General features: G+C 74.5%; 67 protein-coding genes, 1 tRNA gene and 2 pseudogenes. 36 read left to right on the forward strand and 34 right to left on the reverse strand.

All coding sequences use genetic code 11. From position 1 onward, the window contains the following. A pseudogene (locus tag ACWEQL_RS05115) lies at nt 1-1,877 on the forward strand (hypothetical protein); the annotation flags it as partial. A gap of 383 nt (nt 1,878-2,260) precedes the next feature. After that, nucleotides 2,261-2,881: a mycothiol-dependent nitroreductase Rv2466c family protein gene (locus ACWEQL_RS05120; protein WP_452148780.1), complete on the forward strand. Its 621-nt coding sequence runs from the start codon at nt 2,261-2,263 to the stop codon at nt 2,879-2,881. A 98-nt stretch (nt 2,882-2,979) separates the two neighbouring features. Here the strand turns inward: ACWEQL_RS05120 and ACWEQL_RS05125 are convergent, their stop codons facing one another. The 9 genes from ACWEQL_RS05125 to ACWEQL_RS05165 form a co-directional block, all read right to left on the reverse strand. After that, complete coding sequence (locus ACWEQL_RS05125) at nt 2,980-3,930, reverse strand: TauD/TfdA family dioxygenase (protein WP_452148781.1); 951 nt, start codon at nt 3,928-3,930, stop codon at nt 2,980-2,982. Next, on the reverse strand, nt 3,927-5,486 hold the full coding sequence (locus tag ACWEQL_RS05130; RefSeq protein WP_452148782.1) for an AMP-binding protein: 1,560 nt from the start codon (nt 5,484-5,486) through the stop codon (nt 3,927-3,929). Before ACWEQL_RS05130 ends, ACWEQL_RS05125 begins: the two co-directional genes overlap by 4 nt. Then, complete coding sequence (locus ACWEQL_RS05135) at nt 5,473-6,159, reverse strand: thermostable hemolysin (protein WP_452148783.1); 687 nt, start codon at nt 6,157-6,159, stop codon at nt 5,473-5,475. The genes ACWEQL_RS05130 and ACWEQL_RS05135 overlap by 14 nt, the downstream gene beginning before the upstream one ends. A 71-nt stretch (nt 6,160-6,230) precedes the next feature. Further along, the gene (locus tag ACWEQL_RS05140; protein ID WP_452148784.1) at nt 6,231-6,629 is read right to left on the reverse strand and encodes an MmcQ/YjbR family DNA-binding protein; all 399 of its coding nucleotides are present in this window, start codon (nt 6,627-6,629) and stop codon (nt 6,231-6,233) included. A 105-nt stretch (nt 6,630-6,734) separates the two neighbouring features. Then, nucleotides 6,735-8,099: a sulfate adenylyltransferase subunit 1 gene (locus ACWEQL_RS05145; protein ID WP_452148785.1), complete on the reverse strand. Its 1,365-nt coding sequence runs from the start codon at nt 8,097-8,099 to the stop codon at nt 6,735-6,737. Continuing rightward, a complete protein-coding gene (cysD, locus tag ACWEQL_RS05150) occupies nt 8,099-9,013 on the reverse strand; it encodes a sulfate adenylyltransferase subunit CysD (protein ID WP_452148786.1) in 915 nt (304 codons plus the stop codon). The genes ACWEQL_RS05145 and cysD overlap by 1 nt, the downstream gene beginning before the upstream one ends. Continuing rightward, complete coding sequence (gene cysC, locus ACWEQL_RS05155; RefSeq protein ID WP_452148844.1) at nt 9,010-9,558, reverse strand: adenylyl-sulfate kinase; 549 nt, start codon at nt 9,556-9,558, stop codon at nt 9,010-9,012. The genes cysD and cysC overlap by 4 nt, the downstream gene beginning before the upstream one ends. Nucleotides 9,559-9,575: 17 nt before the next feature. Beyond that, entirely contained in the window at nt 9,576-10,823 is a 1,248-nt protein-coding gene (locus tag ACWEQL_RS05160; protein ID WP_452148787.1) for an ABC transporter substrate-binding protein, read from the reverse strand. 32 nt (nt 10,824-10,855) lie between these two features. Further along, nucleotides 10,856-12,016 (reverse strand): sulfotransferase family protein, encoded by a 1,161-nt coding sequence (locus tag ACWEQL_RS05165; RefSeq protein WP_452148788.1) that lies wholly within the window; start codon nt 12,014-12,016, stop codon nt 10,856-10,858. A 352-nt stretch (nt 12,017-12,368) separates the two neighbouring features. On the opposite strand from ACWEQL_RS05165, the gene ACWEQL_RS05170 reads away from it, so the two are divergent. The 4 genes from ACWEQL_RS05170 to pabB all read left to right on the forward strand — a co-directional run bounded on the left by ACWEQL_RS05170 (nt 12,369) and on the right by pabB (nt 18,734). After that, entirely contained in the window at nt 12,369-13,079 is a 711-nt protein-coding gene (locus ACWEQL_RS05170) for an aminotransferase class IV (RefSeq protein ID WP_452148789.1), read from the forward strand. A 32-nt stretch (nt 13,080-13,111) separates the two neighbouring features. After that, complete coding sequence (locus ACWEQL_RS05175; RefSeq protein ID WP_452148790.1) at nt 13,112-14,920, forward strand: class I adenylate-forming enzyme family protein; 1,809 nt, start codon at nt 13,112-13,114, stop codon at nt 14,918-14,920. Nucleotides 14,921-15,033: 113 nt separating this feature from the next. After that, the gene (locus ACWEQL_RS05180) at nt 15,034-16,431 is read left to right on the forward strand and encodes a 3-deoxy-7-phosphoheptulonate synthase class II (protein ID WP_452148791.1); all 1,398 of its coding nucleotides are present in this window, start codon (nt 15,034-15,036) and stop codon (nt 16,429-16,431) included. 167 nt (nt 16,432-16,598) lie between these two features. Beyond that, a complete protein-coding gene (gene pabB / locus ACWEQL_RS05185; protein WP_452148792.1) occupies nt 16,599-18,734 on the forward strand; it encodes an aminodeoxychorismate synthase component I in 2,136 nt (711 codons plus the stop codon). Between the two features lie 27 nt (nt 18,735-18,761). On the opposite strand, the gene pdxR is transcribed toward pabB, so the two are convergent. The 6 genes from pdxR to ACWEQL_RS05215 all read right to left on the reverse strand — a co-directional run bounded on the left by pdxR (nt 18,762) and on the right by ACWEQL_RS05215 (nt 25,553). After that, on the reverse strand, nt 18,762-20,303 hold the full coding sequence (pdxR, locus tag ACWEQL_RS05190; RefSeq protein WP_452148793.1) for a MocR-like pyridoxine biosynthesis transcription factor PdxR: 1,542 nt from the start codon (nt 20,301-20,303) through the stop codon (nt 18,762-18,764). 153 nt (nt 20,304-20,456) lie between these two features. Next, nucleotides 20,457-21,137: a hypothetical protein gene (locus tag ACWEQL_RS05195; RefSeq protein ID WP_452148794.1), complete on the reverse strand. Its 681-nt coding sequence runs from the start codon at nt 21,135-21,137 to the stop codon at nt 20,457-20,459. Nucleotides 21,138-21,163: 26 nt separating this feature from the next. Beyond that, nucleotides 21,164-22,534: an aldehyde dehydrogenase family protein gene (locus ACWEQL_RS05200; RefSeq protein ID WP_452148795.1), complete on the reverse strand. Its 1,371-nt coding sequence runs from the start codon at nt 22,532-22,534 to the stop codon at nt 21,164-21,166. Beyond that, nucleotides 22,534-23,601: a phenazine biosynthesis protein gene (locus ACWEQL_RS05205; protein ID WP_452148796.1), complete on the reverse strand. Its 1,068-nt coding sequence runs from the start codon at nt 23,599-23,601 to the stop codon at nt 22,534-22,536. Before ACWEQL_RS05205 ends, ACWEQL_RS05200 begins: the two co-directional genes overlap by 1 nt. Then, the gene (locus ACWEQL_RS05210) at nt 23,598-24,482 is read right to left on the reverse strand and encodes an oxidoreductase (protein ID WP_452148797.1); all 885 of its coding nucleotides are present in this window, start codon (nt 24,480-24,482) and stop codon (nt 23,598-23,600) included. Before ACWEQL_RS05210 ends, ACWEQL_RS05205 begins: the two co-directional genes overlap by 4 nt. Nucleotides 24,483-24,761: 279 nt before the next feature. Continuing rightward, nucleotides 24,762-25,553, reverse strand: a complete 792-nt coding sequence (locus ACWEQL_RS05215; protein WP_452148798.1) for a DUF3050 domain-containing protein — start codon at nt 25,551-25,553, stop codon at nt 24,762-24,764. A 410-nt stretch (nt 25,554-25,963) separates the two neighbouring features. On the opposite strand from ACWEQL_RS05215, the gene ACWEQL_RS05220 reads away from it, so the two are divergent. After that, nucleotides 25,964-27,277: a cation:proton antiporter gene (locus ACWEQL_RS05220; protein WP_452148799.1), complete on the forward strand. Its 1,314-nt coding sequence runs from the start codon at nt 25,964-25,966 to the stop codon at nt 27,275-27,277. On the opposite strand, the gene ACWEQL_RS05225 is transcribed toward ACWEQL_RS05220, so the two are convergent. Beyond that, the gene (locus ACWEQL_RS05225) at nt 27,187-27,627 is read right to left on the reverse strand and encodes an ASCH domain-containing protein (protein ID WP_452148800.1); all 441 of its coding nucleotides are present in this window, start codon (nt 27,625-27,627) and stop codon (nt 27,187-27,189) included. The two genes, ACWEQL_RS05220 and ACWEQL_RS05225, sit on opposite strands and share 91 nt — an antisense overlap. Before the next feature lie 218 nt (nt 27,628-27,845). Here ACWEQL_RS05225 and ACWEQL_RS05230 point away from each other — a divergent pair, with 218 nt between their 5' ends. The 9 genes from ACWEQL_RS05230 (at nt 27,846) to ACWEQL_RS05270 (ending at nt 38,209) form a co-directional block, all read left to right on the forward strand. Beyond that, nucleotides 27,846-29,411: an amidase gene (locus tag ACWEQL_RS05230; RefSeq protein WP_452148801.1), complete on the forward strand. Its 1,566-nt coding sequence runs from the start codon at nt 27,846-27,848 to the stop codon at nt 29,409-29,411. Continuing rightward, the gene (locus ACWEQL_RS05235) at nt 29,408-30,094 is read left to right on the forward strand and encodes an O-methyltransferase (protein ID WP_452148802.1); all 687 of its coding nucleotides are present in this window, start codon (nt 29,408-29,410) and stop codon (nt 30,092-30,094) included. Before ACWEQL_RS05230 ends, ACWEQL_RS05235 begins: the two co-directional genes overlap by 4 nt. A 50-nt stretch (nt 30,095-30,144) precedes the next feature. After that, a complete protein-coding gene (locus ACWEQL_RS05240; protein WP_452148803.1) occupies nt 30,145-31,125 on the forward strand; it encodes an EamA family transporter in 981 nt (326 codons plus the stop codon). A 38-nt stretch (nt 31,126-31,163) separates the two neighbouring features. Next, nucleotides 31,164-32,558 (forward strand): FAD/NAD(P)-binding protein, encoded by a 1,395-nt coding sequence (locus ACWEQL_RS05245; RefSeq protein ID WP_452148804.1) that lies wholly within the window; start codon nt 31,164-31,166, stop codon nt 32,556-32,558. A 97-nt stretch (nt 32,559-32,655) separates the two neighbouring features. Continuing rightward, nucleotides 32,656-33,441, forward strand: coding sequence for an aminotransferase class IV (locus ACWEQL_RS05250; RefSeq protein WP_452148805.1), 786 nt, complete (start codon nt 32,656-32,658; stop codon nt 33,439-33,441). 117 nt (nt 33,442-33,558) lie between these two features. Next, nucleotides 33,559-34,404 carry an ABC transporter ATP-binding protein gene (locus ACWEQL_RS05255; protein ID WP_452148806.1) on the forward strand — a complete coding sequence of 282 codons (846 nt, stop codon included), beginning with the start codon at nt 33,559-33,561 and terminating at the stop codon, nt 34,402-34,404. Between the two features lie 257 nt (nt 34,405-34,661). After that, entirely contained in the window at nt 34,662-35,132 is a 471-nt protein-coding gene (locus ACWEQL_RS05260) for a hypothetical protein (protein WP_452148807.1), read from the forward strand. Further along, nucleotides 35,129-36,724, forward strand: a complete 1,596-nt coding sequence (locus tag ACWEQL_RS05265; protein WP_452148808.1) for a multicopper oxidase family protein — start codon at nt 35,129-35,131, stop codon at nt 36,722-36,724. The genes ACWEQL_RS05260 and ACWEQL_RS05265 overlap by 4 nt, the downstream gene beginning before the upstream one ends. Nucleotides 36,725-36,844: 120 nt before the next feature. Continuing rightward, nucleotides 36,845-38,209 (forward strand): DUF2252 domain-containing protein, encoded by a 1,365-nt coding sequence (locus tag ACWEQL_RS05270; protein ID WP_452148809.1) that lies wholly within the window; start codon nt 36,845-36,847, stop codon nt 38,207-38,209. Nucleotides 38,210-38,242: 33 nt separating this feature from the next. Here the strand turns inward: ACWEQL_RS05270 and ACWEQL_RS05275 are convergent, their stop codons facing one another. The 3 genes from ACWEQL_RS05275 to ACWEQL_RS05285 all read right to left on the reverse strand — a co-directional run bounded on the left by ACWEQL_RS05275 (nt 38,243) and on the right by ACWEQL_RS05285 (nt 41,680). Continuing rightward, on the reverse strand, nt 38,243-39,097 hold the full coding sequence (locus tag ACWEQL_RS05275; RefSeq protein WP_452148810.1) for a carbon-nitrogen hydrolase family protein: 855 nt from the start codon (nt 39,095-39,097) through the stop codon (nt 38,243-38,245). Nucleotides 39,098-39,161: 64 nt separating this feature from the next. Continuing rightward, on the reverse strand, nt 39,162-40,058 hold the full coding sequence (locus ACWEQL_RS05280; protein ID WP_452148811.1) for a diacylglycerol kinase: 897 nt from the start codon (nt 40,056-40,058) through the stop codon (nt 39,162-39,164). Continuing rightward, nucleotides 40,055-41,680, reverse strand: a complete 1,626-nt coding sequence (locus tag ACWEQL_RS05285) for an FAD-binding oxidoreductase (RefSeq protein ID WP_452148812.1) — start codon at nt 41,678-41,680, stop codon at nt 40,055-40,057. The genes ACWEQL_RS05280 and ACWEQL_RS05285 overlap by 4 nt, the downstream gene beginning before the upstream one ends. A 20-nt stretch (nt 41,681-41,700) precedes the next feature. Here ACWEQL_RS05285 and ACWEQL_RS05290 point away from each other — a divergent pair, with 20 nt between their 5' ends. The 3 genes from ACWEQL_RS05290 to ACWEQL_RS05300 all read left to right on the forward strand — a co-directional run bounded on the left by ACWEQL_RS05290 (nt 41,701) and on the right by ACWEQL_RS05300 (nt 45,442). Continuing rightward, nucleotides 41,701-42,315 carry a TetR/AcrR family transcriptional regulator gene (locus tag ACWEQL_RS05290; protein ID WP_452148813.1) on the forward strand — a complete coding sequence of 205 codons (615 nt, stop codon included), beginning with the start codon at nt 41,701-41,703 and terminating at the stop codon, nt 42,313-42,315. Further along, complete coding sequence (locus ACWEQL_RS05295; protein ID WP_452148814.1) at nt 42,312-43,964, forward strand: FAD-dependent oxidoreductase; 1,653 nt, start codon at nt 42,312-42,314, stop codon at nt 43,962-43,964. Before ACWEQL_RS05290 ends, ACWEQL_RS05295 begins: the two co-directional genes overlap by 4 nt. A gap of 71 nt (nt 43,965-44,035) precedes the next feature. Further along, nucleotides 44,036-45,442, forward strand: a complete 1,407-nt coding sequence (locus tag ACWEQL_RS05300) for an FAD-binding oxidoreductase (protein WP_452148815.1) — start codon at nt 44,036-44,038, stop codon at nt 45,440-45,442. Nucleotides 45,443-45,457: 15 nt separating this feature from the next. On the opposite strand, the gene ACWEQL_RS05305 is transcribed toward ACWEQL_RS05300, so the two are convergent. Further along, a complete protein-coding gene (locus ACWEQL_RS05305) occupies nt 45,458-45,751 on the reverse strand; it encodes a hypothetical protein (protein WP_452148816.1) in 294 nt (97 codons plus the stop codon). Between the two features lie 125 nt (nt 45,752-45,876). Between ACWEQL_RS05305 and ACWEQL_RS05310 the strand changes: the two genes are divergently transcribed. Further along, on the forward strand, nt 45,877-46,452 hold the full coding sequence (locus tag ACWEQL_RS05310; RefSeq protein WP_452148817.1) for a TerD family protein: 576 nt from the start codon (nt 45,877-45,879) through the stop codon (nt 46,450-46,452). Nucleotides 46,453-46,564: 112 nt separating this feature from the next. Here the strand turns inward: ACWEQL_RS05310 and ACWEQL_RS05315 are convergent, their stop codons facing one another. After that, the gene (locus ACWEQL_RS05315; RefSeq protein WP_452148818.1) at nt 46,565-48,421 is read right to left on the reverse strand and encodes a stealth conserved region 3 domain-containing protein; all 1,857 of its coding nucleotides are present in this window, start codon (nt 48,419-48,421) and stop codon (nt 46,565-46,567) included. Nucleotides 48,422-48,919: 498 nt separating this feature from the next. On the opposite strand from ACWEQL_RS05315, the gene ACWEQL_RS05320 reads away from it, so the two are divergent. From ACWEQL_RS05320 to ACWEQL_RS05335, 4 genes are all read left to right on the forward strand, one after another. Further along, the gene (locus ACWEQL_RS05320) at nt 48,920-50,962 is read left to right on the forward strand and encodes an oxidoreductase (protein ID WP_452148819.1); all 2,043 of its coding nucleotides are present in this window, start codon (nt 48,920-48,922) and stop codon (nt 50,960-50,962) included. 104 nt (nt 50,963-51,066) lie between these two features. After that, nucleotides 51,067-51,651 carry a PadR family transcriptional regulator gene (locus ACWEQL_RS05325; RefSeq protein WP_452148820.1) on the forward strand — a complete coding sequence of 195 codons (585 nt, stop codon included), beginning with the start codon at nt 51,067-51,069 and terminating at the stop codon, nt 51,649-51,651. A 70-nt stretch (nt 51,652-51,721) separates the two neighbouring features. After that, entirely contained in the window at nt 51,722-52,435 is a 714-nt protein-coding gene (locus ACWEQL_RS05330; RefSeq protein WP_452148821.1) for a hypothetical protein, read from the forward strand. Between the two features lie 150 nt (nt 52,436-52,585). Continuing rightward, nucleotides 52,586-53,572: a helix-turn-helix transcriptional regulator gene (locus ACWEQL_RS05335; protein ID WP_452148822.1), complete on the forward strand. Its 987-nt coding sequence runs from the start codon at nt 52,586-52,588 to the stop codon at nt 53,570-53,572. On the opposite strand, the gene ACWEQL_RS05340 is transcribed toward ACWEQL_RS05335, so the two are convergent. The 4 genes from ACWEQL_RS05340 to ACWEQL_RS05355 form a co-directional block, all read right to left on the reverse strand. Further along, nucleotides 53,563-54,507 (reverse strand): SDR family oxidoreductase, encoded by a 945-nt coding sequence (locus tag ACWEQL_RS05340; RefSeq protein WP_452148823.1) that lies wholly within the window; start codon nt 54,505-54,507, stop codon nt 53,563-53,565. The genes ACWEQL_RS05335 and ACWEQL_RS05340 overlap by 10 nt on opposite strands. Nucleotides 54,508-54,625: 118 nt before the next feature. Then, nucleotides 54,626-55,243: a GNAT family N-acetyltransferase gene (locus tag ACWEQL_RS05345; protein WP_452148824.1), complete on the reverse strand. Its 618-nt coding sequence runs from the start codon at nt 55,241-55,243 to the stop codon at nt 54,626-54,628. A gap of 84 nt (nt 55,244-55,327) precedes the next feature. After that, entirely contained in the window at nt 55,328-56,152 is an 825-nt protein-coding gene (locus tag ACWEQL_RS05350) for an arylamine N-acetyltransferase family protein (RefSeq protein ID WP_452148825.1), read from the reverse strand. Between the two features lie 134 nt (nt 56,153-56,286). Next, the gene (locus tag ACWEQL_RS05355) at nt 56,287-56,775 is read right to left on the reverse strand and encodes a DUF3592 domain-containing protein (protein WP_452148826.1); all 489 of its coding nucleotides are present in this window, start codon (nt 56,773-56,775) and stop codon (nt 56,287-56,289) included. Between the two features lie 314 nt (nt 56,776-57,089). Between ACWEQL_RS05355 and ACWEQL_RS05360 the strand changes: the two genes are divergently transcribed. Then, the gene (locus ACWEQL_RS05360; protein WP_452148827.1) at nt 57,090-60,551 is read left to right on the forward strand and encodes an NACHT domain-containing protein; all 3,462 of its coding nucleotides are present in this window, start codon (nt 57,090-57,092) and stop codon (nt 60,549-60,551) included. 100 nt (nt 60,552-60,651) lie between these two features. On the opposite strand, the gene ACWEQL_RS05365 is transcribed toward ACWEQL_RS05360, so the two are convergent. Beyond that, a tRNA-Met gene (locus tag ACWEQL_RS05365) sits at nt 60,652-60,725 on the reverse strand. A 445-nt stretch (nt 60,726-61,170) separates the two neighbouring features. On the opposite strand from ACWEQL_RS05365, the gene ACWEQL_RS05370 reads away from it, so the two are divergent. The 3 genes from ACWEQL_RS05370 to ACWEQL_RS05380 all read left to right on the forward strand — a co-directional run bounded on the left by ACWEQL_RS05370 (nt 61,171) and on the right by ACWEQL_RS05380 (nt 63,976). After that, nucleotides 61,171-62,274 (forward strand): sugar ABC transporter substrate-binding protein, encoded by a 1,104-nt coding sequence (locus tag ACWEQL_RS05370; protein ID WP_452148828.1) that lies wholly within the window; start codon nt 61,171-61,173, stop codon nt 62,272-62,274. Nucleotides 62,275-62,390: 116 nt separating this feature from the next. Continuing rightward, nucleotides 62,391-62,885 carry a hypothetical protein gene (locus ACWEQL_RS05375; protein WP_452148829.1) on the forward strand — a complete coding sequence of 165 codons (495 nt, stop codon included), beginning with the start codon at nt 62,391-62,393 and terminating at the stop codon, nt 62,883-62,885. A 125-nt stretch (nt 62,886-63,010) separates the two neighbouring features. Further along, on the forward strand, nt 63,011-63,976 hold the full coding sequence (locus ACWEQL_RS05380; RefSeq protein ID WP_452148830.1) for a DUF4331 family protein: 966 nt from the start codon (nt 63,011-63,013) through the stop codon (nt 63,974-63,976). A 40-nt stretch (nt 63,977-64,016) separates the two neighbouring features. Here the strand turns inward: ACWEQL_RS05380 and ACWEQL_RS05385 are convergent, their stop codons facing one another. Then, nucleotides 64,017-67,202, reverse strand: a complete 3,186-nt coding sequence (locus ACWEQL_RS05385; protein ID WP_452148831.1) for a putative bifunctional diguanylate cyclase/phosphodiesterase — start codon at nt 67,200-67,202, stop codon at nt 64,017-64,019. Between the two features lie 312 nt (nt 67,203-67,514). On the opposite strand from ACWEQL_RS05385, the pseudogene ACWEQL_RS05390 reads away from it, so the two are divergent. The 3 genes and pseudogenes from ACWEQL_RS05390 to ACWEQL_RS05400 all read left to right on the forward strand — a co-directional run. Next, nucleotides 67,515-67,640, forward strand: a pseudogene (locus ACWEQL_RS05390) (MbtH family NRPS accessory protein); the annotation flags it as partial. 6 nt (nt 67,641-67,646) lie between these two features. Further along, nucleotides 67,647-70,814, forward strand: coding sequence for an amino acid adenylation domain-containing protein (locus ACWEQL_RS05395; protein ID WP_452148845.1), 3,168 nt, complete (start codon nt 67,647-67,649; stop codon nt 70,812-70,814). Next, a complete protein-coding gene (locus ACWEQL_RS05400) occupies nt 70,811-71,626 on the forward strand; it encodes a leucyl/phenylalanyl-tRNA--protein transferase (RefSeq protein WP_452148832.1) in 816 nt (271 codons plus the stop codon). Before ACWEQL_RS05395 ends, ACWEQL_RS05400 begins: the two co-directional genes overlap by 4 nt. A 48-nt stretch (nt 71,627-71,674) precedes the next feature. Here ACWEQL_RS05400 and ACWEQL_RS05405 read toward each other — a convergent pair whose 3' ends face one another. The 3 genes from ACWEQL_RS05405 to ACWEQL_RS05415 form a co-directional block, all read right to left on the reverse strand. Then, entirely contained in the window at nt 71,675-72,058 is a 384-nt protein-coding gene (locus ACWEQL_RS05405; RefSeq protein WP_452148846.1) for a DUF742 domain-containing protein, read from the reverse strand. 136 nt (nt 72,059-72,194) lie between these two features. Then, entirely contained in the window at nt 72,195-72,641 is a 447-nt protein-coding gene (locus ACWEQL_RS05410) for a roadblock/LC7 domain-containing protein (protein WP_452148833.1), read from the reverse strand. Then, nucleotides 72,638-75,343 (reverse strand): nitrate- and nitrite sensing domain-containing protein, encoded by a 2,706-nt coding sequence (locus ACWEQL_RS05415; protein WP_452148834.1) that lies wholly within the window; start codon nt 75,341-75,343, stop codon nt 72,638-72,640. Before ACWEQL_RS05415 ends, ACWEQL_RS05410 begins: the two co-directional genes overlap by 4 nt. A 298-nt stretch (nt 75,344-75,641) precedes the next feature. Here ACWEQL_RS05415 and ACWEQL_RS05420 point away from each other — a divergent pair, with 298 nt between their 5' ends. Next, entirely contained in the window at nt 75,642-76,418 is a 777-nt protein-coding gene (locus ACWEQL_RS05420) for an SDR family NAD(P)-dependent oxidoreductase (protein WP_452148835.1), read from the forward strand. Nucleotides 76,419-76,461: 43 nt separating this feature from the next. Here ACWEQL_RS05420 and ACWEQL_RS05425 read toward each other — a convergent pair whose 3' ends face one another. Both ACWEQL_RS05425 and ACWEQL_RS05430 read right to left on the reverse strand, forming a co-directional pair. Further along, complete coding sequence (locus ACWEQL_RS05425) at nt 76,462-77,148, reverse strand: ABC transporter ATP-binding protein (RefSeq protein ID WP_452148836.1); 687 nt, start codon at nt 77,146-77,148, stop codon at nt 76,462-76,464. Between the two features lie 3 nt (nt 77,149-77,151). Continuing rightward, nucleotides 77,152-77,400: a hypothetical protein gene (locus tag ACWEQL_RS05430; RefSeq protein WP_452148837.1), complete on the reverse strand. Its 249-nt coding sequence runs from the start codon at nt 77,398-77,400 to the stop codon at nt 77,152-77,154. On the opposite strand from ACWEQL_RS05430, the gene ACWEQL_RS05435 reads away from it, so the two are divergent. Continuing rightward, nucleotides 77,360-78,103 carry a hypothetical protein gene (locus tag ACWEQL_RS05435; protein ID WP_452148838.1) on the forward strand — a complete coding sequence of 248 codons (744 nt, stop codon included), beginning with the start codon at nt 77,360-77,362 and terminating at the stop codon, nt 78,101-78,103. The genes ACWEQL_RS05430 and ACWEQL_RS05435 overlap by 41 nt on opposite strands. 112 nt (nt 78,104-78,215) lie before the next feature. Then, the gene (locus ACWEQL_RS05440) at nt 78,216-79,535 is read left to right on the forward strand and encodes a D-arabinono-1,4-lactone oxidase (protein WP_452148839.1); all 1,320 of its coding nucleotides are present in this window, start codon (nt 78,216-78,218) and stop codon (nt 79,533-79,535) included. A gap of 83 nt (nt 79,536-79,618) precedes the next feature. Here ACWEQL_RS05440 and ACWEQL_RS05445 read toward each other — a convergent pair whose 3' ends face one another. Next, nucleotides 79,619-80,440, reverse strand: coding sequence for a hypothetical protein (locus ACWEQL_RS05445; RefSeq protein WP_452148840.1), 822 nt, complete (start codon nt 80,438-80,440; stop codon nt 79,619-79,621). A gap of 527 nt (nt 80,441-80,967) precedes the next feature. Here ACWEQL_RS05445 and sepH point away from each other — a divergent pair. Continuing rightward, nucleotides 80,968-82,041 carry a septation protein SepH gene (gene sepH / locus ACWEQL_RS05450; RefSeq protein WP_452148841.1) on the forward strand — a complete coding sequence of 358 codons (1,074 nt, stop codon included), beginning with the start codon at nt 80,968-80,970 and terminating at the stop codon, nt 82,039-82,041. 74 nt (nt 82,042-82,115) lie between these two features. Here sepH and ACWEQL_RS05455 read toward each other — a convergent pair whose 3' ends face one another. Continuing rightward, entirely contained in the window at nt 82,116-82,976 is an 861-nt protein-coding gene (locus tag ACWEQL_RS05455) for a sulfurtransferase (RefSeq protein ID WP_452148842.1), read from the reverse strand. Nucleotides 82,977-83,132: 156 nt separating this feature from the next. Here ACWEQL_RS05455 and ACWEQL_RS05460 point away from each other — a divergent pair, with 156 nt between their 5' ends. Continuing rightward, entirely contained in the window at nt 83,133-83,939 is an 807-nt protein-coding gene (locus ACWEQL_RS05460) for a VOC family protein (protein ID WP_452148843.1), read from the forward strand. The last annotated feature ends 155 nt before the right edge of the window (nt 83,940-84,094 follow it).

An 84,094-nucleotide genomic window follows, 5' to 3' on the forward strand; every position in this document is an offset into this window, starting at 1 on the left:
CAGGGGGACCTCCGGGAAGGGGCGACCGAGAGCACCGCCAAGACCACCCCACGACCACCGCCCTGGTGACCCGCGCCCGCGAGCTGCGCTCGCTCGGCCACCCCGACGCCGACCGGCACTGGGCGCGGATCGCCGAGCTGCTCGACGCCGCGGAGACCGACGGCGACATCGCCCTCGACCCCGCGCTCGGCCCGGTGGCGCGGCTGCGCGCCGACGTCGCCGAGTACCGCACCCACGACGCCCTGGACAAGGAGGACTGGGTCCGCGCCCGGGAGCAACTCGCCGCCGTCGCCGACCTCTTCGACCAGGCCGGCCAGCACGGTCACGCGCTGGCCGTCCGGGCCCGCGCCCTGGTCGTCGACCTCGACGAGGAGAAGGGCCACCCGGCCGACCGGCCCGCCCTGGACGAACTCCTGGCCGCCGCCGAGGCCCTGCCCGCCGGCGCCCTGGAGCCGGACGACCACCTGCTGATCCTCCAGTGCCGGGCGTTCGCCGCCCACCACGAGCTGGTCGCCGCGCTGTCCGGCCCGGAGGACGAGGAGAGCGGCCCGGAGCACACGGAGGAGGACGGCCCGGAGCGCACCGACGAGGACGGCGAGCCGCAGGGCCCGCCGGCCGAGCTGGTGGAACGCTTCACCACCCTCGTCGCCGCCTACCGCGCCGCGGGCGAGGCGCACGGCTCCGTCCGCCGCACCGCCACCGCCCGACAGTTCACCGCCGACCTCGCCGCCCGGCAGGGCCGGCTGGACGAGGCCGAGGCCGAACTCCACGAGATCCTCGGCCTGCTGGAGGACGGCGACCTGCCCTGGCACGCCCCGCGCAGCCTCGGCCTGCTCGGGCAGGTACTGTTCCACAAGGGGCAACTGCCCGAGGCCGCCGAGGTGTTCCACCGGGCGATCGCCGAGGCCACCCGCTGGGCCGACGACGACTTCCCGTACGGCGCCACCTACATGCTGCTCGGCCACGTCAGCGCGCTGACCGGCGAGACCGGCGCGGCGGTCCGTTCGCTCTCCGAGGCGGCCGCCCGCTTCGACCGGGACGGCAAGACCGCCGAGGCCGCCGAGACCCGGCTGCAGCTCGGCAACGTGTTGCGCGGCACCGGCCGGGCCGCGGACGCGGTCGCCGTGCTGGAGTCCGTGCTCGGCGACCCCGCCGTTCCCGCGGCCGTGGACGAGCGGATGCTCGCCCAGATCCGCCTGGACCTCGCCCGGGGCCTTTCCGAACTGGAGGAGTACCGCGACGCGGCCGAGGAGTTCCTGCGGCTCGCCGACTCCGTCGCCGGCTGGGAGGACCAGGACACCCACACCATGGCCGCCGCCGAGGCCACGGTCGCGCTCGCCGCGGCCGGGCACTGGGACGCCGTCGACGCCGCCCGCGAACGCGCCCTCGCCTCCCACACCAGGGCCCCCCGGCCCGACCAGGTCTCCGCGATGCTGCGCGAGATCGCCCGGCTCACCGTCGAGGCCCAGGGCCCCGACGGCCTCCCCGCCGCCCTGGAACGGCTGGCCGAGGCGGACGCCCTGCGCGAGCGGGCCGAGGAGCAGGGTCTGCCGCACACCGGCTGGTACCTGCGCGGCGCCGCCCACTACGAGCGGGCCAAGGTGTACATCCGGGTGGACCGCCCCGAGGAGGCGCTCGCCTCCGTCGAACTGGCGATCACCGCGTACGAGGTCGGCGGCGAGGAGGCCGAACGCCCGCGTGCCGAGGCCACCCGGATCGCGGCCATGATCGAGGGCAACGCCCTGGGCCGGCCGGGCGCCGCCCGCGCCCGCCTGGCCGCCGCCATCGAACGCTGCCGTGCGGCCGACCTGCCGGACGCGGTGGAGATCCTCTCCTCCCTCCACGACCACCTCGCCCAGCCCCACACCCGCGACTGACCCCCACCGCCCGCCCCGCCCCCGGCCCACCGGGAGGCGGGGCGGCGGCGTTCCCGGGGGAGGGGAGTGGGGGTTTCGGCTTGACGACCGCGTGGTGGGGAGGTGGCTGGAAGGGGTGGCGGTCGGGTGGGCGGGGCGGCGGCGTTCCCCGGGGGGCGGGGGTCTCGGTTCTACGACGGCGAGGTGGGGTGAGTGGGAGGGGCGGCCGGCTGGGCGGGGCGGCCGTGTGTCCGGGCCGGGGTGCGGGTGGGCGCACGGCTCGGCGGAGGTGCTCCGGGGGCGAAGTGGCCCAGTGAAACATGGCCGGAATGGACCGAGGTGGTGGGCCGGTCGCTTCCTAGGGTGGAAGGAGAAGGGCTTCCCCGTGGAGAGGAACTGGTGTCATGACGACGCGTGCCGATGTGTGGCTGGACCCGATCTGCCCCTGGGCCTGGGTGACGTCCCGCTGGCTGGTGGAGGTACGTGAGCAGCGCGACGTCGACCTGCGCTACCACGTGCTGAGCCTGTCCGCGCTGAACGAGGGCCGCAAGGGCCTGGAGTCCTGGTACAAGAAGTGGCTGAGCACCGGCTGGGGCCCCGCCCGGGTGCTGATCGCGGCGGAGGCCGAGGCCGGCAACGCGGTGGTCGGCCCGCTGTACGAGGCCCTGGGCGAGCGGCTGCACACCCAGAAGGCCCGGCGCAGCCGCAAGACCTACGAGGCCGCGCTGGCCGAGGTGGGCCTGCCGCTGGAGCTGGCCGCTGCGGCCGACTCGGAGGAGTGGGACTCCGTCCTGCGGGAGAGCAACAAGGCGGGTCTGGCCCCGGTGGGCGAGGACCTCGGTACGCCGACCATCCACTTCCCGCAGCCGGACGGCACGGTGTCCGCGTTCTTCGGCCCGGTGGTCGCCCCGGTGCCGCGCGGCGAGGCGGCGGGCCGGCTCTGGGACGGCGTGGTGGCGCTGTCCGGGATCGACGGCTTCTACGAGCTGAAGCGTTCCCGCACCCGCCCGCCGACGGTCGACTGACCGCTCCTCACCTGTCACGGCGACCGAAGCCTCACGGCGACCGAAGCCTCACGGCGACCGAAGGGCCGCCCCCGGATCCCGGGGGCGGCCCTCGCGCGTCAGGGGAGCGGGAGGAGTTCGGTCGACAGGTAGCTCTGGGCGTTGTAGATGGTCCTCTCGGTGTCGAGGATGGCGCGGCGGCCGTGCATGACCCGGGTGTTGTCGATCAGGGCGACGTCGCCGTCCTGCCACTCCAGGTCCTCGGTGGCGGTCTCGGTGAGGTGGCGCCAGCGGTCGAGCAGGGCGGGGTCGAGCGGGGTGCCGTCGGCGAAGGTGATGGTGGGGGTCTCGTAGTTGTAGGAGGGGCCGAAGACGCTGTTGGCCCAGGAGGGGGTGTCGGAGAAGAGGCCGCCGTGGACGGCGGGGGTGCGGTAGGCGTAGGTGATGGAGCCGTCCGGGTTGAGGTCGATGGTGGTGGAGTCGGGGTCGTTGGCGAGGGCGGTGATGTCGTCGACGGTGATGGCCTCCAGGGGCTTGTCGCCGCCGAGGTGGTGGTGGACGAACGCGCGCCACTTGGCCTCCTCGACGACCCGGGAGTAGACGATGTCCTGGGCGAAGGGTGCCCGGTCGGTGTCGGTGGCGGAGCCCCAGACCCGTACGCCGTCGCAGACGGTGGTCTGGGAGCCGCGGGCGGCGGCCTTCTCGCAGAAGAACCAGGTGAGGTCGGGGCCGAAGGGGCTGTTGCCGTTCTCCAGGTGCAGGCCGACGGCCGCGGTGCCGGCGTCGACCATCTGGGCGACCTCGCCGCCGTGGAAGGACCGCGCCGGGTCGAGGGTGACCTTGCGGGAGTGCGCCTTGACGAAGGCGGAGAAGCTCCGCAGGTCCGGGCCGAAGCCGCGCAGCAGCAGGAACCCGGCCTCCGCGAGCAGTCCGGTGACGTACGCGGGCGGCAGCTCGGCGAGGGTGCGGGCGGCGGCGGGGGTGAGCAGCAGCCCGGTGCCGGTGCCGTACGACTCGACGGCGGCCGGCGCGGTGGTGGTGGCCGCGGTGGTGGACGTGGCGGTGGTCATGATGCCCTTCCGGTGGGGAGGAGGGCCGCCTGTACGGTGCTGCGCATCGGGCGGCCGGTGACGGTGAAGTACCTGCGGTAGAGCTCCTCGCTGCTGTGGACGAGGTGGACGGAGGAGACCCGCTCGACCTCCGAGAGGTGTTCGGCGCCGTACGCGGTGATCTCCCGTTCGGCGGTGGCGAGGTCGGTGCCGTGGTGGACCAGGAACAGGCCGTGCAGGGCGGACAGGCCGTCGCCGAAGACCACGGCGGCGTGCACGCAGGGGATCCGGGCGTACTGGGCCTCGACCCATTCGGGGGCGACGTTGCGGCCGGCGGCGGTGATGATGACGTTCTTCTTGCGGCCGGTGATCCGCAGGTAGCCGTCCTCGTCCCGGGTGGCGAGGTCGCCGGTGTGCAGCCAGCCGTCGGCGTCGAGGGCGAGGCTGGACGGGTCGTCACGGGTGTAGCCGGCGAACAACGAGGTGCTGCGGACGAGCAGTTCGCCGTCCTCGGCGATGCGGACGGTGACGTGGCCGAGCGGACGTCCGACGGTGCCGGGGCGGTGGGCGCGGGGGGTGTTCCAGCTGACCACGGAGCTGTTCTCGGAGAGGCCGTAGCCCTCGTACACGGGGATGCCGTGGTCGAGCAGCCGGGCCAGGGTGGACGGGTGGGAGGGGGCGCCGCCGCAGCAGATCAGCGGGACGCGGTCGGTGCCGAACAGGGTGGCGGCCACGGGTGCCCCGGCCTCGGCGGCGCGGTCGGCGGCGTGTTCGAGTTCGGTGACCACCGAGGGCGGGGCGACCAGCGCGGTCGGCCGGACCGCGGGCAGGTGGTGGAGCACCTCGCGGGCGGCGTCGGCGGCGGTGCCGACCAGGGCGGCCCGTTCGGGCAGCAGCACCACGGTGCCGCCGTCCAGCAGGACCAGGTAGAGGCCGGTGACCTGCTCGATGAGCAGGCTGAGCGGCACCATGGACAGGTAGCGGCGGAACGCGCCGGGCGGCATCTCGGCGCGCAGCGAGGCGAGCAGGGCGTCCAGGGCGGCGGAGCGGATGCGGACGCCCTTGGGGCGGGAGGTGGTCCCCGAGGTGTGGATGATCTTGCACTCGCGGTCCGCGGCGGCCTCCCGGCGCACCGGGAACTCCGGCCCCTCGGGCCCGAGTTGCGAACCGAGCTCGACCAGCCGGCCGGCGTCGAGACCGATCACCGGGCAGTCCGGGCGCAGCACCCGGCCGCGGCCCCACTCCTCCAGCCGGCGCAGCCCCGGCCCGTCGGCGAGGCAGAGGTCGGCGCTCTCCAGGAGGCCGGCCGCCTGCTCGTGCGAGAAGGCCAGCGGCACCGGGATCTCGACGTCCTCGGAGCCGAGCAGGGCGAGGTCGGCGATCACGCAGGCGGGGGTGTTGCCGCAGACCACGCCGATCCGCAGCGGCCCGGAGCGGGGTCGGCCGGCCAGCTCGCCGGCCAGGGCCCGCGCGGCGCCGATGACCTGACGGTAGCTCAGCGGTTCCTCGCCCAGCACCTCGACCAGCGGCCGGTCGCTGTCGGCGAGTTCGCGCAGCACCCGCTCAACGGCCCGCATGGCCGACCAGCTCCTCGGTGGGCGCGCCGGGCGTGAGGTCCAGCAGCGAGTAGCGGCCGGTCATCTCGGTGAACAGCCGGTGCAGCGCGTTCAGCGGGATCACCCCGACCTGCGGCGCCTGCTCGTAGTAGGAGCCCCAGCAGGCGCGCTCCTCCGCGTCGAGCACACCCGGGTCGGCCGGCGCGTACGGGACGAACTCGATGCCGACCCGGGCGAAGGTGGCGGTGAGCTGCCGGGTGGCGGTGCACAGGATGTACTCCATGCCCAGGCACCAGGCGACGATCGGGGTGAGCCGGATCAGCTCCAGGCCGGTGCGGCTGACCCGGGAGGCCAGCGAGCCGACCTCGACGATCCGCTCCCGGTCGACGGCGCCGCCGGACAGGTCCCGCAGCCGGCGCTCCAGCGGGCCGTCCAGGTAGCGCTCGGAGAAGAAGGGGCGGTCCGCGGAGCCGAAGGTCAGACCGGCGACCGCGAGCGGCGACCGGGTCGATCTGTCCTCCGCCGCCCCGGAGGACTCCTCGGACGCCTCCCGGGCCGCTTCCTCGTGGGCCACGAGGAAGCAGTCCGGCTCGGAGTGGACCTCGGCGCCGTACCAGCGGCCGTAGACGTCGCGCACGACGTCCGTGGACGAGTGCCAGGCGGGTGAGCCGCGCCGGGCAAGGGCGATCTTCATGAGCGGTGTCCCTCTCTGTCGTCGCCCGCCGGCGTCCCGGGGCCCTCACCCCGGAGGGAACCGCCGGCGAGTTACAGGTCGGCGCGCAGGCGGGCGAAGCGCAGGCGTTCGCGCTCGGCCTTGGGCATGGCGGCGACGACCTGGTCGTAGGAGTGGTCGGTCATCTCCTCGATCTCCTCGTCCGGCACCGAGCCGTCGAGGAGAACGGTGATCCAGTAGCGCTTGTTCATGTGGTAGCCGGGCAGCACGCTGCCCGTGAACCGCCCGCGCAGGTGGGCGGCGAGCTCGGGTTCGCACTTGAGCGTGACCCAGTCGGGCCGTTCGTCGGAGCCGTGCCGGACGATCGCGAACATCTTGCCGAGCACCCGGTAGACCATGGCGTCCGGGCCGAAGGGCTCGTCCTCGGTGGCCTCCGGCAGGCCGAGCGCGTAGTCGGCGAACCGTTCGGGATTCATCGCGGCGGAAGTCATGGTTCTGGTCACCCCTCGGTAGTGGTCGGGCCGCCCGGCGTCGGGGCGGCCGCTCCGGTCATCGTGCCAAAGCCCGTTGACCGGAGCGGCCGTTCCCCGACGGGCTCACCCCTGGCGGGTCGGGGAGGCGCCGGCCGGTGCGGTCGGGCAGACGTACGTGTCGTCGTCGGTGCCGGTCGCGAAGGGGTTCTCCGCGCAGGCGCCGACCATGCCGGCCGCCAGGGTGTCGCCGTCCTGCGGGTCGATCAGCAGGAAGGACCCGGTCTCCCGGTCGGTGGCGTACAGGTCGGGGGTGACCGGCCCGTCGGTGCGCACCGTGACGGTGGCGATGTCGTTGGCGGTGAGCTTCTCGGGGCCGTCCTCCCAGGAGAGCGCCCCGATGTCGAGGCGGCCGGGGATCGCGGTGACGATCGCCCGGACGGTCCGGGTGGTGTGCCGCAGCAGCACCCGGTCGCCGGCCCGCAGCGGACGGTCGGACAGGTGGCAGACGGTGGCGGAGACCTCGCGCACCGGCTCGGGCGCGCCCTCGGTGCCGGCCAGCAGGTCGCCGCGCGAGACGTCGACGTCGTCCTCCAGCCAGACGGTCACCGACTGCCCGGCCACGGCGACCTCGACGGCCTCGCCGAGCAGGTCGATGCCGCGGACCCGGCTGCGCTCGCCGGAGGGCAGCACGACCAGCTCGTCGCCGACGGACAGGGCGCCGGCGGCGAGGCGTCCCGCGTAGCCGCGGTAGCCGTGCCGGGACTCCCCGGGCGTGCGGATGACGTACTGGACGGGGAAGCGGACCGGGCGGCGGTGGTCGTCCTCGTCCAGCGGGACGGACTCCAGGTGGTCCAGCAGGGTCGGGCCGTGGTACCAGTCCATGTTCTCCGAGCGGTCGACCACGTTGTCGCCGAGCAGGGCGGAGACCGGGATCGCGGTGAACTCGGGGATGCCGAGGGTGGTGGCCAGCCGGGTGAACTCCGCGCCGATGTCGGCGAAGCGCTCGGCGTCCCAGTCGACCAGGTCGATCTTGTTGACGGCGAGGACCACCCGCGGCACCCGCAGCAGGGCGGCGACGGCGGCGTGCCGGCGGGTCTGCTCGACGATGCCGTGCCGGGCGTCCACCAGGATCACCGCGAGCTGCGCCGTGGAGGCGCCGGTGACCATGTTGCGGGTGTACTGCACGTGGCCGGGCGTGTCGGCGAGGATGAACCGCCGCTTGGCGGTGGCGAAGTAGCGGTACGCCACGTCGATGGTGATGCCCTGCTCGCGCTCGGCGCGCAGGCCGTCGGTGAGCAGGGCCAGGTCGGCCTGCTCCAGGCCGAGGTCCTTGGCGGCCTTGGTGACGGACTGCAGCTGGTCGCTGAGGACGGACTTGGAGTCGTACAGCAGCCGGCCGACCAGGGTGGACTTGCCGTCGTCGACGGATCCGGCGGTGGCGAGGCGGAGCAGGCCGACCTGCTCTCCGGTGGGGTGTGCGGCGCTCATTAGAAGTAACCCTCCCGCTTGCGGTCCTCCATCGCGGTCTCGGACATCCGGTCGTCGGCGCGGCTGGCGCCGCGCTCGGTGATCCGGGAGGCCGAGATCTCGGCGATGACGGCCTGGATGTCGGTGGCGTCGGACTCGACCGCGCCGGTGCAGGACATGTCGCCGACGGTGCGGTAGCGCACCTGGCGGACCTCGGTGGTCTCGCCCTGGCCGCCCCAGTCGCCGGGGGCCAGCCACATGCCGTCGCGGCGGAACACCTCGCGCCGGTGGGCGTAGTAGATCGCGGGGAGCTCGATGTCCTCCCGCTCGATGTACTGCCAGACGTCCAGCTCGGTCCAGTTGGAGAGCGGGAAGACCCGGACGTGGCCGCCGATGCGGTGCCGGCCGTTGTAGAGCGACCAGAGCTCGGGGCGCTGGTTGCGCGGGTCCCAGGCGCCGAACTCGTCGCGCTGGGAGAAGATCCGCTCCTTGGCGCGGGCCTTCTCCTCGTCGCGGCGGCCGCCGCCGAAGACCGCGTCGAACTTGTTGCCCTGGATGGCGTCCAGCAGCGGGACGGTCTGCAGCGGGTTGCGGGTGCCGTCGGGGCGCTCGCGCAGCCGGCCGTCGTCGATGTAGTCCTGGACGCTGGCCACGTGCAGCCGCAGCCCGTGGCGGGCCACCGTGCGGTCGCGGTACTCCAGGACCTCGGGGAAGTTGTGGCCGGTGTCCACGTGCAGCAGCCCGAAGGGCACGGGCGCCGGCGCGAAGGCCTTGCGGGCCAGGTGGAGCATCACGATGGAGTCCTTGCCGCCCGAGAAGAGCAGCACCGGCCGCTGGAACTCGGCCGCCACCTCCCGGATGATGTGGACCCCCTCGGCCTCCAGCGCGTCCAGGTGACTCAGGCGCGGGAGTGCGGGTGCGGTCAGGTCGGTCATGCCAGCCCCCTCTCGGTCAGTGCGGTGTGCAGCAGGTCGGTCGTCGCTTCGACGGTGTGCAGGTCGGTGTCGATCCTCAGTTCGGGGTGTTCGGGTGCCTCGTACGGGTCGTCGACGCCGGTGAGCCCGGAGATCTCGCCGGCCGCCTGCTTGGCGTACAGGCCCTTGACGTCGCGCTCGGCGCACGTCTCCACGGCGGTGGCGACGTGCACCTCGACGTAGCGGGTGCCGCCGGCCATGTGCTGGGCGCGTACGGCGGCGCGGGCGTCGCGGTACGGGGCGATCACCGGGACGAGCACGGTGACGCCGTTGCGGGCGAGCAGTTCGGCGATCCAGCCGATCCGGCGGACGTTCTCGGTGCGGTCGGCGCGGGTGAAGCCCAGGCCGGCCGTCAGGTTGGCGCGGATCTCGTCGCCGTCCAGGATCTCCACCCGGCGGCCGCCGGCGCGCAGGCGCTCGGCGAGCGCGCGGGCCAGGGTGGACTTGCCGGCGCTGGGCAGTCCGGTGAGCCAGACGGTGCCCCCGGAGACCTTCGGCGCGGTCATGGTGTCGGTCACGGCGCTCACTCCTGTCCCAGGCTGGGGTGGGTGTAGTCGCCGGTGCGGTACGCGGCGGGGTGGACCACCGTCAGGTCGGTGATGGTCTGGCCGACCCCGGTGTAGTGCTGGAGGATGACCTCCGGCGGGGAGTGGTGCCAGTGGTCCTCGCCGCGCTCGAAGGAGACCGGGCCGCGCCAGGTATCGAAGGTGCCGGCCTCCAGGGCGTCGATCAGGCCGTCGCGGCTGACCTCGGCGGCGTTCTCCAGCGCCTGCGCGATGAGGGTGATGTCGGTGAAGGAGTTCAGCGCGGTGTCCGGCGGCGGGGCGCCGTAGACGGCGGTGTAGCGCTCGACGAACCAGCGGCCGACCTCGGTCAGGCCCTCCCAGTAGGGGCTGAAGACGGTGGCCGGCCAGACCACGTGGTTGCCGCCCTCGCCGGCCAGCCGCCAGTAGTCGGCGGAGCGCAGCGGGTACTGGAACGGCACCATCAGCGGGGTGGCGGGCAGCAGTCCGGCCTCGGTGGCCTGCTGGATGACCAGGTAGTTGGTGCGGATCACCCCGACGTTGACGAAGACGTCCGGGGCGAAGTCCTTGATCTTGGCGAGCTCCTCGGTCAGGTCGAAGGTGCTCTCCTGGTCGAAGTCGATCCGCAGCACCTCGAAGTCGTGCGGGTGCGCGGCGGCGACCTCCTCGAAGGTGTCCGCGGTCATCAGGCCGAAGACGGTGTTGGCGGCCAGCAGCGCCACCTTGCGGAAGCCCTGCTCCGCGGCGAACTCGACCATCGGCGGGACGCGTTCGGCGACGTTGGTGAAGGTGCGGAAGACCGTGCGGCGCCGCTTGCGGGTCACCCCGCTGTGCGCGGACTCGATGAACAGCGGCACCCCCAGGCGCTCGGCGAGCTCGGCGGTGTGGTCGGCGGTGCGCAGGTGCCAGGGCCCGAGGGCGGCCAGCACGTCGTCGATCTGCGCGACCTTGGCGAAGGCGCCGACCGCGGAGCGCTGCATGTCGCCGTCGAGGGCGACCGTCTCCTGGTCGTTGCGCAGCACGAACTCGATCTGCAGGCCGTCACGGATGCCGCCGTGCTCGCGGACGTACTCGGCGCCGATCCGGGCGCCGCGGACGGTCAGCTCGCCGGCCGTCGGGTCTCCGGGGCCGGTCAGCGGGGTGACGATGCCGATCTTCACGGTCCGGTCGCCGGCGGCGGCGCGGTTGACGGACTCGACGTCCGCGCGGGCCCGCTCCTCGAACGTGCTCTCCGGTGCGGTGGTCATGGGTTCCCCTCCCTTTTTTCGCCCGCTCCGGCTCAGCGGCCGGACTCGGGGCGGTAGTCGTAGTCGGCGAACAGCTCGTCCAGGGCGGCCACGTCCAGGCCGTAGTCCTCGGCGCGGTAGGCGTGCGAGCCGTGCCGGCCCTGCGGGTTCTCCTCCAGGTAGCGGCGGAAGGCGCGCTCGGCGGCGCCGGTGACCGGCAGGCCGAGGAAGTCGCAGATCCCGCCGACGGTGGCGATCGGGTCCTTCATCAGCGCCTTGTAGTCGACGTCCAGCACCGAGGCGGTGGCCGGCAGCTTCGCCAGCTGCTCCGGCAGGGCGTCGACGGCCTCGCGCAGCCGCCGGGTCCAGAACTCGCCCAGCTCGTGGCGGTCCACCGAGTCGCTGCGCGAGGCGCGGATGATCTCGGTGAGGCTGCAGGTGGACGGGATGGTCACGCTGGGCGCCCGGCGCATGTGCAGGATCCGCGCGTCCGGGTAGGTGCGGGTCAGCGCGTCCGGCTTCCACAGGTGGAACGGGCACTTCATCAGCACCGTCTCGGCCGGCACCCGCCACAGGATGTGCTGCAGCAGGTCGCGGTGGTGGTCGTAGGCGTCGAACTGGTCCTGGCCGGCCAGCCACTCGCCGTACGAGGGCACCCGGTAGCGCAGCTCGTACGCCATGGTCTTGAAGGTCGGCGCGGTCAGCCGGTGGCACTCGTCGGGGCGGCGGGCCTCCCAGAAGTGCGCGGCCGGCAGCGCGGGGGCCAGCCGGTAGTAGTCGTCGACGAAGGCCTGGGCGCCGGCCACCAGCGCCGGGTCCTCGCCCTGCGTGTCGCTGACCGGGGTCATCAGCTCCCACAGGTCGGGGGAGCGCAGGTCGGGGTGCTCGCGCAGCAGGTTGTGCATGAACGTGGTGCCGCTGCGGGTCATCCCGGTGATGAACACCGGGCGCTCGATCCGCACGTCGGCGATCTCCGGACGGGCCCGCCGGGCCAGCTTCGCCTTCGCCTGGGTGGCCAGGCAGCCGACCAGGGCGCCGCGCACACCGGGCCGGCCCTGCTCGGTGAGCCCGCCCTCGGTGTCCAGCGAGGCGGTCAGCCGGGCCAGTGCGTCCAGGTGCTCGAAGTCGTCGAAGTCGGGCGTCCCGGCCGCGGCGCGGGCCGCGTCGAGCAGCTCGTCCAGGTCGAAGGCCGGCGCTTTCGCTGGTGCTGTCATGGCGTCACATCCTGTGGTCCGAACGGAGGTTCTGGTCGATTGATCGGCAGGCTAGGCGAGCCGCCGAGGCCACTCCAGGGCCAAGTTCGGGGTCGGCGGGGGCACCAAATGAACCGGCGCCAATGGCCCTGCGAGCCCGCCGAACTTGGCACTGGAGGCGGCTGACGGCGGCTGCGTACGGTGTGCGCCCATCCACCGCAATCCCCACCGGACCGATCGCCCTCGGGAGGTCACCGCCATGTCCGACGTCCTGGATGCGCCACCCCTGCCACCCCCGTCGACCCTGTCGCCCCCGTCCCTGTGGACGTGGGCGGGCCGCCTGGAACCCCGTGCGGAGGAGCCGGCCCCACCCGTGCTCGCCGCCGACTCCTGGCTGGTCGACGAGGGCCGGGTACGCGCCCTGCGACTGCACTGGGAGCGGTTCGGCCGCACCGCCCGGACGCTCGGCGCCGACCCGGCCGAGCTGGTCCGCTTCCGTGCCGCCGTCACCGCCGAACTGCCCCGCCGCGGGCGCTGGTTCCCCCGTGTCGAGCTGACCGTCGAGCGCCGCCTGGTGCTACGGCTGCGGCCCGCGCCGGACCCGGCCCCCACCGTCGTCGCCTGGATCGCCGATGTCGCCGATCCGCGCCGGCGGCCCGCCGCCAAGGGCCCCGACCTCGACCTGCTCGCCGCCGTACGGGCCCGCGCCGAGCGCCACGGCGCCGGCGAGGCGGTGCTGCTCGACCGCCGCGGCGACGCCGTCGAGGGCGCGTTCAGCACGCTCTTCTGGTGGGACGGCGACCACCTGTGCACCGCCCCCGAGGACGGCACCGTGCTGCCCGGCGTGACCCGCCGGCTGCTGCTCGAACGTGCCCGCTGCCTCGGGCTGGAGATCCACTACCGCAAGACCACCCCCGACCGGCTGGCCCGTCACGAGGTCTGGTTCACCAGCGCCCTGCACGGCATCCGGACGGTCACCGCGTGGCAGCCGGGCGGCGTCCCCGCCCCCCGCCGGCCCGGTCGCGCCGAGGACTGGCGCGGCTACCTCGCCGCCTGCCTCGAACCGCTGCCCGAACTGAACTGACGACCTGTCACATTCCAAGGGAGACCACGATCATGAAGCTCCGCTCCGTCAAGCGTCACCTCGCCTCCGTCCGCCGCATGCACTTCGGCCCCACCCACCGCGGCCTGCGCGGCCGGCTGGAGCTGCTCGCCACCCGCCAGCTCGGCGCCGGCGACTTCCTGTGGCACGCCCTGGAGCACGCCACCGACGTCGACGCGCCGCTCTTCCACCACCTGCCGCGCGGTGGCTCCAAGGCCGACCTGGAGATCTTCAGCCTGGCGGACCTGCGCGACCGCACCGAGGTGTTCGCCCGCCGCTACCACAACGTCGGGGTGCGCCACGGCGACCGGGTCGGCGTCTACACCACCGACGGCATGGCGAGCTTCATCCACTTCCTGGCCCTCAACAGCCTCGGCGCGATCCCGGCCGTCATCAACCCCAACATGGCCCCGGCCACCGCCTCCGCCTACCTGGCCCGGCTCAACGCCCGCGGCCTGGTCGCCGACGACGCCCTGCTGGCGAACTTCCTGGCCGCCGCCACGCCCGGCACCTCCTTCGAGTTCATCATCACCCAGGAGGAGCTGAACGTCTGGACCCCGGTCGGCCCGCTGCCCGCCGGCTACCCGTACCGGCACGGCGACATCGACCCGGTGCTGATCTCGCACTCCTCCGGCACCACCGGCATGCCCAAGGCCGCCACCTTCGGCCACCGCCAGTTCTTCGCCGGCAAGCGCCCGCGCATCCTCACCCTGCCCTCGGGCCACGACGACCGGATGCTGCTGGCGTTCCCGCCCTCGCACTCCTCCGGCTACAGCTACATGATGATGGCCACCGTCCTCGGCCTGCCCACCCTGGTGATGGAGGACCAGGCCGGCGCCGTGGTCGCCGAGGCGATGCGCTGGTGGAAGCCCAGCGTGGTCACCGGGTTCCCGATCACCTTCGCCGAGATGCTCGCCTGCGGCATCGCCCCCTCCGCCGCCTCCCACGTCACCACCTGGATCTCCACCGCCGACGCCTCGCACGAGGCCCACGTGCGCGAACTGGTCCGGATGGGCCGCCACCGCGCCAACGGCACCTGGCGGCCGGGCTCGCGCTACCTCGACGGCCTCGGCGCCTCCGAGATGGGCATGGCGCTCTTCCTCAACATCCACGGCCCGGACACCGACGCCTACAAGCGCTGTGTGGGCTACCCCGAGCCGATCGTCGAGGAGGCCGTGGTCTTCGGCGAGGACGGCGAGCGGCTCGCCCCCGGCGAGATCGGCTACCTGGCGGTCAAGACCCCCACCGTCACCCTCGGCTACTGGGACGACCACGACACCACCCACCGCTCCATCCGCGAGGGCTTCTGGATCACCGGCGACGTCGGCTACCAGGACGAGAAGGGCCGCTTCTACCACTTCGACCGGATCACCGACGTGATCAGCACCCGCCAGGGCCCGGTGCACAGCCTCACCCTGGAGGAGGTCATCTTCAAGACCTGCCGGGAGACCGTGGACTGCGCCGTGGTCGGCGCGGTCAGCCCGGTCGACCCGACCGAGTTCGAGCCGATCGCCGCGCTGCGCCTGTGCGAGGGCCGCGAGGCGGACCCGGAGGAGCTGCTGTCGCGGATCAACAAGGCGCTGCGCAAGGCCAAGCTGCACGAGCTGGCCGCCGTGGTCATCTCCACCGACGAGAAGCGGATCCCGCTGGGCGTCACCGGCAAGGTGCTCAAGCGCGAGGTCCGGGCGACCTTCGCCGGCCTGCTGCTGGACATCGACGAGGACCACGGCCTGGCCGTCGCCCGCACGCTCTCCGAGCAGCTGATCATCAAGCGGATCGCCGCCCGCGCCGAGACCCCGCCGCAGGCCCAGAGCCTGGCCTGAGCCAACCACCGACCCGGCCGGCCCTCCTCGCCGTCCCCCCTCCGGCGGCGGAGGGCCGGCCGCCTCCCCGCGCTGAAGTCCCCGTCCCACACAAGCGATTGGACCTCATAGCCGTGACTCCCACCAGACTGCTCCCCGGCCCCCGGCCGGCGACCACCCTCGACCGCGACCGCCCCTGGAACCCGTACGACTGGCGCGGGCTGCCCGCCGCGCAGCAGCCGCCGTGGCCGAACGCCGGCGAGCTGTACACCGTCCGCGACCTGCTCGCCGACCTGCCGGCGCTGACCACCCCCGCCGACGCGCTCAGCCTGACCGCCGCGCTCGGCCAGGTGCAGTCCCGCCAGGCCTTCCTGGTGCAGGGCGGCGACTGCGCCGAGCCGTTCGGCAAGGCCGCGGTGGCCGGCGCCCGCGCCAAGGACCGGGTGATCGGCGCGATGGCCGAGCGGATCAGTGCCGCCCTGGGGCTGCCGACCGTCACCATCGGCCGGATCGCCGGCCAGTTCGCCAAGCCCCGCTCGGCGAACACCGAGAAGGTGGACGGCCGCGAGCTGCCGGTCTTCCGCGGCCTCACGGTCAACGGCCCGGAGCCGTACGAGAAGGACCGCCGCCCGGACCCGTACCGGCTGATGTCCGGCTACTACAGCGGCAAGCTGGTCCTGCACGAGCTGCACATGCTCGCCCACGAGCAGGCCAGCGCCCGCCTGCCGCAGGCCTGGGAGCCCGAGGTGGCCCGCGCTCTGCTGCCGGACACGGCGCCCGCGCTCGCCTGGGACGGCTCGCTACACTCGGTGCTCTCCGGCTACGGCCGCACCCGGCACGACGACGGGCCGGGCGGCGGCCGCTGGTCGCACACCGGGCTCTGGACCAGCCACGAGTCCCTGGTGCTGGACTACGAGGCCCCGCTGACCCGCCGCGACCCGCTCACCGGCGAGTGGTACCTGCTCTCCACCCACCTGCCGTGGATCGGCGAGCGCACCCGCGACCCGAACGGCGCCCACGTGCGGTTCCTGTCCGGCATCGCCAACCCGGTGGCCTGCAAGATCGGGCCCTCCGCGACCCCGTACGACGTCGTCGAGCTGTGCGAGCGGCTGGACCCGCTGCGCAAGCCCGGCCGGCTGAGCCTGATCGTCCGGATGGGGCCCGCCCAGCTGCGGGACCACCTGCCGGGGATCGTCGAGGCGGTCCGGGCGGCCGGGCACCAGGTGGTCTGGGTCAGCGACCCGATGCACGGCAACACCGTGCAGAGCGCCGGCGGGCTCAAGACGCGGTACCTGGACGCCATCCTGGCCGAGATCACCGCGTTCTTCCGGATCCTGAGCGCCGCGGGGGAGTGGCCCGGCGGTGTCCACCTGGAGCTGGCCGGCACCGACGTCACCGAGTGCGTCGGCGGCGAGCTCGTCCCCACCGAGGGCGAACTGCCCCTGCGCTACAGCTCGATGTGCGACCCGCGGCTCAACAACGAGCAGGCCCTGGAGGTCGCCGACCTGATCGCCCGGCTGGCGAGCGCCTGACGCGGGCCGCCCGTGACCGCCCCGCCCGCGACGGAGCACGTTCCGCCCACGGCGCCTGAGGACAGGCCCGAGGACAGGCCCGAGACGGCCTGAGGACGGGCCCGCGGCGCCCGGGGACGGGCCCGCCCACCGCCGCCACCGCACCCCCACGCAACCGGAGAGCCGACATGAAGACGCTGCTGATCGACAACTACGATTCGTACACCTACAACCTGTACCAGTTGATCGCCCGCACCACCGGCGTGGAGCCGGAGGTGGTCACCAACGACAGCCCGGACTGGACCGAGGACCGGCTGACCCGCTACGACAACATCGTGATCTCCCCCGGCCCGGGGGACCCGACCCGCCCGGAGGACTTCGGCATCTCGGCCCGCGCGATCGAACGCGCCGAGGTCCCGGTGCTCGGCGTGTGTCTCGGCCACCAGGGCATCGCCGGCTCCTCCGGCGCCCCCGTGGTCCGCGCCCCGCGGGCCCGGCACGGCCACCTCAGCCCGGTCACCCACGACGGCCGGGACCTCTTCGCCGGCATCCCGCAGGGCTTCACCGTGGTGCGCTACCACTCGCTCTGCATCGAGGAGCCGCTGCCGCCGCAGCTGGAGGCCACCGCCTGGGCCGAGGACGGCGTGCTGATGGGCCTGCGCCACCGCGAACGGCCGCTGTGGGGCGTGCAGTTCCACCCCGAGTCGGTGGCCACCGAGTTCGGCTCGGCGATCGTCGCCAACTTCCACGAGCTGACCCGCCGCTTCCACGCCGAGCGCGGCCGCGTCCTGGCCCGCCGCACCCCCGGCGCGCCGAAGGTGTTCATCCCGCGCCAGCGCGTCACCGAGCCCGCCCCGGCGCCCGCCGCGGAGGTCACCACCTACCGGCTGCACACCCGGACCATCCCCACCGCGATCGACACCGAGCAGGCCTTCGGCGCGCTCTACCGCGGCGCCCCGGACGCCTTCTGGCTGGACAGCTCGCTGGTCGAGCCCGGCCGCTCCCGCTTCTCCTTCCTCGGCGACGCCTCCGGCCCGCTCTCCGAGGTGGTCCGCCACCGGGTCGAGGAGCACTGCGTCGAGGTCACCCCGAGCGGCCGCCCGCCGCACCTGGTCGCCGGCGACGTCTTCGAGTACCTGGGCACCCGGCTGAGGAACATCCGGCTGGAGGGCGCCCCCGAGCTGCCGATGGACCTCACCTGCGGCTACGTCGGCTACCTCGGGTACGAGATGAAGGACCGCACCGGCTCCCCGGCCAAGCACCGCTCCCCGGCCCCCGACGCCTGCTGGATCTTCGCCGACCGGATGGTCGCCGTCGACCACGCCCTCGGCCAGACCCACATCCTGGCCCTGTCCACCGCCGACCCGGCCTGCGTCCGGGCCGCCCGCACCTGGCTGGCCGACACCGCCGCCACCCTCACCGCGCTGCCCCGCCCCCGCCCGCAGGGCGCCCCGGCCGCCGGCGGCGACCCCGCGGAGCTCGCCGAGCACCTGGTGGTCGACCGCGAGGCGTACCTGGAGGGCATCGAGACCTGCAAGCAGCAGCTGCTGGCCGGTGAGAGCTACGAGATCTGCCTGACCAACGCCATGAAGCTGCCCCGCCCCGAGGACGGCTACGAGTTCTACCAGCAGATGCGCCGGCACAACCCGGCCCCGTACTCGGCCTTCCTGCGCTTCGGCGAGCTGGAGGTCGCCTGCTCCTCGCCCGAGCGGTTCCTCAAGATCACCCGCGACCGGATGGTGGAGACCAAGCCGATCAAGGGCACCGCCCGCCGCGGCGCCGGCCCCGCCGAGGACCAGCGGCTGCGCGACGCGCTCACCACCAGCGCCAAGACCCGCGCCGAGAACCTGATGATCGTCGACCTGCTCCGCAACGACCTCGGCCGGGTCTGCGAGGTCGGCTCGGTGTCGGTGCCCAGCCTGATGCACACCGAGACCTACGCCACCGTCCACCAGCTCGTCTCCACCATCGTCGGCAAGCTGCGCGCCGACTCCGACCCGGTGGACTGCGTCAAGGCCTGCTTCCCGGGCGGCTCGATGACCGGCGCGCCCAAGCTGCGCACCATGGACATCATCGACTCGCTGGAGACCCGGGCCCGCGGGGTCTACTCCGGGACGATCGGCTTCCTCGGCCTCAACGGCACCGCGGACCTCAACATCGTGATCCGCACGGCGGTGCTCACCGGGGACGAGATGACGGTCGGCGCCGGCGGCGCGATCATCCTGGACTCGGACCCCGTCGAGGAGTACGAGGAGATGCTGCTCAAGGCCTCCGCCCCGCTCCGGGCCCTGACCGCCCGTCCGGCGGCCGCCGTGACCCGCTGACCCGGGCACGGCCGACCGATGGGGACGTCAGCTCGCCGACCGCTGGGAACGTTCGAAAGCGGCGGCGAGCTGACGCACGCCGGAGGCGATCTGTTCGGGCGGGGTGCCGCCGTAGCCGAGCACCACGGCCGGGGTGGTCGGCGCTCCCGCGGGTGCGCCGGCCCCGGAGGCGAAGAAGCCCGACAGCGGGTAGATCCGCACCCCCTGCTGGCGGCAGAGCCGGGCCATCCGCGGGTCGTCCGTCCCCTCGGGGAACCAGACCGTCAGATGCATCCCGGCGGCGGGCGGGTCGACCGCCACGAGGTCCCCGAAGTGCTCGCCGAGCGCCTGGACGCAGGCCTCGCCGCGCTCCGCGTAGACCTCCCGCATCCGCCGCACGTGCCGGGCGAAGTGGTTCTCCACCAGGAAGTCGGCCATCGCGGCCTGGATGAGGATCGGCAGCGAGCTGACCGTGAACCGCTGGGCGGCGGTCACGATGTCCACCAGCTCCGGCGGCACCACCATGTAGGCCATCCGCATCGCGGGGAAGAAGACCTTGCTGAAGGTGCCGATGTAGACCACCCGGCCGCTGACGTCCCGCTGCTGGAGCGGCGGGCAGGGCTGGCCGACCCAGAACTCCCCGTCGTAGTCGTCCTCGACCACCCAGCCGTCCACCCGCTCCACCCAGTCCAGCAGCTGGCCCCGGCGGAAGTCCGACATCCGGTTGCTCAGCGGGAACTGGTTGTTGGGGGTGACCACCGCCATCCGGGCCTGCGGGAACCGCGACTCGCCGAGCAGGACGGCGATGCCCTCGCTGTCCATGTCCACCGGGCAGGGCTCCACCCCGGCCGCGGCCAGCGCGGCCCGGTTGCCGGCGAAGCCCGGGTTCTCCACCAGCACCTGCTCGCCCTCGTCCAGCAGCATCCGGGCCAGCAGGTTCAGCGCGGCCTGCGAACTGGAGACGATGATGACCTCGTCCGCGGTGCACTTCACCCCCCGGGTCAGGCCGAGGTAGCTGGCGATCTCCTTGCGCAGCGGCCAGTACCCCGCCGGGTCCCGGTGGGCGTACAGCGCGCTGCTCATCCGGTACGAGCGGCGCGAGACGATCCGGCTCCAGGTGGTGGTGGGGAAGGCGTCCAGCGCCGGCGTGCCGAGGGTGAACGGCCGGGCCGGGTACGCCAGCGTCTCGTGCGGGACGTCCACCTCCCGGGAGGCCTTCAGCACGGTCTGGGCGGCCCGGGACAGCCGGGGCGCCCCGCGCGGCTTCTTCTCCCAGGCGTCCGGCAGCCGGGCCGCCTCCGGGCTGATGGTGCCGGCCGGCGCCGACCCGGCCACCCGGGTGCCCGAGCCGACCTTGCCGTCCAGGTACCCCTCGGCCAGTAACCGCTCGTACGCGACCAGCACCGTGTTCCGCGACACCTGGAGCTCCTCGGCGAGGGTCCGGGTGGCGGGCAGCCGGCTGCCCGGCTGGAACTGTCCGGTGTCGATGTGCCAGCGGATCTGCTCGTACAGCTGCTGGTACAGCGGCACCGGGCTGGATCTCACCAGGCGGAACCCGCCACTGGGCAGTGCGGTGGAGCCTCTGGGCATCGTGGGTCCTTTCGTCGGGGGGACGGCGGCGCGGGGCGGGCCGCGCCGAACGTCCCGGCGGCGGTGCGGGGTCCGTCACGGCGCCCGGCGCCGGACGACGGCAAAGCCCGCATGCCGGGCATGCGGGCGTGGGAACCGTGGCGCGGCGGCCGGTCACCCCCGTGGAGCAGGGAAGACGACCGTGCCGCCGTGCTGGAGCGTGTGGTAGACGCTCACCTGGTCGGTGAGTTGGAGCAGCGGGGCGTCCGGCGAGTGGTAGCGCCGCCAGTCGTTGCGGGAGCGGATCTGCGGCGAGCGCATGATCCGCTCCAGGGCGATCCCGGTCAGCGCGACGCTCCGGCGGCCCTCGGGCGCGCCGACGCGCAGCACCTTGCAGATGTCGTCGAGGTCGCCGCCGAGTTCGCGGGGTTCCCGCACGGGGGCGGGCTCCTGCTCCACCGGCACCAGTTCGACGCCGAGTCCGTCGAGCCCCCGCGGGTAGCGCTCGGCGAGGACCTCGCGGCCGCGCCGGTCCGCCATCAGCAGACCGGCGCCGGCCAGCGCCTCGGCGTCGGGGGCCTGGTGCGCCGTGGTGCCGCAGCAGATCACCACGGCTCCGGCGATGAGCGCGGCGAGGTCGGCGACCACGTACTCGGGGCCGCTGAGGGCGTAGATCGCCACCCGTTGCTGCCACTCACCGGGCTGCGGCCCGATCCGCTCGGCCAGTGCGACGGCCGATCGCAGCAGGTCGCCGTAGGTCACCGAGCGGTCGATCACCCCGTCGGCCCCCATCACCTGCACGGCGGCGGTCGGGTTGCGCCAACCGCGGTCCAGCACACCTTCCAACCAGCGCACGAAGTCCCCCCAACGTCGACAGCTGACTATATGTCTGACACATCACCAGTTCGAACGACAAGACCGCGCGGTTCGAGCAGGAACTGCGTGTAGTTGCCCTCGTGCGGTACCCCCGGGACGGAGTCCCAGGGCAGCGCCGCCCCCACGGTCACCTTGCGCACCCCCGGCTCGCGCAACGCCGCCTCCACCAGCCCCGGCCGGTCGGTCAGCAGGTTGAGCACCAGCGAGCCGCCCAGCGGGGCCGTCCCGTCCGCCTCCCGCCAGGGTGCCACCACCAGGAACGGGAACGGGAGTTCGGTGCCCACCGCGGGGTGGCCGGCCCGGTCGGCGGACAGCACCAGCGGACGGGCCCGGAACGCCCCGCCCGGCAGCGGCTCCAGCCACTCGCCGCCGTGGTGGACGGCGGTGTGGTCGCGCAGCCCGGCCCGCAGCGCGTCCACCTGGCGGCGCAGGCCCTCGGCGCGGGACGCCTCCAGGACCGGCAGCTCCTCCGGGGCGGCGTGCGCCGCGTACAGCCGGGCGGCCAGCGCGGCGGCCACCTCGGCGACCGGGCGCGAGGTCAGCACCGCGGAGAGGTTGTTGCAGCGGGTGCCGCCGTCGATCGCGGCGGAGGCCGCCAGGTGGCCGACCAGCTCCTCGGTGGGATCGGCGTCCAGCAGGGCCTTGGTGCGGCCCGGCCCGCGGGTGGTCACCTTCGCCGAGCCGTGCCAGCGGCGCACCGCGGCGTCCCCGCCGTACACGATGCCCCGGTCGGCCTGCTCCAGCAGGAACTCCCCGGTCGCGTGCGGCCCGGGCAGGAAGGCCAGCCGGTGCGCGGGCAGGCCGGCGGCCAGCAGCGCGGCGGCCAGCCGGCGCGGGGTGAACGGGTCCCGGCCGCCGGGGCGCACCAGCACCGCGTAGCCGTGGTACAGCGCCTGCGCCCAGGTGGTGTGCGGGGCCGGGTGGTTGCTGGCCATCACCGCGGCGAACAGCCGCCCGGCCGGCGCCCAGCGCACCTCGTGCGCCGGGCCGAGCCGCCCGGCGGGCAGCTCGGCCGCGGTGGTCGCGGCGAAACCCGCCAGCTCCTCGCGGATCAGCGCGGTGGCCGCGCGCACCGACCCGGCGGGCAGCCCGGTGGCGGCGGTGACCCGGCGCAGGTACTCGGCCGGGTCCTCGCCGTCCAGCTCCGCCTCGGCGAACAGCCGGCCGGCCAGCGGGAAGACCGCCGGGTCCGGCGCCAGCCCGTCGGCCTTGCGGCGCAGCACCGCCAGCGCGGCCTGGGCGGCCAGCCGGGGCGCCTGGCCGAGGTCGGCGAGCGGGGCGCCGTGCACGTCGGTCAGCGCGACCCGGTCCAGGCTGGCGGAGGTCCGGCCGGCCACCAGCGGGTCGACGGTCACCGGCGCGGTGACGGTGGTCATCAGTACACCCCCTCGATGACCTTGACGTCGTCCAGGCTGGCCAGCGTTCCGACCTCGGCGAGGCCGTCGACGGCCCCGCCCGGCACCGGGGCGACCCGGATCGCGGTGTCCCGCTCCAGGACGTTCGGCAGGAACGTCTCCTCGGTCAGCACGTGCAGCCGCACCCGGCCGCGCTCGCCGTACGCCACCGGCTCGCCGTCCGCGCCGAGCAGGTCGATCCGCACGCTCTCCGGGTGCGGCTCGAAGACGCAGCCGTGCGCGTCCTCGGCGCGCCGCGGCCGCTGCGGGGCCACGCCCATCAGGGTGTTGCCGTAGACGCCGACCAGCGCGACGCCGGGGAACAGCACCTCCTCCACCTGGCGCAGGCTCTCCGGGCTGAACGAGGTGCCGGCCCAGAGGATCGCCTCGATCCGCTCGCTCACCAGGTCGTACAGCTCCGGGCGGGCGGCGATCGCCTCGATCAGCGGCGGGGTGGTGGACAGCACCTTCACCGGCTGCGAGCGCAGGATCTCCAGCAGCTGGTCCAGCAGGTGCTGGACGTAGCGGGCGGCCAGCTCGCCGTCGCCGGAGGCGATCAGCTTCTTCACCCAGCGCGGGTCGAAGTCCACGGTGTGGAAGACGCCCGGGCCCAGCGACGCGTACGTGGCGCAGTCGAAGCCGAAGACGTGCGGGCCGGTCGGGCCGAGGTGCGCCCAGTCGGCGGGCGCGGGGACGCCCTGGGCGCGCAGCCGGCGCTCGGCCCACTCCAGGGTGCGCAGCCGGGCGCCGCCGTCCACGACCCGCTTGGGGGCGCCGCTGGTGCCGCCGGACTCGTACACCCGGTACTGGCGTTCGGCCAGGCCGCGCGGGACCAGGTCGGCCACCGGGACGTCGCGCAGCTCCCCGCTGAGGTCGGGGAAGCGGGCCAGGTCGGCGGCGGTGCGCACGTCGCGCAGCGGGTCGAGGCCGAGCCGGGGCAGCCGCTCCAGCCAGAACGGGGCGCCGGTGTCCGGGCCGAAGTGCCAGGCCATGGCGGCCCGGACGTGCTCGTCGGAGAAGGGCTCGTGGCCGAGGGGTCCGATGTTCATCGCGCGGCCCCCACGGCGGCCTCGTCGGCCTCGTCGGCGGGGAAGCCCATGGAGAGGGCGAGTTCGCGGCCGCGGTCGAGGTCGGCCCGGACGGCGTCCAGCTTCTGGCCGAAGAACTGCACGGTGTCCGCGCCCAGCGGCACCCGCAGCGGCGGCTCCTGCTGCCCGCCGAGGGCGAGGATGGCGGCCACCGCCCGGCGCGGGTCGCCGGCCTGCTGGTGGTTGTGGCCGTCGGCCCAGGTGCGGATGCGGCCCGAGGTCTCGGCGTAGTCCTCGATGACCGTGGCGGGGCGGCGCAGTGACGAACCGTCCAGGAAGTCGGTGCGGAACAGGCCGGGCTCCACCAGGGTCACCCTGACGCCCAGCGGGGCGAGTTCGGCGGCCAGCGACTCGGAGAGGCCCTCGACGGCGAACTTGGTCGCCGCGTAGACGCCCCAGCCGGGCTTGGCGCTGAAGCCGAGCAGCGAGCTGAGGTTGATCACGTGGCCGGAGCGGCGGGCCCGCATGGCGGGCAGCACCGCGCGGGTCACCGCGAGCAGGCCGAAGACGTTGGTCTCGAAGACCCGGCGGACCTCCTCGTCGGCGGCCTCCTCGACGGCGCCGAGCAGACCGTGGCCGGCGTTGTTGACCAGGACGTCGATGCGGCCGAAGCGGGACACCGCGTGCTCGGCGACCTGGCGGGCGCGGGCCTCGTCGGTGACGTCGAGCTCGGTGATCAGCAGCCGGTCCTCGACGTCCTGGAAGTCGCGGTCGGCGAACTCCTTGGCCAGCGTCGCCGTGGTGCGGGCCGTCGCGACGACCGTGTCGCCGTTGTCGAAGGCCTGCCGGGCGAGTTCCAGTCCGAATCCTCTGGACGCACCGGTGATGAACCAGACAGTCATGAAACCCCTCCGCAGGGAAATCTCGTGCGAATTTCCAGGGCCGTTCACCGGATTCCGCGGCGGTGACGCGGCGGAATTCCTGCGGTGAACGGCGGGCAGTGCCCCGGCAAAGGTCTGCTCCGGATCGTCCGGATAGCTCCGGCGGCCCTCACTGTAACCTCAACGGGACGGGATGGTAAGACCCCCGCAAACCGGTGTTCACCTGTTCGGCGAAATCCGGCGCGGGGGTCTGGTGCCGGTGTTGCGGTGTTCGTGCGGTGTTCGTACGGTGACGCGGGATCAGCGACCGGCGTGCAGGGCGGCCAGGATGCCGTCCCAGAGCGCGACGCGGGCGGCCAGCGCGCGGTTGATGACCACGGCGCACTGCTCCCACTTGACCTCGTCGTCGCCGCACAGGTCGGCGAGCATCTGCATGGCCATCGGGGTGTGCTGCTCGCCGTCCACCTCGATGTGGCGGGCCAGGTAGTCGCGGAAGGTGCCGAGGGTGCCGCTCTGCTCGTCGATCGCGATGACCCGGTCGAACATGTCCGGAATCAGGTCCTCGCGGCCGAAGGCGAAGGCGGCGGCCTGGCAGTGCAGCGGCTCCTCGTCGATGATGCCCCAGGTCACGGCCATGAACTCGGCCGAGGGGAGCGGGATCCCGGCGGCCTCGGCGGCCTCGTTCACCGCCCGGCCCTCGCCCAGCAGGGCCAGGAAGGCGTCCACGGCGGTGCGGTCCGCGCCGGACTGGGTCATGCCGTTCAGGTAGAGCTCGAAGTGGCTGATGAAGCCGCCGTCCAGCTCGTCGCTCTCCTCCACCAGCACGATGTCGTTGATCAGCCGGCGGCTGTCGGGCAGCGCCGTGGGCAGCCACGGCAGCTCGACGCAGGTCAGGCCGCGCTGCAGGGACTTGAGCAGCGACATGAAGTCCCAGACCGCGTAGACGTGGTGGGTCATGAAGGTGTTGACGTCCTGGACCGACTTCAGTTCGTGGTAGACCGGGTGGGAGACCACCGCGTCGCGGGTGGTCGCGATCTGCTGCTTGAGCTGCTCGATGCCGTCGTGGGTCTTGCCCCAGTCGTAGCGGGTCATGGCGGACCTCTCTCTCCTCGGAACGGATGGAATTCGGGGGCGTGCGGGGAAAGCGGGTGAATCGGAAAGGGCGAAACGCGGGGGGACCCGGGGGGAACGGGCGGGCCTTGCGGGACGCAATGCGCACGGGCTCGGAACGGAACTCCGGCACCCATTCCACGGGTGTTCACGGGGTGCTGCCGGTGACCTTCCGATCGGCCGGCGAACTCAACGTAGACCCGCGCCCGGCGAACCGATAAGGGCCAAATGCGGATCGCCCCAGGGACCATTGGCGCGTCCCCGGGGCCGCGACCGGTACCGGTCCGAATGGCCCCCTGCGGCAGGGCGGATGTGGCCCTGGCCGCACCTCGGCGAGGCGTGGGAGCGTCCGGATCCCGTTACCGAACCCGACGACCGAGGGGGGAAGCCCCATGTCCAGTCTCGACGCGGCTACCGCGACCATCCTGCTCGCGCTCGCCGTCATCATCACCGCCGGCGGCCTGCTGGCCCGACTCGCCGTACGTTTCGGCCAGCCACCGGTGATCGGTGAGATCGTGGCCGGCATCCTGCTCGGCCCCACCCTCCTCGGGCTGCTGCCCGGGGACCTGACGCACGCGCTGTTCCCGACCTCGGCCCGGCCGATGCTGGGGGTGCTGGCCAACATCGGCCTGGTGCTCTTCATGTTCGGCGTCGGCTACGAGCTCGACCTGAAGGCGGTCCTGCGGACCCGGTCGACGGCGCTGGCGGTGGCGGGGGCCTCGATCCTGCTGCCGCTGGGCCTGGGGGTCGGGCTCGGGGCCCTCCTCTACCCCTGGCACCGGGACGCGCTCGGGGGCGGCGTCTCCGCGACCTCGTTCGCCGTCTTCCTGGGCGTGGCGATGTCCATCACCGCGTTCCCCGTGCTGGCCCGGATCCTGACCACGTTCCGGTTGGGCTCCTCCAACCTGGGCGCGCTGGTGATGACCTCGGCGGCGGTGGCCGACCTGGTCGCCTGGTCGATGCTGGCCCTCGTCGTGACCTTCGTCAGCGGGGACTCGGCGCACCACGCGCTGTGGACCACCGGTGGGGTACTGCTGTTCGCGGTGCTGCTGGCGACGGTGGTGCGGCCGCTGCTCGGGCGGCTGCTGACCACCCCGCTGATGCGGCGAAGTTCCGGCACCTCGGTGATGCTGACCCTGGTGGTGCTGATCCTGCTGGCCTCCTGGGCCACCACCCGGCTCGGCTTCCATCCGATCTTCGGCGCGTTCGCGGTCGGTGTGATCGTGCCGCGCGCGGAGCTCCAGCGGGTGGCGCCGGAGGTGCCGCTGCTGATCGAGCAGAGCAGCCGCTGGCTGGTGCCGGTGTTCTTCATCACCGCCGGGCTGAACGTGGACATCGCCGGCCTCGGTGGCCGGGGCGTTCTGGAACTCGCCGCGGTCGCACTGGTCGCCTGCCTCGGCAAGTTCGGCGGCGCGACGGCCGCGGCCCGGCTGTCCGGAATGGACCTGCGGCAGGCCTCGGCCGTCGGCGTGCTGATGAACACCCGGGGTCTGACCGAACTGGTGGTCCTCCAGGTGGGCCTGTCCATCGGGGTGCTCGACACCTCGCTGAACACCTCGATGGTCATCATGGCGGTGCTGACGACGGCCGTCGCCCCGCCGCTGTTCCGCCGGATCTACAAGGGCGAGCCCGGTGCCGTGCCGACCACGGAGAGCCCGGTCGAGAGCGCCTCGTCCAAGGAGAAGGTGATCCAGACCACCGGGTAGCCCTTGGCCAACTCCTTGGCGTACCACTCGGTGTACTCCCTCGCGAAGTCCGCCGGGTCCCGCCCGAGCCAGCCGTAGCCGATCCGGTCCACGTCCTCCCGGGTCGCGGTCTCGAACGGGCGGGTCTCGACGGAGAGCACCTTCGCCACCGCGAACACGGTGGGGGCCCCGTAGCGGGGCCCGTAGGTCAGCCGGATGTGGTCGGCGGAGGCGATCCGCCGGCCCCAGGCGACGCTCCGGGGGCGCGGCTCCAGGGTCTTGCGGCCCGCCAGGATGTCCTCCACGGCGTCCTTGAAGAACTTGACGGCCGGCAGTTCGGCGAGGTCCTGCTGGGCTTTTGAGGTCGTCATGGCTTGCTCCCAACTCTCTTCCGTACGTGGCGAGTTGATCAATCGGTCCGATGGCCCGGCGGTGCGGGCGGTCAGCGTAGCAGCCCCCGCACCGGGCAAGTGGCCCACCGGATCGCACTGCGAATGGACCATTTGACTGGGCCGGTCTGCTCCTAGGCTGGCACCGTCACCGCCTCGGACGCCACCCGGCGGCCGACACGAGTGAAGGTCTGACGAACGTGATTGACGACGACGTACTGCCCCCGGCCGGCCGGTGGCCCGCGGGCCCGGCCGCCGCCCTGCGGCTGCTGGACGCGCCGCCCACCCCGGGCCGGGTCCGTGTCCTGGACGACGACGAACTCGCCCGCCTCGACGGCCACGCCCAGGCCGAGCTGGTCCGCGGCGGCGAGCTCACCGCCGCCGAACTCGCCGAGGCCGCCATCGCCCGGATCGAGCGGATCGACGCCCGGCTCAACAGCGTCACCGTCCGGCGCTTCGCCCGGGCGCTCGCCGAGGCCCCCGCGGCCCAGGCCGCGTCCGGCCCGCTGGCCGGCGTACCGATGCTGCTCAAGGACCTCGGCCCGACCTGCGCGGACGCCGAGGCCACCGCCGGCTCGGCGTTCCTGGCCGGCTTCGTGCCCGGCGGCGAGGACGCCGAACTGGTCCGCCGCTTCCGCCGGGCCGGGCTGGTCATCCTCGGCAAGGCCCGCACCGCCGAGTTCGGTGTCCTGCCCACCACCGAACCCCGGCACGGCGGCCCCGCCGTCAACCCCTGGGTGCCCGGCCGCTCCACCGGCGGCTCCAGCGGCGGCTCGGCCGCGGCCGTCGCCGCCGGACTCGTCCCCGTCGCCCACGCCAACGACGCCGGCGGCTCCATCCGCATCCCCGCCTCCTGCTGCGGCGTCTTCGGCCTCAAGCCCACCCGCGCCCGCACCCCGCTCGGCCCCGGCGTCGGCGACCTGATGAACGGCCTCGCCTGCGAGCACGTGGTCACCCGCTCGGTGCGCGACAGCGCCGCCGTCCTGGACGCCACCGCCGGCCCGGACCTCGGCGACCCCTACCCGGCGCCGCCCGCCGAACCCGGCGCCTTCCTGCGCGCCGCGCTCGCCGGCCCCGGCCGGCCGCTGCGGATCGCGGTCTCCCTGCGGCCCGCCGCCGGCGGGAGCGTCCACCCCGAGTGCGCCGCCGCGGTCGACGCCACCGCCCGGCTCTGCGCCGAACTCGGCCACCACATCGTCGGCCAGGACCCGCCCGTCGGGTTCGCCGACCTGGCCGAGCCCTTCCTGACCGTCTGGGCCGCCGGCGTCTCCTCGGCCATCGGCGCCTTCGCCGCGCTCAGCGGACGCACCCCGCGCCCCGAGCACTTCGAGGACCTCACCTGGCACCTGTACGAGCGGGGCCGCACCGCCCCCGCCGCCGACTACCTGCTCGCCGTCGGCACCCTCCAGCGCGCCGCCCGCGCCCTGGCCCGGGCCCACGAGTCGTACGACCTCCTGCTCACCCCGGTGACCGCCGAGCCGGCCCCGCCGCTCGGCACCTTCGCCACCGGCAGCCCCGAACAGCAGATGTGGCGGGCCGTCGAGTTCGCCCACGAGACCCCGCTCGCCAACCTCACCGGCCAGCCCTCGATGTCCGTCCCCCTGTACACCGGGCGCGGCGGACTGCCGATCGGCGTCCAGTTCACCGGACGCTACGGCGCCGACGCCCTGCTCCTCGCCCTGGCCGGACAACTGGAACGCGCCCGCCCCTGGGGCCGGCGCCTGCCGCGCGCCACCACCGACCACCTCCCGGAGGCAACGCCATGACCACCGTCCCGTCCCGGACCCCGCTCACCGCCACCACCGACCCGCGCGTCGAGCAGGTCCTCGCCGAGATCCACCGCCGCGCCGACCGCAACGACAAGACCGCGATGGAACGCGCCCTCGCCACCGTCGCCGACTGGGACACCCCGCCCACCGTCGCCGAGACCACCGAACTCTGCGGCGAGGCCGCGCTCCCGCTGCACCCCGACACCGGCTCCCTGCTGTACGTCCTCATCCGCGCCCTGCGCCCCGCCCGGGTCGTCGAGTTCGGCACCTCCTTCGGCGCCTCGCTGATCTGGATCGCCGCCGCCCTGCGCGACAACGGCGACGGCGGCACCGTCATCGGCTCCGAACTGCACCCCGTCAAGACCGTCCGCGCCCGCGACAACCTCGCCCGGGCCGGCCTCGCCGACCACGCCACCGTCCTGGAGGGCGACGCCCGGCAGACCCTCGCCCGGATCGACGGCCCGGTCGACCTGCTCCTGCTGGACGGCTGGAAGGACCTCTACCTGCCCGTCCTGCGGCTCCTCGAACCCTCGCTGCGGTCCGGCTCGCTGGTCCTCGCCGACAACCTGCCGCTGCTGCCGCAGGACTACCTCGACCACGTCCGCACCCCGGCCCACGGCTACGCCTCGGCGAGCCTGCCGGTCGGCGACGGCATCGAGCTCTCCACCCGCACGCCCTGAAGCACTCGCACCCCGCACCCCCTGAAACACTCACCTGGAGTAACGACCCCATGTCCCTGCTCGCCACCCCCCGGCTCCGCTACGTCGCCGCGCTCGCCCCGATGATCTGGGGCACCACCTACTACGCCACCTCGGAGTGGCTGCCGCCGGACCGGCCGCTGTTCGCGGCCCTGCTCCGGGCCCTGCCCACCGGCCTGTTACTGCTCATCGGGCGCGACACCCTGCCGCGCGGCGAGTGGATCTGGCGCTCCCTCGTCCTCGGCGCGCTCAACATCGGCGCCTTCTTCGCCCTGCTGTTCGTCGCCGCCTACCGGCTGCCCGGCGGCCTCGCCGCGATGGTCCAGTCGATCCAGCCGCTGATCGTCATCCTGTTCGCCGCCGTCCTGCTCGGCGCCGCCGTCCGCCCGCTCCAGGTCGTCGCCGCCGTGCTCGGCGCGGTCGGCGTCTCCGTCCTGGTGATCAAGTCCGCCGTCCAGCTGGACGGCATCGGGGTGGCCGCCGCGCTCGCCTCCGCGGTCTCGATGTCCGCCGGCATCGTGCTCACCAAGCGCTGGGGCCGTCCGGCGCCGCTGCGGATCTTCACCGCCTGGCAGCTGATCGGCGGCGGCCTGGTGCTGCTGCCGATCACCCTCGCCTTCGAGGGCGTGCCCACCTCGCTCACCCTCACCAACGGCCTCGGCTACGCGTACCTGTCGCTGATCGGCGCGGCCCTCGCGTACGCCCTCTGGTTCCGCGGGGTGGAGCAGTTCCAGCCGTCCGCGCTGGCCTTCTTCGCCCTGCTCAGCCCGGTCGTCGCGGCCATCGTCGGCTACCTGGCGCTCGACCAGGGCTTCACGGCCTGGCAGTTCGGCGGCATGGTGCTGGTCCTCGCGGCCATCGCCTTCGGCCAGTTCGGCGCGGCCCCGCCGAAGGCCGCACCGGTCGCCGAGCCGGCGGCCGGGCCCGACACCGAGCAGGCGGCAGGGCCCGCCGCATCCGACCCGCAGACGCCCGCACCGGTGGCCGTCGGCGCCCCGTCCGGCCGGAACTGACGCCGCCCGGCGCCGGCCCCGTTCCAAGGGAGGACCAGATGAGCGAGACCCCGCCGCACGAGACCCGCCACCGGATCGGGATCATCGGCGCCGGCGCCGCCGGCACCCTCGCCGCCGCCCGCCTGCTGCGCGAGGCGGACCGGCGCGGCCTGCCGGTCGACGTCCACCTGCTGGACCCGTCCGAGCACACCGGCCGCGGACTCGCCTTCGGCACCCGCGACCCGCGCCACCTGCTCAACGTCCCCGCCGGACGGATGAGCGCCCACCCCGACGACCCCGACCACTTCCTGCGCTGGCTGGCCGCGAACGGCGAGGACGCCGACCCGGCCGGCTACCGCCCCCGGATGCGGTACGGCGACTACCTCGCCGACGTCCTCGCCGAGGCGGCCCGCACCGCCGCGTACGGGCGGCTGCGCCGCGAACGCGCCCGGGTGACCGGGCTGGACGGCGGCCCGGCCGGCGCGGGCGTGACGCTCGCGCTCGGCCGGGGCCGCCGGCTGGACGTGGACGCGGTCGTCCTGGCCATCGGCCACCTGCCGCCCGACCTGCGCTGGGCGCCCGCCGAACTGCTCCACTCCGCGGCCTTCGTCCGCCACCCGTGGGCGCCCGGCGCGCTGCGGGCCGTCCGGCCGGACGCCGACGTGCTGCTCGTCGGCACCGGGCTGACCATGGTCGACGTCGCGCTGACCCTCGACCGCCCCGGCCGGGTGATCCACGCGGTCTCCCGGCACGGCTACCTGCCCCAGCCGCACGCCGCCGCGCCCGTCCCCGCCGCCGCGCCGCCCAGCCCCGACTTCGCGGGCCTCGCCCAGCTGCGCCGTCAGGTCCTGCGGCACATCGCCGCCACCCGGCGCAGCCACGGCGACTGGCGCTCCGGCGTGGACAGCCTGCGCCCGATCACCCAGCGGCTCTGGCAGGCCCTGCCGCCCGCCGACCGGGAACGCTTCCTCCGCGAGGACCTGCGGATCTGGGAGGTCCACCGCCACCGCATCCCGCCCGCCACCGGGGCCGCCCTCCAGGCCGTGCGCCGCGCCGGACGCCTCCGGGTCGCGGCCACCGAGGTCACCGCGGTCACCCCGCACGGCGACCTGCTGCTGGTCCGGCTCGCCGACGGCCGCACCCTGCGGGTCGGCGCCGTCGTCAACTGCACCGGCGCCCAGGCCGATCCCCGCCACAGCGCCGACCCCCTGCTCGCCGGCCTGCTCGCCACCGGCACCGCCCGCCCGGGCCCCTGCGGCCGCGGCCTCGACACCTGGGACGACGGCCTCCTGCGTCCCGACGGGGGCCGGCTCCACCCGGCCCTCTGGGCGCTCGGCCCGGTCCGCTCCGGCAACCTCCTCGAATCCACCGCCATCCCCGAACTCCGCACCCAGGCCGCCCACCTCGCCACCACCCTCCTCGCCACCCTCCCGGCCCCCGCGCTGACCCCCTGACCCCCTGACCCCCGCGCCCCACCGCGTGCGCCCACCCCCCTCGGGCGGCGCGCGGTGGGGCGCGGTGCTGCCGCGCCCGCCCTGGCAGACTCGCGGGATGGGTGAGATCGAGATGGACGGGCTGCCCGCCGGGGTGGGCGCGGTGGCGGCGCTGGGGATGCTCAACTACGGGCACTTCACGACCATGCGGGTGGTGGACGGCCGGGTGCGGGGTCTGCGGCTGCACCTGGAGCGGCTGCGGCGGGACTGCCGGGTGGTGTTCGGCACGGAGCCGGACGAGGAGGAGGTGCGCCGGCGGGTACGGGCGGTGCTGCCGGCGGCGGGGGAGGTGATCGTGCGGGTGACCGTGTTCGACCCGGGGCTGGGTCTGGAGCGCCCGGGCGCGGTGGCCGAGCCGGGCCTGCTGGTGACGACCCGTCCGGCCGGCGCGTCCCGCCCGGAGCCGCTGCGGGTGCGGACGGTGGCGTACGAGCGGGAGCTGCCGCAGGTGAAGCACGTCGGCCTGTTCGGCCTGGTGCGGCACCGGCGGATGGCCCAACTGGCGGGCTACGACGACGCGTTGCTGGTGGACGGCCGGGGCCGGGTGACCGAGGGGGCGACCTGGAACGTCGGGTTCCTCGACGGGCGGGGGCTGGTGTGGCCGGAGGGCGCGGCCCTGCCCGGGGTGACCGCGGCGCTGCTGGCGCAGGCCCACGGCGGCCCGCAGCGGCGCGTGCCGGTGGCGGTGGGCGAGCTGGGCCGCTTCGAGGCTGCGTTCGCGGTGAACGCGGGGGTCGGGGTGCGCCCGATCGCGCGGATCGACGGGACGGAGTTCGACGCCGGTCACCCGGCGCTGGGGCTGCTGGGGCGGGAGTACGCGGCCGTGGCGGGAGAACCCGTCTGAGGGGGTGGGGCTAACCCCACCGGAGGCCCGCCGGTGGCCCGCATGGTCCGGGCCGTGCCGCTCTCCTAGCGTGGAACTCGTCGCCGATCAGCAGGATTTCACCAGGAAGGCACCCTCATGGCCCGCCGGCAGGACCGTACGCCCCAGCCCGAGCAGCACCGCAGCGCCCTCCCCGGGGCGGCGATCGAACTGCGCGGGGTCCGCCGCAGCTACGGCCGCGGGGAGGAGACCGTGCACGCCCTGCGCGGGGTCGACCTGGCGCTGCCGCACGGAAGTTTCACGGCGGTGATGGGGCCCTCCGGCTCCGGCAAGAGCACCTTCCTGCAGTGCGCGGCGGGTCTGGACCGGCCGACCTCGGGGGAGGTGTTCCTGGGCGGCGAGGAGATCACCGGGCTCGGGGAGAACCGGCTGACCGAGCTGCGTCGCAGCCGGATCGGCTTCGTCTTCCAGTCCTTCAACCTGCTGCCCTCGCTGACCGTCCAGCAGAACGTCCTGCTGCCGCAGCGCCTCGCCGGGGAGCGCCAGGACCGTTCCCGGGCCCGGGAGTTGCTGGCCCAGGTGGGTCTGGCCGAGCACGGCGCCCGGCGCCCGGGCCAGCTGTCCGGCGGGCAGCAGCAGCGGGTGGCGATCGCCCGGGCGCTGATCACCCGCCCGGACGTGGTGTTCGCGGACGAGCCGACCGGCGCGCTGGACACCCGGACCGCGCACGAGGTGCTGGGCCTGCTGCGGCACGCCGTGGACACGCTCGGCGCGACCGTGGTGATGGTGACCCACGACCCGGTGGCCGCCTCCGCCGCCGACCGGGTGGTCTTCCTGGCGGACGGCGCCCTGGCCGGCGAGCTGCGCGACCCGGACCCGCGGACCGTCGCCGACCGGATGGTGGCCCTGACCGCCGCCGTCGCCCGGCCGTACGGCACGGCGGGCGTGGCGGGCACGGCGGGTGTGGCGGGCATGGCGGCGTGAGCGACGGACCCGCCCGGGCCCCGGCCCGCCGCGCGGCCCGTACGGCCCAGGGGGCTGGACCGAACGGGTGGTGATGGCAGCCGGGGGCCCGGCGAGTGCGGTCCGGGGCCGGGGCGTGGGGCTAGGCTCTCGCCTCCACCCCCGTCCGACCACCCCCGTCCCCTCGGCCGTGGCCTCCGCGCCCGGCCGTCCGTGTCCGTCCGTCCGTGTCCGTCCGACCACGTCCGTCGGACCGTGCCGCAGGGAGCAGCCCGCCCATGAGCAGTGCCGAACGTCCCGTCCCCCGTTGGCCGTTGTCGCTGTTCCGGGCGGCCGCGAGCGTGCTCGGCGGGCTCGGGCTGGTGCAGACGATGCTGGCCGGCAGCTTCCTGAACGGGCACTTCGAGTCCTTCCACGCCCATGAGGTGACCGCGCGGGCGGTGCTGGCCGGGGCGGTCGTCCAGCTGGTGGCGGCGGCGCTGCTGCACCGGGTGGGCCGGGGCCCGGGGTGGCCGGTGGGCCTGTCGGCGGCGCTGCTGGGCGCCGTGCTGGCGCAGATCGCCGCCGGGTACGGCCGGGCGGTGGGGGTGCACGTGACGCTCGGGGTGCTGCTGTTCGGCGGGATCCTGCTGGGCCTGGTCGGGGCGTGGCGGGAGCGGCCGCCGGCCGTACCGGTAGGCGGAAGTGACGAAGGGTCGGCGGACGGGCGGCTGCCCAGGCCGGCCGGCCCGGTCGAGGTGGCCAAGTGACCCGGCCGGGGGGCGATCGGCGGGTGTCCCGGCGGCGCTTCCTGCGGCTGGGGGCCGTCGGCCTCGGGGCGGGCGCGGCGGTGGCGGTGGGCGGTCCGGTGGCGGCGCGGCTGCTGTCCGAGGCCCGGCCGGGGCTGCTGCTGCCGAGCGAGGTGGAGCCGCCGCCGGCGTTCGGGCGTCCGTTCGTCGTGCCGCCGGTGCTGGCGCCGGTGGCCGCCGACGCCGCGGGCGACCACTACGAGCTGGTGCAGAAGCCGGTCCGGCTGGAGATCCTGCCGGGACTGCCGACCGAGGTGTGGACGTACGGCGGCAGCTTCCCGGGGCCGACGGTGGTGGCCCGGGCGGGGCGGCCGGTGGTGGTGCGCCACCGCAACGAGCTGCCGGTGCCGGTCACCGTCCACCTGCACGGCGGCCACACCCCGGCGGACAGCGACGGCTACCCGATGGACCTGCTCCACCCGGTCGGCACGGCGGTCCCGGCCTGGTCCGCGCAGGAGGCCCGCCCGGCCCACCGGGAGCACGCCGGCCGCACCGGGCAGGTCTCGGTCGGCGAGCGCACGTACACCTATCCGGGGCAGCAGCGGGCGGCCACCCTCTGGTACCACGACCACCGGATGGGGTTCACCGGGCAGGTGGTCTGGCACGGGCTGGCCGGCTTCCACCTGGTCCACGACGAGGAGGAGGACGCGTTGCCGCTGCCGCGCGGGGAGCGCGACCTGCCGGTGATGCTCGCCGACCGCTCCTTCGCCGAGGACGGCTCCTTCCGCTACCCGGCGGCGGACGAGCGGCAGGGGGTCACCGAGGACTACCTGAACGGGGTGCTCGGCGACGTGATCCTGGTCAACGGCACGCCCTGGCCGGCCCTCGCGGTGGACCGGGCCCGCTACCGGCTGCGGCTGCTGAACGGCGCCAACACCCGGCTGTTCCGGCTGGAGCTGGACCCGCAGCCGCCCGGCGGCGGCGCGCTGGTGCAGATCGGCAGCGACGGCGGCCTGCTGGAGGCCCCCCTCGCGCACGACACCCTCGACCTCGCGCCCGCCGAACGCTTCGACGTGGTGGTCGACTTCGCCCGCTACCCGGCCGGCACCCGGGTGCGGCTGATGAACCGCTTCGGCAGCGACCGCACCACCGAGGTGATGTGCTTCGACGTCTCCGGGCGGGCGGTGCGCGACGACTCGGCGGTGCCCGCGCGGCTCTCCCGCTTCGATCGCCTCGACCCGGGGGCCGTGGCGGCCACCCGCACCTTCGCCTTCCGCCGCAGCCGCCGGTACGGCTGGGCGATCAACAACCTGCCGTACGAGCCGGGGCGCCCGCTGGCCCGGCCGGCCCTGGGCTCCACCGAGATCTGGCGGTTCACCACCGACGTCCACCACCCGGTGCACGTCCACCTGAACCACTTCCAGGTGCTCTCGCGCGACGGCGGCGACCCGGGGCCGTACGACGCCGGGTGGAAGGACACCGTGGACCTGCGGCCCTCGGAGACCATGGAGGTGCTGGTGCGCTTCACCGACCACCCGGGGACGTACATGCTGCACTGCCACAACCTGGAGCACGAGGACACCGCGATGATGGGTGACTTCGTGGTGGAGTGACGGTGCGGGGCCGGTGCGGGTCGATCACCCGGTCGGCCCAGCGGAACGGTCCCGGCGTGCCGCGGCGGCCACCCTCGCCTAGCGTCGAGGAGTCCCCGTCGGCCGGACCGAGGAGCAGCCATGACCACCCCCGAGGAACGCCGCCGCCGGGGCCGCGCCGCCCGTGACCGGGTGCCACGCTCCGCGCACGGCCGCTGGATCCCGGCCGCCGACCGGCCGGACCCGATCGCGGTGCTGGAGCGCCAGGGCGCCCACCGGGTGACAGAGCTGCTGCCGCTGCGCTACGGGCGGATGGCGGAGTCGGAGTTCGCGTTCCTGCGCGGCGCGGCGGCGGTGATGGCGGCCGACCTCGGGGCGATCCCCAACACCGGGCTGACCGTCCAGCTCTGCGGCGACGCCCACCTGCTGAACTACGGCGTGTACGCCTCCCCGGAACGCGCCCTGCTCTTCGACCTCAACGACTTCGACGAGACCTTCCCCGGCCCCTTCGAGTGGGACGTCAAACGGCTGGCCGCCAGCGTGGCCGTAGCCGCCCGCTCCAACGGCCACGACGAGGAACAGGTGCGCCGCGCCGCGCTGGCCGCCGGGCACGGCTACGCCGCCGCGATGCGGGTCCTCGCCGACATGGGCGAGCTGGAGGTCTGGTACGCCCGGATCGACACCGCCGACCTGCTCCCGCTGCTCGACAAGGCCAAGCAGCGCCGCCAGGTGGAGGAGAACCTGGCCAAGGCCCGGCGGCGCACCAGCCTGCAGGCCTTCGGCAAACTGACCGAGGTGCGGGACGGCCGCCGGCGCATCATCAGCGACCCGCCGCTGATCGAGCCGCTGGACGACCGGGAGCTGACCTTCGTCGGCAAGGTCTTCAGCGACTACCGGGGCACCCTCGCCGAGGACCGCAGGGTCCTGCTGGACCGCTACCGCTTCGTCGACGCCGCCCGCAAGGTGGTCGGCGTCGGCAGCGTCGGCACCCGCTGCTTCATCATCCTGCTGGAGGGCCGGGACGAGCGGGACCCGCTGTTCCTCCAGGTCAAGGAGGCCACCGCCTCCGTCCTGGAGGAGCACCTGCCCAGGACCGCCGATCCCGCCGCCGAGGCCCCGCTCGCCCACGGCGGGCGCCGGGTGGTCACCGGCCAGCGCCTGATGCAGGCCGCCAGCGACATCTTCCTCGGCTGGACCACCGGCGCGGCCGGGCGCCACTTCTACGGCCGCCAGCTGCGCGACATGAAGGGCTCCGCCGAGGTCACCGGCATGAAGCCGACCGGCCTGCGCCGCTACGCCGAACTGTGCGGCCGCACCCTGGCCCGCGCCCACGCCCGCTCCGGCGACCGCCTCGCCATCGCCGGCTACCTGGGGGCCAACGCCGACACCTTCGCCGAGGCGATCGCCGACTTCTCCGTCCTGTACGCCGACATGACCGTCGCCGACCACGCCGCCCTCTGCGCCGCGATCGACGACGGCACGCTCAAGGCCCGCCGGGGGATGTGACGGGCCCGGCTCCCGGCCTCGGCTCACGGCTGCTCAGACGGCCGCCGTGCCGCGGGGGAGGACGGGCGCGGTGAGCGAGGGGTCGACGAGGACGGGCTCCTCGGCGCGGGTGCGGGCCAGGGCCGCCGGGTCCAGGACGGCGACGGCGAGGCCGGGGTCGGCCTCGCCGGCGTCCGCGAGGAGGGTGCCGTCCGGGGCCCAGACGGCGCTGCCGCCGCAGCCGTGGTACGGGCCGCCGGGGCCGCTGTGGTTGGCGAGCAGCACGTAGGCGGTGTTGTCCATGGCACGGGCGGGGAAGAGCACGGCCCGCTGGCGGGCGCCGCCGCCGCGGCCGAACATCGCGCCCACCAGGTAGGCGTGGCAGCCGTCCAGGGCGGCGGCCCGGGCGTGCTCGGGGAAGCCGGAGTCCCAGCAGATGCCGAGGCCGAGCCGCCAGCCGTCCAGGACGAGGGTGCCGCCGTGACCGCCGGGCCGGAAGCCGGCGGCCCGCTCCGAGGGGGTCACGTGCTGCTTGTCGTACCGCGCGGCGGGGCGGCCGTCACGGCCGAGGGCCAGCGCGGAGATCCGCAGCCCGCCGCCGTCGGCGTCGAGGGCGGGGGCGCCGGCCACCACGGCGGTGCCGGTGGCGGCGCAGGCCTCGGCCAGCGGGTCCAGCCGGGGGTCGTCGCCGTCCAGGGCGTACGTGCCGGGGGCCGCCGCGATGCCGTCGAGCTCGTACCCGGTGAGGAACAGCTCGGGCAGGACGAGCAGGCCGGCGCCCCGGTCGGCGGCCCGGCGGACCAGGTCGGCGGCGGTGGCGACGTTCGCGCCGACGTCCAGGGCGGCGCAGGCCGCCTGGCCGGCGGCGAGGGTGAGCGGGGCGGTGGGCGGCGCATGAAGATCGTTCATGTCCGCCCAACCTACCCCGCCCCGCGACCGGCCGGGTAGGGCCGGCGTTCGAGAACCGCCCGGGTCAGCCGGCCGGGGCCAGCAGCCGCAGCGCGCCCGGGGCGACGGCCACCTCGACGGGCAGGGCGGCGATGAACTCGCCGTCGGCGTAGGCGTTCAGGCCGGGTGACTCGATCCGCAGCGAGCGCACCCGATGGGTGGTGACCTGTGGGTGGTGGATGTGGGTGCCCTTGAAGACGGTGGGGAAGAACCGGGCTATTCGCAGTCGGGGCATCGCCGCGACCAGGGTGACGTCCAGCAGGCCGTCGGCCGGGTCCGCGGCGGGGCAGATGTGCATGCCGCCGCCGTAGCTGCGGGTGTTGCCGATCGCGGCCAGGGTGAGGTCCCGTTCGATGACGGTGCCGTCGTCCAGGACCAGCCGGTACGGCAGCGGGCGCAGGTTGGCGAACTCGACCAGGATGGCCAGGTTGTAGCGCATCCGCCCGTGCGGCCAGCGCAGCCGGTTGGCGCGGTCGCTGACCAGGGAGTCGAAGCCGGTGGCGAGGACGGAGCCGAAGTACCGGGTGGCGCCGTTGGCCGCGGTGATCCGGCCGAGGTCGACCCGGCGGGCGGCCCCGGCGGCGATCACGTCGGCGGCGGCCTCGGGGTCGCCCAACGGCAGCCCGAAGGAGCGGGCGTGGTCGTTGCCGGTGCCGGCCGGGACGAGGCCGAGCGGGACGCAGGTGCCCGCGAGCGCCTGGATGCCGAGGTTGACCATGCCGTCCCCGCCGACGACGACCAGCGCGTCCACGTTGTCGGCGACGGCGTCCCGGGCGATCCGGGTGGCGTCGGCGGCGTCGGCCCCGGTGCGTTCGACGACCTCGACGCCGAGCGCGCGCAGCCGGGCGACGGCCCGCCGGCCGGCGGGCGCGGCGTGGCCGACGCCCGCCGTCGGGTTGGTGAGGACCGTGACCCGTCTCATGGGATCAGCTTCCCGGGGTTGAGGATGCCCGCCGGGTCCAGCTCGGCCTTGACCGCGCGCAGGACGCGCACGCCCAGCTCGCCGACCTCCCCGGTCATCCACGGGCGGTGGTCGGTGCCGACGGCGTGGTGGTGGGTGATGGTCCCGCCGGCGGCGAGGATGGCGTCGCCGGCGGCCTGCTTGGCGGCGCCCCACTGGGCGAGCGGGTCGGTGCCCATCGCGGCGACCACGGTGAAGTACAGCGAGGCGCCGGCCGGGTAGACGTGCGAGATGTGGCACAGCACCAGGGCGCCGGGCAGCGCCTCGGTCAGCGCCGTGGTGACGGCGAACCGCAGCGCGGCCAGCTGCCGCCAGGAGGTGGCGGTCTCCAGGGTCTCGCAGAGCGCGCCGGCCGACAGCAGCGAGTCGCGCAGGTACGGGGCGTTGAACCGGCCGTGCTCCCAGGCGAGCGCCGGGGCCTCGCCCAGCGAGCGTCCGCCGGCCGCGAGCAGCAGCGCACGGGTGGCCCCGTGGCGGGCGGCGACCTGCTCGGCGGTGCCCTCGAAGACGGTGACGGCCAGGCAGCCGCTGACCTCGGAGGAGCCGCCGATCCTCTCGGTCATCGCCAGGTTGACGGCGGTCTCGGCCTCGTCGGAGAGCCGGATCACGGTGACGCCGGGGCCCTGCTGGGCGACGGCCCGCAGGGCGGCCGCGCCGGTGGTGAAGTCGGGGAAGCTCCAGGCCTCGTGGGCCTTGGCGGCGGGGAGGGCGTGCACCCGCACCCGGACGGCGGTGATGACGCCGAGGGTGCCCTCCGAGCCGAGGAACAGCTCGCGCAGGTCCGGGCCGGCGGCCGAGGCGGGGGCGCGGCCGAGGTCCATGACGCCGGCGGGGGTGACCACGCGCAGACCGAGCACCATGGCGTCGAAGCGCCCGTACCCGGCGGAGTCCTGGCCGGAGGAGCGGGTGGCCGCGAAGCCGCCGATGGTGGCGAAGCGGAAGCTCTGCGGGTAGTGGCCGAGCTCGTGGCCGCGGGCGCCCAGCAGCTCCTCGGCGGCCGGGCCGGTGAGTCCGGCGCCGAGCAGCGCCGTGCCGGACTCCTCGTCCAGATCGAGGAGTTCGTCGAAGCGGCGCAGGTCGAGCGAGATCACGCCGGCGAAGCCCGTACGGACCGGGTCCAGTCCGCCGACCACGCTGGTGCCGCCGCCGAACGGGACCACGGCGATCCGGCGCTCGGCGCAGACGGCCAGCAGGGCGGCGACCTCGTCCTCGCTGCCGGGCAGCACCACGGCGTCCGGCGCGTCCTGCTCGGCCCGGGAGCGGCGGCGCAGCAGGTCGGGGGTGGACTTGCCGCCGGCCCGGGGCAGGCGGTCGGCGTCGGCGGCGGAGACGTGGGCCTCGCCGACGACCGCGGTGAGCGCCGCGAGGTCCTCGGCGGTGAGCGCGCAGGGGCGGAGCACGACGTCGTCGGCGGCGGGGCCGGACTCGGCGGGGCCGGTGACGCCCAGCGCGGCGGCCAGCAGGCCCAAGACGTCCTCGGAGAGCTCCTTGGCGAGCGCCGGGTCGCCCCAGGCGTCCCACTTCATCGGGGGGAGCGGCAGGACGGCGCCTGCGGGGCGGTCTGGTGCGTTCTCGGGTGCCATGCGTTACAGTTTTACACATCATGTCAAGCAGTAACGCTCCCGATGAGGGCCGGGCGCAGGGCGCCCCGGAAGAACGCAGCACCGATGACGCGATCCTCGACGCGGCGGCCGAGCTGATCGTCCAACTCGGCGTGCGCCGCACCCAGTTGGCCGAGATCGCCCGGCGCGCCGGGGTCAGCCGGCCCACCGTCTACCGGCGCTGGCCGGACGTCCGCGCGGTGATCGGGGCGCTGCTCACCCGGGAGATCCGCGCCACCCGGGCCGAGGTCCCGCTGCGCGGCGAGGACCGCGAGGCCTTCGTCGAGGGCGTCGTCGAGGTCGCCGTACGGCTGCGCGACCACCCGGTGCTCGGCGCCCTGCTGCACTCCGCCGACTCCGACACCCTCTTCTTCGAGTACGTCGTCGAACGGCTCGGCACCAGCCAGCGCGGCCTGCTCGACGAACTGCGCGCCGGCATCGAACAGGGCCAGCGGCACGGTTCCGTCCGGGCCGGCGAACCCACCGAACTCGCCGCCATGGTGCTGCTGATCGCCCAGTCCACCGTCCAGTCGCACCGCATGGTCGCCCCGCTGCTGCCCGAGGCGGCCTGGCGGCGCGAACTGGCCAGAGCGCTGAACGGATACCTCGCGCCGTGACCGAAGACGTGACCGAAGACATGACCGACGACGTGACCCCGGACCCCGCACCCTCCACCGGCGCCGACCCCGTCCCCTGCGTGGACCGGCCCGGCGGCCCGCCCACCGGCGCGTACGCCGGCACCGGCCGCCTGGACGCCCACCGCCGGGCCCTCGAACTCGATGCCCTGGCCGGCGGGACGGTCGACCTGCTGGTCATCGGGGCCGGCGTCACCGGCGCCGGGGTCGCCCTGGACGCCGCCTCGCGCGGGCTGCGCACCGTCCTGGTCGACGCCCGCGACCTGGCCTTCGGCACCAGCCGCTGGAGCTCCAAGCTGGTGCACGGCGGCCTGCGCTACCTCGCCTCCGGCCGGGTCGGCGTCGCCCGGGAGAGCGCCCGCGAGCGCCACCTGCTGATGACCCGCACCGCCCCGCACCTGGTCCGCCCGCTGCCCCAGCTCGTCCCGCTGCTGCCCGGCCTGGTCGGCCCCGGGCAGTCCGCGCTGATCCGCGCCGGGTTCCTGGCCGGCGACGCGCTGCGCACCGGCGCCGGCACCCCCGCCCTGCTGCTGCCCCGGATGCGCCGGATCGACGCCGAGCAGGCCCGCCGGCTGGTGCCCGGCGTACGGGGCTCCGGCCTGCGCGGCGCGCTGGTCGCGCACGACGGGCAGCTCGTCGACGACGCCCGGCTGGTGGTCGCCATCGCGCGGACCGCCGCGCAGTACGGCGCGAGCGTGCTCACCCGGGTCCGGGCGAGCGAGGTCACCGGCACCTCGGCCCGGCTGACCGACGCCCTCACCGGCCACTCGCTCACCGTCACCGCCCGCGCCGTGGTCAACGCCACCGGCGTCTGGGCCGGCGAGGTCGACCCCTCGATCACGCTGCGGCCCAGCCGGGGCACCCATCTGATCCTGGACGCCGCCGCCCTGGGCCGGCCCACCGCCGCGCTCACCGTGCCGGTGCCCGGCTCCACCAGTCGCTTCGTCTTCGCGCTCCCGCAGCAGCTCGGCCGGATCGCGCTCGGCCTCACCGACGAGGACGCGCCCGGCCCGATCCCCGACGAGCCGCAGCCCGCCGAGCACGAGGTGGACTTCCTCCTCGACACCGTCAACCGGGCCCTGGACACCGCGCTGACCAGGGCGGACGTCCGCGGCGCGGTGGCCGGACTGCGCCCGCTGATCGACACCGGCGGCGGCAGCACGGCCGACCTCTCGCGCCGCCACGCGGTGCTGGAGTCCCCGAACGGCGTGATCACCGTGGTCGGCGGCAAGCTCACCACCTACCGCGGGATGGCCGAGGACACGGTGGACACCGCCGTACGGCTGCGCGGCCTGACCGCCCGGGCCTGCTGGACCGCCCGGCTCCCGCTGATCGGCGCGCCCGCGCACCGCGACAGCCGCCCGGTGCCGGCCGGCGCGCCCGCCTCCCTGGTCGCCCGGTACGGCGGCGAGGCCGGCCGGGTGCTGGCCGCGGGCGACCACCGCCCGGTCGTCGAGGGGCTGGACGTCACCCGGGCCGAGATCGCCTTCGCGGTGCGCCACGAGGGTGCCCTGGACGCCTCCGACGTGCTGGACCGCCGGACCAGGATCGGCCTGGTCCGGGCCGACGCGGACCGGGCCCGGGCGGTGGTGGAGGAGATCGTCGGGGAGGTCCTGGACGAGGCCCCGTAACGGCGTGCGCGGGCCCGGCGTCGCCGACGGTGACAGACTGGTGGGACGGACCAGTCGTGGCGGGAGCGGCCATGGACACCACCGACATCGGTACCAGCACGGGGGCCGTCGACGCCGGGGCGCTGGCCGCCGCCTTCCGGGGTGAGCTGGTGGGCCCCGGCGACGGCCCGCGCTACCACGAGGCCCGGCGGATCTGGAACGCCTCGGTGGACCGCTCGCCGGCCCTGATCGCCTACTGCACGGGCGTGGCGGACGTGATCGCGGCGGTCCGCTTCGGCGTGGAGCGCGGACTGCGGATCGCGGTGCGCAGCGGCGCCCACAGCTTCCCCGGGCAGTCGGTCTGCGACGGCGGGCTGGTGATCGACCTGTCCGCGATGAAGGGCGTCCGGGTCGACCCCGAGGCCCGTACCGTGCGTGCCCAGGCCGGTGTCCTGCTCGGCGAACTCGACCGTGAGACCCAGCAGTTCGGCCTCGCCGTGCCCGCCGGGATCGTCACCCACACCGGACTGGCCGGACTCACGCTGGGCGGCGGGATCGGCTGGCTGATGCGTAAGTACGGCCTGACGGTCGACCAACTCCTCTCCGTGGACCTGGTGACGGCGGAGGGCGGGTTCGTGAAGGCGAGCGAGCGGGAGAACCCGGAGCTGTTCTGGGGGCTGCGCGGCGGCGGCGGGAACTTCGGCATCGCCACCGGGTTCGAGTTCCGGCTGAACCCGCTGGGCCCGGTGGTGCTGGCCGGCCCGCTGCTGTGGCCGATGGCCGACTCGGCGCGGCTGCTGCGCCTCTACCGCGAGTGGATCGCCGACGCGCCGGACGACCTGACCACCGCCGTGGTGCACCGCAAGGCGCCGCCGCTGCCGGAGATCCCGGCGGAGCTGCACGGGCGCCCGGTGGTGATGGTGGTCTGCTGCTGGGCCGGGGCGGTCGAGGACGGCGAGCGGATGCTGCGGCCGCTGCGGGCGTTCGGGCCGCCGGTCCTCGACCTGTGCCGGTCGAAGCCGTTCACCGAGCACCAGGCGATGTTCGACCCGAGCTTCCCGCACGGGCGCTGGTACTACTTCAAGTCCTGCGACGTGGCGGCGCTCGACGACCCGGTGATCGAGCTGACCGCCGAGCACTCGGCGCGGATCGGCTCCCCGCTGACCAGCTTCCCGATCTTCCAACTCGGCGGCGCCATCCGGCGGCTGGGTGAGGACGACACGGCGTTCAGCGGACGTTCGGCGGGCCACACCTTCAACATCAACGGCACCACCGCGGCCGCCGAGGGCTTCGCCGAGGAACGCGCCTGGGTGCGCGGCTTCTGGTCCGCGCTCGCGCCGCACCACACCGGGGTGTACGTCAACTTCCTGATGGAGGAGGGCGACGGGCGGGTCCAGCAGGCGTACGGCGAGCGGAAGTTCGCCCGGCTGCGGGCGCTGAAGCGGCAGTGGGACCCGCGGAACGTGTTCCGGCTGAACCAGAACATCCCGCCGGACTGAACCGCCTGCCCTTGCTCAGCGGGCGGTCCGCTCGGGCATCGGCCGGACGGTGCCGGACAGCTCCAGGAAGCAGGCCAGCGGGCTGTCCGCGCCCCCGGTGCGCTCCATCCGCACCGTCACCGGCAGCGGCGGCTCACCGGCGACCTGGGCGGACAGGCTCAGCGGGTAGACGCCGTGCCCGTGCACCCGGTGGAAGGCGCACTCCTTGCCGTCCACCAGCACCTCCGTCTCGGTGATCCAGCCGGAACGGACGTTCACGGTCACCGAGTGGTCGCCCTGGTCGAGGTGGAAGCTGTGCCGTTGCCGCATGGGGGTCCTCCGGATCCGTCGCGCCCCCGGCCCACAGTCTAGGCCCGGCCGTCGCCGTTCACGTTCTGGTGATCTCTACAGTGTTGTAGATTCTTCGCCAGGGAGAGCGACCAGAGGAGGGAATCGTGGGAGTTTCGCTGGCCAAGGGCGGCAACGTCTCGCTGACCAAGGAGGCGCCGGGCCTGACCGCCGTCATCATCGGTCTCGGCTGGGACGTGCGCACCACCACCGGTGCCGACTACGACCTGGACGCGAGCGCGCTGCTGTGCCGCGCGACCGGCAAGGTGGTCTCCGACCAGCACTTCGTCTTCTTCAACAACCTGCGCAGCCCCGAGGGTTCGGTCGAGCACAGCGGCGACAACCTGACCGGCGGCGGGGACGGCGACGACGAGCAGATCAAGGTCGACCTGGCCGCCGTGCCGGCGGAGGTCGCCAAGGTGGTCTTCCCGGTGTCGATCTACGACGCCGACGCCCGGCTGCAGAACTTCGGCCAGGTCCGCAACGCCTTCATCCGCGTGGTGAACCAGGCCAACGGCCAGGAGATCGCCCGGTACGACCTCACCGAGGACGCGTCCACCGAGACCGCGATGGTCTTCGGCGAGCTCTACCGGCACGGCACGGAGTGGAAGTTCCGCGCCATCGGCCAGGGCTACGCCTCCGGCCTGCGCGGCATCGCGACCGACTACGGCGTCAACGTCTGAGCGCGCGCGGGGCGCCGGGCACCCGCCCGGCGCCCCGGCCGCCGTTCCCGTCCCGGACCGGCGCGCCCGGACGGTCGGCGTGCGCGCCCCGGCCCGGCGTGCCCCGGGCGGCTCAGGCCTTCTCGTACGGCGAGGGGGCCGGGAAGTAGGCCCGCAGGAACCCGGTCACCTCGCGCTCCTGTTCCTCGGCGGGCAGGCCGTCGCGGACGCCGTCGGCCAGGCAGAACAGGTCGGCCCAGCGCAGCTCGTGCAGCTCCGGCAGCCGGGCGAGGTCCTCGGCGCTGTCGGTCAGGAAGAACCCGTCGTACAGCCGGCCCTCCACCGCGCGCGCGGTGGCGTGGGCGAAGTGGGTCGCCAGGGTGATCGGCGCGAGGTCGGCGGCCGCGCGGAACGGCGAGTGGACGGTCCCGGCGAGCTCCTCGGCGAACCGTTCGGCGGACTCCGTCAGCACGCTGCGGCGCAGCGGGTACGGGGCGTGCTTGAGCGTCCGGGGGTAGGAGCGTCCCACGGCCGTGGCGAGGGCGGCCCGGGTGTTCTTCTGGGCGCTGACGTAGACCGAGTCCTCGGGCCCGGCCTCGCCGGGCGGGATCACCCGGTCGTCGGGGAAGTACCGGGGCAGGCCGTTGCCGAGGAAGAAGTCCTCCGGCACCAGCGCGCGGCCGAGGAACATGTCGTCGTTGAAGTACAGGAAGTGCTCGGCCAGATCCGGGATCAGGTGCAGCCGGGTCTCGATGGCGTGGGAGTTGAACACCGGCCCGGCGCCGCTGCCGGCGAACAGGTCCCGGTGCGGGACCACGGTCAGGCCGGGCCGGCCGGTGTCCAGCCAGTCGGGCACCTGGTCGTCGGTGACCAGGAAGATCCGCCGGATCCAGGGCGCGTACGAGGCGATCGAGCGCAGGCAGTAGCGCAGTTCGTCGCGGTTGCGGAAGCGCTGGTCGGCGTCGCCCGCCGGACCCTTCGCGGGGACCCCGGTGAGGGCCTCGCGGGCGGCCGCGCGGCGGCGCTGCCAGGCGGGGTCGCCGTCGTCCACCCAGGTGACCACGGCGTCGACGGGGAAGTCCACCTGGTCCGGCAGCGGGGTGGCGAAGGCGTCGACCAGCGGGTAGTCGCGGCCGGCGACGGTGGCGGTGGCGGTGGCCGCCAGCGAGGGCACCCACCAGCCGAAGGGGGTCTCGTCGATGGAGGCGATCGCGCCCCGGGAGGGGGCGGCCGAGTCCCAGAACTCCACGTCGCAGCCGACCTCGGGCCCGTACAGCACGGTGCCGACCACGGCCGGCCGGTAGATCCGCACGCCCTTCACCCGGTCGGCCGGGGCGGGCGGCTCCTCGTCCGGGCCGTCCGCATTCTCCGCACTCTCCGCACCGCCCGGGCCGTCGACGGTGGTGCCGGGGTCGAGCGGGGCCTCGAAGTCGGTGACCGCGGCGGGTAGTTGCTCGGCGAGGACGGTGCCGAGGGTGCGTCCGTGCTCCAGCAGGTCGGCGTAGACCGGCCGGCCGGCGAAGGCGGCGGCCAGGGCGGCGAGCACGGCCGGACGGTCGCCCGGGGTGATCGCCAGCCGGTGGCGCGGCCGGCGGTCGGGCACCAGGCCGTGCGTGAGGCCCGCCGTCCGCAGCGCCTCGGAGACCTCGGCCAGGTTGGCGTCCCGGCGGGTGCCGGGCAGCAGGTCGCGGTGCGGCTCGGCGAGGTGGTCGCCCTGGCGGACGGTGCCGGTGGCCGCGCCGAGCAGTTCGTCCTCGCGGGCCCGCCGGGCCTCGGTCAGCCGCTCCAGCCGGGCGAGCCGTTCCTCCCGCTCCAGGCGCTCCAGCCGTTCCCGTCGCTCGGCCCGGTCCTCCGTGCCGCCCGGCGTCCCGCTCGGATCCGGCGCCTGCGGGCCGCCGGTTGCCCGGTCGGTGCCGGGCGAGGCCCAGCGGCGGGCCAGCGCCGCCAACGGGCGTATCGCGGCGGACGGATGGGCGCGGCGAATGGACACGGGAGAAAACTCCGGGGGGGGATTGGTCGGATGTTGTTCTACCGGAATTCGAGGGTGGGTTCCGGGGGCCGGATGACTCGGGTCAGCCTGGCACGAGAATATGAAGGAACCCTGTGAAAGCGGTTCGCGCTCACTGAACGGTGGCCCTGGACCTCCTGGTGTGTACTCGACACGGCGGGCGGCGGGCGAATTACCCGGGCCGTCCGGAGGAGATCGTACGCGTCCCAGGAATGCGCCGCGGCGGCTCTCCGATAACGATCGGATGACCGGCCGGGCCGTCCGGTGTGGATTCGGCCGGGAAAGTCCGACATCGGCTCCGGAAGTCCGGACTCCGGAACACGGGTGAGGGGAATCCGGCCCCCTTCGCCGCCGCGGCCCCGGCGGGCCGTCGGTCCCGATGATTTTGCAACTGGTTGCACTCGATCGAGGGAGTGCCCTACCGTTCGGTAACAACGGCCGGGCGTCGGGGCCCGGCACCGCGCGAGGAGCTTTCCGCAGATGACCGACTCGAACCAGAGCGCCGCCTACCCCCACCTGCTCAGCCCGCTCGACCTCGGCTTCACCACCCTGCCCAACCGGGTGCTGATGGGCTCGATGCACGTCGGCCTGGAGGAGGCCCCGGACGGCTTCGAGCGGATGGCCGCCTTCTACGCCGAGCGCGCCCGCGGCGGCGTCGGCCTCATCGTCACCGGTGGCATCGCCCCCAACGAGGCCGGCCGGCCCTGGGGCGGCGGCGCCATGCTGACCACCGGGGAGGAGGCGGACAAGCACCGGGTCGTCACCGACGCCGTCCACGCCGAGGGCGGCCGCATCGCCCTGCAGATCCTGCACTTCGGCCGCTACGCCTACCACCCGGACCTGGTCGCCCCCAGCGCCCTGCAGGCCCCGATCAGCCCGTACGTGCCCAACGCGCTCACCGCCGAGCAGGTCGAGCAGACCATCGAGGACTTCGCCCGCTGCGCCGAGCTCGCCCGGCGGGCCGGCTACGACGGCGTCGAGATCATGGGCTCCGAGGGCTACCTGATCAACGAGTTCATCGCGGCCGCCACCAACCACCGCGAGGACGAGTGGGGCGGCTCGTACGAGAACCGGATGCGCTTCCCGGTCGAGATCGTCCGCCGGGTCCGCGAGCGGGTCGGCGAGGACTTCATCATCGTCTACCGCCTCTCCATGCTCGACCTGATCCCCGGCGGCTCCACCCTCCCCGAGGTCGTCCGGCTGGCCCAGGCCGTCGAGGCGGCCGGCGCCACCATCATCAACACCGGCATCGGCTGGCACGAGGCCCGCATCCCCACCATCGCCACCTCCGTGCCGCGCGGCGCCTGGGCCTGGGTCACCAAGAAGGTCATGGGCACGGTCGGCATCCCGCTGGTCACCACCAACCGCATCAACACCCCCGAGCTCGCCGAGCAGCTGCTCGCCGACGGCTACGCCGACATGGTCTCGCTGGCCCGCCCGATGCTCGCCGACGCCGACTTCGTCGCCAAGGCCGCCGCCGGCCGCCCCGAGGCCATCAACACCTGCATCGGCTGCAACCAGGCCTGCCTGGACCACACCTTCAGCGGCCAGATCACCTCCTGCCTGGTCAACCCGCGCGCCTGCCACGAGACCCAGCTCGTCCTCGCCCCGACCCGGCTGCGCAAGCGCCTCGGCGTCGTCGGCGCCGGCCCGGCCGGCCTCGCGTTCGCCGTCTCCGCCGCCGAACGCGGCCACTCCGTCACCCTGTTCGACGCCGGCGAGGTCATCGGCGGGCAGCTGAACGTCGCCCGGCAGGTGCCCGGCAAGGAGGAGTTCAACGAGACCCTCCGCTACTTCCGCACCCGCGTCGCCGAGCTGGGCGTGGAGCTGCGCCTCGGCGCCGAGGTGGACGCGGACCAGCTGGCCGCGCACGGCTTCGACGAGGTGGTCCTCGCCACCGGCGTCACCCCGCGCGTCCCCGCCGACATCGAGGGCATCGACCACCCCAGCGTGGTCAGCTACCTGGACGTGCTGCGCGACGGCGCCCCGGTCGGCGAGCGGGTCGCCGTCCTCGGCGCCGGAGGCATCGGCTTCGACGTCGCCGAGTTCCTCACCGACCAGGGCGACGAGGCCAGCCTCAACCCGCCCGTCTTCCAGGCCAAGTGGGGCATCGACGCCGAGTACCGCGAGGCCGGCGGCCTGAAGCGCCCGGAGGCCCCCAAGCCCCCGCGCAGCGTCCACCTGCTCCAGCGCAAGACCACCAAGGTCGGCGCGGGCCTCGGCAAGACCACCGGCTGGATCCACCGCACCGAGCTCAAGCACCGCGGCGTGGTGATGGTCCCCGGCGTCACCTACGAGCGGGTCGACGACGCCGGCCTGCACATCCTGCTGGACGGCGAGCGCCAGGTGCTGCCCGTCGACACCGTGGTGCTGTGCACCGGCCAGGAGCCCCGCCGCGACCTGGTCGAGGCCCTGCGCGGGCACGGCATCGAGGCCCACCTGATCGGCGGCGCCGACGTGGCCGCCGAACTGGACGCCAAGCGGGCCATCAAGCAGGGCACCGAGCTGGCCGCCTCGCTCTGACGCCGCCCCGACCCCGCGTACGGTCCCGCGCGGACCCCTGCACCGGACAAGGTGCACGGGTCCGCGCGCGCCGGCCCGTACGCCCCGATCCGTAGGCTGGGCCCATGTCACTGCCGCACGCCATCCTCACCGCCCTGCTGGAGAAGCCGTCCTCGGGGCTGGCGCTGACCCGGCGGTTCGACAGGTCGATCGGCTTCTTCTGGTCCGCCACCCACCAGCAGATCTACCGCGAGCTGGGCCGGCTGGAGACCTCCGGACTGATCCGGGCGCTGCCCCAGACCGGCCCGGTGCGCGGACAGAAGAGGGAGTACGAGGTGCTGCCGGCCGGGCGGGCCGCGCTGGTGGACTGGGTGGCGGAGCGTCAGGAGCCCAAGGCGATCCGCGAGCCGCTGCTGCTGCGCCTGCGCGCGGCCGCGGTGGTCGGCGCGGCCGGGCTCGCCGAGGAGCTGGAGCGTCACCTGGCCCTGCACCGCGAGCAGCTGGCGCAGTACCTGGAGATCGAGCGGCGGGACTTCCCGCCCGAGCAGGCGGCGGAGGAGAACCGGCTCCAACACGCCGTGCTGCGGGCCGGGATCGGCCTGGAGACCTTCTGGACCGAGTGGCTCGCCGAGGCGCTGGCGGCCCTGCCCGGGGAACCGGGGGATCCGGAGGGGTCCGCCGGGGAGCCCGCTCCGGGGCCGCGGGCCTGACCTGCGGGCCCGGGAGCCCGGTGGGAGACTGGGAGGAGTCCCTCCAGCACTCTCCGATAGGGGCACCCCCATGTCTGCGCTGAGACCACTCCTCGCCCTCGCCGCCACCGCCGCGCTCGCCCTGGGCGGCGTGGGTGTCCAGGCCGGGGCCGCCCGGGCCGCCGCCCTGCCGGACGAGGCGCAGCTCAGGGCCGCCCTGCTCACCGTCGAGGACGTCGGCTCCTCCTTCACCGAGGTCCCGGTCGAGGAGAACCCCGAGGACCCGCTCGTCGGCGATCAGATCATCGGCTGCGAGGACCTCGTCGACCTGCTCAAGGACGTCACGGCCACGCCGCCGCCCACCGAGACCTGGGAGGCCACCGAGCTGGTCGGCCGCGGCGACAACCCGTACATCACCGAGAGCCTGTACACCGAGGACGCCGGGACCCTGACCGCCGACTTCGCGACGGCGAGCGACGCCATGGAGTCCTGCGAGCAGTTCACGATCGCCGGGGACGAGAGCGGCCTCGAAGGGACCACGTTCGACGTCTCCCCGGTCGACCTCGGCGGCGCCACCGACGCCCCCGCCATCCGTATGGAAGGCGAGGTCTTCGGGAGCCCGGTCAACATCTACCTGGCCATCGAACGCTTCGGCCCGGTCGCCATGGCCTACACCTACGTCCAGCAGGGCGACTCCGGCGCCGAGGCCGCCGCCGAGTACTACCTCACCGCCGTGGACAAGGCCGAACAGGTCCTGCAGGCCGAGGCCGGCAGCACCGCCGACGACATCGGCACCGCGAGCTGACCCGGAAGCCCCGACCAGGCACCCGCCACCCGGTACCCGCCACCCGCCACCCGACATCCGGCGCGACGGCCGGCGCGCCGGCGACCCGACCGCCGTGCGACCCGACCGCCGTACGGCCGGGCCACCGGCGCGCTCGCGCATCATAGGGGGATGCGCGCCGCACGACTCATCAGAATGGTCCTGCTGCTCCAGTCCCGGCCGTCGATGACCGCCCGGGAGCTGGCGGCCGAGCTGGAGGTCTCCGAACGGACCGTCACCCGGGACGCCCTCGCCCTCGCCGAGGCCGGCGTCCCGGTGTACGCCGACCGCGGCCGGGTCGGCGGCTACCGGCTGCTCGGCGGCTACCGCACCCGACTGACCGGACTGGAGCGCGGCGAGGCCGAGGCCCTGTTCCTGTCCGGGGTGCCGGGCGCGCTGCGCGAGATGGGCCTGGAGGACGCCGCCTCCGCCGCCCGCCTCAAGGTGTCCGCCGCCCTGCTGCCCTCCCTGCGCGACGCGCCCGCCTCCGCCGCCCAGCGCTTCCACCTCGACGCCCCCGGCTGGTTCCACGAACCGCAGACCCCGCCGCTGCTCGCCCGGATCGCCCGCGCGGTCTGGGCGGACCGCACCGTGACGGCCCGCTACCGCAAGCAGGGTGGCGAGGTGGAGCGCGAACTCGCGCCGTACGGGCTCGTGCTGAAGGCCGGCGTCTGGTACCTCTGCGCCCGCGCCGGCGAGCACTTCCGGGTCTACCGGGTCGACCGGCTCACCGCCGTCACCGAGCACGAGGCGCGCTTCACCCGCGACGAGGACTTCGACCTGCCCGCCTTCTGGGCCGGGCGCGCCGCCGAGTTCACCCGTTCCCTGCTGCGCGCGAGCGTGGTGCTGCGCCTCACCCCCGACGGCGCCCGGCTGCTGCCCCGCCTCACCGACCGGGCCGCCGCCCGGGAGGCGCTGGCCGCCGCCGGCCCGCCCGACGCCCACGGCCGGGTCACGGTCACCCTGCCGGTGGAGTCACCCGAGGTCGCGTACGACCAACTCCTCGGCGGCGGGCCGGAGATCGAGGTACTGGAGCCGCCCGCGCTGCGCGCCAGGTTCGCCGGGGCGGCCCGCCGGGCGCACGAGCTGTACGGCGGGCCGCCCGGGGATCAGCGGTAGTCCTCGACGGGGGCGTCCTTGCCGCCGTGCACGACCTCCTCGAAGTACGCCCAGGCGTCCGGCCGCGAGCCGTCGGCGTCGGTGAAGCCGTACTCCCGGGCGAGCTGACCGCTGGACAGCGACCGTCCGCTCCAGCGCGCCCGCTCCGGGTCGGCCGCCAGCGCGGCGACCGCCCGGCCGATGTACACCGGCGACTCGGCGATCGCGAAGTGCGGCTCCTCGGCCACCGCGTCCCGCCAGTTCTCCTCGCGCACGCCGAACACGTCCAGCATCTGCTCGGAGCGCAGGAACCCCGGCGTCAGCGCGACCGCCGTACCGCCGAACTCCCGCAGCTCGGTGGCCAGACCGAAGGCCATCCGGATCGGGGCGTTCTTCGCCAGGTCGTAGTAGAGGGTCTCGCGGAAGTGCGCCCGGTTGTAGTCCGCCGTGCCGTCGGTCACCTCCACCACCAGCCCGCCCGGGTGGCGGATCAGCAGCGGCAGCGCGCAGCTGCTGGTGATCAGGTGGGTGCGTACGCCCAGCTCCAGCATCCGAAGCCCGCGCTCCAGGTCCACCTCCCAGGTCCGCACGCCGAACTGGACCAGGTGCTCGCCGCCCCAGACGTCGTTGACCAGGACGTCCAGTCGCCCCCGCTCCCGGTCGATCCGCTCGACCAGCGCCCGCACCTGTTCGGCCTCCAGGTGGTCGGTCGGCACCGCGATGCCCTCACCGCCCGCCGCCGTCACCAGCTCGGCCGTGTCCTCGATGGTCTCCCCGGCCCGCCCGACCTCGCTGACCCGCTCCCGGGTGGTCCGCCCGGTCACGTACACCGTCGCCCCGGCGCCCCCCAGTGCCACCGCGATGGCCCGCCCGGCCCCCCTGGTGGCCCCGGCCACCAGCGCGATCCGGCCGGCCAGCGGCCGCTCGTTCCCCGTCCTCGTGCTCTCGTCGCTCATGCGACCGACTCTGACAGCGAATCCCGACACCTCCTGTCCGGCTTTCCGGATTTCACCCGTGCGGCGGGCGGCCGCGCCGGCCCGGTGAGCGGCACCCCCGGGTGAACGCCCGCGGTCGTCAGCCGAGGCGGCCGGTCCGGCGGGCCACCCGCCGCTCCAGGGCGGTGCGGCGCTCGGGCCACTCCTCGGCGGTGATGGAGAAGATCGCGGAGTCGCGCAGCAGGCCGTCCTCGCCCGGCGCCCAGGACCTGGACCAGTTGCGCAGGACGCCCTCGAAGGTCGCGCCGACGGCCTCGATGGCGGCCCGGGAGCGGGCGTTGCGGGCGTCGGTCTTCAGGTCGACCCGGGCGACGTTCCAGTGCTCGAAGGCGTGCCGGAAGAGCAGCAGCTTGGCCTCCGCGTTGATGCCGGTGCCCTGGGCGGAGGAGCGGAGCCAGGTGAAGCCGACCTCGACGGCGCACAGGCCCTCGCCGTCCGGCCACGGCCGCGGGTCCCAGAAGGACGTGGCGCCGACCACCCGCCCCGTCGCCCGTTCGACCTGGACGTACGGGGCGAGGATCCCGGCGACGGCGCGGGCATGCTGGGCCTCGATGTAGCCGGCGACCTCACCGGCCCGGGGCACCCAGGTGTAGTGGTAGCTCGCGCGGTCCTCCTCGGCGGCCTCCGCCAGGCCCGCCGCATGGCGGTGCTCCAGCGGCTCCAGCCGGACGATCTCACCGTCGAGCACGAAAGCCATCGGGCACCACTCCTTGCACACCGGTCGCGGGTCGTTCCCCGCGCCCAGCGTTCCAGTGCCGCCGCCCCGTGTCGCCTGATTTGCTCAGAGGGTGAGACCCGCCAGCCCGTCCGGTACGGCGATCCCGAACTCGCCCTCCAGCAGCGCCCGGACGTCGTCGGCGGAGGCCAACTCCCGCTCCCGGACGGTGCCGTCGGCGGCCGTCTCGGTCAGCCTGCGCCCGGCGAGGTTCAGGTGACCGCCGTCGGCGGCGGTGCGCTGCACGAACAGCCCGGTGCGGAACGGCGAGCGCGGGTACGTCGCCACGAACCAGTTGGCGACCTCGTAGTCCTGCGCCGTGAACGGCTCCAGGGTGAACCCGTACTGGTCCTCCCAGCCGTCGGCCTTGAGGGTCTGGAGCACCCAGGTGTCCAGCCGCCCGCCGTCGTCCGCCGGTTCGACGACCAGCCGGTGCCGGCGGCCCGCGCCCTCCCGCTCCGCCTCGGGCAGCATCGGCAGCGGCTCCAGCAGCGCCCCCACGGCCCCGAAGCCCACGTCGGCGAGGTGCGTCCCCGGCTCGCCCGGGACCGTGACGGCCAGCATCATGTGGGTGCGCGGCCGGACGTCCCCCGGCTTCGCGCCCAGCCGCACCCGGCCCGCGAGCCGGGTGACGCCGAAGCCCAACTCCTCCAGCACGTCGGCGAGGAGCGTGTTCTGCTCGAAGCAGTACCCGCCGCGCCCGCCGTCGACCAGCTTGGCCTGCAGGTCGTCGGCGTCCAGCGAGGGCGCGCGGCCGAGCAACGGATCGAGGTTCTCGAAGGGGACGGCGAGGACGTGCGCCCGGTGCAGCCCGCGCAGGGTCTCCAGGGTGGCGGGGCTCTCCCCGTCCCGGCCGAGGCGCGCGAGGTACCGCTTGAGATCAATGGCCATGCCGTCAGCGTACGCACGACGAACGGCCCGGACCTCCGCCGCCGGTCCGGCCCGGCCTGCCCCGGAAGTCCTAGGACCTCCGGGAGTTCGGACCTCCTGGAGTCCGGCGCACCGGGAGGTCGGCGCACCGGGCTTCAGGGCAGCGGGTGGTAGACGACCGGCCCGTGGTCGGGCGGCTGCGGATCCTCGGACCGGTCGGCCATCGCGTAGCCGATGACGAGGGCGACGACGCCGAAGGCGGCGAAGGCCAGGCCGAAGAACCCGGCGAACCAGAGCAGGCAGGTGCCGCCCGCCCCGGCGTCCACCGGGATCGCCTGCTCCGGCCGGTCCGGCTCGTAGCGCACGACCACACTGTCACCGGCGACCCGCACCGCCTGGCTGGCGCGCTCCACGAACCTCACCTCGCGCCCCTCGGGCGTGCGGAAGGAGATGACGGCCTCACGCGAGGTGTGCTCGCCCGACCGCCGGGTGTACGTGTCCAGGCAGACGCCGCGCGCCTCCAGGCCGTGCGTCAGGATGCGCCGGTGCCGCCGGTGGAACAGCACCCCACCGGTGAGGATCCCCGCGCCGACCAGCAGCGTCACCACGCCGATGAACGTGAACACCACAACCGCACCGTTCATGAAACCCCCCCGTTCCGTTCTCACGTCGCCTCCGGGGACGCCGGTGGGGGTGCGGACGGTTTCGCTCACCGGGCCCGCAGGAGGGGCGGGCGGGTCGCCGGGACGGCGGTGGCGTGACCGTGGCGTGACGGGCGGGGGTCCGTACGGCGGAGCGTGCCTAGTCTGGCGGTGAGGGACGCGCCGGTGGGCATCCCCCCGGAGCCCCCGTCGGCTGCCGTCGTCCGCCCGGACCGAGGTGACCCGACCGACCGCCGGAGCGACTCGACGTCGTCCCGGCCCGCGGGCATCGGGTCCGCGCGGCCGAGGGAGCGGACATGAGCCGTGCATCCGAATTCCTTCACATCAGACCCGCGCCGAGGCCTCCCGACCCGACCGCCGGCGGCCCGTTCCGGAGGGCCTGGGCCCGCCTGCGCTGGCCGTTCCTCTCGCTGTACCGGCAGTACCGTTCGGTCTGGTTGCTGACCAGGGGGGTCGCGCCGGCGAAGCGCTGGCGGCCGTCGCTGCCGAGGAGGGCCGTCATCTGGGCCTCCGTCCTGGTGACCGTGGTGCTCGTCCTCTGGGTCGCCAAGGCGGTGGTGGCGCTGGCCACCGGGGGCGAGGTGGTCTGGGGCTGGCCGTGGGGGATCGATCCGGACTCCGTCTGCGACGGCTCCTCCGCCTCGTGCGACGTGGTGAGCGGCAGCGTCTTCCCCATCGCGACCCTCGCGCTGACCACCGTCTTCTTCCTGGCCTGGCGGTTCAGGTCGCTCCGGGTGTACTACATGCGCCGGGCGCGGCGGGAGCCGAGGTCACTGGTGGAGTCCTCGGGCAGCATCATGGGACGGGTGGTGGGGCGCGACCAGCTCTGCATCGCGCTGATGGACAACCTGCGGGACACCGAGGTCCGCCGCCCCCACGTGGTGGTCGGCGCGATCGGCACCGGGAAGACCGCGCTGGTGGTGCGCCTGACCGGACTGCTGGCGCGCAAGGGGGCCTTCCCCGTGCCGATCAGGCTCCGGGACGCGGAGAACGACCTGGACTTCGCGGACCTGGCCTACGAGCGGTTCCGCCGCGTCGTCGAGCCGAGGAGCCGGTCGGACGCCGAGTCGGAGAAGGTGTGGCGGGAACTGCGCCACAGCGACCGGGTCGTGGTCCTCGCGGACGGCCTGGAGGAGGCGCTGTCCGGCGACGGGGTGAGGGCCGACCGGGACAACCTCATCCGCAAGGCGGTCAGGGCGGCGGGGGAGGCGCGGCTGCCCCTGGTCATCACGTCCCGGCCGCACGACGCGCTGCGGGCGGTGGAGGCCGCCGTGACCGAGCTGGAGCCGCTCAGCGCGGAGGCCGCCCTGGAGTACATGACCGGGAGCGGTGGCCGGGGTGAGGACGGGGAGAGACTCGGCCGGATCATCGAGATCGCCGATGTGACGGAGTCGCCGCTCTACCTGCAGATCGCCAAGGACCTCCACCGCAAGGACCTGCTGAGGAAGGTCTGGGTCGGGGAGGAGGAGACGGCCGGGGCGGGGGCCGACCACACCATGTGGGAGCTGAAGTTCGACCTCATCGAGGCCTGGGTCGCGGCGCTCGTCGACGGCGACCTCCACCCCGAACTCCCGATCACCCGGGAGGAACGGCGGGTGACCGTGGAGTACCTCTCGGCGTTGGCCTGCATCGGACTGCGCAGGGACACCGCCCAGGTCAGGTTCGTCCGGCTGGACGAGGAGCGTGCGGTCGGGGCGGAGCTGGCGCACCGGCGGCGGGACGTGCCGATCGACGTCAGGCTCGCGGCCACCTGGGGCACCCGGATGGGGATCGTGGAGGAGTCCGGCGAGTACGTGCGCTTCCAGCACAGCATCATGCAGGCGTACCTCGGCTCCCGGTTCCTGGACGCCGTGCTCGACGACCACCTCGCGTTCGGCCCGTCCCGGTCCGACTACTTCCCGGAGGCGCTGCGCGACCCCGGGCGGGAGATCCTCATCGCGATGGTCTTCCACTCGCGCCGGCTGCAGGAGGACTCCCGGTGCACCTGCCCCGCCGTTCCGGACGGCCACTGCCCGATCAGGCGTCTGCGGGACCTCGTCGTCGCCGCGGCCTGCGAGGCGCTCCCCGGGGAGCGCGCCGCGGCGCCGTCGGCCGACCCGGTCGGGGAGGAGGCGCGGGCCTCGGCGGCCAAGGTGCTGGACATGTACGGCGCCGCACTGGACATCGACGCCGTCGACCTCACCCCCGACCCCGACTCCGTGGTGGCCTCGCTGGTGCCGAGGTGGGGCCGGCTCCAGGAGCGGGACCCGCAGCGGCTCAGGGCCGCCAAGCTGGCGCTCGTGAAACGCCTGGGCGCGGCCTCGCGCCGGGCCGCGCTCGGCGGCGGCTCGTCGGCGTACGGGCACCTCTTCGAGATCGTGCGCGACGAGCCCGTGTACCGGGTGCGGACGGCCATGGCGCGGGAGCTCGGATCCGGTGGCGACCGGGCGTACGAGGTCCTGAGCGACAGACTGCGCCGCCCGGCCAGGACCGTCTCCGCCACGGGGCCCGCCGCCCCGCCGGACCCGGCCGCCCCGCCGGCGGCCACCCCCGGTCCCGTCGTGAACGGGGGCGGCGAGCGCGTGCGCCGCAAGCGGGAGGGGGCGGCGAGGGCGGAGCAGTGCCGGCGCGACCTGCGGTACGAGGAGGAGGAGGCACGGCAGGAGAAGGGCGCGTGGAACGAGAACACGATGTGCGCCCGGCTGGTCCCGATGCTGGTGGAGTCCGTCACCTCGGTGGACCACGCGGGTACCCCGTACCAGGACCTCAAGGAGTGGCTGGCGGAACTCGCGGCCCGCGACGGCCACCTCGGCCCGGACCCGTACGGGAAGCGGGGCCTGGAGGTGGCCATGGCCCTCGGCTTCAAGCACGCGGCGAACCGGCGGGCCCACCTGTCGGGCCCCGGCGACGCCAGGAGGACGCTGAAGGAGCAGGCCGAGGTGATGCTGCGGGGCAGCCGCTTCTGGTTCACCCGGCTGACGCTGCTGCACGCCCTGACCCTCTGGGCGCTGCCCGACGACGCCACCGGGGAACGGCCGGAGCACGGGCCCGGGGCACGCCCGAAGGAGCAGGTCCGGCGGTGGCTCCAACTGCGCGACGGGGAGCGGGAGCACCCGCTGGTGGAGGCCGGCGCGCGGCTCGCGGTGTGGGCCCTGGAGACGCGGCGGCCGGAACGGTTCCTGTGGATCGACGAGGCGGCCGTGGGTTCCCAGGTCGGCTCCGAACCGGGACGGTACGGCTGGCGCGGCGATGACGACCTCTGGATCCCGCCGTCCGCCGGCTGGAGCACACTGGACCCCGACGCCCAGAAGCTCCTCGCCGACGTGATCCTGCTGATCTCGCTCACCGAACGGGCGGACCGCCCACGGGACCTCATCGGGCGCCTGGACGTGGCACCCGCGCTGGCGCCGGTGCTCCCGCCGTGCCTGAGCGGTGACCGCGCGACCCTGAACCCGACGAACACGGTCGCGGTGACTCCCGGGGGCCGGCACTGCCACGACTCGTGCGACCTCAAGCTCTGCCCGTACCCGCCGAAGATCCCCGACCTGCGGGTGGAGCTCGGCGAGGTCTTCTGCCTGCACCAGCGGGGCATGCTCGGGTTCTGGCAGCCCCGGTCGTGGGTCCAGCTGCGGTTCCGGCGCAAGGGGACGTGGCAGCGCGACAACCGGGTGGCCGGGCTGCGGCAGTTCTGGGAGCAGATGGGCGCCCGGGCGCGGGACACCGCCTGCCCGGACGAGGAGCGCGTGCCCGACCGCGCCCCGCGGCCTCCCGCGCGGTGAGGCCGCACCGCCCTCCCTCCCGGGCACGCGCCGGACGAGCGTCGGGCGGGAACGACGATGAGGGCCCGGCACATGGTGTGCCGGGCCCTCATCGGAACAGTAGCGGGGACAGGATTTGAACCTGCGACCTCTGGGTTATGAGCCCAGCGAGCTACCGAGCTGCTCCACCCCGCGTCGGTAGGAAGAACGTTACGTGCCGACAGCGATCGCGGTCAAACCGGTTTCCGCGCCCGCGGCCGCGTCCGCCGGCGGGGTCGCGGCCGGCCCGGGTCCCGCGTGGGGTGAAGCCCTGTGGAGAAGCGCCGTCCTGAGGCCCCGACAGTCCCGGGTGGATGTCGATCGAGGGATCTTGGACTTTCAAGAGTTGAACATATGAATGTGGTCGAACCATTCGTGCCGGGCCTCACTCCGCCCCCGCCGCACTCTCTGACCTGCCAACTGTCGAGACCTGATCGCCACGGGCGGACCTGCCGGGATGTCCACCCCTTCGAGCGGATGCCCGGGGTGTCCGGCATGCGGGAAGTCCGCATTTACTTCTTGACGTCAAGGGAATCGCCGGATTGACTCCTGGCCCCACCCCCTGCCGCATTTCCGCGGCCCGTTCGGAGGCCCCTCACTCATGAACGCGACCATGCGCCGCACCCTCGTCGGCACCGCCACGGTCACGATGGCCCTGTCCCTGACCGCGTGCGGCGACAGCGGTGGCGACGACCACCAGGGCGCCGCCGCCTCCTCCTCGGCCGAGGCCCGGACGATCGGGCTGCTGCTCCCGGAGAACACCTCCTCCAGCCGGTACGAGAACTTCGACCAGCCCTTCTTCACCGCCAAGGTCAAGGAGCTGTGCGCCGACTGCACCGTCACCTACGGCAACGCCGAGGGCTCCGCGGCCAAGCAGAAGGAGCAGTTCGACATGCTCATCTCGCGCGGGGTCAAGGTCATCGCCCTCGCCGCCGTCGACGCCCGGGCCACCCCCACCTGGATCGAGCAGGCCAAGGCCCAGGGCGTGAAGGTCGTCGCGTACGACCGCCTGGCCGGCGGCCCGGTCGCCGCGTACGTCTCCTTCGACAACTGGAAGGTCGGCGAGCTCCAGGGCCAGGCGCTGCTGGAGGCGATGGGCCCGAAGGCCTCCGACGCCAGCATCGTCATGATCAACGGCGACGAGGGCGACCCGAACGCCGCCAAGTTCAGGGCCGGCGCCCACAAGGCGCTGGACGGCAGGGTCAAGCGCATCGCCTTCGAGCAGTCCGGCGAGTGGAAGCCCCCCGTCGCCGCTCAGAAGATCAACGCCGCGATCGCCCAGCTCGGCAAGAACAACATCCAGGGCGTCTACTCCGCCAACGACGGCATGGCCACCGCGATCATCGCCCAGCTCAAGGCCGCCGGCATCAACGTGCCGGTCGGCGGGCAGGACGCCGGCCTGGACGCCATCCAGCGCATCGTCGCCGGCGAACAGGCGTACACCGTCTACAAGCCGTACAAGCCGCTCGCCGACAGCGCCGCCGAGCTCGCCGTGAGCCTCCTGAAGGGCCGCGACGTACGGGGCGTGGCGACCGAGACCGTCGACAGCGACACCGCCACCGGCATCCCGGCCCGGCTGCTGCGCCCGCAGGTCGTCACCAAGGCCAACATCATGTCGACGGTCGTCAACGACGGCCTCTACCGGGCCGCCGAGATCTGCACCACCGCCTACGCCAACGCCTGCACCGCCGCCGGGGTCCGCTGACCCGGGCCCCGGTTCCCGAGCCGCCGCGCGGGAGGTCGGCCCGTCCGACCTCCCGCGCGGCCCGGCCGCCGGCCCGACGTTGATCATTCGGCGTGCCGGTCCTAGACTCCGCGGCCATGACGAAGCGCAGCCGCCGTACCAGGGCGCTGGTGTGGCTGGTCGTGGCGGCCGCGGTGTACGGCGGGGCGTGGGCGGCCACCGGCGCGTTCACCGGGTGCACCCTGCGGGACGCCCTGCTCGCCGACGACCTGGCCGAGGACCCGATCCTGGATGCCGCCCGACCCGGGTCGACCCCGGTCGGCGAGCCGCACTCCGGCTGTGACGAGGACGACGGCTTCGCCTACGCCGGCCGGTACTACGACCACCCGGGCGCCCGGGAGGACCTGGTCTCCCACGTCCGGTCCGCCGCGACCCGCGACGGCTGGCTGCCCGGGGCGTCGGACTCCCCGGCGGGCAGGCGCGTCTGCTTCACCCGCACCCGGGACGGCCTGACCGTGCACCTCTCGCTGTTCTTCCCCGACGCGCACAACGTGCCCGGGGAACAGTTCGCGCCGGCGAGCCGGTACTCCCTCGAACTGACCGCCAGTCACGACGGCGCGGCCTGGTGCTGACCGCGGCCCGGCCCGGGGCGGCCGGCCGCGGCCGCTGGGCCGAACGGCGGACGGGGCGCGGCCGTACGGGAGGTCCGCGCATGTTGCGCGGGCGCGGTCGGGGGCCCGGTGCTACCACGGACCGCATGTCCCACCACCTCAGCGGACCGAACCTCCGCTCCCCGCGCGGCGACGCCAGGCTCGATCTGACCGACGTGTTCGCCTTCCCCGGCACCGACGCCTCCGGCCGGACCGTCCTCATCATGAACGTGAACCCGTACGCCCCCACCCGGGCGGCCGAGTTCCACCCGGAGGCCGTCTACCGGCTCAACGTCGACAACGACGGTGACGACCGGGCCGACGTCGCGTACAGCTTCGTCTTCTCCGACCCGGAGGCCGGGAGCCAGACCTGCACCGTCCGCCGCGCGACCGGCGTCGAGGCGCGGAGGCACGAGGCCGTCGGTGAACCGCTGTTCGCCGACGTGCCGGTGGCCTTCGGGGACGCGCCCGACGTGGTGGAGGCCGACGGCCACCGTTTCTCCGTCGGCCTGCGCAGTGACCCCTTCTTCGCCGACCTGGAGGGGATCGTCGACGGCTTCCGGTGGACCGGCAGGGACGCGATGGCCGGGGCCAACGTCTTCGGCATCGCCCTGGAGGTCCCCGACGCCGACCTCGGGCCGGACCCCGTCATCGGCGTCTGGGCCCGGGTCAGCCTCCACGAGAACGGCCGGCTCACCTCCGTCGACCGGGGCGCCCACCCCTCCCTCACCGCCTACTTCAACGCGGAGGACGCCAAGGACGCCTACAACGCCGGCGAACCCGCCGACGACTGGGCCACCTACCGCGAACCGTGGACCGCCGTCCTTCAGCACACCGGCGCCTACACCACCGACGCGGCCACCGAGACGCTCAAGCTCGTCCTGCCCGACGTGCTGCGCTACGACCGCTCCCGCCCCGCGGTCTACCCCAACGGCCGTACGCTCACCGACGACGTCACCTCGGCCCGGCTCGCCATGGTCTCCGGCGGGAGGATCACCAGCGACCACATCCCGCCGCACACCGACCTCCTCCCGACCTTCCCCCACCTCGGCCACCCCCACCCCTCCGGCTGAGCCACCCACCCCTTCCGCGCGGCACGGTCCCGTACGTGGGTCACCGCTGGTGGAGGCCGCCGTCGGGTTGGAGGCCGGAGAGGCCCGAGAGGCCGGCGTCGCCGCGGACGAGGGCGCCGGCCTGGTCGGCGGTCAGGGGGCGGGCGAAGAGGTAGCCCTGGCCGAGGGGGCAGCCCATGGCGGCGAGGAGGTCGCGCTGGTCGGTGTTCTCGATGCCCTCGGCGATGACCTGGACGCCCAGGGTGTCGGCGATCCGGGTGATGCCCTCGACCAGGGCGTACTGCTGCTGGGAGAGGCCGAGTCCGTCGATGAAGGACTTGTCGATCTTGAGGATGGAGATCGGGAACTCGCGCAGGTAGGACAGCGAGGAGTAGCCGGTGCCGAAGTCGTCGATGGCGATGCCGACGCCCAGTTCGCCGAGGACGCGCATGTCGGTGCGGACGCGTTCGTCGCGGCGCATCAGGACGGATTCGGTGAGCTCCAGGACGAGCGACCCGGGGTCGATGCCGGAGGTGTCGATGGCGTCGCGGACCACGTCCACGAAGCCCGCGTCGCGGAACTGGCGGGCGGAGACGTTGACGTTGACGCGCAGCGGGGGGCTGCCGGCGAGGCGGCGGCGGGAGCTGCTGACGCGCTGCCAGTCGGCGGCCTCCTGGGCGGCGCGTTCGAGGACCCAGGCGCCGAGCGGGACGATCTGGCCGCTCTCCTCGGCGAGGGAGATGAACTCGTCGGGCAGGACCATGCCGCGCCGGTCGTGGGGCCAGCGGACCAGGGCCTCGAAGGCGACCAGGTCACCGGTCGCCAGGTCGACGATCGGCTGGTAGTACAGCGCGAAGTTGGACTCCGCGATGGCGGTGTCCAGGTTCTCGTTCAGCTCGTGCCGCTCGACCAGGCCGGCCTGCAGCTGCGGCTGGTAGTGGCACCACTGGCGCTTGCCGGCCGCCTTCGCCGAGTACAGGGCGAGATCGGCGTGGGTGAGCAGTTCGGCGGCGTCCACGCTGTCCTCGGTGGTGGCGACGCCGACGCTGGCGCTGACCCGTACGGCGCCCGCGCTCAGCCGGAACGGCTCGGTGAAGGCGCCGAGGACGGCGTCGGCGGTGGCGCCCACGTCGGTGGGGTGGGTGGCGTCCTCGACCAGGACGGCGAACTCGTCGCCGCCGAGCCGGGCCGCGGTGTCGGAGGTGCGCAGCGCGGTGGAGACCCGCAGCGAGACGGCGACCAGCAGTTCGTCGCCGACCGCGTGGCCCTGGGTGTCGTTGACCACCTTGAAGTCGTCCAGGTCGATGAAGAGGACGCCGGTGATCGCGCCGCTGCGTTCGCTGCGGGAGAGGGCGTGGCCGACCCGGTCCTGGAACAGCACGCGGTTGGCGAGCCCGGTGAGCGAGTCGTGGAAGGCGCGGTGGGTGAGCTCGCGCTCCATCTGGCGTTGTTCGGTGACGTCGCGCAGGGTGAGCACCAGTCCGCCGACGGTGGGGTCGTCGCGCAGGTCGTTGCAGCGGACCTCGGCCTCGATCGGGGTGCGGTCGTGGCGCAGCAGCCGCCAGTGCTCGCGCTGCTGGCCGTCGGGGCGGTCCTGGCGGCCGGCGGCCCCGCGCATCCGGGTGAGGGCGCTGCCGACGGCGCGGCTGTCCTCGGGCGGGACGAGGTCGGTGATCAGGACGCCGTCGAGGGCGGGGTAGCCGAGCACGCGTTCGGCGGAGGAGCTGGCGTAGCGGACGCCGTCGTCGGCGTTGAGGATCAGGATGACGTCGCTGGCGCTCTGCACGAGGGTGCGGAAGTACATCTCGCTGTTGCGCCGGTTGACCTCCTGGCTGAGCATGACGCGTTCGACGGCCAGCGCGGCCTGGGCGGCGAGGATCTCCAGGGAGCCCCAGAGGGCGGTGAGCTCCTGTTCGGTGCCGGTGACGATGAGCGCGCCGATCAGCGGGTCGCCCGAGGGGCGTTCGGCGAGGGTGAGCGGGCAGAGCAGGGCGCTGGGCATGCCGTCGAGGCGGGTGGCGAGGTCGCTGCCGATGTCCTCGACGGGCAGTAAGCGGGTCTCGCGGTAGGCGGCGAGGGCGAGCACCTCGTCGGAGCTGTCGCCGATGGGGTGCTGGTCGGCGCCGCGCTCGGCGTGCCGTACGTGCAGGACGCCGGCCTCGCTGACGGCGAGCAGGGCGACGTGGCCGGGTTCGCTGGGCATCAGCGTGGAGGCGGCGGCCTGGACGGCGTCGGCGACCTCCTCGACGGTGACCGCCGCGGTCAGTGAGGCGCCGGCCTCGCGCAGGGCCCGTTCGCGGGCGATGGCCTGGCGGCGGGCGATGACGACGCCCGCGAGACGGGCGATGACCAGCAGGAACAGGATGGCGGAGAAGGCGCCGATGACGCCGGCGTTGGCGTTGTTGCCGCTGATCGACTCGATGATCAGGATGGCGGGCGCGATCAGTGAGGCGAGCGCCAGCAGGGAGAGCCGGGCCCGGCTGATGTCGGACTGGTGGCTGGGGACGGGTTTGGTCAGCTGCACCATCGAGGGGTGCAGCGCGGCGGCGCCCCAGAGGGTGTAGTAGAAGGCCCATCCGAGGTCCACGGGGGTGCCGATGCGCCAGTCGCCGTGCAGCTGGATCAGCCCGTACAGCACGTCGGAGATGAGCAGTCCCAGGCTGCCGATGGTGAGCAGTTGCAGGGAGCGGCTCTTGCCGCCGCTCGGGACCAGCAGCCGCAGCAGCAGGGCGAGGACCACCACGTCGCCGAGCGGGTAGGCGATGGCGACGCTCCGCTGCAGCCAGGTGAGGTCGGGGTTGCGGGCGTAGGGGAGGATCAGGTAGATCCAGGCCAGCAGCGCCAGGCCCATGGTGAGGATGAGCGCGTCGAGCAGGCTGCCGCGGTCCTGATGGGCCGTCCGCCAGCGGATGAAGCCCAGCACGCCGACCGCGTAGAGCAGGTACTCGGCGAGGTAGAAGCCGTCGGCGACGGACGGGAAGGGATTGCCCAGGTCCAGGAACTCCATCTGGACGACCTGGGTGACCTCGCCGGCCGTGAAGCAGAAGTTGGCGGCCGCGAGCGAGTACCAGTACTGGGCGTGGGCGGGGCGGTTGAGACGTATTCCGACCACGATGGCGGCCACACCGCCGAGTCCGACGCCGGTCCACCAGATGATCCGCTGATTGGGGTAGAGGTAGTAGATGACGGTGAACGTCACCATCCACACCAGGTAAACGGCCATCAGCCGTTGGCGCCGACGTGTCAATGAAGCTACCTCCTCCGCGACATCGCCGCGCCGGTCGGGCGGGGATCCGGGTGAGGGGTCGTGGGCCGGGTGGCCCGGTGGTCACCGGTCGTCCGGACCGGTTCGTCCCCGGTCGTCCGACCGGATTCCCCGGTCGTTCCGGACCGGTGTTCCGGTCGTCCGGCCGGGGATTCCCGGCCGTTCACTCGGGATTCGGAAGCCCGGCCGGGTGCGTATAGTCGGAATTGCCGCACTCCCAGCATTCTGCCGCCACAGCACGAGGTCAAGCCGGTGGACGAAGCAGCAGAGAGGGCGCGGGGTGTCGCCGGGGACATGGATTCCGGGCGCCGTTCCGTGCTGTGCAACGAAGACGGTCAGTATGCGATCTGGCCGGACGGGCCCACCGTTCCGGTCGGCTGGCGTGCTGTGTTCGGACCCGCCCCGCGCGAGGAGTGCCGGGATTTCGTGGACCGGGCCTGGACCGGGCCGGGCGCCGGCGCCGGGGGAGCGGGTTTCGCCGACACCGTGCACGGACTGTTCCGGGCGCGGGCGGCGCACGATCCGTACGCGCTGGCGGTGATCGCCGAGGACGGCGAGCTGAGCTACCGCGAGCTGGACGCCCGCAGCGACGGGCTCGCGGCCGTCCTCCGTGACGCCGGGACCGGCCCGGAGCGGGTGGTCCCGGTCTGTCTGGAGCGCCGCTCGGACCTCGCGGTGGCCTGGCTGGCCGTCCTCAAGGCCGGCGGGGCTTTCCTGCCGCTGGACCCGGCGCACCCGGACCGCCGGCTGACCCAGCTGGTCGAGGACTGCGGGGCCGAGGTCGTGGTCACCTGCCAGGCCTCGGCCCGCCGCTTCGCCCATCCGGTGCGCGTCACCGAGGGGCAGGGCCGCCCGGCCCCCGCCGACCTGGCGGGCCCGGACGCGCTGGCGTACCTGATCTACACCTCGGGCACCACCGGCATCCCCAAGGGCGTCCCGGTCACCCACCGCTCCCTGGTCTTCACCCTCTCCCGGGTGATCGACGTGTACGGGCTCACCGCGCGTGACCGGGTGCTGCAGATGGCCGCGCTGGGCTTCGACACCTCGCTGGAGCAGGTCTTCGCGACGCTGCTGAGCGGCGCCACCCTGGTGCTCGGCGGCGGCCGGACCTGGGCGCCCACCGAGCTGGTGCACCGGATGCCGGCGCTCGGACTGACCGTCGCCGACCTCACGCCCGCCTACTGGCACCACGTGCTCGCCCTGCTGCCCGAGGGCGCCCCGCCGCCGCCCGGGCTGCGGCTGCTGATCGTCGGCGGGGACACCGTGCACGCCGACGACGCCCGCGCCTGCCTGGCCCGGCTGCCCGGGGTGCGGCTGCTCAACGCGTACGGGGTCACCGAGGCGGCCGTCACCTCCACGCTCTGCGAGCTCACCCCGGAGCTGGTCGCGGCGCAGGGCTCCCCGGTGCCGATCGGCCGGCCGCTGCCGGGGGTGCGGCTGCACCTGCTGGACCGGCGGCTGTGCCCGGTACGGCCGGGGGAGAAGGGGGAGATCTACCTGGGCGGGCCGGGCCTGGCCCGGGGCTACTGGCGGGCACCCGTGCTCACCGCGGAAACGTTCCTGCCCGACCCGTACGCCGCCGTGCCCGGCGAGCGGATGTACCGCACCGGGGACGCCGGCCGCTGGCGCTCGGACGGCAACCTGGAGATCCTCGGCCGCTTCGACGACCAGGTGAAGGTGCGAGGGTTCCGGGTCGACCCGACCGAGATCGAGGCCGTGCTGGCCGGCCACCCCGACGTCCGGCTCGCCCGGGTCGCCGCCGACGCCCGGATCGCCGCCGACGGCAACGAGGACGGCGAGCGGGTGCTCACCGCCTACTACACGCTCATCGACCGGCCCGGCTCGGGGGCGCGGGCCCGGCGCTCGGGCATCCGGGAGTACCTCGCCGAACGGCTGCCGGACTTCATGGTGCCCGGTGAGTTCGTGCTGCTCGACCGGATGCCGCTGACCGCCGCGGGCAAGATCGACCGGCGCCGGCTGCCGGGCGAGCCCCCGCAGCTCCAGCGCCGGGCCGCCCGCGGGGGCGCCGGGACCAGGGTCCCCGAGACCTCCGAGGGCACGACGCCCGCCACCGCGGACCCGTCCGCCGGCGACGGCAACGGCGCCGTGGAGGGCGGCATCGCCCAGCTCTGGTCCGAACTGCTCGGCGTCGAGCAGGTCGGACCCGCCGACGACTTCTTCCTGCTCGGCGGCGACTCCCTGCTCGCCATGGAGATGCTGGCCCGCGCCCGGATCATGTTCGGCATCGACGTCACCCGGATCCGCTTCCTCACCCGCTCCCTGCTGCGCGACGCCACCCTGCGGGCCTTCGCCATCGCCACCCGCAGCGCCCGCGCCCACCGGCTGCGCACCGGCGGCACCGGCGAGAACGCCGCCGCCACCGACTGGCAGGCCGAGGCCGAGCTCGGCACCCCGGTCCGGCTCTCCTGGAGCCCGGCCCCCTCGCGGGCCGATCCGGCCGAGATCCTGCTCACCGGTGCCACCGGCTTCTGCGGCGCCCACCTGCTGCACACCCTGCTGCACACCACCCGTGCCCGGATCCACTGCCTGGTCCGCTCGCCCGACGAGGAGCACGCGCTCGAACGCATCCGCGCCGCCCAGCAGCGCTTCCTGCGCCACGACCTGGCGGACGCCCGGGTGATGCCGCTGGTCGGCGACCTCACCGAACCCCTCCTCGGCCTGACCCAGCGCCGCTTCGAGGCGCTGGCCGCCACCCTGGACGCCGTCTTCCACCTCGGCGGCCAGGTCAACTTCATCTACCCGTACCACCAGCTGCGCGCCGCCAACGTGGCCGGCACCCGCGAGATCGTCCGGCTCGCCGGGCACTCCCGCGGGATACCCGTCCACTACCTGTCCAGCCTCGCCGTGCTGGCCGGCTTCGGGCCGGCCGGGGTCAGCGAGGTCAGCGAGCGCACGCCGCTCGCCCACCCGGAGAAGCTCTCGGTCGGCTACGTGGAGAGCAAGTGGGTCGCCGAACTGCTGCTGCACAACGCGGCCCTCGCCGGACTGCCGGTGACCGTGCTGCGCACCAACGACGTCACCGGGGACCTCACCACCGGCGTGATGAACACCGGCACCGAGATCTGCGCGCTCATCAAGTACATGGCGGAGTCCGGGACCTGCCCCGACGTGCGGCTGCTGCTGGACTTCGTGCCCGCCGACCGGTTCAGCCGGGCGGTCGCCCACATCGCCGCCCACGCGCCGGCCGCCGGGGAGGTCTACCACGTGACCAGCCCGCGCCCCGCCGTCCTCGCCGACCTCGCCGCACGGCTGCGGAGCGGCGGCTACCCGGTCACCGAACTCCCGTACCAGGAATGGGTGCAGGGGCTGGTCAGGTTCGCCGCGCGGTACCCCACGCACCCGATCACACCGTTCGTGCCGCTGTTCGTCGACCGCTGCCCGGGCACCGAACTGTCCATCAGCGAGATGTACTTCCGCCCGACCTTCCCGCTCTTCGACCGCTCCAACACCGAACGGGCGCTCACCGGCAGCGGCGTCGACCTGCCGGCCGTGGACGACGAGCTGCTCGACCTCTACCTGCGCCGGCTGGTCGAGTCCGGCTTCGTCACCGCACCCCGGGGAGCGCGCCGATGACCGGGACCGACCGGGGTGAGGTGTTCGCCCGACTGGCGCTCGCCGGGGCGTCCGGGGACGGGCCGGTGGCCTTCGGGGCCGGCCTCGGGCCCGACGTGCTCCACGCCGCCTACCGGCACGGGCTGTTCCCGCTGCCCGCCGCCGACGCGTACCAGAGCGCCTTCAACGAGGCCCGCTACGCCGACGCCGCCGTGCTGCCGGGGCCCGCGGACCCCCACGGGACCTCCGACCCCGGCGACCCGGACGAGGAGTACGACCCCTATGCGCTCGCCTGGTGGTCCCCGGACCCCCGGCCGGTGATCGCCCCGGGCGGCGTCCGCCTGGGACACCACCTCGCCCGGCGGCTGCGCAACCGGCTGGAGTGGTGGACCACCGCCGACCGGGCCTTCGACCGGGTGGTCGGCGCCTGCGCGGACGGGCGCGAACAGCACTGGCTGACAGCTGAGTTACGCGAGGCCCTGAACGAACTGCACCGGCGCGGGGCGGCCCACAGCGCCGAGGTGTGGGACGGCGAGGAGCTGATCGGTGGGGTCTTCGGGGTGAGCGCCGGGCCGGTGCTCAGCCTGGACTCGATGTTCCACCGCCGCTCCGACGCCGCCCGGGTCGCCGTCGCCGACCTGGCCCGCCGCTTCGCCGCCGCCGGCGGGCGCCTGCTGGACGCCCAGTGGGACGGCCCGCACGTCCGCAGCCTGGGGGCCGTCCCGATGCCCCGCTCCCGCTACCTGGCCGTGCTCGCCGAACCCGCCGAGCTGGGGCCGCTGCCCGACCGCGCCGAGCCGGTCCGGCGGCTGGGGACCCGCGCCCGCCGATGAGCCCCCCGCCCCCGGGCATCCCGGGGGCCCGGGGGCGGGGCCGGGCGGTCACAGCCGGCGCAGCCCCTCGCGGACGGCCGCCAGCAGTCCGAGGTCCACCCGGCCGTCGTCATGGGCCACCGGGACCGGCGGACGGGCCAGCAGCAGGCCCTGGGAGACCAGGTCCGAGAGCAGGATCCGGGTGACCGAGACCGGCAGGTTCAGCTCCGCCGCCACCTCGGCGACGGCGGCCGGGTGGCGGCAGCGCTCCAGGATCAGCCGGTGCTCCGGCTGCAGCCCGTACGGCCCGCCGCGCGCCCGGTGGCCCTCCCGGGGATCCGGGGCGGGCGCGGGGCCGGCCGTCCCCTCGACCGTGGTCAGCACGGTGATCAGGGTGAGGTCGGCGCACCCGGGCGCGGTCCGGCCCCGGGTCACGGTGTACGGGCGCACCAGCGCGCCGGCGGCGTCCTCCTCGTCCTCCTCGGCGACCTCGCTCCAGTGCGGGCCGCCGGGCCGGTGACCGCCGCCGGACCGGTGCGGGTCCGCGGGCCGGTGCGGGTCGGGGGTGCCGTGCGGGCCCACGGGGTGATCAGCCCCGCCCGGTGCTCAGCGAGCCCCGGGCGGCGAAGACGTCGAACTCGGCGCGGGGCGCCGCGGCCATCCGCCGGCCCACCTGGCGCACCAGGCCGTGCATGGCCGTCGCCATCAGCTCGGCGTCCACCTCCTGGTCGGCCACCACCGCCAGCTGGCTGCCCTGCGCGGCGGTGATCACGAACAGCCAGATCTCGGCCAGCTCCACGATCACCTGGTGCACCGGGCCGCCCTGGAACAGCAGCCCGGCACCCCGGGCCAGGCTCTGCTGGCCGGTGGCGATCGCGGCCAGCCGCTCGGCGTCGGCCCGCTCGATGGCGCGGGAGTGGCTGAGGACCAGGCCGTCGTCGGAGAGCAGCACGGCGTTCCTGGCCCCGGGGACGGACTCGACGAGTCCGTCCAGCAGCCAGTCCAGGTCCTGGTGGGTGGGGCTCGCGTGCGTCATGGCTGGTCATCCGTCCTAGGCGTGAGGGGGTCCGGTCCGTGCGGGTCCGGTCCGTGCGGATCGGGGGTGGGGAGGCCGCGGGCCTCGCGGGAGCGGCGCTGGAAGGCGCCGATGGCGGCGCCCGAGCGGCGGACGGCGGGCTCGGGCCGGCCGGGGCCGGCCGCGTGCCGGGCGGCGTGCCGGACGGGCTGCCCGCCGGCGTGCTCGGGTCCGGCGGGCCAGGGGGCCGCGCCCGGGTCGGTCCCGGGCCGGGGCTGCTGCCGCGCCTGGACGCGCGGGGTGTCGTCCGGGGGGTCGAGGTGGGTCACCCGGGCGTAGGCGATGTCCGGGTAGACGGGGGCGTCCGGGGCGGCCTGGTCGTGCCGCAGCGGCTGGCCGGGCTCCATCGGCTCCAGGTACTCGACCGGCTCGTGGTCGGCGTACCGGGTGTGCTCGGTGTACACCGGGGCGGGGGTGACGGGTGACACGGATGCGACGGATGCGACAGGAGGGGCGGGTGCGGCCGACGGGGTGGTCGTGACCGGTGGGGCGGTGGCCCGGGACGGGGTGGCGGGCGGCTCCGGTACGGGCTCGGGCCCCGCCGGACGCGCCCCTTCGGGCGCCGGTGCGCGGTGGCGGCGGGCCGCGTGGGGGAGCGGGGCCGCCGGGGCGGGGCCGGGCAGGCCGGCGTCCCCGTCGATCACCAGCTCCTCGGGGAGCAGCACCACCACCCTGGTCCCGCCGAAGGCCGAGGGCCGGAAGTCCACCTTGAGCCCGGTGTCGGCGGCCAGCCGGGCGACCACCGCGAGGCCCAGCCGGATGTCGTCCACCCGGGCCAGCACGTCCGTGCCCGGGGGATCGCGCATCAGCTCGTTGGCCGCCTCGTACTGCTCGGGGTCCATGCCGAGGCCGCGGTCCTCGATCTCGACCGCGAGGCCGCGGCCGACCATGGCCGCCCGGACGTCCACCGGGGTCGGCGGGCGGGAGAAGCAGGCCGCGTTCTCCATCAGTTCGGCGATGACGTGGGCGACCGGGCCGACCGCCGGGCCGGTCACCCAGGGGTGGCCCTCCACGTCCAGCATGATCCGCCGGTAGTCCTGTACCTCGCCCTGCGCGGCGCGCAGCACGTCCAGCAGCGGGACGGGCTTGCGCCAGCGCCGCTGCGGCTGGCCGCCGGCCAGGATGACCAGGTTCTCCTCGTAGCGGCGCAGCCGGGCGGTGAGGTGGTCCAGGTCGAAGAGTCCCTCCAGGACCTCCGGGTCCTCGTGCTTGCGCTCCAACTCGTCCAGGCGGCGCAGCTGTTGGCCGATGAGCAGCTGGGTGCGGCGGGCGATCCGCTGGAGCAGGAGGGCGAAGCCGCGGTGCTGCTCGGCCTGCCGGGCGGCGGTCCGCAGGGCGGTGGCCCGGGCGAGGTCCAGGGCCCGGCCGAGCCGGTCGAGTTCGTCGCCGCGGGGGCGGGCCGTGCCGCCCGTCGCGGCGTCCCCGGTGTCGACCGGTTCGCCGCGTTCCAGCCGTTCCACCAGCTCGGGCAGCGAGCGCTCCAACTCCTCCGCCCGGCCGTGGAGTTCGAGGATCCGCAGGCGCAGTGAGCGGGTCAGCCGCCAGCCGGTCAGCAGGACGGTGAGCAGGGTGGCCAGGGTGACCGCGGCGGTGATCGCGATCCGGGTGAGCAGGGCCCGCACCGCGCGGTCGTCGGCCGCGCCGACCGCCTCGGCGCGGCTGGTGAGCGCCCTGGTCAGGGCCGGGTCGAGCTGGTCGAGGGCCTGGCGCCACTGGTCCTGGGCGGCCGGCAGCCGGACGGTGCCGTTCGGTTCGGGTGCGGCCGGACGCAGCAGTGCCTGCTCGACGGCGCTCTTCGCCTGCCAGGCGGGTGAGTCGAGCAGGCGCCGCCAGTCGGCGGCCTCCCCGGCGGGCAGTGCCGGCGCCACCCGTGCGTCCAGCAGGTGCTGCTGGGCGCCGATGGCCTGCTGCACCTGCTGGAGGTCGGCCGCGGCCAGCCGTCCGGCGGGCCAGCCGCGGGCCAGCAGGGCGTCCTCGCGGGCGAGTTGTTCCGCGGCCCAGCGGGCGTCGGCCAGGATCCCGGCGCCGGGGACGGTCGCGCCGTCCCCGGTGTCGCGCAGCGCCGCCAGCAGGCGCAGGTCGAGGGCGATCAGCTCGGTGTAGTAGGCGAACACCGTCTGCTGGTCGGCCGTGGCGCGGTCCACGGCGGTGCGCTGCTCGGTGAGGCGGCCCAGGGCCCGGCGGGTGTCGGCGAGCGCGGCGCGCGCCTCGGCGCCGGAGCCGTCCGTCAGGGCCTGGAAGGCGTGGACGGCCTCGTCGGCGGACTGCCGGCGGCGGCGCAGCGCCTCGGTGGCGGCGGCCCCGGGCCGGGCGAGGGCCTCGGCGCTGAGCCGGCGCTCCTCCTGGAGCCGGCGCCGCAGTTCCTCGGCGGGCTGCTCGGCCTGCTGGGCGAAACGTCCCTGGTCGGACCGGGTGCGCAGATCCAGGAGGTCCCGGCCGCCGGTCACCGTCCAGAGGGCGGCGAGGGCCAGGGCGGGGACGACGGCGAGGGCGAGCAGGGCCGTCCGGAGGGACAGGCGTGGACGCCTGCGGGGGTCCTTCGGCGTGGGGGAGCGCCGATTCGCACGCGCGCGCAGAGCTGACTCCTTGGGACAGGAGGCCGGCCCGGGGTGGGGGCCGCGCCGTCCGGGGGCACGAGCTTTGGACGAAGCGATACTAGTCATACCGTGTGTGAGGAGTGAAAGGCAGTTCGTCGTCCGGACGGTATGCACACACGGTCTTAACATCACGTCATACTCCCGTTAATGGTTGGTCGACGAAGTGCGCTTTGCCGGATTTCGTGATCACCCATCGACGCAGGTGGGCGGGGCCGCGTTCGGGGCGTCCGGCGATGTGCGGATGTTGTGCGGATCATTTCGGCTGGGTGAACACGCCCCGCGGCGCCGCGTCCGAGGTGCCCGGCTCCGGCCAACTCGGCGTGTTCCCAGGCATACTGACGGTAGGTCGGTAGAGTGCCCGTCCATGGACTCCTCACCAGGTCATGGACGGTTGGCGGGCAAGGTCTGCGTGGTCACCGGCGCGGCGAGCGGGATCGGCCGGGCGGTGGCCGAGCTCTTCGCCCACGAGGGCGCGGCGGTCGTCGCCACCGACATCGACGCCGAGGGCCTGAGCCGGCTCGCCGGTGAACTCCCGGACGCCGTCAGCACGGTGGTCGGCGACGTCTCGCGGGCCGAGGACGCCCGTCGGATGATCCGCGCCGCCGTCGAACGGCACGGCCGCATCGACGTCCTGGTCGCCAACGCCGGGGTGATCCCGCTGATGGAGATCACCGAGGCCGAGTCGGACGACTGGGACCAGGTGATGGCCGTCGACGGCCGCGGCATGTTCCTCACCTGCAAGTACGCGATCGAGGCGATGAGCGGGGGCGGCGCCGGCGGCGGCTCGATCGTCTGCGTCTCCTCCATCTCCGGCGAGGCCGGCCAGCGCGGTCAGGCGGTGTACGGGCCGGCCAAGTTCGTCGCCTCGGGCCTGACCAAGCACCTCGCCGTCGAATGGGCCGACCGGGGGATCCGGGTCAACGCCGTCGCCCCCGGCACCATCACCACCGAACGGGTCCGCCGGCTGCGCGACGAACCGGGCGGCCCGGAGTACCTGGAGGCCATCGAGCGGCTGCACCCGATGCGGCGGCTGGGCGCGCCCTCCGAGGTCGCCGCGGCGGTCCTCTTCCTGGCCTCCGACGAGGCCTCCTTCATCACCGGCGCCGTCCTGCCGGTGGACGGCGGCTACCTGGCCCAGTGAGGCGCCCGGCCGGTGGCGGCCGGTGGGCTGTCGGCGGGTGCGGTCAGTGGTGCCGACGGGCGGCGAAGGGCTCGGGCGTCTCGGCCGGCTCCCCGGTGAACCCGACCTCGCCCCGGTGCAGCACGTGCACCACGGCGGCCCCGGCCAGCGTCCTCGGCAGGGTCTGCGCGGAGAGCACCACCGACAGGCGCCCGGCGGCCGCCGCCTCCAGCAGGTGGGCGTGCAACCGGGCGGTGACGGCCGGGGCCAGGCCGCGGTCCGGCTCGTCCAGCAGGAGCAGCCCCGGACGGTCGGCCAACGCCCGCCCCAGCGCCACCAGTTGCTGCTGGCCGCCGGAGAGCGTGCCGGCCCGGCGGGGCAGCAGCGCGGCCAGCTCGGGGAACAGCGCCAGCACCTCGGCCCGGTGCCGGGCCTGCCCCGGATCGAGGTCCAGGTGCTCGGCGACGGTCAGCGAGCCGAACACCGCCCGCTCCGCCGGCACCAGCGCCAGCCCCTCCCGCACCCGCCGGTGCACCGGCACCGCCGTGACGTCCCGCCCGCCCCGCAGCACCCGGCCGTCCGACAGCCGTACCACCCCGGCCAGGGCGTGCAGCACGGTGGTGCGGCCCGAGCCGTTGCGGCCCAGCAGGACGGTCACCGCGCCCCGGGGGAAGTCCAGGTCGACGCCGTGCAGGGCCTCCAGCGGGCCGTAACGGACGCGGGCGGCGAGCAGCCGGGCCTCGGGCGGCATCGGTCACCCACCCGAACCCCAGGCCGCGGCCACCCGCCGGTCCGCCAGCACCCGGGCCGCCGGACCGGCGGCCACCACCCGGCCGTCGGCCATCGCGTAGACGGTGTCGGCGAGTTCGGCGACCAGCTCGGCGTCGTGCTCCACCAGCAGCAGCGCCATGCCCCGCCCGGCCAGCTCGCGCAGCACGGTCACCAGGCGGGCCGTCTGCGCGGTGTCCAGCCCGGCCGCCGGCGTCGCGCTCGCCGTCGGCATCGTCCTGTTCACCGCCCAGCGCCGCACCGAGCCCCCGGTCCACCCGGACGCGGCCCGCGACGGTGACAGCGCCATCCTCAACGGCGGCCTGATCGTCCTGGTGTTCACCTTCATCGCCACCGGCGCGATCTTCGGCTCGGTCGAGATCGTCACCGTCGCCTTCGCCGACGCCCAGGGCCACAAGGGGCTGGCCAGCCTCGTCCTCGCCGTCTGGGCGCTCGGCTCGGGCCTGGCCGGCATCGTCTACGGCGCCCTCAGGCCGAAGGGGTCACTGGCCAACCGGTTCTTCCTCGGGGTGCTGATGATGGCGCTCAGCATGGTGCCCGTCCTGCTCGTGGCCTCGACCGTGAGCGGCATGGGCGGCCTGCTGGCCGCCGGCGCCGCCCTCCTGGTGGCCGGCGTCGCCATCTCCCCCACCCTGATCTCCGCGATGGCCCTGGTCGAGCGGCTCGTGCCGCCCGCCCTGCTGACCGAGGGCATGGCCTGGACCACCACCGGGCTCGCCATCGGCGTCGCCCTCGGCTCCTCCCTCGGGGGCTGGGTGGTCGACGCCTTCGGCGCCGCGGCCGGCTACTGGGTGCCGCTGGTGGCCGGGGCCTTCGGGGTGTTCGTCGCGCTGGCCGGACTGCACCGCCTGCGGGCCGGCGCGGCGGCTCCCGACGAGGCCGAACCCGCCGGACGGACCGTGGACCTGGAACGGTGAACTGACTAGTCTCGCCCTACCCGTGGCACTACCCGCGGGTAGGGCGGCGGGTGGCGCCGCTCGTCCCCCGAGCGCGAGCCGACCCGTTCGGCCACGGAGCAGGAGGCACCGCATGCCCCAGGCCAGTACCGCACTCCCCCGCTGGACCAACTGGGCCGGCAACCAGAGCGCCCGGCCCTCCAGGGCGGTCACCCCCGGGACGGCGGAGGAACTGGCCAAGGAGATCGGGCGCGCCACCGCGGCCGGCCGCCGGGTGAAGGCCGTCGGCTCCGGCCACTCCTTCACCGCCATCGCCGCCGCCGACGACGCCGTCCTGGTCCGCCCGTACAACCTGACCGCCGTCCGCGGGGTCGACCGCGAGAACGGCACCGTCACCGTGGAGTCCGGCCTCCCGCTCGCCCGGCTCAACCGGCTGCTCGCCGCGGCCGGGCTCTCGCTCACCAACATGGGCGACATCGAGGTGCAGACCGTCGCCGGCGCCACCTCCACCGGCACCCACGGCACCGGGCGCGACTCCGGTTCGCTCGCCGCCCAGATCCGGGGCCTGGAGATCGTCCTCGCCGACGGCACCCTGCGGCGCTGCTCCGCCACCGAGCACCCCCGGCTGTTCGAGGCCGCCCGGCTCGGCCTCGGGGCGCTCGGCGTGATCACCGCGCTCACCTTCGCCGTCGAACCGGCCTTCCTGCTCACCGCGCACGAGCAGCCGATGGGCTTCGACGAGGTGCTGGACCGGCTCGACGAGCTGACCGCCGTCAACGAGCACTTCGAGTTCTACTGGTTCCCGCACACCGACCGCTGCTCCACCAAGCGCAACAACCGCAGCCAGGGGCCGGCCGCCCCGCTGCCCCGCTTCAAGGGCTGGCTGGAGGACGACTTCCTCTCCAACACCGTCTGGGAGGGCGCCTGCCGGGTCGGCCGCCGCTTCCCCGCCGCCGTCCCCACCATCGCCTCGCTCGCCAGCCGCGCATGGTCGGACCGCAGCTACACCGACACCGCCCACAAGGTGTTCACCAGCCCCCGCAAGGTGCGCTTCATCGAGATGGAGTACGCCGTGCCGCGCGAGGAGGTCGCCGAGGTGCTGCGCGGGCTCAAGGCGATGGTCGAGCGCTCCGACTGGCGGATCAGCTTCCCCGTGGAGGTGCGCTTCGCCCCCGCCGACGACCTCTGGCTCTCCACCGCGCACGGCCGCGACAGCGCCTACATCGCCGTGCACCTCTACCGGGGCACCGCCGAGCAGGGTTACTTCACCGAGGTCGAGAAGCTGATGACCGCCCACCGCGGCCGCCCGCACTGGGGCAAGCTGCACACCCGCGACTCCGGCTACCTCGCCGGGGTCTACCCGCGCTTCGCCGACTTCACGGCGGTGCGCGACGAGGTCGACCCGCAGCGCGTCTTCGGCAACGACCACCTGCGCCGGGTGCTGGGGGCCTGACCCGCCCGGCCCGCCCCGGTCAGGGACTGTCCGGCTCAGGGCCCGCCCGGCTCAGGGCCCGCCCGGGTCAGGGCCCGTCCGGGTCAGGGGCCGTCCGGGGCGGCGGTCGGTACGGGCACGGCGCCGGCCGTACCCGGGTCCCGGGCCCCGTCCGTCCCGCTCGCGCCGGCCGACGGGGGCACCGAGGTGGGTGACCCGGTCGGGGAGGCGGAGGTCGCGGACGGCGAGGGGGCGGGCGCGCTCGGCGAGGACGTACCGCCGCCCTCCCCCTTCTCCTTCTCCGCGCCCGGGGTCGCGCCCGGGCTCTCGGCCCGCTCGGGCCGGGGCGAGGGCGAGGCGCCGCCCGGGGCGCCGGCCGTCGTCGGCACGGTCGTCGCCGACGGTCCGTCACCCGGGGTGCCGGACCGCTTCGGACCCACCGTCCCGCCCAGCGAGGTCCCGCTGCCGCTCTCCCCCTTCACCGTGGCCGACACCGGCTGACCGGTCGCCAGCTCGAAGGCGAGGATCGGCACCGTCCCCAGCGCGAACACCAGGGCCGACACCACGACGTACGACTTCCAGGTCCACCGCCGGCGCGCCCGCAGCACCCGGGGTTCGTTCCAGCCGGACGGCGGCCCGGACGGCACCCGGCGCAGTTCGTCCACGCTCCGGGCGGGGCCCCGGTCCACCGCGTCGCGCAACTGTTCACCGGTGCGCCGGAATATGTGCTGGAACACCGCACCGCCCACCGTCGCACCGACACTCACCACGGCCGCGCCCAGTATGGTTCCGTAGACGCCGAGTTCGGAGGCGAGCAGCGCCCCCACCACGGTGGCCAGCGCACTCGCCGCGACCTGAGCCGCACTCAGATCGATTCGCCCGCGACCTTCCCCGCCGCTCTCCCCGTCGGTCTTCCGTTCCGGCATCGACTTCCCTCGGTCGGTACGACTGTTCGAGGTTCCGGACTCGAACAAGTCACTCCATCCTGCCCAAAGAAGGACACAAGGGGCGAAAATCCGGTTCTCCGTCATCGATATATGTGAAGATGATCACCGTGCGCCGACCAACGGTCGGCCATTGGGGGTGCGCTCTCTTGAGATTCCCGTGAATCGCGGGAGACTTGAGCGGCGAGCCGCCCCTTCGGATGCCACGAATGGAGTACTGTTCGTAAAGCCCGACCCCTGGGTCGACTTGTCGACTGCCCATCAACAGGCAGCCTGACGAAGAGCCACGGACCGGGCACGCACGGCGACGCCCGTCCCGGATCGTCGCTTCACTCCACGTGCGAGGACGGCCGGGACACCCAGGCGCGACGTCGACGGATGACGTGGCAAAAAGGCAACCGTGCCACAGCGGCGTGCCCGGGCGTAAGCCCGACACGCCGGGGAACTCAGCAAGGTTGTGGCCAGTCGCGAGCGGGCAGGCCACACTCAGTACGGGAGCAGCGACGCAGGTGACGTCGGCAGGCACCACCCGGGAGGTAACCGTGCCCGAACTGCGGGTTGTGGCCGTCAGCAACGACGGCACACGGCTGGTGCTCAAGGCTGCCGACAGCACGGAGTACACCCTCCCCATCGACGAGCGGCTGCGCGCCGCCATCCGCGGCGACCGGCCGCGCCTCGGCCAGATCGAGATCGAGGTCGAGAGCCACCTCCGCCCCCGGGACATCCAGGCGCGGATACGAGCCGGTGCCTCCGCCGAGGAGGTCGCCCAGGCCGCCGGCATCTCCGTCGACCGCGTCCGCCGCTTCGAGGGCCCGGTGCTCGCCGAGCGCGCCTTCATGGCCGAGCGGGCCCGCAAGACCGCGATCCGCCGGCACGGCGAGTCCACCGGCCCCCAGCTCGGCGAGGCCGTCTCCGAGCGGCTCGCGCTGCGCGGCGCCGAGAAGGACACCGAGCGCTGGGACTCCTGGCGGCGCGACGACGGCACCTGGGAGGTCATCCTCTCCTACCGCGCCGACGGCGAGGGCCGCAGCGCGTCCTGGACGTACGACCCGCCCCGGCGCCTGGTCCAGCCGAACGACGACGAGGCCCGCGCGCTGATCGGCGAGAACGTCGAGCGCGAGGAGGAGTCGGTCTTCCCGTTCATCCCGCGCATCGCCCGGCTCCCCCAGGAGCGTCCGCCGCGCCCGATGATCGAACGGCCCTCCGCCGACCGCATCATGTCGGCACGGGAGGTCCGCGAGTCCCGCGAGGCCACGGCCGAGTCCCGGGACTCGCTGACCAGCCTGCTGGACGTCGTCCCCGCCTTCCGCGGTGACCTCGCCCCGGCCCCGATCGAGCCGCTGCCCGCCGCCGAGGTGGTCACCGAGGAGGCGGAGGAGGCCGCCGCGGCGGCCCCGGCCGTCGGCGCGGGCTCCGCGTACGCGGACATCCTGATGCCGCGGGCGGTCGCCCCGCACCGCGAGCGGCTGGTCGGCACCACCGACCGGCAGGCCGAGGCGGACGGCGTACGGCCCGGGCGCCGGGCCACCGTGCCCAGCTGGGACGAGATCGTCTTCGGCAGCCGGCGCAAGAAGCAGGAATAGCGTCACGACCGACGGCGGCGCGGGAGACCCCTGGTCCTCCGCGCCGCCGTTCGTCGTTCCGGTGGTGGCCGGGATCAGCCCGGCTGGTCGGTGACCGCCACCGGCCGGCTCCCGTCGGTCGACCACTCGCTCCACGAGCCCGGGTACAGCGTGGCCGGCAGCCCCGCCACCTCCAGCGCCAGGATCTCGTGCGCCGCCGTCACGCCCGAACCGCAGTACACCCCGACCTCCCGCTCGCCCGCGCCCAGCGCCCGGAAGCGCTCGGCCAGCTCCCCGGCCGGCCGGAACCGCCCGTCCGGGCCGACGTTCTCGGTGGTCGGCGCGGAGACCGCGCCCGGGATGTGCCCGGCCTTCGGGTCGATCGGCTCGCTCTCGCCCCGGTAGCGCTCGCCCGCCCGGGCGTCCAGCAGCAGCCCGGTCCGGGCCAGCGCCGCGGCGCCGTCCCCGTCCACCGTCGGCAGCTGCCCCGGCACCGGCTTGAAGTCGCCGTCCCCGTCCGCCGGCACCTCGGTGGTCACCGGCAGACCCGCCGCCCGCCAGGCCGCGAAGCCGCCGTCCAGCACCCGGACGTCACCGTGCCCGGCCCAGCGCAGCAGCCACCAGGCCCGCGCCGCCGCCATCGAGGTCGCGCCGTCGTACACCACCACCGGCCGGCCGGCCGAGACCCCGAAGCGACACAGCGCGGCGCCGAACTCCTCGACGTCCGGCAGCGGGTGACGACCGCCCCGGCCGGGCGGACCGGCCGGCGCGGCGAGATCGGTGTCCAGGGAGACGAAGTGCGCGCCCGGCAGGTGGCCGGCGGTGTAGTCCTCGATCCCGGGCGGGCCGCCGAGCTGCCAGCGCACGTCCAGCAGCACCGGCGGGTGCTCCGAGGCGAGCGCCCCCTGCAGCTCGGCCGCGGAGATCAGCGGCGAGTCAACGTTGTTGGTGGTCATGGCCGTCATTCTCGCGCAGAGCCATCACCGTCGACCTCTTTGTGCGGTCTTTGCCGGACTTTCCGCGCGGCCGGACGGTTGGGCGCGCCCCGGGGTGGAACGATCACCCTCACGTGCGCACCACCGTGCGCCCACCGTCCGTGAGGAGGCCCGCACATGCCCGCGGTGAAGCTCCGCCTGGCCCAGGGCACACCGTGCTGGGTCAGCCTGATGACCGACGACCTGGCCGGCGCCCGCGCGTTCTACGGCGAACTGTTCGGGTGGACGTACACCCCCGGGCCCGCCCAACTCGGCGCCTACGTCCGGGCCGAGCTGGCCGGGGCACCGGTCGCCGGGCTCGGCGTCGCCGCGGTCCCCGGCTTCCCCGTGCGGTGGACCACCTACTTCGCCGTCGACAACGCCGACCAGGTCACCCAGCGCGTCCGCGAGTGCGGGGGCACGGTGGCGGTCGGCCCGCTGCAGGCCGAGCGGGCCGGACGGCTCGCCATCGCCGCGGACCTCGACGGCGCGGTGTTCGGCCTCTGGCAGGGCGAGGAGCACCTCGGCCACGAGACCTCCGGCGAGCCGGGCGAGCCCGTCTGGACCGAACTGCTCACCCCGGAGCCCGAGTCGGCCGCCGCCTTCTACGGCATGGTCTTCGGCCTGCCGGTCACCGCCGGTCCGGACGGGCCCGGCGGCCCGGGGCAGAACGGCCCAGGGCAGGACGGCGCCGGGCAGGACCGCGCCGGGCAGGACGGGCTGCTCGTGGACGGACGCCCGGTCGCCGGCATCACCGGCGAGGCGCCGCACGGCCGTCCGCCGCGCTGGCGGATCCACTTCGCCGTCCACGACGTCGAACTGACCGCCCGTCGGGCCGTCGAGCTGGGCGGCCGGGTGCTGGCCGCGCCGTACGACACCCCGCGCGGCCGGGTGGCCAGGCTCGCCGACCCGCGCGGCGGGCGCTTCGCCGTCCTGGAGTCCTGAGCCCTGAGACCTGAGCCTCGGCCCAGGAGACCGGAGCGGGGCCCGGGAGGCCGGAGCGGGCTAGACGAGTAGTTCCGAAGTCGGTCAGTGGTCGTAGGCGATCAATGAGCGGGTGACGGGTTGGCCGGTGGTGCGGTTGTGCCAGATCGCGCAGG

The organism is Kitasatospora sp. NPDC004240, assembly GCF_053603215.1.

Bases quoted from the DNA above. Each gene is read 5' to 3' on its own strand.
- ACWEQL_RS05120 (WP_452148780.1), top strand. From the start codon at position 2,261: ATGACGACGCGTGCCGATGTGTGGCTGGACCCGATCTGCCCCTGGGCC.
- ACWEQL_RS05125 (WP_452148781.1), bottom strand. From the start codon at position 3,930: ATGACCACCGCCACGTCCACCACCGCGGCCACCACCACCGCGCCGGCC.
- ACWEQL_RS05130 (WP_452148782.1), bottom strand. From the start codon at position 5,486: ATGCGGGCCGTTGAGCGGGTGCTGCGCGAACTCGCCGACAGCGACCGG.
- ACWEQL_RS05135 (WP_452148783.1), bottom strand. From the start codon at position 6,159: ATGAAGATCGCCCTTGCCCGGCGCGGCTCACCCGCCTGGCACTCGTCC.
- ACWEQL_RS05140 (WP_452148784.1), bottom strand. From the start codon at position 6,629: ATGACTTCCGCCGCGATGAATCCCGAACGGTTCGCCGACTACGCGCTC.
- ACWEQL_RS05145 (WP_452148785.1), bottom strand. From the start codon at position 8,099: ATGAGCGCCGCACACCCCACCGGAGAGCAGGTCGGCCTGCTCCGCCTC.
- cysD (WP_452148786.1), bottom strand. From the start codon at position 9,013: ATGACCGACCTGACCGCACCCGCACTCCCGCGCCTGAGTCACCTGGAC.
- cysC (WP_452148844.1), bottom strand. From the start codon at position 9,558: ATGACCGCGCCGAAGGTCTCCGGGGGCACCGTCTGGCTCACCGGACTG.
- ACWEQL_RS05160 (WP_452148787.1), bottom strand. From the start codon at position 10,823: ATGACCACCGCACCGGAGAGCACGTTCGAGGAGCGGGCCCGCGCGGAC.
- ACWEQL_RS05165 (WP_452148788.1), bottom strand. From the start codon at position 12,016: ATGACAGCACCAGCGAAAGCGCCGGCCTTCGACCTGGACGAGCTGCTC.
- ACWEQL_RS05175 (WP_452148790.1), top strand. From the start codon at position 13,112: ATGAAGCTCCGCTCCGTCAAGCGTCACCTCGCCTCCGTCCGCCGCATG.
- pabB (WP_452148792.1), top strand. From the start codon at position 16,599: ATGAAGACGCTGCTGATCGACAACTACGATTCGTACACCTACAACCTG.
- pdxR (WP_452148793.1), bottom strand. From the start codon at position 20,303: ATGCCCAGAGGCTCCACCGCACTGCCCAGTGGCGGGTTCCGCCTGGTG.
- ACWEQL_RS05200 (WP_452148795.1), bottom strand. From the start codon at position 22,534: ATGACCACCGTCACCGCGCCGGTGACCGTCGACCCGCTGGTGGCCGGC.
- ACWEQL_RS05205 (WP_452148796.1), bottom strand. From the start codon at position 23,601: ATGAACATCGGACCCCTCGGCCACGAGCCCTTCTCCGACGAGCACGTC.
- ACWEQL_RS05210 (WP_452148797.1), bottom strand. From the start codon at position 24,482: ATGACTGTCTGGTTCATCACCGGTGCGTCCAGAGGATTCGGACTGGAA.
- ACWEQL_RS05215 (WP_452148798.1), bottom strand. From the start codon at position 25,553: ATGACCCGCTACGACTGGGGCAAGACCCACGACGGCATCGAGCAGCTC.
- ACWEQL_RS05220 (WP_452148799.1), top strand. From the start codon at position 25,964: ATGTCCAGTCTCGACGCGGCTACCGCGACCATCCTGCTCGCGCTCGCC.
- ACWEQL_RS05225 (WP_452148800.1), bottom strand. From the start codon at position 27,627: ATGACGACCTCAAAAGCCCAGCAGGACCTCGCCGAACTGCCGGCCGTC.
- ACWEQL_RS05235 (WP_452148802.1), top strand. From the start codon at position 29,408: ATGACCACCGTCCCGTCCCGGACCCCGCTCACCGCCACCACCGACCCG.
- ACWEQL_RS05240 (WP_452148803.1), top strand. From the start codon at position 30,145: ATGTCCCTGCTCGCCACCCCCCGGCTCCGCTACGTCGCCGCGCTCGCC.
- ACWEQL_RS05245 (WP_452148804.1), top strand. From the start codon at position 31,164: ATGAGCGAGACCCCGCCGCACGAGACCCGCCACCGGATCGGGATCATC.
- ACWEQL_RS05250 (WP_452148805.1), top strand. From the start codon at position 32,656: ATGGGTGAGATCGAGATGGACGGGCTGCCCGCCGGGGTGGGCGCGGTG.
- ACWEQL_RS05255 (WP_452148806.1), top strand. From the start codon at position 33,559: ATGGCCCGCCGGCAGGACCGTACGCCCCAGCCCGAGCAGCACCGCAGC.
- ACWEQL_RS05260 (WP_452148807.1), top strand. From the start codon at position 34,662: ATGAGCAGTGCCGAACGTCCCGTCCCCCGTTGGCCGTTGTCGCTGTTC.
- ACWEQL_RS05270 (WP_452148809.1), top strand. From the start codon at position 36,845: ATGACCACCCCCGAGGAACGCCGCCGCCGGGGCCGCGCCGCCCGTGAC.
- ACWEQL_RS05275 (WP_452148810.1), bottom strand. From the start codon at position 39,097: ATGAACGATCTTCATGCGCCGCCCACCGCCCCGCTCACCCTCGCCGCC.
- ACWEQL_RS05280 (WP_452148811.1), bottom strand. From the start codon at position 40,058: ATGAGACGGGTCACGGTCCTCACCAACCCGACGGCGGGCGTCGGCCAC.
- ACWEQL_RS05285 (WP_452148812.1), bottom strand. From the start codon at position 41,680: ATGGCACCCGAGAACGCACCAGACCGCCCCGCAGGCGCCGTCCTGCCG.
- ACWEQL_RS05290 (WP_452148813.1), top strand. From the start codon at position 41,701: ATGTCAAGCAGTAACGCTCCCGATGAGGGCCGGGCGCAGGGCGCCCCG.
- ACWEQL_RS05300 (WP_452148815.1), top strand. From the start codon at position 44,036: ATGGACACCACCGACATCGGTACCAGCACGGGGGCCGTCGACGCCGGG.
- ACWEQL_RS05305 (WP_452148816.1), bottom strand. From the start codon at position 45,751: ATGCGGCAACGGCACAGCTTCCACCTCGACCAGGGCGACCACTCGGTG.
- ACWEQL_RS05320 (WP_452148819.1), top strand. From the start codon at position 48,920: ATGACCGACTCGAACCAGAGCGCCGCCTACCCCCACCTGCTCAGCCCG.
- ACWEQL_RS05325 (WP_452148820.1), top strand. From the start codon at position 51,067: ATGTCACTGCCGCACGCCATCCTCACCGCCCTGCTGGAGAAGCCGTCC.
- ACWEQL_RS05330 (WP_452148821.1), top strand. From the start codon at position 51,722: ATGTCTGCGCTGAGACCACTCCTCGCCCTCGCCGCCACCGCCGCGCTC.
- ACWEQL_RS05335 (WP_452148822.1), top strand. From the start codon at position 52,586: ATGCGCGCCGCACGACTCATCAGAATGGTCCTGCTGCTCCAGTCCCGG.
- ACWEQL_RS05340 (WP_452148823.1), bottom strand. From the start codon at position 54,507: ATGAGCGACGAGAGCACGAGGACGGGGAACGAGCGGCCGCTGGCCGGC.
- ACWEQL_RS05345 (WP_452148824.1), bottom strand. From the start codon at position 55,243: ATGGCTTTCGTGCTCGACGGTGAGATCGTCCGGCTGGAGCCGCTGGAG.
- ACWEQL_RS05350 (WP_452148825.1), bottom strand. From the start codon at position 56,152: ATGGCCATTGATCTCAAGCGGTACCTCGCGCGCCTCGGCCGGGACGGG.
- ACWEQL_RS05355 (WP_452148826.1), bottom strand. From the start codon at position 56,775: ATGAACGGTGCGGTTGTGGTGTTCACGTTCATCGGCGTGGTGACGCTG.
- ACWEQL_RS05360 (WP_452148827.1), top strand. From the start codon at position 57,090: ATGAGCCGTGCATCCGAATTCCTTCACATCAGACCCGCGCCGAGGCCT.
- ACWEQL_RS05370 (WP_452148828.1), top strand. From the start codon at position 61,171: ATGAACGCGACCATGCGCCGCACCCTCGTCGGCACCGCCACGGTCACG.
- ACWEQL_RS05375 (WP_452148829.1), top strand. From the start codon at position 62,391: ATGACGAAGCGCAGCCGCCGTACCAGGGCGCTGGTGTGGCTGGTCGTG.
- ACWEQL_RS05380 (WP_452148830.1), top strand. From the start codon at position 63,011: ATGTCCCACCACCTCAGCGGACCGAACCTCCGCTCCCCGCGCGGCGAC.
- ACWEQL_RS05400 (WP_452148832.1), top strand. From the start codon at position 70,811: ATGACCGGGACCGACCGGGGTGAGGTGTTCGCCCGACTGGCGCTCGCC.
- ACWEQL_RS05410 (WP_452148833.1), bottom strand. From the start codon at position 72,641: ATGACGCACGCGAGCCCCACCCACCAGGACCTGGACTGGCTGCTGGAC.
- ACWEQL_RS05415 (WP_452148834.1), bottom strand. From the start codon at position 75,343: ATGACTAGTATCGCTTCGTCCAAAGCTCGTGCCCCCGGACGGCGCGGC.
- ACWEQL_RS05420 (WP_452148835.1), top strand. From the start codon at position 75,642: ATGGACTCCTCACCAGGTCATGGACGGTTGGCGGGCAAGGTCTGCGTG.
- ACWEQL_RS05425 (WP_452148836.1), bottom strand. From the start codon at position 77,148: ATGCCGCCCGAGGCCCGGCTGCTCGCCGCCCGCGTCCGTTACGGCCCG.
- ACWEQL_RS05430 (WP_452148837.1), bottom strand. From the start codon at position 77,400: ATGCCGACGGCGAGCGCGACGCCGGCGGCCGGGCTGGACACCGCGCAG.
- ACWEQL_RS05440 (WP_452148839.1), top strand. From the start codon at position 78,216: ATGCCCCAGGCCAGTACCGCACTCCCCCGCTGGACCAACTGGGCCGGC.
- ACWEQL_RS05445 (WP_452148840.1), bottom strand. From the start codon at position 80,440: ATGCCGGAACGGAAGACCGACGGGGAGAGCGGCGGGGAAGGTCGCGGG.
- ACWEQL_RS05455 (WP_452148842.1), bottom strand. From the start codon at position 82,976: ATGACCACCAACAACGTTGACTCGCCGCTGATCTCCGCGGCCGAGCTG.
- ACWEQL_RS05460 (WP_452148843.1), top strand. From the start codon at position 83,133: ATGCCCGCGGTGAAGCTCCGCCTGGCCCAGGGCACACCGTGCTGGGTC.